At 68.0% G+C, this 114,473-nt stretch carries 94 protein-coding genes and 5 pseudogenes (2 of these 99 only partly in view); 41 read left to right on the forward strand and 58 right to left on the reverse strand.

The features are described 5' to 3' along the window. The 5 genes from ASD05_RS21955 to ASD05_RS21975 all read right to left on the reverse strand — a co-directional run. Window positions 1–850, reverse strand: partial view of a patatin-like phospholipase family protein gene (locus tag ASD05_RS21955; protein ID WP_056597925.1) — the 5' portion only. Its footprint begins 224 nt before the window's first position; only the first 850 of its 1,074 coding nucleotides appear in the window; it begins with the start codon at window positions 848–850; its stop codon lies beyond the left edge, outside the window. Between the two features lie 7 nt (window positions 851–857). Then, window positions 858–1,115 (reverse strand): type II toxin-antitoxin system prevent-host-death family antitoxin, encoded by a 258-nt coding sequence (locus tag ASD05_RS21960; protein ID WP_056597092.1) that lies wholly within the window; start codon window positions 1,113–1,115, stop codon window positions 858–860. 38 nt (window positions 1,116–1,153) lie between these two features. Then, on the reverse strand, window positions 1,154–3,529 hold the full coding sequence (locus ASD05_RS21965) for a Tex family protein (RefSeq protein WP_056597094.1): 2,376 nt from the start codon (window positions 3,527–3,529) through the stop codon (window positions 1,154–1,156). Between the two features lie 78 nt (window positions 3,530–3,607). After that, a complete protein-coding gene (locus ASD05_RS21970; RefSeq protein WP_056597096.1) occupies window positions 3,608–4,576 on the reverse strand; it encodes a sensor histidine kinase in 969 nt (322 codons plus the stop codon). 8 nt (window positions 4,577–4,584) lie between these two features. Continuing rightward, on the reverse strand, window positions 4,585–5,379 hold the full coding sequence (locus tag ASD05_RS21975; RefSeq protein WP_007827664.1) for a LuxR C-terminal-related transcriptional regulator: 795 nt from the start codon (window positions 5,377–5,379) through the stop codon (window positions 4,585–4,587). Window positions 5,380–5,893: 514 nt separating this feature from the next. On the opposite strand from ASD05_RS21975, the gene ASD05_RS21980 reads away from it, so the two are divergent. The 4 genes from ASD05_RS21980 to ASD05_RS21995 all read left to right on the forward strand — a co-directional run bounded on the left by ASD05_RS21980 (window position 5,894) and on the right by ASD05_RS21995 (window position 8,945). Continuing rightward, the gene (locus tag ASD05_RS21980) at window positions 5,894–6,400 is read left to right on the forward strand and encodes a hypothetical protein (protein WP_056597098.1); all 507 of its coding nucleotides are present in this window, start codon (window positions 5,894–5,896) and stop codon (window positions 6,398–6,400) included. A 149-nt stretch (window positions 6,401–6,549) separates the two neighbouring features. After that, window positions 6,550–6,918: a GIY-YIG nuclease family protein gene (locus ASD05_RS21985; RefSeq protein ID WP_235508056.1), complete on the forward strand. Its 369-nt coding sequence runs from the start codon at window positions 6,550–6,552 to the stop codon at window positions 6,916–6,918. Between the two features lie 39 nt (window positions 6,919–6,957). Beyond that, window positions 6,958–7,533, forward strand: a complete 576-nt coding sequence (locus ASD05_RS21990) for a DUF2239 family protein (protein ID WP_056597100.1) — start codon at window positions 6,958–6,960, stop codon at window positions 7,531–7,533. After that, window positions 7,530–8,945, forward strand: a complete 1,416-nt coding sequence (locus ASD05_RS21995; protein WP_056597101.1) for an MATE family efflux transporter — start codon at window positions 7,530–7,532, stop codon at window positions 8,943–8,945. The genes ASD05_RS21990 and ASD05_RS21995 overlap by 4 nt, the downstream gene beginning before the upstream one ends. 17 nt (window positions 8,946–8,962) lie before the next feature. On the opposite strand, the gene ASD05_RS22000 is transcribed toward ASD05_RS21995, so the two are convergent. From ASD05_RS22000 to ASD05_RS22050, 11 genes are all read right to left on the reverse strand, one after another. Next, complete coding sequence (locus ASD05_RS22000; protein WP_056597103.1) at window positions 8,963–9,439, reverse strand: VOC family protein; 477 nt, start codon at window positions 9,437–9,439, stop codon at window positions 8,963–8,965. Between the two features lie 105 nt (window positions 9,440–9,544). After that, the gene (locus tag ASD05_RS22005) at window positions 9,545–10,546 is read right to left on the reverse strand and encodes an NAD(P)-dependent oxidoreductase (protein WP_056597104.1); all 1,002 of its coding nucleotides are present in this window, start codon (window positions 10,544–10,546) and stop codon (window positions 9,545–9,547) included. Further along, window positions 10,543–11,616, reverse strand: a complete 1,074-nt coding sequence (locus ASD05_RS22010; protein ID WP_056597106.1) for a LacI family DNA-binding transcriptional regulator — start codon at window positions 11,614–11,616, stop codon at window positions 10,543–10,545. The genes ASD05_RS22005 and ASD05_RS22010 overlap by 4 nt, the downstream gene beginning before the upstream one ends. A gap of 140 nt (window positions 11,617–11,756) precedes the next feature. Continuing rightward, window positions 11,757–13,358, reverse strand: a complete 1,602-nt coding sequence (locus tag ASD05_RS22015) for an MFS transporter (RefSeq protein ID WP_056597108.1) — start codon at window positions 13,356–13,358, stop codon at window positions 11,757–11,759. A gap of 153 nt (window positions 13,359–13,511) precedes the next feature. After that, window positions 13,512–14,132, reverse strand: a complete 621-nt coding sequence (locus ASD05_RS22020) for a membrane integrity-associated transporter subunit PqiC (RefSeq protein WP_056597110.1) — start codon at window positions 14,130–14,132, stop codon at window positions 13,512–13,514. After that, window positions 14,129–15,772, reverse strand: coding sequence for an intermembrane transport protein PqiB (locus tag ASD05_RS22025; protein WP_056597112.1), 1,644 nt, complete (start codon window positions 15,770–15,772; stop codon window positions 14,129–14,131). The genes ASD05_RS22020 and ASD05_RS22025 overlap by 4 nt, the downstream gene beginning before the upstream one ends. Next, complete coding sequence (locus ASD05_RS22030; RefSeq protein ID WP_056597113.1) at window positions 15,769–16,488, reverse strand: paraquat-inducible protein A; 720 nt, start codon at window positions 16,486–16,488, stop codon at window positions 15,769–15,771. Before ASD05_RS22030 ends, ASD05_RS22025 begins: the two co-directional genes overlap by 4 nt. Continuing rightward, window positions 16,485–17,126: a paraquat-inducible protein A gene (locus ASD05_RS22035; protein WP_056597115.1), complete on the reverse strand. Its 642-nt coding sequence runs from the start codon at window positions 17,124–17,126 to the stop codon at window positions 16,485–16,487. The genes ASD05_RS22030 and ASD05_RS22035 overlap by 4 nt, the downstream gene beginning before the upstream one ends. Before the next feature lie 70 nt (window positions 17,127–17,196). Then, window positions 17,197–18,651: an MFS transporter gene (locus tag ASD05_RS22040; RefSeq protein ID WP_200955469.1), complete on the reverse strand. Its 1,455-nt coding sequence runs from the start codon at window positions 18,649–18,651 to the stop codon at window positions 17,197–17,199. Beyond that, a complete protein-coding gene (locus tag ASD05_RS22045; RefSeq protein ID WP_056597117.1) occupies window positions 18,651–19,865 on the reverse strand; it encodes a multidrug effflux MFS transporter in 1,215 nt (404 codons plus the stop codon). The genes ASD05_RS22040 and ASD05_RS22045 overlap by 1 nt, the downstream gene beginning before the upstream one ends. Before the next feature lie 128 nt (window positions 19,866–19,993). Further along, complete coding sequence (locus tag ASD05_RS22050; protein ID WP_056597119.1) at window positions 19,994–20,854, reverse strand: CmcJ/NvfI family oxidoreductase; 861 nt, start codon at window positions 20,852–20,854, stop codon at window positions 19,994–19,996. A gap of 293 nt (window positions 20,855–21,147) precedes the next feature. Between ASD05_RS22050 and ASD05_RS22055 the strand changes: the two genes are divergently transcribed. Both ASD05_RS22055 and ASD05_RS30520 read left to right on the forward strand, forming a co-directional pair. Continuing rightward, the gene (locus ASD05_RS22055; RefSeq protein WP_056597121.1) at window positions 21,148–23,001 is read left to right on the forward strand and encodes a M48 family metallopeptidase; all 1,854 of its coding nucleotides are present in this window, start codon (window positions 21,148–21,150) and stop codon (window positions 22,999–23,001) included. A 146-nt stretch (window positions 23,002–23,147) separates the two neighbouring features. Next, entirely contained in the window at window positions 23,148–23,309 is a 162-nt protein-coding gene (locus tag ASD05_RS30520) for an HHHH-motif protein (protein WP_165403270.1), read from the forward strand. 72 nt (window positions 23,310–23,381) lie between these two features. Here the strand turns inward: ASD05_RS30520 and ASD05_RS22060 are convergent, their stop codons facing one another. Further along, window positions 23,382–24,002 (reverse strand): pyridoxamine 5'-phosphate oxidase family protein, encoded by a 621-nt coding sequence (locus tag ASD05_RS22060; protein WP_056597122.1) that lies wholly within the window; start codon window positions 24,000–24,002, stop codon window positions 23,382–23,384. Beyond that, entirely contained in the window at window positions 23,999–25,165 is a 1,167-nt protein-coding gene (locus ASD05_RS22065; protein ID WP_056597930.1) for an MFS transporter, read from the reverse strand. Before ASD05_RS22065 ends, ASD05_RS22060 begins: the two co-directional genes overlap by 4 nt. Before the next feature lie 78 nt (window positions 25,166–25,243). Between ASD05_RS22065 and ASD05_RS22070 the strand changes: the two genes are divergently transcribed. Then, entirely contained in the window at window positions 25,244–26,131 is an 888-nt protein-coding gene (locus ASD05_RS22070) for a LysR substrate-binding domain-containing protein (protein ID WP_056597932.1), read from the forward strand. 76 nt (window positions 26,132–26,207) lie between these two features. Next, window positions 26,208–27,431 carry an MFS transporter gene (locus ASD05_RS22075; protein ID WP_056597124.1) on the forward strand — a complete coding sequence of 408 codons (1,224 nt, stop codon included), beginning with the start codon at window positions 26,208–26,210 and terminating at the stop codon, window positions 27,429–27,431. 17 nt (window positions 27,432–27,448) lie between these two features. On the opposite strand, the gene ASD05_RS22080 is transcribed toward ASD05_RS22075, so the two are convergent. Together ASD05_RS22080 and ASD05_RS30950 are read right to left on the reverse strand one after the other, a co-directional pair. Further along, complete coding sequence (locus tag ASD05_RS22080; RefSeq protein ID WP_056597126.1) at window positions 27,449–27,985, reverse strand: methylated-DNA--[protein]-cysteine S-methyltransferase; 537 nt, start codon at window positions 27,983–27,985, stop codon at window positions 27,449–27,451. Continuing rightward, window positions 27,982–28,110, reverse strand: a complete 129-nt coding sequence (locus ASD05_RS30950) for a hypothetical protein (protein ID WP_268810555.1) — start codon at window positions 28,108–28,110, stop codon at window positions 27,982–27,984. The genes ASD05_RS22080 and ASD05_RS30950 overlap by 4 nt, the downstream gene beginning before the upstream one ends. 364 nt (window positions 28,111–28,474) lie before the next feature. Between ASD05_RS30950 and ASD05_RS30820 the strand changes: the two genes are divergently transcribed. The 12 genes and pseudogenes from ASD05_RS30820 to ASD05_RS22125 form a co-directional block, all read left to right on the forward strand. Next, on the forward strand, window positions 28,475–29,413 hold a 939-nt coding region (locus tag ASD05_RS30820; protein WP_414930063.1), incomplete at its 3' end, for a secretin N-terminal domain-containing protein. A 1-nt stretch (window position 29,414) separates the two neighbouring features. Continuing rightward, window positions 29,415–29,925: pseudogene (locus ASD05_RS30825) on the forward strand (secretin N-terminal domain-containing protein); the annotation flags it as partial. A gap of 1 nt (window position 29,926) precedes the next feature. Beyond that, window positions 29,927–30,363: pseudogene (locus ASD05_RS30530) on the forward strand (type II secretion system protein GspD); the annotation flags it as partial. Window positions 30,364–30,629: 266 nt separating this feature from the next. Further along, window positions 30,630–31,031 (forward strand): annotated as a pseudogene (locus ASD05_RS31080) (type II secretion system protein GspD); the annotation flags it as partial. Window positions 31,032–31,361: 330 nt separating this feature from the next. Further along, window positions 31,362–32,753 carry a GspE/PulE family protein gene (locus ASD05_RS22090; protein ID WP_056597934.1) on the forward strand — a complete coding sequence of 464 codons (1,392 nt, stop codon included), beginning with the start codon at window positions 31,362–31,364 and terminating at the stop codon, window positions 32,751–32,753. A 14-nt stretch (window positions 32,754–32,767) separates the two neighbouring features. Next, the gene (gene gspF, locus ASD05_RS22095; protein WP_056597128.1) at window positions 32,768–34,006 is read left to right on the forward strand and encodes a type II secretion system inner membrane protein GspF; all 1,239 of its coding nucleotides are present in this window, start codon (window positions 32,768–32,770) and stop codon (window positions 34,004–34,006) included. A 16-nt stretch (window positions 34,007–34,022) separates the two neighbouring features. Then, window positions 34,023–34,598 (forward strand): hypothetical protein, encoded by a 576-nt coding sequence (locus ASD05_RS22100; RefSeq protein ID WP_056597130.1) that lies wholly within the window; start codon window positions 34,023–34,025, stop codon window positions 34,596–34,598. A 15-nt stretch (window positions 34,599–34,613) separates the two neighbouring features. Next, window positions 34,614–35,513: a 5'-nucleotidase gene (locus ASD05_RS22105; RefSeq protein ID WP_056509256.1), complete on the forward strand. Its 900-nt coding sequence runs from the start codon at window positions 34,614–34,616 to the stop codon at window positions 35,511–35,513. Between the two features lie 206 nt (window positions 35,514–35,719). Further along, window positions 35,720–35,920, forward strand: coding sequence for a hypothetical protein (locus tag ASD05_RS22110; RefSeq protein ID WP_056597131.1), 201 nt, complete (start codon window positions 35,720–35,722; stop codon window positions 35,918–35,920). A gap of 20 nt (window positions 35,921–35,940) precedes the next feature. Further along, window positions 35,941–38,211, forward strand: coding sequence for a phosphocholine-specific phospholipase C (locus ASD05_RS22115; protein ID WP_056597133.1), 2,271 nt, complete (start codon window positions 35,941–35,943; stop codon window positions 38,209–38,211). A 20-nt stretch (window positions 38,212–38,231) separates the two neighbouring features. Continuing rightward, entirely contained in the window at window positions 38,232–39,626 is a 1,395-nt protein-coding gene (locus ASD05_RS22120; RefSeq protein ID WP_056597135.1) for an 8-oxoguanine deaminase, read from the forward strand. Window positions 39,627–39,801: 175 nt separating this feature from the next. After that, on the forward strand, window positions 39,802–41,811 hold the full coding sequence (locus tag ASD05_RS22125; protein ID WP_056597137.1) for a lipoxygenase family protein: 2,010 nt from the start codon (window positions 39,802–39,804) through the stop codon (window positions 41,809–41,811). An 18-nt stretch (window positions 41,812–41,829) separates the two neighbouring features. On the opposite strand, the gene ASD05_RS22130 is transcribed toward ASD05_RS22125, so the two are convergent. The 3 genes from ASD05_RS22130 to ASD05_RS22140 are packed head-to-tail and all read right to left on the reverse strand — an operon-like array spanning window position 41,830 to window position 44,028. Then, window positions 41,830–43,113: a c-type cytochrome gene (locus tag ASD05_RS22130; RefSeq protein ID WP_056597139.1), complete on the reverse strand. Its 1,284-nt coding sequence runs from the start codon at window positions 43,111–43,113 to the stop codon at window positions 41,830–41,832. Window positions 43,114–43,126: 13 nt separating this feature from the next. Further along, window positions 43,127–43,843: a c-type cytochrome gene (locus ASD05_RS22135; protein ID WP_056597141.1), complete on the reverse strand. Its 717-nt coding sequence runs from the start codon at window positions 43,841–43,843 to the stop codon at window positions 43,127–43,129. Beyond that, window positions 43,840–44,028: a DUF2970 domain-containing protein gene (locus tag ASD05_RS22140; protein ID WP_042673158.1), complete on the reverse strand. Its 189-nt coding sequence runs from the start codon at window positions 44,026–44,028 to the stop codon at window positions 43,840–43,842. The genes ASD05_RS22135 and ASD05_RS22140 overlap by 4 nt, the downstream gene beginning before the upstream one ends. A gap of 99 nt (window positions 44,029–44,127) precedes the next feature. On the opposite strand from ASD05_RS22140, the gene ASD05_RS22145 reads away from it, so the two are divergent. Beyond that, window positions 44,128–45,546: a PLP-dependent aminotransferase family protein gene (locus tag ASD05_RS22145; RefSeq protein WP_056597936.1), complete on the forward strand. Its 1,419-nt coding sequence runs from the start codon at window positions 44,128–44,130 to the stop codon at window positions 45,544–45,546. Here the strand turns inward: ASD05_RS22145 and ASD05_RS22150 are convergent. Then, window positions 45,494–46,759 carry an MFS transporter gene (locus ASD05_RS22150; RefSeq protein ID WP_056597143.1) on the reverse strand — a complete coding sequence of 422 codons (1,266 nt, stop codon included), beginning with the start codon at window positions 46,757–46,759 and terminating at the stop codon, window positions 45,494–45,496. The genes ASD05_RS22145 and ASD05_RS22150 overlap by 53 nt on opposite strands. Window positions 46,760–46,931: 172 nt before the next feature. Here ASD05_RS22150 and ASD05_RS22155 point away from each other — a divergent pair, with 172 nt between their 5' ends. After that, window positions 46,932–48,725 carry an ABC transporter ATP-binding protein/permease gene (locus ASD05_RS22155; RefSeq protein WP_056597145.1) on the forward strand — a complete coding sequence of 598 codons (1,794 nt, stop codon included), beginning with the start codon at window positions 46,932–46,934 and terminating at the stop codon, window positions 48,723–48,725. Here the strand turns inward: ASD05_RS22155 and queC are convergent. From queC to ASD05_RS22170, 3 genes are all read right to left on the reverse strand, one after another. Further along, window positions 48,674–49,411: a 7-cyano-7-deazaguanine synthase QueC gene (gene queC / locus ASD05_RS22160; RefSeq protein WP_056597147.1), complete on the reverse strand. Its 738-nt coding sequence runs from the start codon at window positions 49,409–49,411 to the stop codon at window positions 48,674–48,676. The genes ASD05_RS22155 and queC overlap by 52 nt on opposite strands. A 91-nt stretch (window positions 49,412–49,502) precedes the next feature. After that, on the reverse strand, window positions 49,503–49,982 hold the full coding sequence (locus ASD05_RS22165; RefSeq protein ID WP_056597149.1) for a DUF1854 domain-containing protein: 480 nt from the start codon (window positions 49,980–49,982) through the stop codon (window positions 49,503–49,505). Continuing rightward, the gene (locus ASD05_RS22170) at window positions 49,979–52,267 is read right to left on the reverse strand and encodes an ABC transporter ATP-binding protein (protein ID WP_056597151.1); all 2,289 of its coding nucleotides are present in this window, start codon (window positions 52,265–52,267) and stop codon (window positions 49,979–49,981) included. Before ASD05_RS22170 ends, ASD05_RS22165 begins: the two co-directional genes overlap by 4 nt. Before the next feature lie 139 nt (window positions 52,268–52,406). On the opposite strand from ASD05_RS22170, the gene cphA (ASD05_RS22175) reads away from it, so the two are divergent. The 5 genes from cphA (ASD05_RS22175) (at window position 52,407) to ASD05_RS22195 (ending at window position 58,854) form a co-directional block, all read left to right on the forward strand. Further along, window positions 52,407–54,659 (forward strand): cyanophycin synthetase, encoded by a 2,253-nt coding sequence (gene cphA / locus ASD05_RS22175; RefSeq protein WP_235508057.1) that lies wholly within the window; start codon window positions 52,407–52,409, stop codon window positions 54,657–54,659. Then, a complete protein-coding gene (gene cphA, locus ASD05_RS22180) occupies window positions 54,656–57,223 on the forward strand; it encodes a cyanophycin synthetase (protein WP_056597155.1) in 2,568 nt (855 codons plus the stop codon). The genes cphA (ASD05_RS22175) and cphA (ASD05_RS22180) overlap by 4 nt, the downstream gene beginning before the upstream one ends. A gap of 272 nt (window positions 57,224–57,495) precedes the next feature. After that, window positions 57,496–57,906 (forward strand): hypothetical protein, encoded by a 411-nt coding sequence (locus ASD05_RS22185; RefSeq protein ID WP_056597156.1) that lies wholly within the window; start codon window positions 57,496–57,498, stop codon window positions 57,904–57,906. Between the two features lie 68 nt (window positions 57,907–57,974). Then, on the forward strand, window positions 57,975–58,466 hold the full coding sequence (locus ASD05_RS22190) for a hypothetical protein (RefSeq protein ID WP_056597159.1): 492 nt from the start codon (window positions 57,975–57,977) through the stop codon (window positions 58,464–58,466). A 133-nt stretch (window positions 58,467–58,599) separates the two neighbouring features. Further along, window positions 58,600–58,854: a hypothetical protein gene (locus tag ASD05_RS22195; RefSeq protein ID WP_007831762.1), complete on the forward strand. Its 255-nt coding sequence runs from the start codon at window positions 58,600–58,602 to the stop codon at window positions 58,852–58,854. 25 nt (window positions 58,855–58,879) lie between these two features. On the opposite strand, the gene ASD05_RS22200 is transcribed toward ASD05_RS22195, so the two are convergent. Then, window positions 58,880–59,659, reverse strand: coding sequence for an SDR family NAD(P)-dependent oxidoreductase (locus ASD05_RS22200; RefSeq protein WP_056597160.1), 780 nt, complete (start codon window positions 59,657–59,659; stop codon window positions 58,880–58,882). Between the two features lie 119 nt (window positions 59,660–59,778). Between ASD05_RS22200 and ASD05_RS29625 the strand changes: the two are divergent. Then, window positions 59,779–60,678 (forward strand): annotated as a pseudogene (locus ASD05_RS29625) (LysR family transcriptional regulator); the annotation flags it as partial. Between the two features lie 16 nt (window positions 60,679–60,694). Here the strand turns inward: ASD05_RS29625 and ASD05_RS22205 are convergent. The 10 genes from ASD05_RS22205 to ASD05_RS22250 form a co-directional block, all read right to left on the reverse strand. Next, complete coding sequence (locus tag ASD05_RS22205) at window positions 60,695–61,612, reverse strand: dihydrodipicolinate synthase family protein (protein ID WP_056597162.1); 918 nt, start codon at window positions 61,610–61,612, stop codon at window positions 60,695–60,697. Window positions 61,613–61,635: 23 nt separating this feature from the next. After that, window positions 61,636–63,372 (reverse strand): IlvD/Edd family dehydratase, encoded by a 1,737-nt coding sequence (locus tag ASD05_RS22210; protein ID WP_056509212.1) that lies wholly within the window; start codon window positions 63,370–63,372, stop codon window positions 61,636–61,638. A 4-nt stretch (window positions 63,373–63,376) separates the two neighbouring features. After that, window positions 63,377–64,408 carry a galactofuranose ABC transporter, permease protein YjfF gene (yjfF, locus tag ASD05_RS22215; RefSeq protein WP_056597163.1) on the reverse strand — a complete coding sequence of 344 codons (1,032 nt, stop codon included), beginning with the start codon at window positions 64,406–64,408 and terminating at the stop codon, window positions 63,377–63,379. Further along, complete coding sequence (locus ASD05_RS22220) at window positions 64,405–65,439, reverse strand: ABC transporter permease (protein ID WP_056597165.1); 1,035 nt, start codon at window positions 65,437–65,439, stop codon at window positions 64,405–64,407. The genes yjfF and ASD05_RS22220 overlap by 4 nt, the downstream gene beginning before the upstream one ends. Before the next feature lie 145 nt (window positions 65,440–65,584). Beyond that, window positions 65,585–67,105, reverse strand: a complete 1,521-nt coding sequence (locus ASD05_RS22225; protein ID WP_056597166.1) for a sugar ABC transporter ATP-binding protein — start codon at window positions 67,103–67,105, stop codon at window positions 65,585–65,587. 6 nt (window positions 67,106–67,111) lie between these two features. Then, window positions 67,112–68,323: a multiple monosaccharide ABC transporter permease gene (gene mmsB / locus ASD05_RS22230; protein WP_056597168.1), complete on the reverse strand. Its 1,212-nt coding sequence runs from the start codon at window positions 68,321–68,323 to the stop codon at window positions 67,112–67,114. After that, window positions 68,310–69,836 (reverse strand): multiple monosaccharide ABC transporter ATP-binding protein, encoded by a 1,527-nt coding sequence (mmsA, locus tag ASD05_RS22235; RefSeq protein WP_056597169.1) that lies wholly within the window; start codon window positions 69,834–69,836, stop codon window positions 68,310–68,312. The genes mmsB and mmsA overlap by 14 nt, the downstream gene beginning before the upstream one ends. Before the next feature lie 26 nt (window positions 69,837–69,862). Further along, window positions 69,863–70,933 (reverse strand): multiple monosaccharide ABC transporter substrate-binding protein, encoded by a 1,071-nt coding sequence (gene chvE, locus ASD05_RS22240; RefSeq protein WP_056597171.1) that lies wholly within the window; start codon window positions 70,931–70,933, stop codon window positions 69,863–69,865. A 12-nt stretch (window positions 70,934–70,945) separates the two neighbouring features. Continuing rightward, entirely contained in the window at window positions 70,946–71,911 is a 966-nt protein-coding gene (locus ASD05_RS22245; protein WP_056509196.1) for an ABC transporter substrate-binding protein, read from the reverse strand. 48 nt (window positions 71,912–71,959) lie between these two features. After that, entirely contained in the window at window positions 71,960–73,414 is a 1,455-nt protein-coding gene (locus ASD05_RS22250) for an aldehyde dehydrogenase family protein (RefSeq protein WP_056597173.1), read from the reverse strand. A gap of 148 nt (window positions 73,415–73,562) precedes the next feature. Between ASD05_RS22250 and ASD05_RS22255 the strand changes: the two genes are divergently transcribed. Then, window positions 73,563–74,522, forward strand: a complete 960-nt coding sequence (locus tag ASD05_RS22255) for a LysR family transcriptional regulator (protein WP_056597174.1) — start codon at window positions 73,563–73,565, stop codon at window positions 74,520–74,522. Between the two features lie 117 nt (window positions 74,523–74,639). Here the strand turns inward: ASD05_RS22255 and ASD05_RS22260 are convergent, their stop codons facing one another. After that, a complete protein-coding gene (locus ASD05_RS22260; RefSeq protein WP_056597176.1) occupies window positions 74,640–75,413 on the reverse strand; it encodes an SDR family NAD(P)-dependent oxidoreductase in 774 nt (257 codons plus the stop codon). Between the two features lie 132 nt (window positions 75,414–75,545). On the opposite strand from ASD05_RS22260, the gene ASD05_RS22265 reads away from it, so the two are divergent. Further along, window positions 75,546–76,499: an SMP-30/gluconolactonase/LRE family protein gene (locus ASD05_RS22265; RefSeq protein WP_056597178.1), complete on the forward strand. Its 954-nt coding sequence runs from the start codon at window positions 75,546–75,548 to the stop codon at window positions 76,497–76,499. Window positions 76,500–76,857: 358 nt separating this feature from the next. Here ASD05_RS22265 and ASD05_RS22270 read toward each other — a convergent pair whose 3' ends face one another. Beyond that, window positions 76,858–78,174, reverse strand: coding sequence for a lytic murein transglycosylase (locus ASD05_RS22270; protein WP_056597180.1), 1,317 nt, complete (start codon window positions 78,172–78,174; stop codon window positions 76,858–76,860). On the opposite strand from ASD05_RS22270, the gene ASD05_RS22275 reads away from it, so the two are divergent. Beyond that, window positions 78,113–78,592 (forward strand): hypothetical protein, encoded by a 480-nt coding sequence (locus ASD05_RS22275; RefSeq protein WP_157610206.1) that lies wholly within the window; start codon window positions 78,113–78,115, stop codon window positions 78,590–78,592. The two genes, ASD05_RS22270 and ASD05_RS22275, sit on opposite strands and share 62 nt — an antisense overlap. Window positions 78,593–78,824: 232 nt before the next feature. Then, the gene (locus ASD05_RS22280) at window positions 78,825–79,580 is read left to right on the forward strand and encodes a phosphatase PAP2 family protein (protein ID WP_056597185.1); all 756 of its coding nucleotides are present in this window, start codon (window positions 78,825–78,827) and stop codon (window positions 79,578–79,580) included. A gap of 17 nt (window positions 79,581–79,597) precedes the next feature. On the opposite strand, the gene ASD05_RS22285 is transcribed toward ASD05_RS22280, so the two are convergent. Genes ASD05_RS22285 through ASD05_RS22300 form a run of 4 tightly spaced genes read right to left on the reverse strand, consistent with a single transcriptional unit; the run spans window position 79,598 to window position 83,611 of the window. Beyond that, complete coding sequence (locus ASD05_RS22285) at window positions 79,598–80,077, reverse strand: VOC family protein (RefSeq protein WP_056597187.1); 480 nt, start codon at window positions 80,075–80,077, stop codon at window positions 79,598–79,600. Window positions 80,078–80,120: 43 nt separating this feature from the next. Next, window positions 80,121–81,350, reverse strand: a complete 1,230-nt coding sequence (locus ASD05_RS22290; protein WP_056597189.1) for a dihydrolipoamide acetyltransferase family protein — start codon at window positions 81,348–81,350, stop codon at window positions 80,121–80,123. After that, window positions 81,351–82,364, reverse strand: coding sequence for an alpha-ketoacid dehydrogenase subunit beta (locus ASD05_RS22295; protein WP_056597939.1), 1,014 nt, complete (start codon window positions 82,362–82,364; stop codon window positions 81,351–81,353). Between the two features lie 5 nt (window positions 82,365–82,369). Next, window positions 82,370–83,611, reverse strand: coding sequence for a 3-methyl-2-oxobutanoate dehydrogenase (2-methylpropanoyl-transferring) subunit alpha (locus ASD05_RS22300; RefSeq protein WP_056597941.1), 1,242 nt, complete (start codon window positions 83,609–83,611; stop codon window positions 82,370–82,372). A 284-nt stretch (window positions 83,612–83,895) separates the two neighbouring features. On the opposite strand from ASD05_RS22300, the gene ASD05_RS22305 reads away from it, so the two are divergent. Beyond that, window positions 83,896–84,162: a hypothetical protein gene (locus tag ASD05_RS22305; protein ID WP_235508059.1), complete on the forward strand. Its 267-nt coding sequence runs from the start codon at window positions 83,896–83,898 to the stop codon at window positions 84,160–84,162. A gap of 11 nt (window positions 84,163–84,173) precedes the next feature. On the opposite strand, the gene ASD05_RS31085 is transcribed toward ASD05_RS22305, so the two are convergent. From ASD05_RS31085 to ASD05_RS22325, 5 genes are all read right to left on the reverse strand, one after another. Then, window positions 84,174–84,377 (reverse strand): IS66 family transposase, encoded by a 204-nt coding sequence (locus ASD05_RS31085; RefSeq protein ID WP_414930064.1) that lies wholly within the window; start codon window positions 84,375–84,377, stop codon window positions 84,174–84,176. A 166-nt stretch (window positions 84,378–84,543) separates the two neighbouring features. Then, on the reverse strand, window positions 84,544–85,623 hold the full coding sequence (locus ASD05_RS22310) for an aldose epimerase family protein (protein WP_056597193.1): 1,080 nt from the start codon (window positions 85,621–85,623) through the stop codon (window positions 84,544–84,546). After that, window positions 85,620–86,546 carry an alpha/beta hydrolase family protein gene (locus ASD05_RS22315; protein ID WP_235508060.1) on the reverse strand — a complete coding sequence of 309 codons (927 nt, stop codon included), beginning with the start codon at window positions 86,544–86,546 and terminating at the stop codon, window positions 85,620–85,622. Before ASD05_RS22315 ends, ASD05_RS22310 begins: the two co-directional genes overlap by 4 nt. A gap of 26 nt (window positions 86,547–86,572) precedes the next feature. Then, on the reverse strand, window positions 86,573–91,324 hold the full coding sequence (locus ASD05_RS22320) for a CapA family protein (protein ID WP_056597198.1): 4,752 nt from the start codon (window positions 91,322–91,324) through the stop codon (window positions 86,573–86,575). A 335-nt stretch (window positions 91,325–91,659) separates the two neighbouring features. Continuing rightward, window positions 91,660–92,538, reverse strand: a complete 879-nt coding sequence (locus ASD05_RS22325; RefSeq protein WP_056597200.1) for a LysR family transcriptional regulator — start codon at window positions 92,536–92,538, stop codon at window positions 91,660–91,662. 136 nt (window positions 92,539–92,674) lie between these two features. On the opposite strand from ASD05_RS22325, the gene ASD05_RS22330 reads away from it, so the two are divergent. The 3 genes from ASD05_RS22330 to ASD05_RS22340 all read left to right on the forward strand — a co-directional run bounded on the left by ASD05_RS22330 (window position 92,675) and on the right by ASD05_RS22340 (window position 95,523). Continuing rightward, window positions 92,675–93,652: a DMT family transporter gene (locus ASD05_RS22330; protein WP_056597202.1), complete on the forward strand. Its 978-nt coding sequence runs from the start codon at window positions 92,675–92,677 to the stop codon at window positions 93,650–93,652. Beyond that, window positions 93,649–94,791: an NADH:flavin oxidoreductase/NADH oxidase gene (locus ASD05_RS22335; RefSeq protein ID WP_056597204.1), complete on the forward strand. Its 1,143-nt coding sequence runs from the start codon at window positions 93,649–93,651 to the stop codon at window positions 94,789–94,791. The genes ASD05_RS22330 and ASD05_RS22335 overlap by 4 nt, the downstream gene beginning before the upstream one ends. Before the next feature lie 81 nt (window positions 94,792–94,872). After that, window positions 94,873–95,523 (forward strand): CPBP family intramembrane glutamic endopeptidase, encoded by a 651-nt coding sequence (locus tag ASD05_RS22340; RefSeq protein ID WP_056597206.1) that lies wholly within the window; start codon window positions 94,873–94,875, stop codon window positions 95,521–95,523. 38 nt (window positions 95,524–95,561) lie between these two features. Here ASD05_RS22340 and ASD05_RS22345 read toward each other — a convergent pair whose 3' ends face one another. From ASD05_RS22345 to ASD05_RS22355, 3 genes are read right to left on the reverse strand one after another with little or no spacing between them, the layout of a single operon-like run. Next, complete coding sequence (locus ASD05_RS22345) at window positions 95,562–96,095, reverse strand: GNAT family N-acetyltransferase (RefSeq protein WP_157610208.1); 534 nt, start codon at window positions 96,093–96,095, stop codon at window positions 95,562–95,564. A gap of 2 nt (window positions 96,096–96,097) precedes the next feature. Further along, window positions 96,098–96,709 (reverse strand): helix-turn-helix domain-containing protein, encoded by a 612-nt coding sequence (locus ASD05_RS22350; RefSeq protein WP_056597210.1) that lies wholly within the window; start codon window positions 96,707–96,709, stop codon window positions 96,098–96,100. A 60-nt stretch (window positions 96,710–96,769) separates the two neighbouring features. Then, complete coding sequence (locus ASD05_RS22355; protein ID WP_056597212.1) at window positions 96,770–97,870, reverse strand: hypothetical protein; 1,101 nt, start codon at window positions 97,868–97,870, stop codon at window positions 96,770–96,772. A gap of 107 nt (window positions 97,871–97,977) precedes the next feature. On the opposite strand from ASD05_RS22355, the pseudogene putA reads away from it, so the two are divergent. Further along, window positions 97,978–101,772: pseudogene (putA, locus tag ASD05_RS22360) on the forward strand (trifunctional transcriptional regulator/proline dehydrogenase/L-glutamate gamma-semialdehyde dehydrogenase); the annotation flags it as partial. An 18-nt stretch (window positions 101,773–101,790) separates the two neighbouring features. Here putA and ASD05_RS22365 read toward each other — a convergent pair. The 6 genes from ASD05_RS22365 to acnA form a co-directional block, all read right to left on the reverse strand. Continuing rightward, on the reverse strand, window positions 101,791–102,183 hold the full coding sequence (locus tag ASD05_RS22365; protein WP_056597217.1) for a carboxymuconolactone decarboxylase family protein: 393 nt from the start codon (window positions 102,181–102,183) through the stop codon (window positions 101,791–101,793). A gap of 118 nt (window positions 102,184–102,301) precedes the next feature. Continuing rightward, entirely contained in the window at window positions 102,302–104,500 is a 2,199-nt protein-coding gene (gene katG / locus ASD05_RS22370; protein WP_082572234.1) for a catalase/peroxidase HPI, read from the reverse strand. Between the two features lie 147 nt (window positions 104,501–104,647). Beyond that, on the reverse strand, window positions 104,648–105,139 hold the full coding sequence (locus ASD05_RS22375) for a hemerythrin domain-containing protein (protein WP_056597943.1): 492 nt from the start codon (window positions 105,137–105,139) through the stop codon (window positions 104,648–104,650). Between the two features lie 146 nt (window positions 105,140–105,285). After that, window positions 105,286–106,029, reverse strand: a complete 744-nt coding sequence (locus tag ASD05_RS22380; protein ID WP_056597221.1) for an ABC transporter substrate-binding protein — start codon at window positions 106,027–106,029, stop codon at window positions 105,286–105,288. A 5-nt stretch (window positions 106,030–106,034) separates the two neighbouring features. After that, the gene (locus ASD05_RS22385; RefSeq protein WP_056597223.1) at window positions 106,035–106,931 is read right to left on the reverse strand and encodes an FCD domain-containing protein; all 897 of its coding nucleotides are present in this window, start codon (window positions 106,929–106,931) and stop codon (window positions 106,035–106,037) included. Window positions 106,932–106,961: 30 nt separating this feature from the next. Next, the gene (gene acnA, locus ASD05_RS22390) at window positions 106,962–109,601 is read right to left on the reverse strand and encodes an aconitate hydratase AcnA (RefSeq protein WP_056597226.1); all 2,640 of its coding nucleotides are present in this window, start codon (window positions 109,599–109,601) and stop codon (window positions 106,962–106,964) included. Window positions 109,602–109,867: 266 nt separating this feature from the next. On the opposite strand from acnA, the gene ASD05_RS22395 reads away from it, so the two are divergent. From ASD05_RS22395 to ASD05_RS22410, 4 genes are all read left to right on the forward strand, one after another. Further along, the gene (locus tag ASD05_RS22395) at window positions 109,868–110,920 is read left to right on the forward strand and encodes a lactonase family protein (RefSeq protein WP_056597228.1); all 1,053 of its coding nucleotides are present in this window, start codon (window positions 109,868–109,870) and stop codon (window positions 110,918–110,920) included. 47 nt (window positions 110,921–110,967) lie between these two features. Next, window positions 110,968–111,951: a Bug family tripartite tricarboxylate transporter substrate binding protein gene (locus tag ASD05_RS22400; protein ID WP_056597229.1), complete on the forward strand. Its 984-nt coding sequence runs from the start codon at window positions 110,968–110,970 to the stop codon at window positions 111,949–111,951. Window positions 111,952–112,044: 93 nt separating this feature from the next. After that, window positions 112,045–112,983, forward strand: a complete 939-nt coding sequence (locus ASD05_RS22405; RefSeq protein WP_056597231.1) for a LysR family transcriptional regulator — start codon at window positions 112,045–112,047, stop codon at window positions 112,981–112,983. Window positions 112,984–113,234: 251 nt separating this feature from the next. Beyond that, a protein-coding gene (locus ASD05_RS22410; protein ID WP_235508061.1) for an AMP-binding protein crosses the window boundary here: on the forward strand, window positions 113,235–114,473 show its 5' portion. 327 nt of this gene lie beyond the right edge of the window; 1,239 of the gene's 1,566 nt are visible here — the first part of the coding sequence; the start codon lies at window positions 113,235–113,237; its stop codon lies beyond the right edge, outside the window.

Below are 114,473 nucleotides of genomic sequence, written 5' to 3' on the forward strand. Positions count from 1 at the left end.
TGGCTTTGTGACGCCAGCGCAAGCCCTTGTCGAGCCAGCCCGGCACCACCGCCTGCTGGAAGTGCGGGTACAGCACGATGCCGTCGTCGGTCGGCTGGTAGTCCAGGTGCAGGTGGTAGTCGGTGATGCCGCCATCCCAATAGGCGCCGCGCGGCGCGCCCGGAATGTCGTGCACCGCTGCCAGCAGGAAAGGAATGGAGCACGAGGCCTGCAGCACCATGTTGAAGTTGGCCTCGCTCAGCGCGTGCTGGCGCGTGCGGAAGTCGCGCGTGCCGAAGGGCAAGGCGGCGCCGGGCGTGGAGAACACGCAGCGCTCCAGCCATGCCCCCAGGCTCTTGCGGTGCAGGCTGTTGGTCGCGAAGGCACCCAGGTAACCAACGGGGGTGCGTGCCCTGCCCTCGCGCCCGAGGATGTGGCGTCCGCGCGAGGTCACCACGTGCAGGCGGTAGCGCGGATGGTTGAGCACCTCGCCGATGCGCCCGCCATAGAAGTCCTCGAGGCTCTGGGCGAACTTGTCGCTGAGCTGGCTTGGGCTGAGCCGCTTTTGTCCCGGCGGCACTTCGAACTGCTGGTGCACGTAGTCGTGCTCGAAGCGTTCGAAAGCGGCGTCAGGGTCGGCCAGGCAGGCCGTCGAGAGTCGCCATGCGCCGATGGACGCGCCCACCAGATGCACCTGCTGGCTCGACTGCGTGAGCCAGCGCCCGAAGATGAAGCGGTCGAGCGGCCCGAGGATCAGCCCCTTGGGACCGCCGGCCGCACCGGGGATGGTGCGCACGTCCTGCGGGCGCAGGCCGTGCCGTTCGATGTGCTTGCGGGCCGCGGGGCCGGCGTAGATGCGCAGGGCTTTCATGCCGGCCTCAGCGAAGTAGCGCGACGCGGCGTCGGCGCGCGACACCCCTCGGCGGGACGAGGAACTCGGTACGCGCCTCGGCGCAGAGCAGCAACTCCTTGAGTGAGTGCTCGGCGCCTGCGTTCGATCGCAGCCACCACGCCGCAGGCACGAGCACGGCGGTCTCGGTACCGTGCTTGGTGATCATCTGCGGCCCATCCACCAGGCAAGCTTCGAGAAGCTCGCCGAACCGGGCTTCAGCTTTCTGTACAGACCAGGTTTTCATGGCGACCACCTATCAATCTGGAATGCGCAGGCGCACCGTTACTTGCGCAACCCCTGCAGCTTGGCAAACGCGCTGGCCATCTGCCCCGCCGGCTGCGGCGAGTTGTCCCGCCGGCCTTGCTGCTGCTGGCCGCGCCCTGCCCCTTCGAAGCGGTTGTCGCGCGGACCGTCGCGGCGCGCGGGCGCCGCGTCGAGCTTCATCGACAGGCCGATGCGCTTGCGCGCCACGTCCACTTCCATCACCTTGACCTTGACGATGTCGCCGGTCTTGACGACTTCGCGCGCGTCGTTCACGAACTTGTGGCTCAGCTGGCTCACGTGGACCAGGCCGTCCTGGTGCACGCCCAGGTCGACGAAGGCGCCGAACTGGGCCACGTTGCTCACGGTGCCCTCGAGGATCATGCCCTCGGCCAGGTCGGAGATGTCATCCACGCCGTCGTTGAAACGCGCCACCTTGAAGTCGGGGCGCGGGTCGCGGCCCGGCTTCTCGAGTTCGCCCAGGATGTCCTTGACCGTGATGACGCCGAATTTCTCGTTGGCGAACAGCTCGGGCTTGAGCGTTTTGAGCATGTCGGCGCGGCCCATCAGCTCGGCAATCGGCTTGCCGGTCTTCACGATGATCTGCTCGACCAGCGGATAGGTTTCCGGGTGCACGCCGGTGATGTCCAGCGGGTCGGTGCCGCCGCGGATGCGTAGGAAGCCCGCGCTCTGCTCGAAGGCCTTGGGGCCGAAGCCGGTCACGTCGAGCAGTTGCTTGCGGGTGGCGAATGCACCATTGGCCTCGCGCCAGCGCACCACGGCCTTGGCCACGCTGCCCGACAGGCCCGAAACGCGCGACAGCAGCGGCACGCTGGCCGTGTTCAGGTCCACGCCCACCGAGTTCACGCAGTCTTCGACCACGGCCTGCAGCGTGCGCGCGAGTTCGCTCTGGTTCACGTCGTGCTGGTACTGGCCCACGCCGATGCTCTTGGGATCGATCTTCACGAGTTCGGCCAGCGGGTCCTGCAAACGTCGCGCGATGGAGGCTGCGCCGCGCAGGCTCACGTCGACATCGGGCATTTCCTGCGAGGCGAATTCGCTGGCGGAGTACACCGAAGCGCCCGCCTCGCTCACCACGACCTTCTCGACCTTGATTTCCGGCGCGCCGGCCTGCGCGGCCATCTTGGCGAGCAGTTTGATGAGGTCGGCGGCCAGCTTGTCGGTTTCGCGGCTGGCGGTGCCGTTGCCGATGGCGATCAGGTTCACGCCATGCTTGGCACAAAGCTTGCCCAGCGTGTGCAGCGAGCCTTCCCAGTCCTTGCGCGGCTCGTGCGGGAACACGGTGGCGGTCTCGACCAGCTTGCCGGTGGAATCGACCACGGCCACCTTCACCCCGGTGCGGATGCCAGGGTCAAGGCCCATCACGACACGCGGTCCGGCCGGCGCAGCCAGCAGCAGGTCGCGCAGGTTGTCGGCAAACACCTTGATGGCCACCTTCTCCGCATCTTCGCGCAGGCGGGTGAACAGGTCGCGCTCGGTCGACAGCGCCAGCTTCACGCGCCAGGTCCAGGCCACGCACTTGCGCAGCAGGTCATCCGACGGGCGGCCCGCATGGCTCCAACCCAGGTGCAAGGCGATGCGGCCTTCGGCGATGCTCGGCTTGCCCGGTTCGGGCTCGACCGGCAGCACCAGCTTTGCATCGAGGATGTCGAGCGCGCGGCCGCGAAACACGGCCAGCGCGCGGTGCGATGGCACGCGGCCGATGGGTTCGTCGTATTCAAAGTAGTCGCGGAACTTGGCGACGTCGGCGTTGTTCTCGTCCTTGCCGGCCATCAGGCTGGACTTGAGCAGGCCTTCGTTCCAGAGCCATTCGCGCAGGCCCTGGACCAGAGCAGCGTCTTCGGCCCAGCGCTCGGAAAGAATGTCGCGCACGCCGTCGAGCACGAGGGGCACGGTGGAGAAATCGGGGCCCGGCTTGCCGTCGTCCAGCGTGGTGGCGGGCTGCAGGAAGGCCTTGGCTTCGACGGCCGGGTCCAGCATGGGGTCGGCCAGCAGCTTGTCGGCCAGCGGCTCGATGCCGAATTCGCGGGCGATCTGGCCCTTGGTGCGGCGCTTCTGCTTGAACGGCAGATACAGGTCTTCGAGCTCCTGCTTGGTGGGTGCGAATTCGATCGCGGCGCGCAGTTCGGGGGTCAGCTTGCCCTGCTCGTCGATGGCCTTGAGCACGGCGCCGCGGCGATCTTCAAGTTCGCGCAGGTAGGAAAGGCGAGCTTCCAGTTCTCGCAGCTGCACGTCGTCGAGGCCGTCAGTGACCTCCTTGCGGTAGCGGGCGATGAATGGAACCGTGGCGCCCCCGTCGAGCAGTTCGACGGCGGCCTTCACCTGGTTCTCGCCGACCTTGATCTCGGCGGCGAGCTGGCGAATGATTTTCTGCATGCTTGAGCGCGTCCCTGGCAAAGCGCGGAAGTTTGCCATAGGCGCACGGTGCCCGGCCGGGCCGCCCGGCGGAGCGCGTTACAGCATGCTTTCCGCTTCGGGCCGGGTGCCGGCCTGCGCCCGGCTTGGAACCACCAGTTGCACACACAGTCCACGGGGCACGATATTCGCCAGCGTCAGTTCGCCGCCAATGGCGTCGGCCCGGTTGCGCATGCTGCGCAGGCCCTTGCCCATCGAGGCGGAAGAGGCACTGCGGGCAGCCCCCAGGCCGCGGCCGTCGTCGTGCACCTCCAGCACCAGCCCCTGCGGGTGGACCTGGATGCCGAAGCGCAGTTCGACGCGGGTCGCACGGGCGTGCCGCAGCGCATTGGACAGCGCTTCCTGCGCCACCCGGCAGATCTGCATTGCGGTCTCGGGCGGCACGGAGTGGGTTTGTGTCTCGCTGGCGATGTTCCATACCAGCGCGATGCCGAGCCGGTCGAACGCAGGCTGCAGCCGGTAGCGCAGATGGGCCAGCCGCTCGACGACGGTGGCGGAGGTCTGGTCGTCGAGGTCGTCCACCGTCATCTGGAGTTCGAGCAGGCAGGTTTGCAGGGCCATCGACAGGCTGCCTGGCCCGTTGAAGCGGGGGTCCTGGCTGGCCAGCAGCGCCACCAGCCGCGAGCCAACCCCGTCGTGCAGGTCGTGGGCGATGCGCCGCCGCTCGATCATCACCTCCTGCGAGGGCCCGTGGCTTTCCGCGCGGTGCCGGGAAACGAGCCAGATGCCGACGACCGTGGCAAGCACTCCCAGGTTCAGCGCCTGCATTGCCCAAAATGTGAATGGCATGTCATTCCCCATCAAGTTGGCGGCCGATGCAGCCCGGATCACCTGCGCGGTCACCGGGGTCAGATGCAGCGCCGCCGCCAGGCCAGCCCACATCAGCAAACGCCTGCGCGAGATGCGCAAGCGCAGCCACATCAACAGCACGCCCCACGAGCCGATCGACAGCCACACGAACTGGTCTTCCAGAAAGTGCGGCAAATCAAGGACCTGCGGCGACAGCATGGCATGGCCTACAGGAGCCCCCGGTGGGAGGCAAAGCTCACGGCCTGCGCGCGGGTATGGGCGTGCAGCTTGCGGTAGATGTTTTTCACATGCGCATTCACCGTCTGGGCGCTGATGGTGAGCTGCAGCGCGATCTCTTCGGTTACGTAGCCCGTCGCCACAAGTCGTAACACTTCGCGCTCGCGCGTGGATAACGTCGCCTTGCTCTCCGGGGGACGCACCGGGTTCACGTTGGAGCGCTTGTGATCGAGGTGCACGAGCAGCCGGCGTGCCAGCCGCGGCGTGATGGCGGCCCCGCCATTCACCACCTGCAGCACGGCCTGGGCATAGCTCTGGAACCACGCGTTCTTGACGAGGTAGCCGGAGGCGCCAAGCTCGAAGGCGTGCAGCACCTGGGGTTCGTCCTCGAGTGCCGAGATGACGATGATCTCCGCCGCGCTGCGATGCCGCTTGGCCTCTTCGATGAGCTCGAATCCACTCCCGTCACCGAGGCGGATGTCGACCATCAGCACGTCGAACTCATGCTGCATCAGCAATCGTCGCCCTTCGCGCAGGGTGCCGGCCTGCCCCTCGAGCTGGATGCGCAGGTCGCCCAGCAACTCCTGGGCGATGACGCGACGCACGAAGGGGTCATCGTCCACCAGCAGGACGCGCACGGGTTTGGTGTGCTGCCCGGTAAGAAAATCGGGCCACGGGAGCGTGTCGGCGGACGGCGCGAGCAGCCCGCCAAACTGACCGGGGTTGGCATAGTGCTTAGCCCCATTCCCTGTTTCCGTCAACGAAATGTCGAGATCGCTTTCCATTCCAGCCCCTTTGTGACAATTAATGCACTTTGTTCGTGTCGAAAAGTTAATCCATTTCTACTCAGATTTTGAGTTTCGGCTTTTTTGATTACTTTGGTTGCATCTTGTTTCCATTGATTTTCGATGTCAACTGAAAGTTGTAATTTCCATGTTGGCGTCGCGTGAAAGGACGCCTTCCTAAGCCAGCGGAGAGGAAGCAAACCACTACTTTCGTCATAGCCTTGCACTACCCAGCGTGAGACATCTCTGGCTGGTTTCCCGACCCGGAAACTGCATTCCGGTCATGGCGAAAGCCCCTAAAACGCGCCACTGACCGATAACCGATGGCCGGATCGTCCCGTGATCGGGCGAGCATCGGTCTGCTTCCCGTGCCTTCGGATCGGCGGCGAGACGGCAAGCGGTTCGGCGAACGCGCAGGGCCAGGTAACCAGCGTGGCCGCGACAACCGGCAACGGCCTTGCAACAGGCGGAGCGTTCCAGGTGGCCGGGGCACGTGCTGCCTTACCCTTCGCGGATGACCTCACTCGCCCGCGCACTGCGCGCACTGCTCCGTGCCATCGGTATCGTGCTCGTCGTTCCCGTGCTGCTCTTCGAGGAGTGGGGCTGGGAGCCATTGGCTGCGCTCGCCGCGCGCCTGTCCCGCCTGCCCTTCTGGGCAGCGCTCGAAGAACGGTTGCGCCGGCTGCCGCCCTGGGGCGCGTTGCTGGCTTTCTTCGTGCCGGTTGTGCTGCTGCTGCCTGTCAAGGTACTGGCGCTCTTTCTCTTCAGCCGCGGCCATGCGGCCAGCGCCCTCACCGTGCTCGTGCTGGCCAAGCTGGTGGGCACGGCCATCGTCGCGCGGATCTTCCAGCTGGTCGAAGGGCCGTTGATGCGCATTCCGTGGTTCGCCCGCTGGTATCCGCGATGGAAGGCATGGAAAGACCATGTGCTCACCCTCGTTCGCCAGAGCCGGCCCTGGCGCGTGGTGCGGGCGTTGAACCGGCGCATCTCGCGCGGCTGGCGTCGGCTTAGGGAAGGTTGAGCAGTTATTTTTACCCGGGTATATTGCCATCAACATTTAACCCGGGTAATATTTGAAGCATGAACCTCTCACCAGAAAGCCGGCGAGCCATCTCCCGTCAATACAAGGAAACCGCGCGCCCCGCCGGCGTCTTCGTCATTCGCAACGGGTTGACCGGCCGCATCTATGTGGCCGGCAGCCTCGACGTCGAAGGCGCCATGAACCGCGCCCGCTTCGAGCTGAACTTGCACTCGCACCGCAACAAGGCGCTCGGGCGGGACTGGATCGCGCACGGCGCCAATCGGTTCACCTTCGAGGTGATCGACCGGGTCAAGGAAAGCGAAGACCCAACCTTCGACCGCGCGGCGGAACTCGAGAAACTCCTCGCGCTCTGGCGCGAAGAACTCCAATGCGACGGCGAGAAGGGCTACAACACGCCATCCGCCCCGGCGGCCGAAAAAGCCTGCCGCAAATCAACGCCGCGCTTCTTGCGCTTTGCCTCGACGACACACCAAACACCTGAGCCGTTCAACGGGTAGATTACGCACCTCGTTTCGAACGGACCGGAAGAAAGAACAATGCCCTCCGACACGCCACCCACCAACCTGATCGTTTTCGCCGGTTTCAAGTGCATTGCCCAGGGAAGCACCGCCGACGTGCTCGCGCAGTTGCGCGAGCGCAAGGACGACACGCCCTACCTCGTGTTCAACGAGCAGACCGGCGAGCCGCTCGACTTCGACGTGCACAACCGGGCCGGCCTCGTGCCGCACGCCGCCGGTGCAGAGGCCCATGAAGACACGCCCCGCGGCGTAGGCCGCCCGAAGCTGGGCGTGGTCGCGCGCGAAGTCACCCTGCTTCCACGCCATTGGGACTGGCTCAACCGACAGCCCGGCGGCGCATCGGTCGCGCTGCGGCGCCTGGTGCAGGAGGCGAGCCGCGTCAACGCCGACCGCGACGCCGTGCGCGCCTCGCGCGAGGCCACCTATCGCTTCATGACCGCGATTGCCGGCGCCCTGCCCGGCTTCGAGGAAGCCACGCGCGCGCTGTTCGCCGGTGAGCGCAATCGCTTCGAGGGACTCATCGACGCCTGGCCCGTGGACCTGCGCTCCCATCTTCAAAAACTGTCAGCCGCCGGCTGGAGCACCCCCGCATGAGAGCAACCCCCGAGACTTCCGCAACCGGCCGGAGCGGCCCTCAGGGCGTGTCCGTAGCGCCAGTGGGCGCAACGCGTCCGCTGTGGAAGGTCTTTCTTTTCTTCCTCGCGCCGATGCTGCTCAGCAACATCCTGCAGTCGCTCTCGGGCACGCTCAACAACGTCTACGTGGGGCAGATGCTCGGCGTGGGCGCGCTGGCGGCCGTGTCGAGCTTCTTCCCGGTGATGTTCTTCTTCATCGCCTTCATCATCGGCCTGGGCGCGGGCGCCTCGGTGCTCATCGGCCAGGCCTGGGGCGCGCGCGACGTGGACAAGGCCAAGGCCGTGGCCGGCACCACGCTCACGGTGGGCGTGCTCATGGGCCTGGTGATCGCAGTGTTCGGCGGTGCTTTCACCACGCCGATGCTGGCCGCACTGGGCACGCCGCCCGATGTGCTGGCCGATTCCACGCGCTACGCCCGCATCATGCTGATCGCGATGCCGGGCGTGTTCGTGTTCCTGCTCGTCACGGCCATGCTGCGCGGCGTGGGCGACACCGTCACGCCGCTGCTCACGCTGTTGATCTCCACGCTGATCGGGCTGGTGGTCACGCCCGCGCTCATCCGCGGTTGGGGCGGCCTGCCGCAGCTTGGCGTGGCCAGCGGTGCGTGGGCCTCGGTGCTGTCCTTCGCGGTGGCGACCACTTGGCTCGGCTTCCGGCTGCGCAGCCGCAAGAGCCCGCTCGCGCCCGACGCGGCGTTCGTGCGCAACCTGCGCATCCAGCCGCACCTGCTGAAGGCGGTGCTGAAGATCGGCGTGCCCACGGGCGTGCAGATGATCGTGGTCGCGCTGGCCGAGGTGGTGCTGCTGTCGATGGTCAACAGCTACGGCTCGAGCGCCACCGCGGCCTACGGCGCGGTGAACCAGGTGGTGGCGTACGTGCAGTTCCCGGCCATCTCGATCGCCATCGCCGCGTCGATCCTCGGCGCGCAGGCCATCGGCGCGGGCCGTGCCGACCGGCTCGGCGCCATCGCGAAGACGGCGCTGCTGATGAACCTCGTGCTGACCGGCGGCCTCGTGCTGCTGGGCTACCTGTTCTCGCGCCACCTGATGGCCTTCTTCATCACCAGCGCACCGGTGCTCGAGATCGCGCAGACGCTGCTGCACATCATGCTGTGGAGCCTGGTGATCTTCGGCATGGCCGCGGCGCTGTCGGGGATCATGCGCGCCAGCGGCTCGGTGCTGGTGCCTACGCTGATCTCCATCCTCTGCATCCTCGGAATAGAAGTGCCGGTGGCCTGGCTCGTGAGCCATCGCATCGGCCTGAACGGCATCTGGATCGCCTACCCGGTGACCTTCGGCGCGATGCTGCTGCTGCAGACCGCGTACTACCAGCTGGTGTGGCGCAAGAAGGGAATCCGCCGGCTGGTATAGCCGCCGGCGGCGGCGGATCACTCCCCGTCGAAGGCCTTCTGCACCGTGGCGATGTCGAGCTTGACCATCTTCATCATCGCCTGCATCGCGCGGGCTGCCTTGGCCGGGTCCTTGTCCTGGAACATGCGGATCATCGGCATGGGCGCGACCTGCCAGGACACGCCGTAGCGGTCGGTGAGCCAGCCACACTGCACCGGCTGGCCGCCGCCTTCGAGCAGCTTGTCCCAGTAGTAGTCGACCTCGGCCTGGGTCTCGCACTTCACGAGCATCGAGATGGCCGGGGTGAACTTGTACTCCGGTCCCCCGTTGAGCACCATGAACTCCTGCCCTTCGAGTTCGAAGGTCGCGGTGAGCACCGAGCCCTTCTTGGCGGGGTTGACGTCGCCCCAGAGCAGCTTGTCGGTCACGCGCGATTTCGGAAAGATCGCGGTGTAGAAATTCAGCGCTTCTTCGCCGTTGCCATCGAACCAGAGGCAGGGAACGATCTTTTGCATGGGGTCTCCTTCGCTTGAATGATGAACCAGAGGGTTCAGTATCAAATCGGCAGGAGGACCTTGTCAACCCGTGTGCGCCTGTCAGCGGGAAGTTCCCATCGAGGCTCAGGCCCCCACGCCGAACGCCTGCCGCCAGCGGAATGCCTCGGCCGCATTGACCGCGCCCTGCGGCGCCCTGCCCTGGAAAATCTCCGCCAGCTGCGACACGGTCTCCATGGCCTGGTGCTCCACGGCCGGCGGCGTAAGTCCGCCGATGTGCGGCGTGGCGATCACGCGCGGGTGCGCCGCCACGCGCAGCGACGGCATCTGGTCGGGTGCACGGCCCACGTCCAGCGCGCAGCCGGCAATGACTCCTGCATCGAGCGCAGCAAGCAGCGCGTCTTCATCCACCAGATCGCCGCGCGATGCATTGATGAAGAAGGCATGCGGCTGCATCGCTGCGAAGGCCGCGGCGTTCATCATGTTCTCGGTCTCACCGGTGGCCGCCGCGAGGCAGGCCACGAAGTCGGCTTGCGCCAGCAGCGCTTCGAGCGTCGCCTGTGCGAACTCGGCCCGACCGGTTGCGGTGTGCGGGTCGTGCACGACGATGCGCATGCCCAGCGCCAGCGCGATGCCGCACAGGTAGCGGCCGATCTGCCCGTAGCCGATCACACCCAGCGTGCTGCCGCGCAGTTCGCGCCCCATTGTCGATGCCACGGGCCGGCCTGCGTGGTAGCCCTCGGACGACGCGCTGATGTGCCGCCCCAGGTCGATCATCGCGCCCACGATCCATTCCGACACGGCGGGAACGAACCCCGCGCTCGCCTGCGTCACCAGCACACCATGCCGGCTGGCCGACGCCACGTCGATGTTGCGGATGTCGATGGCGCAGCGCACGAAGGCTTTCAACTGCGGCAGCGCGGCGAACAGCGCCTCGTCGCCCACCGTCTGGCGGTAGGAAACGATGGCGTCGCAGTCCCGCGCCTGCTCGGCCAGGTCGGCCGACGAAAGATCGGTGTCCGTGGGGTTGAAGCGCACCTGCGCGATGGCCTCCAAGGCGGCAGAGGCCCGATCGCCGAAATAGTGCGCGAGCTTGCTCTGCGGATGGCTGACGAAAACCGTGGTCATGAAAAAAGCACCTGTCCGGCTGGCGACTCTCCGCGCAGCGGCGCCGCGACCGAATCGCGTGCCACCAGCGTGGGCGCAAAGACAAACTCCTGCGCCGGCATCGACGGGTCCGACAGCCGGTTCATCACGCGCTCCACCATCACCTGCGCCATCTCGGGCACGGGCACGCGCACAGAAGTCATGGCCGGATACATCAGCGTCGATAGAAACACGTTGTCGATGCCGATGACCGACACGTCCTGCGGCACCGCAAGCCCGGTGTCGCGAAAACCCGCCATCAGGCCGAAGGCGAGCAGGTCGTTCACGCCGATCACGCCGGTCGGGCGCTGTTTCGACTTCGCCATCAGCACCGCCTGCGCGCGGCCCAGTTCGCTCATCATCGAATCGCCGTACTCGTCGACCGGCATGCCTTCGACCACCTGGGCGCTGCCTTCGAGACCCGCAGTCCGGACGGCAGCGAGGAAGCCGTCGACCTTTTCGCTGCGGCTCATGGTGCGCCCCGAGGGCGTGACGAACGCCAGCCGCAAATGTCCCTGCTCGATCAGGTGCTGGGTGGCGAGGCGCGAGGTCTCGAAGTTGTCGACGGTCACGTGGTCGATGACCGAGGCCATGCCCGGCGTGGCGCGCCGGTCGTAGCTGACCACCACCAGCCCGCCCTCGGCGGCGGCCTCGACGTGCTGCTCGTCGAGCAGCGACGAGATGATGATCACGCCGCGCACGCCGTGCGCCATCAGGTCCTCGAAGAAATGCGCTTCCTTCGCGGCGTCGCGGTAGGTGTTGCCGATCATGATCCGGAAGCCGTAGCGCTCCTGCGCCAGCGTTTCGACTTCGCGCGCGATGAAGCCGTACATGGGGTTGGCCATCGACGGCACCAGCAGGCCGATCAGCGGCGTGTGCCCGGTCTTGAGCTGCCGCGCCGAGGTGTTGGGCCGGTATTTCAGATCGCGGATGGCGGCCTCGACGCGCGCCAGCGTTTCCTTGGCCATGCGATCGATGCGTCCGTTCATCACGTTCGATACGGTGCTGTTCGAAACGCCTGCCCGCTTGGCCACGTCGCTGATTCTGCTCATGGCATCTCCCCCTTCTGTCTTATGTTTTTCGAGTCGCTCCCCCGCGTGCATTGGCGGCCACGCGGAATACGCCGGCACTTCCGCCAACGCACAACGAAGGTAACGGACTTCGTCGAGTCCCGCCTCCGTACCCGCCCTAGTTATTTCTCCGTGGCCGGCCTGACCGCAGGCTCCGCACCGATCATCAGCCAGGCACTCACCGCGCTCAGCACAGCCAGCCCCGCGCTCAGCAGCATCACCCAACGAAAGCCCGCCACGAAGGATTCGGCCACGGCCCTTTTGAGGGCTGCCGCCGTGGCAGCATCCACGCCCGGCGGCAGCGCCGCGCCCGCCAGCTTGCTGCGCTCGCCTTCGAGAAAAGCCGCCACCTGCGCCGAAGCGCCCATGCCCCGCAGATGCTCTTCCAGCGCAACGTCGAAGGCCCAGGCCATGATTGCGCCGAACACCGCAATCGCCAGCACCGCCGCCGCGCGCGACACGGCGTTGTTCACGCCCGAAGCCACGCCCGCCAGATCCGGCCCGACCGAGTTCATGACGGTGGTGGTCAACGGTGCCACCGTCACCGTCATGCCAAAGCCAAGCACCACCACGGCCGGCAGGAAGCCGCTCCAGTAGCTCGCGCCAACGCCCGGCACGGCAAAGAGCGCAAAGCCGACCGCCGCAATCGAAGGCCCGATGACCAGCGGCAAGCGCGGCCCGAAGCGGTCGACCAACTGTCCGGCCCAGCGCGAGAGCGCGAACATGGTGAAGATGAAAGGCAACAGCGCCGCGCCCGCCACGGTGGCCGAGTAGCCCTGCACCTGGATCAGGTTGAGCGGAAAAAAGTACAGCCCGCCGCCCAGCGCCGCATAAAGCAGCAGGGTCAGCAGGTTCGCGCCGCTGAAGTTGCCGATGCGCAGCAAGGCCAGTGGCAGCATCGGCGTGCGCACCTTGCGCTCGGCGGCGATGAAGCCCGCGCTGCCCAACACACCCAGGGCCAGCGCCCCGAGCACGGCCGGCGAACCCCAGCCTTGCGTGGGCGCCTCGATGAAGGCATAGACGACGCCACCAAGCCCGGCCGTCGCCAGCAGCGCGCCCCAGAAGTCCAGCCTGCCGGTGGCCGATGCGCCGCGGCTCTCGGGCACGTGGCGCCACACGATCCACAGCACCAGCAGCGCCATCGGTACGTTGATGAAAAAGGCCCAGGTCCACGAGAAGTGATCGACCAGGAAGCCGCCCAGCACAGGCCCCACCGCCGCCGTGATGCCGCTGAAGCCTGACCATGTGCCGATGGCCTTGCCGCGCTCCTTCTCGGGAAACGACGCGCTGATGAGCGCCAGGCTGCCCGGCACCAGCAGCGCGCCGCCGATGCCCTGCACCGCCCGCGCGGCAATGAGCTGCTGCACGGTCGCCGCGAGCCCGCAGGCCACCGAAGAGAGCGCGAAGATGCCGACGCCGATCGCGAAGATGCGCCGCCGGCCATAGCGATCGCCCAGCGCGCCGCCCACGAGCAGCAGCGCCGCCAGCAGCAAGGCATACGACTCGACCACCCATTGCGCCTGGAACGCCGTGGCCTGCAGATCGGCCTGGATAGCCGGCAGCGCCACGTTGACCACCGTGCCGTCAATGAAGGCCATGCTCGACCCCACGACGGCCGCGGCCAGCACCCAGGGCTTGGAAGCCTCGGGGCAGGTCCCCTCTTCCGCCCGCGCGCCATGCAGGATCAACGCGTCGTCGCAAGGAGCCTTGCCGATCTGTGCCATGGGATTTCCGTCGATTGGATTCCGTTTTGCTCCGTCCCCCTCTGGGGGAAGGTTGGGATGGGGGCTGCCCCCCGCACGATACGCCATGCTCGATCGATCGCCGTCGCGCCCCCACCCCAGCCCTCCCCCAGAGGGGGAGGGAGAAAGACGAGGTCAGGTCGTCGCGCAGACCGTGGCCGACGGATTCGCACGCGCCGCATTCAAGCTGCGCGCCATCGCTGCGGCCGCCGCCGACGCCACGCGCTGCGCCCCTTGCGCCACCGCGTCCATCCCGGTGCCCACGGCCTCGCCGAGGTCCAGCTGACACACCACCGTGCGTGCCTCGTCCGAGCGCCGCAGCGTCCAGTCGAAGCTGGCATCGACGCGCCCGCCATCGACCGCGTCGAACTGCCGCAGCTGCACCGCGATGCGCCACACCGGCTGCGAGCCCTGCCGGCCGCCCTTGGTCACATCCAGCGCGCCGAGCCGCCCGGCAATGCCGCTGGCCAGCGCATCGCGCAGCTCGTTCTCGAACGAAGAGGCCCAGCGGTGCTGCTCCAGCACCTCGACCTGCACGCTGCCGTTGGGCTGGCGCACCACCATCTGCGGCCGCGCGAAGCGCTCGGGCACGGCCACGGGCGCGAGCTCGATGTAGAGCGGCGCGGCGCTGCCGAGCGTCGAAGGCGCAGCCTCGGCGGCGGCCACCGGGCTGGCCAGCGTGTAGTAGCTGTCGGGCTTGCTGGCGCAGCCCGCAAGCAGGGCCGCCAGCGCGAGGAAGGCTAGGTTCTTCTTCATTTCTTGTCGTCCGGTTTGCCGCGCAGCAGCGACTCGGGATGGCGTTCGAGGTAGTCGGTCAGCACGCGCACCGAGCCCGCGGCGCGAGTCAGCTCCTGCAGCGTCTGACGCATGTCCTGCTGCAGCGGCGAGTCGTCGGCCAGCGTGCGCTCGGCCGAGTTCACGGTCTTGCGCACGTCCTTCATGGCCGCGGCCAGCTCGGGCGTGACGTCGTTGTTGATGCGGTTCACCGTCTGCTCGGTGGTGGTCAGCGTCTTGTTGAGCGCCGCGAGCGTGGTTCGCAGGTCGCCCGCGATCTGCTCGTACGGCACCTTGTTGAGCTTGGTCGCGATTTCCTGCACCTGCGACTGGATCTCGTCGAGGCTGTTGGCCACCGTGGGCAGCTCGACCGGGTTCTTCGTCAGGTCGATCTTGACCGGCGGCGCCTTCGGGAAGAAGTCGAGCGCCACGTAGACCTGGCCGGTCAGCAGGTTGCCGCTGCGCAGTTGGGCGCGCAGGCCCTTCTCGGCCAGGAAGCGCAGCCGCTCCTGCTGGGTGGCGCGCGATTCGGTGCCGCTCTCGCCCGCGCGGCGGCGCAGCCGGTCGGGGTAGACCTGCACCAGCACCGGCATGCGGAACTCGCGCTCGGCGCGGTCGAACTCGACGCCGATCGACTTGACCTCGCCGATCACCACACCGCGGAAATCCACCGGCGCACCCGGCGTCAGGCCGCGCAGCGACTGGTTGAAGTACATCAGCAGCGGTTGCGAAGGCCCGTCGGGCTCCTTCATGGCGGCGGACTCGTCCTGCGCCAGCGTGAAGGCGGCGTTCTCCTTGGCGACCGGGCCCATTGCGTCGTCGGGCGCCTGGAAGGCGATGCCGCCGAGCAGGATGGTCGCCAGCGACTGCGTGCGCAGCGTGAAGCCGCTGGCGCTGAGCTGCGCGTCGATGCCGCTGGCCTGCCAGAAGCGCGTGTTCATGCCCACGAACTTGTCGTAGGGCGAGTTCACGAAGACACGCATGGTCACGCCGCGCCCGTCGCCATCGAGTTCGTAGGCCGCCACCTGCCCGACCTTGACGCGCCTGAAGTACACCGGCGAGCCCACGTCGAGCGAGCCCACGTCGTTGGCGCGCAGCAGGAACTGCTTGCCGGAGTCGTCACGCGTGACGATGGGCGGGGTCTCGAGCCCGGTGAACTCGCCCGCGGTGTCTTCCGATACGCCCGCGTCGGCGCCGATGTAAGCGCCCGACAGCAAGGTGTTGAGCCCCGAGATGCCCGAGGTGTCGAGCCGGGGCCGCACCACCCAGAAGCGCGAATCCGCGGCGGTGAAGCCCTTGGCGTCCTTGTTGAACTGCACCAGCACGCGCACGTGCGAGCGGTCGCGCGCCAGCCGCAGGTGGGTGACGAGGCCGATCTGCACGTCCTTGTACTTCACGGCGGTCTTGCCGGCCTCCAGCCCCTCGGCCGTCTTGAAGGTCAGCACCACCTCGGGCCCGCGCTCCAGCAGGATGCGGGCGACCAGCGTGATGCCGACCAGCGCGGCCACGATGGGAATCAGCCAGATCAGCGAGGGCAGCCATTCGCGCCGGCGCACCACGCGCGGCTTGGGCAATGCGGGCGGGGGGGCCGGTTTGTCCTGGGGTTGGTCTTCTTCACTCATGCTGGTTTCTCGTCTCTGATTTCATGTCCCTGTGCAACCTCGCTGTCCCACGTGAGCTTCGGGTCGAAGCTCAGCGAGGCCAGCATCGTGAGCACCACCACCGACCCGAAGGCCGCGATGCCCACGCCCGCGGTGATGACCGCGAAACCCTGGATCTGCACCAGCCCGGTCAGCAGCGACACCACGAACACGTCGAGCATCGACCAGCGGCCGATGACCTCGATGATGTGATACAGCCTCGCGCGCTCGCGCCGGCGCCAGGTGCTGCCGCGCTGCGCCAGCACCACGAGCAGGAAAAGCACCGCCAGCTTGAACAGCGGCACCAGAAAGCTGGCGATGAAAACGATGGCTGCCAGGCCGTAGGCGCCCGACACCCAGAAATAGATCACCCCGCTCAGGATGGTGTCGTTCTGCGTGCCGAACAGCGTGCGCGTGATCATCACCGGCAGCAGGTTGGCCGGGATGTACATCATGCACGCTGCGATCAGCAGGGCCCAGGTGCGGTTCAGGCTCTGCGGCTTGCGCGTGTGCAGGCGAGTGCCGCAGCGGCCGCAGGCCTCGCCCTCCTCGGCGTTCTTCCAGACGGCGGCGCAGTGTGGGCAGGCCGTGAGGCCGAGCGAGGCGGCGGTGGGGACGTGCGCGTCTTCGTCGTGGAGGTCGTGGGTATCGTCGGCCTCGCGGGGTTCGCGCGGCCACGGGAAGGCGAAAAGCTTCATGAGGCCGGCGCTCCTTCATCCTGCGCCTCGCCCTTCGGGCGGAACGTCATCTCCCAGAACGCGCCGGGGTTGAACGACAGCACCACCGTCAGCATGACCGTGAGCGCCATGAAGGCCCACAACGCCGCGCCCGGCACCACGGTCGCCATGCTGGAGAGCTTGACGATGGCCACCAGCACGCCGAGCAGGAACACTTCGATCATTCCCCAGGGCCGCAGCGACTGCATCAGCCGCACCAGCAGCGCGAAGCCCAGGGGCCGCCGCTCGCGGCTCAGCGGAACCAGCAGGTACGCGAGGATGCACAGCTGCAGGAAGGGAAAAAGAATGGTCGTGGCCAGCACCAGCAGCGCCACCACCGACATGCCCTCGGCGCCCAGCGCTACCACCGCACCGGCCAGCGTGGTCTGGCTGCGCAGGCCCTGAAGCTCGATCTCGACGATGGGAAACAGGTTCGCGATGGCGAACATGATCAGGCAGGCCACCGTCAGCGGAAGGATGCGGCGCTCCTGCCGGCCGGGGTGCCGGTCGAGCTCGGTGCCACAGCGCGGACAGTGCGCCACGTCGCGCGGCTGCAGCGGCGTGCGGCTGTAGACCGCATCGCAACCCGGGCAGACCACGGTGTCAGGTACTTCCGTCATAGGTGAGTACCCTAACTCATTCAGCCGCCGGGGCCTGGAATTGAAACCAATTAACCGCCCTCGCCCGGCCCTACGTCCTGAGGCGCAGGGTGCTGAAAACCGCCGCCACCGCGGCACAGCTGGCTGCCAGCACCAGCGCCACCACCGGGCCATGCCCCCCGTGCGGGCTCCAGACGCTGAAGACGCCCGCCAGCACCACCGCCCCCAGCGTCTGCCCGGTCAGCCGGGCCGTGCCCAGCATGCCGCTGGCCGCGCCGCTGCGGTGCGCGAGCGGAGAGGTCACGATGGTGTGGTTGTTGGGCGACTGGAACAGCCCGAAACCCAGCCCGCACAGCGCCATGCGCCAGGCGATGTCGGCATCGCCCGGGCGCGCGGGCAGCGCCGCCAGCAGCGCCAGGCCGCTGGCCAGCAGGCCCAGCCCGATGCCGCCCAGCAGCCCGTCGGGGTAGCGGCCGATCAGGCGCCCGGCGATGGGCGCCATCACCACGATGGCCAGCGGCCATGCGGTGATCAAGAGCCCGGCCTCGATGTGGCTGCGCCCGTACACGTCCAGCAGCAGGAACGGCAGCGCGATGTAGGCCAGCATCTGCGCGCAAAACGCAGCGACCGAAGTGCCCATCGACAGCGCGAACACCGGGATGCGCAGCAGGTCGATAGGGAACAGCGGCACTGCCTGCCTGCGCTGGCGCTGCAGGTAGACGACGCCGACCACCACCCCGGCCAGCAGGATGCCCCAGGCCGAGGCCTGCGAACCACCGGCCCCCTGCACCGCCCCTTCGCGTACGCCGAGCCGGTCCACGCCGAGGAACACGAGCGAGAACATCAGCACGTTGAGCGCCACGTCGACCGGCGAGAACCGCAGCCCCGCGGCCGGCGCCACGCGGTTGAACGGCAGCGCCCGCATGCCCAGCGCGAAGGTGACGATGCCCAGCGGCACGTTGATGGCGAAGAGCCACGGCCACGAGGCCACCGACAGGATGGCCGCGGCCACCGAAGGCCCGGCCACGGAAGACGTCGCGACCACCAGCGAGTTGATGGCCATGCCCTTGCCCAGCTGCGCTGACGGATACGTCAGCCGCACCAGCGCCGCGTTCACGCTCATGATGCCGGCGGCACCCAACCCCTGGAAGGCGCGTGCCGCGATCAGCGTGCCGAGCGAATTGGCGAAGGTTGCGGCCAGTGACGACAGCGCGAACACCGCCATGCCCACGAGGTATACGCGCCGGTAGCCCACGAGGTCGCCCAGCGAAGCCAGCGGCAGCAGCATCACCAGCGTCGCGATCTGGTACGCGTTGACCACCCAGATCGCCTGCGACGGACTGGCCTGCAGTTCGCGCGCGATGCCCGGCAGCGCGAGGTTGACGATGGTGCCGTCGAGCACCGCCACGATCAGCCCGAGGATGATGACCAGCATCGCCCAGCCGCGCTCCGGCATGGCCAGCCCGTCGACGGGCTTGTGGCCCGCGTTGCTGCTGTCGTCTTCTTCGACCGCCGGGAGCCCGGCGCCTGCGCGCACCGTGTTCATCAGGCCTGCTGCGCCCTGCGCGCCTGTTCGGAGCCCACGCCGCCTAGCGTGAGCCAGGTCAGCACCAGCGCGATGAGCGCGCCGCCGGCCATGCCGGCCACCATCGGCAGCGGTCGGCCGTCGGTGAAGAAGCCCACCACCGCCATCGCCAGCGCGCCCGTCAGCATCTGCAGCGTACCGAGCAGCGCCGAGGCGGTGCCCGCGATGGCGCCGTGCATCTCGAGCGCCAGCACGCCGGTGGTCGGGATCACCAGGCCCATGAAGCCCGAGGCGATGAAGTACAGCACGATGAGCACCCAGAGGTTGTCGCCGCCCATCGCGAAGTAGGCGAACATCGCGAGCATTGCAACGCCGCAGCACACCACGCCGAACTTCACGAGGTTGACCAGCCCGTAGCGCTCGCCCAGCGAGCCGGTGAACTGCGAGGCCCCGATGAAGGCGGCCGCGTTCACGCCGAAGGCCACGCTGTAGAGCGCGGGCGACAGGCCGTAGTGGTCGATCATCACGAAGGACGAATTCGCGAGGTAGGTGAAGAAGCCCGCCATCGCGAAGCTGCCGATGAACACCAGGCCGAGGTAGTGCGTGTCGCGCAGCAGCAGCCAATAGGCCGAGAGCGCGCTGCCGAGGCTGCTTTCGACGCGTTCCGAGGCGGGGCGCGTTTCGTCGAGCAGCTTGACCATCATCGCGAGGCCCGCGACGGCCGCGATGGTCACGGCCCAGAACACGCCGCGCCAGCCCGCAACCGCGATCACCGCGCTGCCCGCGAGCGGCGCGAGGATCGGCGATACGCTGAACACCAGCATCAGCAGCGACATGAGCCGTGCGGCATCGGTGCCCGTGTGCAGGTCGCGCACCACCGCGCGCGGGATCGCCATGCCGGCCGCGGCGCCCAGGCCCTGGACGAAGCGCAGCACGATCAGCGTCTGGATGTCGGTCGCCATCGCGCAGCCCACGCTGGCGAGCGCGAACAGCAGCAGGCCCGCATACAGCGGCGGCTTGCGGCCCACCATGTCAGAGATCGGCCCGTACAGCAACTGGCCCGCGCCGAGCGACAGGAAGAAGGCCGTGAGGCTCATTTGCACGGCGCCGATGTCGGCGCGCAGGCTCTGTCCGATGGCGGGCAGCGCCGGCAGGTACATGTCGATGGCGAATGGCCCGATGGCCGAGAGCAGGCCCAGCAGCAGGGCCATCTTGAAGAAGGGGGAAGAACGCATTGAACCGATTGTCGTCAAGCACGGCAATCGCTGCAGGCGTGGGGTCTGCTTCTCGCCAGAGCTAATCCTGGCCAAAGAATCGCGCAGGCGCGAGGCCGCAAGACCTCGCTCGGATGAGCGGTTTCGACTTACTTGCCGGCGGGCCAGAACACCAGCGCGCGCAGTTCGATGCTGCGGCGGGGCGGCGCCTCGCGCGAACCTGTCGGGTCTTCGAACGCGGTGTGCGCGGTGAAGCGCGCCACGCCGTCTTCGCGCGAGTCGTAGATCTTCAGCAGCAGCGCCTCGTCGGGCCGCAGGCGCGGGAACCAGTACCACCGGTGGTTCGGGTTCCAGGTGAAGGAATAGATTTCGCCGACCTTGTCCGGATAGACGAGGTCGCTCGGCACCATGTCTTGCGGTGAAATGGAGCGTGCATCGCACAGCGCAAGCGGCGAGCGCTCGACAGTGGCCAGCGGGCGCCACAGGTTGACGATCGCGAAGCGCTGCTTCAGGCGTTCCTCGGCCTCTTCGGGCGGCAGATGGTCGCGCACGCGGCGCGGCGCAGAAACGAAAGTCTGGTCGTTGTGCACGCGACGCACCGGCTCGCGCAGTTCGGCCGTGCGGCGCGAGCCTTGTGCGCTGTCACGCAGCGTGTGGTCGAACACGACGATCTTCTCGGCACCGGTGAGGTCGCGCAGCAAGGCCTCGGACTCGCGGTAGTAGATGTCGCGGATCGTTGCATCACGCGAGAAATCGGCGAGCGCGCTGCGATGCGAAATCTGCGTGAAGCCGCTGCGGTCCAGCGTCAGTTCGTTCAGCGCCACCAGCGGGCGGCCGTCGTGGATCGTTACGCGGCGCGGCTCCAGTTCGCCAGTCACCCAGGGCGTACCTGGCGGCGGCTCGAAGGTGTAGCTCACGGGCCGGCCCTGGCCCGCCTTCAGGTAGTTGAGCTCCGCCACCACCGAAGGCAGCGTGGCTGCCAGCATCTGTCCGTTCGACCCAGCACTCATGCGATGCGACTCCTCGAAACGATTGCTCGAATGGCCGCGAGCCTGGAATGGGAAGAAAGCACAGAAGAAGTGATGATGAAGCCTGCGGCCACGGATGATCGCCAAGGCTATACCTGCACCCCGCGAAACAGAAGAATGCAAAGGGCATAACCTTGCTCGCCGACTGGTCGGTGCCCTGCGCCGCTTGACGTTGCAGCGGGCTTCACTCCACGCGCCGCACCCGCTACCCTATCGCCTTCCCGGACCGCCCCCACAACAACTCACAGCATCCGCTATCCAGGAGCAGCACCCTTATGGCCCTCGCCCGCACGATCCACGCAGACCTCCTGCGCGTTTTCGTTCTCACGCTCGTGTCGCTGTTCGCCATTCCGGCGGCGACGCTGGCCTTCACCGAATACGCGCTGCGTTCGCAGGACGCGGCCTTTCTGCAATCGATAGAGAAGCGCATCGCCGCCGATGCACAGCTCTCGTCCAAGGACAAGGCCGAAGCCACCGATTTCTATCGCAGCCATCCGCTTTCCAGGGCCTGCGACGCCACCGCGCCGGAAGACAGGAATTTCCACGACAAGGTGTGCAGCCCCTACTCCATGCAGTGGCAGTTCCACTGGGCCGACCGCGCCGCCATCTGGACCATCGTGCTCGGTGCCGCGCTGCTCGCGGCGGCGCTGGTGCTGGGCGCGCTGGCCTTCGCCAACCGCGGGCTGCGCTACGCCAGCTTCGTTGCGGGCTGGCGGCTGATGACGGTGTCGAGCGCGGTCGAGGTCGTGCTGCAGAGCGCGATGCTGGTGTGGCTGTCGTTCTGGCTTACGGCCTATTTCTGGCAGAGCTACTACGTCAAGCTGATCGCGCTGGCGGGCATCATGGCCGGGGCCGCTGTGTTCTACGCGATCTACACGCTGTTCAAGAAGCTGCCCTGGGGCAACGAGATCGAGGGCGAGCTGATCGCGCAGGCGGACGCACCGCGCCTGTGGGAGCGCATCCGCCAACTTGCGGGCCGCGTGAAGACCGCGCCGCCCGACCAGATCGTGGCCGGCATCGACACCAATTTCTTCGTGACCGAGGCGCCGTGCGAAGTCAGGGGCCGCACCCTGCAGGGCCGCACGCTGTTCGTCAGCCTTCCGCTGCTGCGCGTGCTCGACCAGGCCGAGGCCGATGCGGTGCTCGCGCACGAGCTGGCGCACCTGGGCGGCGGCGACACCCGCAGCAGCGCGGCGCTCGGCCCCAAGCTGCAGCAGTTCGACCAGTACACCTGGAAGATGCGCAGCGGCGGCCTCACCATCGTGGCGCACTACCTGCTGCGGCTGTACCGCATGATCTTCGCGTTCGCCCTGGCGCGAGACAGCCGCGAGCGCGAATACAAGGCCGACCGCGTGGCCGCCGGCCTCACGGCGCCGCATGCCATCGTGCAGTCGCTCATCAAAATCTCGGCCTACGCGAGCTACCGCAACGACGTCGAGCGCAAGCTGTTCGCGCAGAACCGCGAGCATGACGGCGCACTGGGCATCGCCCGCTTCGTGGCGGACGGCCTGCCGCCTTACGCCAGCTCCGAAGCGTTCATCGAGGCGATGAAGACCGCCGACGTGCCACACCCCTACGACAGCCACCCTCCGCTGCTGGAGCGCATGCGCAATGTCGGCCACCACGTGCCCGAGAGCGCCTACGGCGCCATCGTCGCGACCGCACCGCAAGCCTCGTGGGCCGATGACATCGAGACCGCCCCCGCTATCGAGCAACGCCTGTGGAGCGACTACGAGCAGCGCTTCGTGCAGAACCACGAGCTGAGCCTGGCCTACCGCTACGAGCCGGCCACCGAGGAAGAGCGTGCCATCGTGCTGCGGCACTTTCCGCCGGTCGGCTTCGCGCTGAAGAACGGCGACCGCATCGACATCACCTACGCCGGCATGCACCCCAGCGCCGACGGCGGCTCGACGATCGCGTGGGACGAAGTCAAGGGCCTGACCTACAAGGACGGCAGCTTCGGCGACACGCTCATCGTCACCCACCACGACAAGGGCATGCTGGGCGCGCGCACCACCAAGGTGAAGCTCGCGGGCCTGGGCAAGCAGAAGGAAAACTTCAAGGCCGCCACGGGGCACTACTGGCAGCGGCACCAGATCATGAGGGCGCAGCAGCAACGGCAGCCATGAGGCCCGGTGCCGCCATCGGCAGCCGCCCTGTGCAATATTTCATGCGCCAGGCGGTTCGGAATGTCATCTGGACGTGACCCGGGCACGTTTTGCAAGAGCGCCTGGAACGACGCATTCCTTCGATGTCTTTGCTTAGAAAGAACCCCATGAAGACCAAGCAGCTCATCCTCTCCAGCATCCTTGCATTCGCCGGCCTCGCCATGCTGGCGCCGAGCATCGCCTCGGCCGCGCCGTACCACCCGAAAAAGCACAAGGTGTGCAAGTGGGACGCACGTCATCACCACCGCGTTTGCCACTGGGTGCGTTGATTCTGTCGGTGTAGACCCGCTCCAGGAAGCCCGCTGATGCGGGCTTTTTTCATGGGCGGCCAGAACAGGCCGTCAGTACAAGGTCGCCCGCTGCCGCGCCGGCAGCTCCCGGTCATACGTCTCCCCGTCGAACGCCGACTCGGTCAGCGCCGAAAGAAGCTCGCCGGGCGTCGGCACCTCGCGCTTCGCGTCCGCCGGCAGCGGCGCCCACAGCTTGGAGCGCTGGATTGCGCGAGCGCACTGGAAGAACACGGTTTCCACGGCGATCCGGATCACGCATTGCGGCGGCTTGCCGTCCATTGCGAAGCGCTCAAGCAACTCAGGCTCGACCGTGACGTGCGCCCTGCCGTTCACCCGCAGCGTCTCGCCCACCCCGGGTATCAGGAACAGCAGCGCCACGCGCGGGTCGGCCACGATGTTGCGCAGGCTGTCGATGCGGTTGTTGCCGCGGCGCTCGGGCAGCAGCAGCGTCTTCTCGTCCTGCACCGCGACGAAGCCTGGCGGATCGCCGCGCGGAGAAGCATCCAGCCCGTCCGGGCCGATGGTGGCGAGCACCGCGAAAGGCGACGCGGCAATCAGCGCCTGGTAGCCCGGATGCAGGTAGGGCACCTCCTTCTTCAGCGAAGCCTCGACGGGTTGTCCGAACAGGGCTTCGAGCTGGGCGACGGTTTCGATGGCGTGGGAGGTTGTCATGTGCTTTCTTGCCGGATGTTGGCGGATTGTGGCGATGCGCTCCAGCCGCAGGCCAGCGCCATCAGCGCGAGCAGCGAGGCAGCCACACCGTAGATCCATGCCGGTGACGCAATCGGCAGCAGGAGGCCCGCGATCAGTGGACCGGCGCCGGCGCCGATGTCGCGCCAGACCGAGCGCGCAGCCAGCGCCTGCACGCGCTCCGGGCCGGGCGTGCGGCGGGCCACGATGGGTGGCAACAACGGCAATTGCAAAGCGCGCAGCACCACGATCAGTGCCGCACAGCTCCACAGCCAGCCAAGGCCGAAGCCCACGAGCGCGATGGCGGTGAAGAGCGACAGGCTCACAAGCAGGCGCTCCGCGCCGAAGCGCTCTGCCATGTGTCCGCCGACCGGGCTCAACAGAATCTCCGCCAGATAACGCAGCGCCATCAGCACGCCGGCCACGATCACCGCGCCGCCCGGCAGCAGGTCCTTGCCGAGGTAGGACAGGCCGACGATGAAGAGCCCGTCGAGCGTCAGCCCTTCCATGAAAGACCATCCATCGAGGCTGTTGGGCCGCGTAAAGCGCCGCCCCGGCTTGCCGACGGGGTGCGGCGCCACCGGCAGCCGCCGAGTGACGAAACACGCGAGCAGCGAGAACGCCGCGAGGATGCCGAAGATCGCGCGCGGCCCGGTCCAGTGCGCCAGCAGCGCACCCAGCGGCAGCGCCAGCACCGGCCCCATCGCGATGAAGGCGCGCGAGCGTCCGTTGCGCCGCGCCGCACCCATCGGGTCGGCTGTGGCCAGGGCCTGCGTCGACAGGTTCAGCATCGCGAAGCACAGGCCCCAAATGAGCCGCAACGGCAGCAGCGCCCAGAAGCCCGAAAGCGTGGCGTAGCCCAAGCCGCACACGGCAGCCGCCGCCACCGCAATGGTGCAGGTCAGCCGGTCGCCGTTGCGGGCGTAGAAGCGCGCGACGAAACCATAGCCGGCGATGCGCACCAGCCGGTTGGCCGCGAGCAGCATGCCGGCCTCGGCGAGCGTCACGCCGAACTGGCTGGCGTACATCGGCAGCAGCAGGTAGAGCACCACGTCGGCCGGCAGTGAAAGGCCAAGCGCCATCGCCGCGTGGCGGGAATTCAGGTCGGTGGACGTGGGGCTGGAAGCGGGTTGGGTGCGAGACATCGAGCCCTGATGGTGCGCCGCCGCCTGCTTCGCCGACAAACGACATTAACGCCTGTCATGCGTGAGAAAATTGCACGCATGCCGCTTCGAGAGCCTCCCCTCAACGCCGTGCGCGCCTTTACCGCCGCGGCACGCCACCTGAGCTTCACGCGTGCGGCGCTCCAGCTGCACGTCACGCACAGCGCGGTGAGCCGGCAGATCAAGAGCCTGGAGGAGTTCCTCGGCGTCGCGCTGTTCGAGCGCCGCATCCGGCAGGTGGCGCTGACTGCCGAGGGACAACAGTTCTTCGCGGAGGTGGAACCGGCTCTCGCGCAGATCGGCGCGGCGGCGCGGGCGCTGCAGTCGCAAGGGGCGGCCCGCGCGGTGCGGATCAACGTGCGCCCTTCCTTCGCGGTGCGCTGGCTCATTCCACGCCTGCCCTCCTTCGTCGAGCGCTACCCCGACATCGAGCCGCAGGTCGTCACCAGCACCGTCATGCCCGAACAGGCCGTCGGCAGCTTCGACATCGCGGTGCGCCGGGGCCTCGAAGGCTGGCCCTCCTCGATGGAGGTGCAGCCCTTTCTCGAAGACGAGGTACTGGTGGTCGGTGCACCTTCGCTGTTCAAGACCCATCCGCTGGGCGACCTGCGCGCGCTCACCTCGCACGTGCTGCTGTCAGCCCGCACGCGCAAGGACGACTGGGACGCCTGGAGGAAGCAGGTCGGCGCGCCGCGCACGCGGCCGGCGGGCCGGCTGCAGTTCGACCATCTGCACTTCGTGCTGCAGGCAGCGGTCGACGGGCTTGGCATCGCGCTGGCGCCCACCTCGCTGGTGGCGCACGACCTGGCCTCGGGCCGCCTGCAATCGCCGCTGCCCATGCTGCGCATGACGCTGGAGCGGTACTACTACGGCCTGGCGCCCGATGCCGCGCCGGAAGCGGCGTACGTGGCCGAATGGCTCATGGAGATGCAGGCCCAGGGCGCGTAGTCGATCAGCGTGCGGCGGATGCTCGTGCGTCCGGAAACGGCCGGCGCCACGAGCTCGCTGCTCGCAAGATGCGTGCATGCCCCCTACATTCCTCCCCCGCTCCTTCCAGAACCTGGCCTGGTCCAACCTTGCCGCGCAGTCCGCCGAGCAGCTGAGCCTTGCGGCCGTGCCGCTGGTAGCCGTGCTGGCGCTTGGCGCAGGGCCGGGCGAAATCGGCTTTCTCGCGGCGGTGCAGACGCTGCCCTTCCTGCTGGTCTCGATGCCCATGGGCCTGCTCGCGGACCGTATGTCGCGGCGGCGGCTGATGGTGTGGGCCGAGGGGCTGCGGGCGATGTCGCTGCTGGTGCTTCTCGCCATGGTGTTCGCATCGAAGCTCAGCATCGGCTGGCTGGCGGTGCTCGGATTTTTGGGCGCTGTCGGCACCGTAGGCTTCAGCGTCGCGGCGCCCGCGCTGGTGCCGGCACTCGTGCCGCGTGAGGCGCTCGCCGTGGCCAACGGACGGCTCGAACTGGCGCGCAGCGCAGCATTCACCGCCGGCCCCGCGCTCGCGGGCGCATTGGTGGCGTGGGCCGGTGCGCCTGCCGCGTTCGTTCTGGCTGCGGTGCTGTCAGTGGCGGCCGTGGGCCTGCTGCTGCGATTGGGCGAGGTGCCGCGCGCACCCGCCTCCGGACGGCATCCGCTGCTCGAGGTGCGCGACGGCGCGCGCTTCGTCTGGCGACACGAGATGCTGCGCCCGATGCTGATGACCGGCGCGGTCTTCAACATCTCGTGGTTCGTGCTGCAGGCCGGCTACGTGCCCTATGCAGTGCGGGTGCTTGGCCTGGGCGCGCAGGCGGTCGGCTTCACGCTGGCGATGTACGGCGCGGGCATGGTCGTCGGCGCGCTGCTGACGCCGCGCGCAGTGGCGCGTCTGGCGTTCGGCCGCGCGATCCAGGTCGGGCCCGCGGTCGCGGTTGTTGCAGCGGCGACGATGGCGGCCACGCTCGTCGTGCCGACCGCCGCGCTGGCCGCGCTCTCGTTCTTTCTGTTCGGCGCGGGTCCGATGGTGTGGGTCATTACCACGACCACGCTGCGCCAGAGCGTGACCGCAGCGACGATGCTGGGCCGGGTGTCGGCCGTGTTCCTCACGATCAATGCGGGGGCGCGGCCCATCGGCGCAGCGCTGGGCGGCATGGTCGGGGCCGCTTGGGGCGAGCCGGCCTGTCTGCTGCTGGCGCTCGCGGGATTCGTGCTGCAGGCGGCAATCATCTTCGCGTCGCGCATCGCGGGGCTGCACCGGTTGCCGGTGCCGGTCACCTGATCTGCGGGGAAACGCCGCTAAAAAAGCGAAGCCATCCCGTTAGGCCGCGCATCCTCGATGTCGAGCATGCGCAGCTTCGTCAGCGCGCCACCGCCGGCCGAGAAGCCGCCGGGCTTGTTGCCCGCCGCCAGAACCCGATGGCAAGGAACCACGGGCGCGAACGGGTTGTGGCCCATGGCCTGGCCCACGGCGCGCGACAGGCCCTTGTCGCCCAGTTCCTCGGCGATCTCGCCATAGGTGCGCGTCTGCCCAGGTGGAATGCGCCGCGCGATCGCGTAGATGCGCTGGTGAAACTCCGACACGCCGCGCATGTCGAGTTCGATGTGGCCCAGGTCGTCGTGTTCGCCTTGCAGCAGGCCCTGGATGGCCGTGATGGCGCGTTGCGCCGCCTCGCTCGGCGGGCTTTCGCTCAGTTCCGGGAAGCGTTGCTTCATCCGCGCCCGCGTGGCTGCCTCGCCCTTGTCGGCGGGCAGTTGCACGCCGACCAGTCCGTGCGGTCCCCAGGCCAAGGCGCACATGCCGATGGAAGTTTCGAACAAGGCAAACCCGGTCATGACGCCTCCTGCAGCGCATATGCAATGCGGGTGATGCCGAGCAAGACCACCGCACCCATCGACAGCGCGAACGCGAGCCGCAGCGTGGGCAGTACGGGGGCGAAGGAAGTGAGCGTCATCAACATGAGGGCGGGCGGTCTGCCATTCTGTGCCCTCGGCAATTACCCCGAAAGCTGAGTTTCAGAATTCCATTTCTCATGGGTGGCGCAAAGTGCACGTTTCGGTGGACAATCGGCACTCAATGTTACCAAATGACACATGTGCCCTCGTCGCCGGAAGATCCGCATCTTTTGTGGGCGAGACGGGCAGTGAATGCGGAATGCGACTCTCAGGGTCGACAAAGCCGCAGCGGCGTGTGATCGACATCCAAATTTAAACCGCCGTTGATGCTGTATCTCATGCTCCTTTTTCCCGCGCGCCTGGTGCGTGCCACGATGATTCCTCCCTTCTCGATTGCAGGATAACCACAGGTTGTCTCGGCGCTGGCGCATGAGGAGGTCGATCGTCATTGCGCGCAGCGTTCGCGCCGTGTGCTTAAGCCTGCTCGCGGCCGGCGCGTTCGGCGCCGCCTGTGCGCAAAATGCGATCAAGGCGGTCGCAGGCTCCATCCAACAGGGCGTCGAGGTGATCCAGATCGATCTGGCGCAATCGCTCGCCGCCGTGCCCAGCGGGTTTTCCGTCCAAAACCCCGCGCGCATCGCGCTGGACTTCCCCGGGGTCGCAAACGATGTCGGACGCGCAGCCATCGAAGTGAATCAACCCAACCTGCGCTCGATCAATGTGGTTCAGGCAGGCGAGCGCAGCCGGGTGGTATTGAATCTCAGGCAGCCGACGCCGTACAAGGCAGAGATACGAGGCAATTCGCTGCGGGTCACGCTGCAGACCGTTGCCGAGACACGGTCGCCGGAGCCATCCGCACCGGCAGACGCCGCGACGGCGCCTGTTCGCGGCGGGCCGATCACGCTGAACTTCGCCAATGCCGACATCGAGGCCGTGGCCCGCACCATGGCGGTGGTCACGGGCCGCGACGTGGTGGTCGACCCGCGCGTCAAGGGCACGATGAACCTGGTCACCGACCGTGCGATCCAGCCGGCCGCCGCCTTCGACCAGTTTGCCGCGGCGCTGCGGCTGCGGGGCTTCGCGTTGGTAGAAGCCGACGGCCTCTACAAGGTGGTGCCCGAGGCCAGCGCCAAGCTGCAGAGCGGCACCGTCAACACCTCCATCAGCGCCACCGCGTCGAGCGGCAGCAACCAGATCGTCACGCAGATCTTCCGGCTCAACTACGAGTCGCCGAACAACCTGCTGCCGGTGTTGCGCCCGCTGATTCCGCCGAACAACACCATCAACGTGAACCCGGGCAACAACTCGCTCGTGATCACCGACTACGCCGACAACATGCGCCGGCTGGCGCGCATCATCGCGTCGCTCNCCGAACAACACCATCAACGTGAACCCGGGCAACAACTCGCTCGTGATCACCGACTACGCCGACAACATGCGCCGGCTGGCGCGCATCATCGCGTCGCTGGACGTGCCAAACGCGTCCGACATCGAGATCATCCAGCTCAAGCACTCGATCGCCACCGACATGCTGCCGCTGATCACCCGTCTCGTCGACGGCGGCGGCTCGGGTGCGGCGGGCGCCGCCGCACCGGGCGTGGCCGACACGTCGTTCCACACTACGCTGCAGGCCGATCCGCGCAGCAACTCGCTGATCCTGCGCGCGGCCAATCCTGCACGGGCGCAACTGGTGCGCACGCTGGTCGACAAGCTCGACCGCATGCCCGCAGAGAGCAGCAACGGCGCAGCCGGCAACATCTACGTGGTCTACCTGAAGAACGCCGATGCGGTGCGGCTGGCGGCCACGCTGCGCGCCGCGATGGCGGCGAACCAGCAGAGCACCACGCCGGGCGCGGCCGGTGGCGCAGGCGGCGGTGCCGNGATGCGGTGCGGCTGGCGGCCACGCTGCGCGCCGCGATGGCGGCGAACCAGCAGAGCACCACGCCGGGCGCGGCCGGTGGCGCAGGCGGCGGTGCCGTACCGCAACAGAACGCGCCGCAGGCCATGCAGGTGAACCTGAACAACAACCAGGGCGGCGGTTCGGCCGCGGCCAACGCCCCGCTCAACAACGCCAACCAGCCSTCCACCGGCGGCCAGATCCAGGCCGACCCGTCGACCAACTCGCTGATCATCACGGCRCCSGAGCCGCAATACCGCCAGATGCGCGCGGTGATCGACCGGCTCGACGGGCGCCGYGCCCAGGTCATGATCGAGGCGCTSATCGTCGAGGTCAGCGCCAACAAGGCCGCGAACTTCGGCGTGCAGTGGCAGAGCGCGCTGGGCAACAACGCGGTCATCGGCACCAATTCCAGCCTGAANGATCGTCGAGGTCAGCGCCAACAAGGCCGCGAACTTCGGCGTGCAGTGGCAGAGCGCGCTGGGCAACAACGCGGTCATCGGCACCAATTCCAGCCTGAACAAGACGAACATCCTGGCGCTGACCCAGGCGCTGGCCACCCGCAATGCCGCCGGCCTGGCAACGTCGATCCAGCCGGGGCTGAACCTCGGCATCGCCGGCAAGATCGGCGGCCAGTACATCCTGGGCGCGATCGCGAACTTCTTCAACAGCGACGGCGACGCCAACGTGCTCTCCACGCCCAACCTRCTGACGCTGGACAACGAAGAGGCCAAGATCATCATCGGCCAGAACGTGCCCTTCCCCACCGGCTCGTATGCCAGCACCTCGGGCTCGGTGGGCGTGAACCCGTTCACCACCGTCGAGCGCAAGGACGTCGGCCTCACCCTGCGCGTGCGCCCGACCATCAACGAGAACGGCACGGTGCGGATGACGATCTTCCAGGARACCTCGACCGTCGACCAGAAYTCGCTGAGCAACCCCAACGGCCCGACCACCAACAAGCGCTCGATCGAGTCCAGCGTGCTGGTGGAAGACGGSGGCCTGGTCATGCTGGGCGGCCTGCTKTCGGACACCTACAACAACAACATCGAGAAGGTGCCGCTGGCCGGCGACATCCCGGTGCTCGGCAACCTGTTCAAGAACGAGAACCGCACGCGCAGCAAGAGCAACCTCATGATGTTCCTGCGGTTACGACGAGATCCGCGGCCAGCAGCTGCAGACGCAGCCGAACACCGACAACGTCATGCTGCGCGGCGTGAACGCYGCGCCGGTACTGCCCGACTCCGCACTGCAGCGCTCGAACAACCGCGGCAGCGGCAGCACCCGCATGGAAGGCACGCAGCTCATTCCGCCGCCGCAGCCGCTCTCCGACAACCGCAAGCTGGCCCCGAGCCCGCTGCGCGGCGCCCTGCCGCCGACGGCCGACCCGGTCAGCTCGCGCGAACTGCCTTGATGTCCATGCGCTATCCGCTTCCCTACGCGTTCGCGCGCGCCCAGCAACTGCTGCTCGAGGAGTCCGACGACGGCCGCTACACGCTGTGGATGTCGAGCCACCCGGCGCGCAGCGCGGTCGGCGAGGTGTCGCGCAAGTACGGCGTGCAGGCCTTCGAGGTGCTGGCCGACGGCCCGCTGGCGCAACGCATCAGCGCGGCCTACGCGCAGGGCGAATCGAGCGCCGCCGCGGTGGTGAGCGAGGTGCAGAGCGATGCAGACCTCTCGCGCATGATGCAGGAGCTGCCGGCGGTCGAAGACCTGCTGGAGAGCGCGGGCGACGCGCCCATCATCCGCATGCTGAACGCGCTGCTCACGCAGGCCGCGCGCGACGGCGCCAGCGACATCCACATCGAGCCCTACGAGCGCACGTCGTCCGTGCGCTTTCGCATCGACGGCACGCTGCGCGAGGTGGTGCAACCCAACCGCGCGCTGCACGCGGCGCTGATCTCGCGCCTGAAGATCATGGCCGACCTCGACATCTCGGAGAAGCGGCTGCCGCAGGACGGGCGCATCAGCTTGCGCATCGGCACGCGCGCGGTCGACGTGCGGGTGTCGACGCTGCCCAGTGCGCATGGCGAGCGCGCCGTGCTGCGCCTGCTGGACAAGAGCGAGTCGAAGCTCACGCTCGAATCGGTGGGCATGCAGGGCGACACGCTCGCGCGCTTCGAGAAGCTCATTGCGCAGCCGCACGGCATCATCCTCGTGACCGGGCCCACGGGCTCGGGCAAGACCACCACGCTGTACGCCGCGCTGGCCCGGCTCGACGCGAGCCGCAGCAACATCATGACGGTGGAAGACCCGATCGAGTACGAGCTGCCGGGCGTGGGCCAGACGCAGATCAACGCGAAGATCGAACTCACCTTCGCGAAGGCTCTGCGCGCCATCCTGCGGCAGGACCCGGACGTGATCATGATCGGCGAAATCCGCGACTTCGAGACCGCGCAGATCGCCATCCAGGCCTCGCTGACCGGCCACCTCGTGCTGGCCACGCTGCACACCAACGACTCGGTCAGCGCCGTCACACGGCTCACCGACATGGGCGTGGAGCCCTTCCTGCTGAGCTCGTCGCTGCTCGGCGTGCTCGCGCAGCGCCTCGTGCGCAAGGTGTGCACGGTGTGTGCCGGGGCAGGCTGCGAGGCGTGCGGCCAGACCGGCTACCAGGGCCGCACCGGCATCTTCGAACTGCTGGTGGCCGACGAGACCGTGCAGGGCCTGATCCACAGCAAGGCGGCCGAAAGCGAATTGCTGCAGGCCGGCGCGCGCGGCGGCCTGCGCCTGATGCGCGAGGACGGCGAGCGGCTGGTGCAGGCCGGCATCACCTCGCGCGCCGAGCTGCTGCGCGTCACGCGGGACTAGGCTCCCGTTCCGCCATGCCCGCCTATTCCTTCGAAGCCATCGACGCCAGCGGCCAGTCGCGCGAAGGCGTGCTGGAGGCCGACACCGCCCGCAGCGCGCGCAGCCTGCTGCGGGCGCAGGCACTCATTCCGCTGTCGGTCAAGCCGGTCGGCAGCGACCACGTCAACGGCACCGGCCAGCGCAGCGGCCTCGGCCGCTGGCTCGGCGGCGGCAAGCGCGTCTTCAATTCCACCGGCCTCGCGGTGTGGACGCGGCAGCTCGCGGGGCTCGTCTCGTCGGGCCTGCCGCTGGAACGTGCGCTGACCGCGCTCACCGACGAAGCCGAGTCGGAACCGCAGCGCAACCTCGTCGCCTCGCTGCGTGCCGAGGTCAACGCGGGCTCGCCGTTTGCGCGCGCGCTGTCGGCGCACGCGCGCGAGTTCTCGCCCATCTACACCGCCGTGATCGGCGCCGGTGAACAAAGCGGCAACCTCGGACTCGTGCTCGACCGCCTGGCCGACGATCTCGAAGAGCGGCAGGCACTTCAGCAAAAGCTGATCGGCGCGGCGCTGTACCCGGCCATCGTCACGCTGGTGGCGATCGTGATCGTGATCTTCCTCGTGAGCTACGTGGTGCCGCAGGTGGCGCAGGTGTTCGCGGGCACCAAGCGCTCGCTGCCTTTTCTCACGACCGTGATGCTGTCGCTGAGCGCGGGCGTGCGCAACTACGGCTGGTGGATGCTGGGCGGCGTGGTGCTCGCGGCCATCGGTGCGCGCGTGGCGCTGGCGCAGGAGGCTTTCCGTCTCAAGTTCGATGCAGCCTGGCTCAAACTGCCGCTGGTCGGCAAGCTCGCGCGTGGCTACAACGCGGCGCGCTTCGCCAGCACGCTCGCCATGCTGGCCACCGCCGGCGTACCGATCCTGCGCGCGCTGCAGGCCGCCTCCGAGACGCTGGGCAACCGCGCAATGCGCGCCGACGCGCTCGATGCGCTGGTGCTCGTGCGCGAAGGCGCGCCGCTCGCCTCGGCGCTCGCGCAGAAGAAGCGCTTTCCGGGCCTCGTGTCGATGTTCGCGCGCCTGGGCGAGCAGACCGGCACCCTGCCGCTGATGCTGCAGCGCGCGGCCAACCAGCTCGGCGCCGAGGTGCAGCGCCGCGCGATGCACTTGGCCACCATCCTCGAGCCGCTGCTGATCGTGGCGATGGGCGGCGTGGTGATGCTGATCGTGCTGGCCGTGATGCTGCCGATCATCCAGTTGAACCAGTTCGTCAAATAGCGGGAGCCTCGCCGCCATGGCCAATCGCAGCTACCTGTTCGCCAGTCCTTTCGTGCCGGGAGCCGATCCCGAGAAGGACGATCCACGGCAGGTCAAGGGCATCTCGGAGCGCAGCTACGCCATTCCGCTGGTCTACCGGCTGCTGGTGTCAGCGGACGTGCGGCTGTGCCGCTCGATGATCTGGAACGTGCCCGAACCCACCGCGCTCGCGGGCCGCGCCGGCGCGGGCATCGACCGGCTGCAGCAGTTTCTCGCGCGCATCGACCATCCGGCGGTTGCGCCGTTGTGCAAGCAGGCGCTCGACTTCCTGAACAATCACGCCGACCGCAACGGCTACTTCGTGCTGGAGTGCGCCGAGATCCTCGACATGGGCGATGCACCGCTCGGCGAGCAGGCCGCCGACCTGCTGAAGGACGTGCAGAACATCGACGCCGAGATCGAAGCCACCGTGGCCGAGCTCGCGCCGAAGAAGAAGAATTTCTGGCAGCGCGTTTTAACGCCGTCCCAGGAGAGCATCGAGGCGCCGCTGCGCGAGTTGGGCCTGGGCTACTGGTCGGATACGCTCTACTACGCGCCCGACCAGGCGACCTGAACCCACCGCACGCTCATGCCAGTCACCCTCGAAGACAAGCTCGTGGTCGCGATCTCCTCGCGCGCCCTGTTCAACCTCGAAGAAGAAAACAAGATCTTCGAGGCCGGGGACAACGAGGGCTACATGAAGCTGCAGCTCGACCGCATCGACGTGCCGGCCGCGCCCGGCATCGCCTACTCGCTGATCCGAAAACTGCTGCGCTTCAACGAAGACGGCGTGCAGCGCGTCGAGGTGGTAATTCTTTCGCGCAACGATCCGGTCTCGGGCATGCGCATCTTCAAGTCGAGCGCGGCTGCCGACATCAAGCTGCAGCGCGGCGTGTTCACGCAGGGCCGCCCGCCCTTCGGCTACCTGCGCCCGCTGCGCGCGCATCTGTTCCTGTCGGTCAACGCGCAGGACGTGCGCGAGGCGCTCATCGCGGGCTTTCCGGCCGCGCGGGTGCTGGTCGAATCGGTGAAGGCCAGCGATGCATGGCCGAACGAAGTGCGCATTGCCTTCGACGGCGACGCGGTGCTGTTCTCCGACGAGGCCGAGCGCGTATTCCAGGCCGAGGGGCTCGACGCCTTCCAGGCGCACGAACTCAGCAAGGCCGATCTGCCGCTGCCCGAAGGCCCCTTCAAGCCGCTGCTGATGGCGCTGCACCGGCTGCAGATGGCGGGCAACGCGCAGATGCGCATTCGCACCGCGCTGGTCACCGCGCGCAGCGCACCGGCGCACGAGCGCGCCATTCGCACGCTGATGAAGTGGAACATCCGCGTCGACGAGGCCATGTTCCTGGGCGGCCTGCCCAAGGGCGAATTCCTGCGCGAGTTCGAGCCCGATTTCTTCTTCGACGACCAGACCGGCCACGTCGATGCGGCCTCGCGGCACGTGCCCGCCGGACATGTGTCCAGCGGTATCAGCAACGAGCCCTGAGCCCGGGCTCGAACGCGGCGCCAGGCCGCGCCACGCCGTCATTCCGCCGTTCCCGAAAGCGCCCGCCCGGCGGTGCGTTGTCACGCGCCTGACTTCGCTGCGTCACTGCAAGTTAACCGCCCGGTAACGGGTTCTCCCTAGTCTTGTGGGCCCGGGTGCGCGCTCCTGTCGCGCCTTCCAGACCCACATAACAAAGGACCGATTCCATGCGACTTCTTTTCCCCGGCACGCGGCTTGCGCCCGTGCTGCTGCTGGCCTGCGCGCTCTCGGCCTGCGGGGGCGGCAGTGGCGGCGGCGGCTTCTTCGGCGGCACGCCGACGGCCCCGGCCACGCCCACGACGCCCACGCCCACGACACCCACCCCACCCGACAACACCGTGAAGCCCGAGATGCGCTGCGCACCGTGAGCATTGCCAGGAACAACACCATGACCACCCGCCGCAAATTCCTCACGGGCGCCGCAACCACCGGCATCGCCGCCGCCGCGCTCAATGCCTTTCCGCCAAGCATCCGCCGCGCGCTCGCCATTCCCGCCAACAACAAGACCGGCACGATCATGGACGTCGAGCACGTCGTGATCCTGATGCAGGAAAACCGCTCCTTCGACCATTACTTCGGCACGCTCATGGGCGTGCGGGGCTTCGGCGACCGCTTCACCATTCCGCTGCCCGGCGGGCGCAGCGTGTGGCAGCAGAGCGATGCCACCGGCAAGCTGGTGCTGCCCTATCACCTCGACCAGACCAAGGGCAACGCGCAACGCGTGAGCGGCACGCCGCACTCGTGGAACGACGCGCAGAACGCCTGGGACGGCGGCCGCCTCAGCCAATGGCCCAAGTACAAGACCACCGCTTCGATGGGCTACTTCCAGGAAGCCGAAGTGCAGTTCCAGTACGCGCTGGCCAACGCCTTCACCGTGTGCGACAGCTACCACTGCGGCATGCACACCGGCACCAACTCGAACCGCCTGTTCCACTGGAGCGGCACCAACGGCCCATCGGGCGAAACGGGCGCCGGCCTCGCGGGCCTCTCGTCGATAGACAACACTTGGGAGAACCTCCGGTTCCCATGGGACCCGGTAAGCAACCCCGGTGTCGACTCGACCACCTACGGCTGCAACTGGAAGACCTATCCGGAGCGCCTGCAGGACGCCAAGGTCAGCTGGATGCTCTACCAGAACCTGCCCGACAACTTCACCGACAACCCGCTGGCGGGCTTCCGGCAGTACCGCGTGGCCAACAAGGCTTCGGGCAAGAACGACATGCGCTACGACGGCGACGCCAGCCCGCCCGACGGCGTGACGCTGCCGGCCTACGACCCCGCCAGCGACGATGCCGGCAACCCGCTCTACAAGGGCATCGCCAACACCATGCCCGACGGCGGCCTGCTGGGAACCTTCCGGCAGGACGTCCTCAACGGCAAGCTGGCGCAGGTGTCGTGGATCGTGGCGCCCGCCACCTACTCCGAGCACCCCGGTCCTTCGAGCCCGGTGCAGGGCGCGTGGTACATCCAGCAGGTGCTGGACGCGCTCACCGCATCGCCCGATGTGTGGAGCAAGACGGTCTTCATCGTCAACTTCGACGAGAACGACGGCTACTTCGACCACGTGCCGTCGCCCTCGGCGCCTTCACTGGCCGACCCCGCCGACCCGAAGAGCGCCGCGGGCAAGACCACGCTGTCCGACAGCGACATCGCCTTCGAGCGCCACACATACCCCCTCGTGGGCACCACCGTCGCGCCTGCGGACGGCCGCGTCTATGGCCCGGGCCCGCGCGTGCCGATGTACGTCATCTCGCCGTGGAGCCGCGGCGGCTGGGTCAACTCGCAGGTGTTCGACCACACCTCGGTGCTGCGCTTCCTCGAGGCGCGATTTGGCGTCGTGGAGAAGAACATCAGCCCGTTCCGGCGCGCGGTGTGCGGCGACCTCACGAGCGCCTTCAACTTCGCCACGCCCAACAACGAAGTACTGCCCACGCTCGCCGGGCGCCGCACCAAGGCCCAGGCGGACCAATTGCGCGCCGACCAGCAAGCGCTCGCGCAGGTGCCGCTGCCGCTCACGCCCGCGCTGCCGCAGCAGGCCACGGGCACGCGCCCCTCGCGCGCCTTGCCGTATGAACTGCACACCAGCGCCAAGGCCGACGCGGTCAACGGCAAACTGCAGCTGCTGTTCGCCAACACCGGCAAGGCCGCGGCGGTGTTCCACGTGTACGACAAGCTGCACCTCGACCGCCTGCCGCGCCGCTACATGGTGGAAGCAGGAAAGCGGCTCGACGACACCTGGGCCGCGATGGCCGACGATGGCGGGCGCTACGACCTGTGGGTGCTCGGGCCGAGCGGCTTTCATCGCCACTTCAAAGGCGACCTCGGCACGCTGCGCGCCGGCGATGCCGCGGCGCCCGAGGTTCGCGTGTGCTACGACATCACCAACGGCAATGTCTACCTGAGCATGCGCAACGACGGCAAGGCGGCCTGCAGGTTCACCGTCACTGCCAAGGCCTATCGCAACGACGGTCCGTGGACCGCGACAGTGAACGGCGGCGCCACCACCGATCAGCACTGGGAGCTCGCGAGCAGCGGCCAGTGGTACGACTTCGCAGTCACCTGCGATGCCGACCCGGCCTACTACCGCCGCTTTGCGGGCCGCGTGGAAACCGGCAAGCACACGGTGAGCGATCCGGCGATGGGCTTGCCCGACCTCTGAGCGCAGGCAAGAATGCCGGCATGCTGAAGATCCTTCGACATGCCGACGTTCTGGTCGCCATGGACGCCGCGCGGCGCGAAATCGCCGACGGCGCCGTGGTGTGCGATGGCCCTGCGATAACCTGGGCGGGCCCCACCGCCGAGCTGCCCATCGTCTACCTCGACGCCCTGCGCAACGGCCAGGCCGAGGCCATCGACATGTACGGCCACGTCGTAATGCCCGGCCTGGTCAACACGCATCACCACATGTACCAGAGCCTCACCCGCGCCGTGCCCGAGGCGCAGGACGCGGAACTGTTCGGCTGGCTCACCAACCTGTACCTGCTGTGGGCGCGCCTCACGCCCGAGATGATCCGCGTGTCGACGCAAACCGCGATGGCCGAGCTGATGCTCTCGGGCTGCACCACCACCAGCGACCACCTCTACCTGTTTCCCAACGGCTCGCGGCTCGACGATTCGATCGAGGCGGCCGATGCCATGGGCATGCGCTTTCATGCGGCGCGCGGCAGCATGAGCGTGGGCCGCAGCGCCGGCGGTCTGCCGCCCGACGAGGTGGTGGAAACCGAGGAAGCCATCCTGCGCGACAGCGAGCGGCTCATCGGCCGTTGGCACGACGCGTCGCGGCATTCGATGCGCCGCATCGTGCTCGCGCCCTGCTCGCCGTTCTCGGTGTCGCGCGACCTGATGCGCCTGTCGGCCGAACTGGCGCGCGAGCGCGGCGTGTCGCTGCACACCCACCTGGCCGAGAACGACAACGACGTGGCGTACTCGCGCGAGAAGTTCGGCATGACGCCGGCCGAATACGCCGAAGACCTGGGCTGGGTCGGCCGCGACGTGTGGCACGCGCACTGCGTGAAGCTCGACGAGGCTGGCATCGCGCTGTTCGGCCGCACCGGCACGGGCGTGGCGCACTGCCCCTGCTCCAACATGCGGCTGGCCTCGGGCATCGCGCCCATCGGTGCGATGCGCCGCGCGGGCGTGCCCGTGGGACTGGGCGTGGACGGCAGCGCGTCGAACGACGGCGCGCACATGCTCGGTGAAGCGCGGCAGGCCCTGCTGCTGCAGCGCGTGGGCTACGGCCCGGCGGCGATGACGGCGCGCGAGGCGCTGGAGATCGCCACGCTGGGCGGTGCGCGCGTGCTGGGGCGCGACGACATCGGCGCGATCGCGCCGGGCATGTCGGCCGACATCGTGGCCTTCGACCTGCGCGGCGTGGCGCATGCGGGTGCCGGGCACGACCCGGTGGCGGCGCTGGTGTTCTGCACGCCGGGGACGGTGTCGCTGAGCGTGATCAATGGGGCGGTTCGCATCCGCGACGGAGAGTTCACCGGCATGCCGCTCGCACCGCTGCTGGCAAGGCATCGCGACCTGGCGCGCACGCTCTACGACGGCGCACGGCACCCGCATACGGCCTGACGCCAGCGCTCGCGCTAGCACCGGGAGCGCGCCTCCAGGCTAGGCACCAACCCTCATTGCCAACGCCAGAGCCCCTCCGCAGAATCCGCCCACCAAATAGAACGAGCGTTCTATTTGGTGGCCGAACCCCTCGTCGGCCTTCCCCAAAGACTCACTACAACAGGGAACGCTCCCGATGAAACGCAGAGACATCCTCAAATGGTCGGCCTCGGCGGGCGGCCTGGGCCTGCTGGCCGGCAGGCCTTCCACCGCCTCGGCGGCCCTGCCGGTGCCCAAGCCCACGCTGCCGCAGAAGATCGACCCGATCAGCGCCACGCTGCGGCGCCTCGAACTGGTGGGGCGGCAGTCGACCTACCTCTGGACCGAATCGCACATCAACCTGGCTGGCGTACCGATGGGCGCGGTGGTGCCGCCGGGCGAACTGCCGGCGCTCGAACACCAGCTCGCGACCCTCTCGAAGGCGCTCGAAGCCGTCACCAATTTCGCGGCCTCGTTCGCCACCAGCGCGCTGGCCTCGGGCAGCCTGCAGTCGCTCGACAACCTGCGCACGCGCCTCGCCGGGCTGCAGGCCAGCTTCGACCAACTGCTGGCCGCCAACGGCGGATTGCTCACGCTGCCCGCGACGGTGTTGAACCTGCTTGCCACTCTCACCAGCACGGCGGGCGACATCGGCACGCAGCTCAGGCAGATCCATCACGACCTGCTCTCGCAAGGCCCGCTGGGCGCATTGAACGGACCGAAGACGGTGGCGCAGTACGACGCGCTGTTCGTCACCATCGAGAAGCCGGCCATCTCGCAGCTGCTGCACGACAACGACCTGTTCGCGGCCATGCGCGTGGCCGGCCCCAACCCGACGCTGATCCAGCGGGCGACGGCGCTGCCGGCCAAGTTCCCGTTGAGCGACGCCCAGTACCGCCAGGTGATGGGCGCCGGCGACAGCCTCGCCGACGCGGCCGCCTCGGGCCGCCTCTACATCCTCGACTACGAAGGCCTGGGCGACATGGCGCCGGCCGGCCCGCAGGCCAAGCCGCTCACGGGCACCGGCTACATCCACGCGCCCATCGCGCTGTTCGCACGGCCGAAGACCGGCCGTTCCCTGGTGCCGGTCGCGATCCAGTGCGGACAGGAGCCGACGCTCGCCCCGATCTTCCTGCGCGTGGACGACACCGCCAACGCCGAGGCCTGGTGGGCCTGGCAATCGGCGAAGACCGCCGTGCAGGTGGCCGACTTCAACTACCACGAGATGTTCGTGCACCTGGGCCGCACGCACCTGATGTCGGAGGCCTTCGCGATGGCCACGCAGCGCCAGTTCGCGACCGCGCATCCGCTGAGCCGGCTGCTGTCGCCGCACCTCGAGGGCGCGATGTTCATCAACGAGGCCGCGACGCTGATCATCATGGCGCCGCTGACCACGGGCGACGTGATCCTTGCCGCGCCCATCGAGACGCTGCAGCAGCAATGCGGCCGCGACCGGCTGGCCTACGACTTCTACGACCGCATGATGTTGCCCAACGACCTGCGCACGCGCGGCGTGGACGACGCGGCGGCGCTGCCCGACTACCCCTACCGCGACGATGCGCTGCTGGTGTGGAACGCGATCGCGCAGTGGGTGGGCGACTACGTGGCCACCTACTATCTGAGCGACGGCGACGTGACCGGCGACTACGAGCTCAAGGCCTGGGCCACCGAGCTCGCAACCAGCGGCAAGGTGCACGGCTTCCGCCCCATCACCACACGCGCGCAACTCGTCGACGTGCTGACCGCGATCATCTTCAACGCCAGCGCGCAGCACGCGGCGGTGAACTTTCCGCAGTACTCGGTGATGACGTATGCGCCCTTCAGCGCAGGCACGGGCGGCATGCCGGCACCGACGGGCAGTGCGGGGCAGAGCGAAGCGAGCTGGTCGCAGATGCTGCCGTCGCGGCTGGCGGCGCAGGAGCAGATCCTGCTGTTCCACATCCTCGGCGGCGTGTACTACCGGCCGCTGGGCGAGTACAAGGACAACGTGTTCCCGCACCTGCCGGTACTGATCGACCCGGCCATCGCCGGACAGGGCGGGCCGCTGGAGCGCTTCCGCACTGCGCTGGCCGGCATCGAGGCCACCATCCGCCAGCGCAACGCCACGCGCACGCGGCCCTACGAGCACCTGCTGCCGAGCCGCATTCCTTCGAGCACGAACATCTGAAGCCAGTGCAGGCGCCGCTCAGCGCCGCATGGTGTCGAGCTGCGTGACGGGCGCGCTGTCGTTGCCCCACGAGCCGCGCACATAGGTGAGCACGGCCGCGACCTCGGCCGCATCCAGCGTCTGCCCGAACGGAGGCATGCCATAGGGCCGCGGATTGCCCGGCGTCGAGGGCAGGAAGCCGCCGTGCGCGACCACCTGGATCAGGTTGGTGGGCCGCGCCATGTTGACGGCGCGGTTGCCGGCGAGCGGCGGATAGGCGCCCACGGCGCCCTGCCCCTGGTCGCCATGGCAGTAGGCACAGCGCTGGTCGTAGATCTTCGCGCCGCGCGTCATCGTGGCGGCGTCGCGGCGGATCGGGGCCTTTGCGATGGCCGCAGCCTCGGGCTTCGGTGCATCGGGCAGGTCCTTCAGGTAGCTCGCCATGGCCGTGAGGTCGGCGTCGCTCAGGTACTGCGTGCTGCGGAACACCACGTCGGCCATCGGCCCCATGACCGAGCCGCGCGGCGCGACGCCGCTCTTGAGCAGTGACACCACGTCGGCCGCGGGCCAGTCGGCAACGCCGGCTTCGTGCGGGTCGTTGAGCGAGGGCGCATACCAGTTCTCGACGGCGATCAGGCCGCCCGAAAGGCCGAGCCTCGTTTCCGTCGCGCCGAGCGAGTTGCGGCTGCCGTGGCACGCAATGCAATGGCCGAGGCCGTTGACCAGGTACGCGCCCCGGTTCCATTCAGCGGGCTTGCCGGCATTGGCCACGAAAGGCTCGGGCTTGAACGACAGCGCGCGCCACACGGCCAGCGCCGCCTGCGTGTCGTAGGGGAAGCGCAGCAGGTGCGCCCTGTTGGGCTCCGGCGCGGGCGGCAGGCTGCGCAGGTAGGCGTAGATCGCGTCCGAATCCTCGCGCGTCACCTGCGTGAAGTTGGGATACGGAAACGCCGGGTACAGCAGCCGCCCGTCCTTGCTGCGGCCGTTGTGCATCGCGCGCCAGAAGTGCGCGCTGCTCCAGCTGCCGATGCCGCTCTTGCCGTCGGGCGTGAGGTTGCTCGAAAAGATGGTGCCGAAGGGCGTCTCCAGGGGCAGCCCGCCCGCATAGGGCTGGCCGCCGCGCGTGGTGTGGCAGCCCGCGCAGTTGCCGGCCAACGCGAGATAGCGTCCGCGCTCGATCAGCTGCGGCGTGGCCGCGAAGGCTTCGGCCTGCGTGGGCAGCGGGTCTTCGCCGCGCAGGTTCATCGCGACGATGGTGCCTGCTACCGCGGCCCCCAGCACGATCAGCGCTAGCAGCGTCCAGCCCAGGCGTCGCAGTTTCATGATCGCGGCCCCGTCACTTCGACTTCGGCATGCCGCCGCAGTTCACGGGCAGCGGCGCAGGCAGCGAGGCCGCGGGCTTCGTGTCGGCCGGCATCGGCTGCACCGCCAGCCAGCTCGCGACGGCGTTGATGTCGGCGGTGGTCATGCGCCGGCCGATGTCGGCCATGCAGTCGGGCGGCAGCGCATGCCGCTCGCTCGTGAGCCATGCGCCGAGCTGCGACGACACGTACAGCCGCGGCAGCCCCAGCAGCCCCGGAATGGCCGGCTGCACGCCGGTGAGGGCCGCGCCATGGCACTGCACGCAGGCGGGCACGCCGCGCGCCGCATCGCCTTCGTGCACGAGCTGGCGGCCGCGCTGCAGCTGCTCGGGCGTCGCGTCGCTGGTGGTGGCGATGGGCGGGTAAGGCAGCTGCAGCCCGGCGAAGTACTCGGCCATCTCGCGCAGGTACGCATCCGACAGGTGCTGCACCATGTACGCCATGTCGCCGTTGAAGCGCCGCCCGTCGCGAAAGCTCACGAGCTGGTTGAACAGGTAGCCGGCCGGCTTGCCCGCAAGGCGCGGAAAGTAGCCGGCGTTGGTGGTCGCGCCTTCGCGGCCGTGGCAGGCGATGCAGGCGGCCGCGCGCTGCTCGATGGTGTCGGGCACGGTGGCGGGCGCTGCGGCACCTGCCATGCCCTGCGTGGCGAACAGCACCAGCCCGATGGCGGCGAAGCGAATGCGCAGCTTCATGTACCGGCAGCGTAATGCGCCAACGCGAGCAACCCCGCGATCAGCAGCAGCACCATCACCAGCGCCACGCCAATCAGCGGCAGGATGCCGACCTGTGCCGTCCGCTTGTCGGCATCGGCGCGGCGGCCACCCAGCCCGATGAAACTCCACAGAACGGCGCGCACCGCGCGCATGAGATTCGTCATGAGGCCGAGTGTGGACCAGTCGGGCCCAAAAAAACAGATGCAGATCGGCTCCATTCGACCGGTGCAGATAAAGTGCTGCCGAATGAAGAGCAAGCCGCAATGAAGCGATATGAAGCCCTGGCCGCCGACATCGAGGCCTCGATCCGCAACGGCACGCTGAAGACCGGCGACCGCCTGCCCTCGGTGCGCCACACGGGCCGCAGCCGTGGGGTCAGCGCGTCCACGGTGTTCCAGGCCTACTACCTGCTGGAAGCGCGCGGACTCGTGCGTGCACGCGACCGTTCGGGCTACTACGTGGCGGGCGGCGGCCTGCGCGATGCGCCACCCGAATCCACGCTGACCTCGCGTCCCGTAGACGGGCCGAAGTCGCTCGACGTGAGCGACCAGGTGTTCGACATCCTCGAAGCCAGCATGTCGCGCAAGGTCGTGCCCTTCGGCTCGGCCTTTCCGAGCCCGCTGCTGTTTCCGCTGGCGCGGCTCGGGCAATTCATGGCCGCCAGCGCCAAGTCGCTCGACCCATGGAGCACGGTGGACGACCTCACGCCCGGCAGCGCGGCGCTGCGCCGGCAGATCGCGCTGCGCTACCTCGCCGACGGTATGCCGGTGCCGGCCGACGAGATCGTCATCACCAACGGCGCGCTCGAAGCGCTCAATCTCTGCCTCGCGGCCGTGACTCGGCCGGGCGACGCGGTGATCGTCGAATCGCCCACCTTCTATGCCGCGCTGCAGGCGCTGGAGCGCATGGGCCTGCGGGCCATCGAGGTGCCGACCCATCCGGGCGAAGGCATCGATCTCGCAGCGCTGGAGTTGGCCGTCGCGGCACACAAGCCCGCGGCGTGCTGGCTCATGACCACGTTCCAGAATCCGCTCGGCAGCCTGATGCCGGACGCGAAGAAGAAGGCACTGGTCGCCCTGCTCGCGCGGCACGAACTGCCGCTGATCGAGGACGACGTGTACGCCGAGCTGTACTTCGGCGAGCGGCGGCCTCCACCGGCCAAGGCCTTCGACACGCAGGGGCTGGTGCTGCACTGCTCGTCGTTCTCGAAGTGCCTCGCGCCGGGCTATCGCATCGGCTGGACCTCGGCCGGGCGTTTCGCGCGCAAGGTGGCGCGGCAGAAGCTCACGACCACGCTCAGCACCTCGGCGCCCGCGCAGCTGGCGATCGCGGGCTACCTCGAAAAGGGTGGCTTCGACAAGCACCTGCGCAAGCTGCGGCAGACGCTGTCAATGCAGCAGGCCACCTTCACGCAGGCCGTGGGCCACTATTTTCCGCCGGGCACGCGCGCCACGCGGCCGCTGGGCGGGTACTTCCTGTGGGTCGAGCTGCCGCCGCACGTGAACGCGCTCGACATCCATCGCAGGGCGCTGGAACTCGGCATCAGCGTCGCGCCGGGACCGATCTTCTCGGCCACGCGCGCCTTCGCCAACTGCCTGCGGCTGAACTACGGCCACCCATGGAACGGGCTCAGCGAGCAGGCGATGCGGACACTCGGCCGGCTGGCCGCCGAAGCGTCCTGAACAGCAGAAACGCCGTGATGCTCACGTTCACCAGGTTCCAGCCGATGCCGTTCAGGAAGGCCGCGTGGTAGCTGCCCGTGAGGTCGAACACCTTGCCCGACATCCACCCGCCCAGCGCCATGCCGAACAGCGAGAACATCAGCACCGTGCCTACGCGCGCGCCCGCCTCCTTCGGCGGAAAGTGCTCGCGCACGATGATCGCGTAGGACGGCACGAGGCCACCCTGGAACAGCCCGAACAGCGCCGAGATCACATACAGCGGCACCAACCCGTCGAACGGCAGGAACAGCAGCAGCGCCACGCACTGGAGCACGCCGCCCAGCAGCAGCGTGCGCAGCCCGCCGATGCGGTCGCAGATGGCGCCCGACACCAGCCGGCTCACGATGCCGAAGCCCAGCATCAGCGACAGCATCATCGCGCCCTGCGCCGGCCCGTAGCCCAGGTCGCCGCAGTAGGCCACGATGTGCACCTGCGGCATCGCCATGGCCACGCAGCAGGCCACGCTGGCCACGCACAGCAGGCCCTGGGCCACGCCCATGCTCAGGCCGAAGGGCCGCGTCATGTCGCGCACGACCGCCGCGCTCGATGCATTCACAGGCGGCACATGAACGAGCGCAGGCGGGCGCGCGCGGAAGAACAGCGCAAGCAGCGCCATCGCCAGCCCGCAGAAGACGCCGATGCCGATGTAGGTCTGGCGCCAGCCCACGGTTTCGACGAAGTGCTGCGCGACGGGCGGCCACACCGCGCCCGCAAGATAGTTGCCGCTGGCGCACACCGCCACCGCGATGCCGCGCCGCTTGACGAACCACAGCGAGGTGTCGGCCACCATCGGCGCGAAGGCCACCGAGCTGCCGAGCAGGCCGACCAGCAGCGCCTGCGCGACGGTGAATGAAACGATGCCGCCCGACAGCCCCGTCGCGATGTAGCCCGCGCCGAGGAACGCCGAGCCCATCAGGAGCGGCCACATCACACCGAAGCGGTCGGCCAGCCTGCCCATGAGCACGCCGCCGAAACCGAAGCCGAGCATCAGCCAGGTGTAGGGCAGCGAGGCATCGGCACGGTCGATACCGAACTCGGCCTGCACCGCAGGCAGCATGACCGAGACCACGTACATGCCGCTGCTGCCGACCGTCATGATCAGCAGCGTGAGGCCGAGGCGGAACATGGCGTAGCGCGAATCCGCCGCGTGGACGGTTGTCTCGTGTGTGTTCATTGTTTTGCTCCGCAGCGAGGATACCCGGCGGTGTGAATCCGCCTTGCGCCAATTGCGCAGATCGGCCTGGTCGTTCGGAGGTGCGGGCGGCTTTCAGGTCCCTTTAAGAAAGATTTGTCTACCATGGCCCTTTCAAGATGACCGGCGCACGAGCGCCTGCGAGGAAAACCGAATGTCTCTATCAGTCACCGCTCGCGCGGGCTCGTTCATCCAGGTGCTGCGACGCGTCTTCAGGCTCGCGGCACCCTACTTCCGGTCCGAAGAGAAATGGCGGGCACGGGGCATGTTCGCTGCCATCGTGGCGCTCAATCTGGCCTATGTCTACGCGCTGGTGCTTTTCAACCAGTGGTACGGGCGCTTCTACGACGGACTCCAGAACAAGGACGCGGCGGTCTTCTGGCGCGAGATCCGTGTCTTCGTCGTGCTGGCCTTCTTCAACATCGCGCTGCAGGTGCTCAAGTTCTATGTGACGCAACTGCTGCAGTTGCGCTGGCGTGCCTGGATCACGCGCAACTACCTGGGCCGCTGGATGGCGGACCGTACCTTCTACGAGATGGAACTGGCGCGCTATGCAGGCAAGGACGGTGCGACGCCGGACAACCCCGACCAGCGTATCCAGGAAGACATGCAGTTGTTCACCAGCGCGACCATGACGCTGTCGATGGGTCTCCTGAACGCCGTGGTCACGCTCATCAGCTTCGTCGGCATCCTCTGGGGACTCTCGGGCACGACGGCGTTCTCGGTGGGCGGCACCAGCTACCAGATCGCGGGCGCGATGGTCTGGCTGGCGGTGATCTACTGCGTGGTGGGCACGGTCATCACGCACTTCATCGGACGGCCGCTGATCGGGTTGAACTTCCGCCAGCAGCGCTTCGAGGCGGACTTCCGCCATCACCTCGTGCGCGTGCGCGAGTACAGCGAGGCCATCGCGCTGGACCGCGGGGAGACGGTGGAGCACGGCCAGCTCGATCTGCGCTTCGGCGCCGTGCTGCGCAACTACCTGCAGCTCATCAAGCAGCAGAAGAACCTGGTGACCTTCACCGCATTCTTCGGCCAGGCGGCGGTGATCTTCCCGTTCGTGGTGGCGGCTCCGCGCTTCTTCAGCGGCGCGATCCAGCTGGGCCAGCTGATGCAGATCTCGTCGGCCTTCGGCAAGGTGCAGGATTCGCTGAGCTGGTTCGTCGACAACTACGACAGCGTGGCGGTGTGGCGCGCCACGACCGACCGTCTCACGAGCTTCGACGACGCGATCCGCGAGCATGCCGCGCAAGAGAACGCGCTCGAGCGCAGCGACGCGCCTTCGCTTCACACCGACGGCCTCACGCTGAACCTGCCGAACGGCACGCCGCTGCTGGCGAACGCGGCGCTCTCGGCAAAGGCTGGCGACAACGTGCTGGTGCAAGGCCCCTCGGGCAGCGGCAAGTCGACCCTGTTCCGGGCCTTTGCCGGCATCTGGCCGTTCGCGCGCGGACGCGTGCAGGTGCCATCGGACGCGATGTTCGTGCCGCAGCGGCCCTACATGCCCGACGGCCCGTTGCGCGTTGCGCTGGCCTATCCGGAAGATGCCGCGAAATACACCGACGAACAGTTGCGCCAGGCATTGAAGGATGCCCTCTTGCCCGAATTCGCCGATCGCCTGGACGACAGCGATGCATGGAGCCAGAAGCTTTCGGGCGGCGAGCAGCAGCGGCTGGCCATCGCGCGCGTGATGCTGAAGAAACCCCGCTGGATCTTTGCCGACGAGATCAGCAGCGCGCTGGACGCGCCAGCCGAACGCACGCTGTACCAGCGGCTCTCGGAGATGGTGCGCGCGCGGGGCGGCGCGATGGTCTCGGTCGCCCATCGGTCCGCGGTGGGCGAGTTCCACAGCCAGCGCTGGACATTGGTGCCCGAAGGCGAAGGTGCCGTCGCGCGCTACCGCGTGGAGGTGGTACCGGCGCCGGCCGGCAGCGCCGTCGCCACGTAGCGCTCCCAGCCCTTCTTGCGCAGCTCGCAGGCGGGGCATTCGCCGCAGCCGTAGCCCCAGGCCTGGCGGTGCACGCGGTCGCCCAGGTAGCAGGTGTGCGTCTCTTCCACGATCAGATCCACCAGCGGATCGCCGCCCAGGCGGTGGGCCATGGCCCAGGTCTCGGCCTTGTCGATCCACATGAGCGGCGTCTCGATGACGAGGCGGCGCTCCAGCCCGAGCGAGAGCGCGAGCTGCATCGCCTTCATGGTGTCGTCGCGGCAGTCGGGGTAGCCCGAGAAGTCGGTCTCGCAGACGCCGGTGACGATCACCTGCAGCCCGCGCCGGTACGCCAGCGCGCCGGCCAGCGTGAGGAACAGCAGGTTGCGCCCGGGCACGAAGGTGTTGGGCAGGCCGTCGGCCTGCATGGCGAAGGCGACCTCTTCGGTCAGCGAGGAGCCGCCGAGCTGCGCCAACGCCGCGAGCGTGAGCACGTGGTCTTCGCCGAGGCGGGGCGCCCAGTCGGGGAAACGCTCGCGCATCTTCGCGAGGACGGTGCCGCGCACGTCGAGCTCGACGCGGTGGCGCTGCCCGTAGTCGAAGCCCAGGGTTTCGACGCGCTGGTACTTCGACAGCGCATCGGCGAGGCAGGTGGCCGAGTCCTGGCCGCCGGAGAACAGAACGAGGGCGGTGGTGTGCAGGGGCATATCCGTCAACGGCGAGGCCGCTGTAGTGCAAAGCCGCGATTTTCGCAGGCCGTGCAAGGCCCCGCCCGGTCGGGGCCGCCTTCTGCTTCTTCTAGAGAAAACGCTCGAGCAGCTTGCGCGACGCGCGGTCGAGCGTCTTCACGTCGGGAATGCGGAACTGCACGCCGTGCGCGCTCGCAATGAGCAGCGCGCCGCCTTCGAGCCGGCGAATGTCTTCCTCGGCCTTGAGCACGAAGCTGGTGTCGCCGCGGTCGGTGCTGATGGTCCAGGTGCTGGGCACGCCGAAGCTGGACACGCCGTGCAGGCGCAGCAGCGTGGGCGCGAAGTCGCGCACCGCGAGTTCTTCTTCGAGCAGCGCCCTGGCCTGCGCCGGCAGTTGCTCGACGCTGTCGATCCAGACCAGCTCGCGGCCTTCGCTGCCGACCAGCGACACGCCATGGCCCGGCGCGCTCAGCGGAAAGGCCCGCACGGGCGTGACGCCCACATGGCGCTCGCCCTGCGCGTCGGTCAGCACGAGGCGGCCGAAGGCGTCGCGTTCGAGTTCGAAAGATGGGGTGTTGAGTTCGGTCATGCGTCGCCCGCCGGATGTGCTGCGTGGCTGATGGCCAGGGGGGCATGCGCAGCGGCGCGCTCGTCGGCGGCGCCTTCGCTCGCATCGTCGTCGCCCTGGCGCAGTTGCGCCTGGTAGAGCCGCCAATAGGCGCCCTGCTTCGCCATCAAGGCATCGTGCGGCCCGACCTCGACCACTTCGCCGCGGTCCATGACCACGAGCCGGTCGGCCTTGCGCAATGTCGACAGCCGGTGCGCGATGGCGATGGTGGTGCGGCCCTGCACGAGGTTGTCCAGGGCCTTCTGGATTTCCTTCTCGGTCTCGGTGTCCACAGCCGAGGTCGCCTCGTCGAGGATCAGGATGCGCGGATCGATCAGCAGCGCGCGCGCAATGCTGATGCGCTGGCGCTCGCCGCCCGACAGCCCCTGCCCGCGCTCGCCCACGAGCGAGTCGTAGCCGTGCGGCAGCCGCAGGATGAAGTCGTGCGCATGGGCCGCGCGGGCCGCGGCAACCACCTCTTCGCGCGTGGCGTCGGGCTTGCCGTAGGCGATGTTCTGCGCGATGGTGCCGAAGAACAGGAAAGGTTCCTGCAGCACCAGCCCCACGTGGCGCCGGTAGTCGGCCACGGCGAAGCGGCGGATGTCGGTGCCGTCGACCTTGATGGCGCCGTCGGTCACGTCGTAGAAGCGGCAAATGAGGTTGACCAGCGTGCTCTTGCCCGAGCCGCTGTGGCCCACGAGGCCGATCATCTCGCCGGGCTCGATGGTCAGGTCGAGGTCGTGGATCACGGCGCGCGAGCCGTAGCGAAAGCCCAGCCCGCTCATCTCGATGCGGCCCTGCACCCGCTCCACCTTCACCGGGTTGGCCGGCTCGGGCACGTTGCTCACGTGGTCGAGGATGTCGAAGATGCGCTTGGCACCCGCGGCGGCCTTCTGCGTGACCGAGACGATGCGGCTCATCGAGTCGAGCCGCGTGTAGAAGCGGCCGATGTAGGCGATGAAGGCCGTGAGCACACCCACCGTGATGCTGCCGCGCGCCACCTGCCAGATACCGAAGGCCCACACCACGAGCAGGCCGATTTCGGTGAGCAGCGACACGGTCGGCGTGAACAGCGACCACGTGCGGTTGAGCTTGTCGTTGACCTGCAGGTTGTAGGTGTTGGCGACACGGAAGCGCTCGGCCTCGCGGCGCTCCTGCGCGAAGGCTTTCACCACGCGAATGCCGGGAATGGTGTCGGCCAGCACGTTGGTCACCTCGGACCAGACGCGGTCGATCTTCTCGAAGCCGGTGCGCAGGCGGTCGCGCACGACGTGGATCATCCAGGCGATGAAGGGCAGCGGCACCAGCGTGACCACGGCCAGCAGCGGATTGATGGAGATCAGGATGGCCGCCGTCATGACGATCATCAGCACGTCGTTCGCGAAATCGAGCGCGTGCAGCGACAGGAAGACGTTGATGCGGTCGGTTTCGGAGCCGATGCGCGCCATCAGGTCGCCCGTGCGCTTGCCGCCGAAATAATCGAGCGGCAGGGTCAGCAGGTGCTCGTACGTGGTGGTGCGCAGGTCGGCGCCGATGCGTTCGGACACCAGCGCCAGCAGGTAGGTGCGCGCCCAGCCCAGCCCCCAGCCGACCAGCGCCGCGATCAACAGGCCGCCGAGGTAGAGGCCCACGCGCATGGTGTCGATCTTCTGCCCGTTCTGGAACGGAATCAGGATGTCGTCCATCAGCGGGATGGTCAGGTACGGCGGCACCAGGGTGGCGGCGGTGGAGATCAGGGTGAGTACGAATCCCAGGATCAGCTGCTTGCGGTACGGGCCGGCGAAACGGCCCAGGCGCAGCAGCACCCAGGTCGATGGCGGGGTCTGGAGTTCGGCGTCGGGGGTGCCCTCTTCGCCGTCGGCAACCTCGATGACCTCCGGTGTCTCCTTGGCGACACCGGCCGTTCGCTGGCCGAACAACTTGAGCAGGCGCAGCGCCGCGACCTGTCCGGCCAGGGTGTAGCGCCAGCGGGCCAAACGGCCCGAAGGCCCCGTCAAATCGAGGGTTCCCACCCCCGAGTGGTCGGACAGGCGCAGTTCGAGGGCCGCATCGGTTAGCGGCCACTCACGCCATTCGCCGCCCGGTTCGAGCGCGATCAGCCTCTGGTCAGTCAGCGCGACTAGGCCGCTAGCGAAGCGAAGTTGATCGTCGAGGTCAACCGACAGTATTACCAGAACGTTTTCCGCGACTGCGAGCCGGTTTTTCAGCGCGTCTGAAGCCGCCTCTGTTTCGCCCTCCCGGGTGCCGACTGGATCGTGATGTTGCATTGTGTTTCTCTGACTCTTGCCCGTCGCGGGCCGCATGGACCGCGTCATGGCGCCCTTGGTCGGGCGCCGATTCTGACCGATTGCCATGGGCGCGCCTGAAGGCGCCGTGGTGCTCGGCCAAAGCACTTCGAACGTTTGCATGACCCGTTTCGACGACATCCGCCTGCTGCGCATCAACTATTTGCGCGGTCCGAACCTCTGGACCTACCGTCCGGTACTCGAAGTCTGGCTCGACCTGGGCCAGCTGGAAGACTTCCCCTCCAACAAGATCGACGGCTTCACCGACCGCCTGACCGGCCTGCTGCCGGCGCTCATCGAGCACCACTGCGGCGTCGGCGAGCGCGGCGGCTTCATCCAGCGCCTGACTGAGGGCACGTGGTCGGGCCACGTGCTGGAGCACGTCGTCATCGAACTGCTGAACCTCGCCGGCATGCCTACCGGCTTCGGCCAGACCCGCAGCACCTCCGAGCACGGCGTCTACCGCATGGTGTTCCGCGCCCGTGACGAGCAGGTCGCCCGGGTGGCGCTGACCGAGGGCCACCGCCTGCTGATGGCCGCCATCAACAACGATCCGTTCAGCGCCGCCGACGTGCAGAAGGCCGTCGACGCGGTCAAGGCCAAGGTGGAAGACTGCTACCTCGGCCCGAGCACCGCCGCCATCGTGGCCGCAGCCACCGACCGCGGCATTCCGCACATGCGCCTGAACAGCGGCAACCTCGTGCAGCTGGGCTACGGCGCCAACCAGCAGCGTATCTGGACCGCCGAGACCGACTACACCAGCGCCATCGGCGAATCGATCGCCAGCGACAAGGAGCTGACCAAGTCCCTGCTCGCGAGCTGCGGCGTGCCGGTGCCCGAAGGCCAAGTGGTCGCCAACGCCGAAGAAGCCTGGGAAGCCGCCGAGGACATCGGCCTGCCGGTGGCCGTGAAGCCCTCCGACGCCAACCACGGCCGCGGCGTCTCGCTCGAACTGACCACCCGTGAAGAAGTCATGGCCGCCTTCGCGGTCGCCGAGCCCGAGGGCAGCGACGTGATGGTCGAGCGCTTTATCCGCGGCCACGAGCACCGTCTGCTGGTGGTGGGCGGCGAAGTGGTGGCCGCCGCGCGCGGCGAGATCATCACCGTCACCGGCGATGGCCAGAGCAGCGTGCGCGACCTGATCGACAAGCAGCTCAACAGCGACCCGCGCCGCGGCGCCGAGGAAGAGTTTCCGCTCGACGTGATCGTGATCGACAGCGACGCCAAGCTGCAGCTCGAGCTCAAGCGCCAGGAGCTGGACGCCAACGCCGTGCCGGCCGCCGGCCGTGTGGTGACGATCCAGCGCAACGGCAACATGGCCAACGACTGCACCGACCAGGTCCACCCCGAAGTCGCGCACGCCGCCGTGCTGGCCGCGCGCGTGGTGGGCCTCGACATCGCGGGCATCGACCTCGTGGCGCAGGACATTTCCAAGCCGCTGGGCCCGCAGCGCGGCGCGATCGTCGAAGTCAATGCAGGCCCCGGCCTGCTGATGCACCTGAAGCCGGCCGTCGGTTCGCCGCGCCCGGTGGGCCGCGCCATCTGCGACCACCTGTTTCCCAACGACGCGCCCGGGCGCATTCCCGTGGTCGGCGTGGCCGGCTCGCGCGACACCGCCGTGCTGGCGCGCCTCGTGGCCTGGCTGATCGGCCTGGGCGGGCGCCAGACCGGCCTCGCCTGCCGCGACGGCCTGTTCCTCGAACGCCGCCGCGTCGATGCGCGCGACAGCGCCAACTGGGACGCCGGCCACCGCCTGCTCGTGAACCGCGCAGTGCAGGCCGTGGTGATCGAGAACGGCGCCGAAACCATCCTGCGCGACGGTCTTCCCTACGACCGCTGCGAAGTCGGCATCGTCACCGACCTCGACGGCTTCGAAGCCCTGGCCGACTACGACATCACCGAGAGCGACCAGATGGTCAAGGTGCTGCGCACGCAGGTCGACGTGGTGCTGTCCGAAGGCACGGCCGTGCTGAATGCGGGCGACCCGCGCCTGGCCGGCCTCGCGCCGCTGTGCGACGGCGCCGTCATCCTCTATTCGGCCGACCCGCAGGCCGCCGAACTCACGGCGCATCAGAGCGCCGGCGGCAAGGCCGTGCTGGTGCGGCAGGACCGCGTGGTGCTGGCCAACGGCAGCAGCGAATCGTTCCTGCCCGGCCTCGGCCGGCTGACCGTGTGGCGCGCCACCCATGCCGGCGTGAGCCTCGAAAGCCTGCTGGCCGCCGTGGCCGCCGCCTGGGCGATGGGCATTCCGCTGAATCTGATCGGCGCCGGCGTGGAGGCCTTCGAGGCCGACCTGCAGGCGGCGCTCGCCTCGCTGCAGCTGTCGCAGACCCAGCCGCTCTCGTCGCAACACCCCCAATCACAATTCGCATGAGAGTCACCCGCATCCGAGCCCTCCGTGGGCCCAATCTCTGGAGCCGCCACACCGCCATCGAAGCGGTGGTTGCCTGCCAGGGCGACGAGAACGCCATCAGCAAGCTGGCCGGCTTCGAAGCCCGCCTGCGCGCACGCTTCCCGACCATCGGCGAACTGCACCCGATGGTGCTGGGTCAACCGCTGGCGCTGGCCCATGTGCTCGAGAACGCCGCCGTCGCGTTGCAGGCGCAGGCCGGCTGCGCCGTCAACTTCGGCCACACCTCGCCCACCGTGGAAGAAGGCGTCTACCAGGTCGTGTTCCAGTACAGCGAAGAAGCCGTCGGCCGCCGTGCGATCGAGTTGGCCGAGCAGCTGATCGAGGCTGCCCTGGCCGACACCGCCTTCGACGCCAACGCCGCCATCACCGAGCTGCGCGACCTCGATGAATCCGAGCGCCTGGGCCCGAGCACCGGCTCCATCGTCGATGCCGCCGTGGCGCGCGGCATTCCGTACCGCCGGCTGACCAGCGGCAGCCTGGTGCAGTTCGGCTGGGGTTCGAAGCAGCGCCGCATCCAGGCCGCCGAAGTCGACAGCACCAGCGGCGTGGCCGAATCGATCGCCCAGGACAAGGAACTGACCAAGCAGCTGCTCAACGCCGCCGGCGTGCCGGTGCCGCTGGGCCGCCCCGTGACCAGTGCCGAAGACGGCTGGGCTGCTGCCAACGAGATCGGCCTGCCGGTCGTGGTGAAGCCGCAGGACGGCAACCAGGGCAAGGGCGTCACCGTCAACATCAACTCGCGCGAAGAACTGTTCGCGGCCTACGACTCGGCCGCCGTCTACGGCGAGGTGATGGTCGAGAAATTCCTGCCCGGCTTCGACTTCCGCCTGCTGGTGGTGGGCGACCGCCTCGTGGCCGCCGCGCGGCGCGATCCGCCGCAGGTGATCGGCGACGGCAGCGCCACGGTGCGCCAGCTGATCGACACCGTGAACCTCGACCCGCGCCGCGGCGAGGGCCATGCCACTTCGCTCACCAAGATCCGCCTCGACGACATCGCCATCGGCCGGCTCGAGGCCCAGGGCCTCACGCCCGACAGCGTGCCCGCGCGCGGCCAGCGCGTGGTGCTGCGCAACAACGCGAACCTCTCCACCGGCGGCACCGCCACCGACGTGACCGACACGGTGCACCCCGAAGTGGCGGCGCGCGCGGTCGATGCGGCGCAGATGGTCGGCCTGCACATCTGCGGCGTCGACATGGTCTGCGAGAACGTGCTGCGCCCGCTGGAGGAACAGCACGGCGGCGTGGTCGAGGTGAACGCCGCGCCCGGCCTGCGCATGCATATCTCGCCCTCGTTCGGCCGCGGCCGCGCGGTCGGCGAAGCGGTGATGGACACCCTGTACGCCCACGGCGACGACGGCCGCATCCCCGTGGTCGCCGTCACCGGCACCAACGGCAAGACCACCACGGCGCGCCTCACCAACCACCTGCTCGCATCGAGCGGCCTGCGCACCGGCATGACCAACACCGACGGCGTGTACGTCGACGGCCGCCAGACCGACAGCGGCGACTGCAGCGGCCCGAAGAGCGCGCGCAACGTGCTGATGCACCCCGATGTCGACGCGGCCGTGTTCGAAGTGGCCCGCGGCGGCGTGCTGCGCGAAGGCCTCGGCTTCGACCGCTGCCAGGTGGCAGTGGTCACCAACATCGGCAGCGGCGACCACCTGGGCCTGAACTACATCACCACCGTCGAAGACCTCGCGGTGTTGAAGCGCGTGATCGTGCGCAACGTGGCGGCCGACGGCTACGCGGTGCTCAACGCGGCCGACGTGAACGTCGCCGCCATGGCGGCAGGCTGCCCCGGCCACGTGATCTTCTTCACCGCCGACCGCATGCACCCGGTGATGGCCACGCACCGCGCGCAGGGCAAGCGCACCGTATACGTCGACCAGGACACGCTGGTCGCGGCCGAAGGCTCGTGGCGCGAACGCATCGCGCTGCGCGACGTGCCCATCACGCGCAATGGCACCATCGGCTTCCAGGTCGACAACGTGATGGCCGCCGTGGCGGCCGCGTGGGCCGTGGGCCTCGACTGGGACACCATCCGCAGCGGCCTCGCGAGCTTCATGAACGACGCGGCCGGCGTGCCCGGGCGCTTCAACGTCATGGACTACCGCGGCGCCACCGTGATCGCCGATTACGGCCACAACACCGACGCCATGCGCGCACTGGTGTCGGCGGTGGACACGATGCCGGCGAAGAAGCGCTCGGTGGTGATCAGCGGCGCGGGCGACCGGCGCGATTCGGACATCCGCGACCAGACCGCCATCCTCGGCGAAGCCTTCGACGACGTGATCCTCTATCAGGATGCTGCACAGCGCGGCCGCGCCGACGGCGAAGTGATGGCGCTGCTGCGCCAGGGCCTGCAGGGCGCGGCCCGCACCCGCCAGATCGACGAGATCCGCGGCGAGTTCGTCGCGATCGACGCCGCGCTGGCCCGCCTGCAGCCGGGCGACCTGTCCCTGATCCTGGTCGACCAGGTTGAGGAAGCGCTCGCTCACCTGGCACAGCGCATCGCAGCGGGCTGATACCTGTCCTAGGCAGGAACACCGCGGAACCGGCTTTGCCGGGCCGCTGGTGTTGCCCCCGGTAGGGGGAAGGCGCGCGCGACACGAAGTGCGCGCAGCCTAGGGGGCGAGCAACGGCTTGCCGGACACGTCCCACATGCAGGGGCGCGTCCGGCCCGGTCGGCGGGCGCGGCTGTCCCACAGACTCGCGGCCCCCGGCCACGCCAGACTGAGGCTCCTGTCACGCACCTCACCACAGGGAGGGCGTGCTTTCCTTTCACCAAGGAGCCCGCATGACAACAGCAGTTCGTTCCATCCTGTCCGCCGCGGCATGCCTCGCCGCCAGCGGCTTCATGGCCTTCGGCGCACAGACCGCCGGCGCGCAGGCGCCGGGGTCGGACGCCCGCATGCAGAAGGAACGCGCCACCTGCGACGGTGTACAGCAGGACCGCGCCGCCTGCCTGCGCGAAGCCGGCGCGGCCCGTCAGGAAGCCAGCCGCGGCGGCCTCACCAGCCCGAGCCCGGCCCGGGGGCAGGTCAACGCCCTCGCCCGCTGCGGCGAACTGCCGGCCGCCGAGCAACCCGACTGCGAAGCCCGCATCGAGGGCGGCGCACGCACCACCACCGAGGGCAGCGTGATGGGCGGCGGCGTGATCCGCGAAACCGTGACGCCACTGCCGCCGCAGACCATGCCGGCACGCTGAAGGAACCCGCCCTCCTCGGGCGCTTCCAACATTTCCAAGGTTTTCAAGCTCGCTTCAAGGAGCCATCTATGAAAAGCACCACTCGCTCAATCATCTTCACCATGCTCGCCGCCGGCGGGCTTGCAGCCGGCAGCATCGCCTCGGCCGCGTCGCCGCGCGGCGCAGCAGCCTCCGGCACCTACCAGCAGGAACTGGCGGTGTGCGGCCATAACCAGCAGGACCGCGCCGCCTGCATCCGCGAAGCCGGCGCCGCGCGCCTGGAAGCTGCGCGCGGGGGCCTGACCAGCGCACCCGATTACCGCGCCAATGCACTCGCCCGCTGCGGCCTGCAGCAGCCCGCCGAGCGCAGCGCCTGCGAGGCCCGCGTGCTCGGCAGCAGCGGCAACAGCACGGCCAGCGTCGACGGCAGCGTAATGGGTGGGGGCGTGATCCGCGAATCGGTCACCACCACCGTGATGCCCGCACCGGCCATGGCGCCGGAACCGATGCCGATGCCAAGGCCGGCCCCGATGCCCGAGCCGATGCCCATGCCCCGGCCGATGCCCGCGCCACTGCGCTGAGCGTCTTCGCTGAAGAAGCATCGCCAGGCGCTGCCGGCGGCTGGCGATGCCCTTACTGTCACAGTACTGTCATAAAAGGCGCAGGCCTGCTAGCTATAGTTCTCGGTCCCTGCCTACCGAGGAATCCTTTCCCATGAATGCCATCAAGGTCGCTCGCCGATTCATCGAAACGGACCCGGCCAACGAATCGGCCAAGATCCTGGCCCAGCTCGTGTTGGCTCTCGAGTCCGAACGCAGCTTCGAACTGGTCACGCTCTACAACCTCGACTACAAGAGCTTCGAGCTCGCGATGGACATCCTGAAGGAATGGCGGCTCGACCGCTACTACGCCAGCAAGTCCAAGCTGTTCGACCTGTCGCTGCAAGTGACCGAACTCGAGAAAAGCTGAAGTCCGCGGGGCACTCCCCGCGTGTTCAGACCATCATCCCGCCCGACACCTCGATGCGCTGGGCATTCACCCAGCGACTCCCCTCCCCGAGCAAGCCCGCGATCGCACCGCCGATGTCGTCGGGCTGGCCCGCGCGTCCGAGCGCCGTGAAGCCCGCGACCATCGCGTTCACCTGCGCGTTGTCGCGCACCATGCCCCCGCTGAAGTCGGTCTCGATCGCACCCGGTGCGATCGTGTTCGCCGCGATGCCGCGCGCGCCGAGTTCCTTGGCGAGATAGCGCGTGAGCGTCTCCACGGCGCCCTTCATCGCGGCGTAGGCGGATGCACCGGCTATCGAGAACCGGGTCAGCCCCGACGACACATTGACGATGCGCCCGCCGTCGTTGATCAGCGGCAGCAGCTTCTGCGTGAGGAAGTACGTGCCCTTGAGGTGCACGTTGTAGAGCATGTCGAACTGCGCTTCGGTCGTGTCCTCGAAGTTCGCGTGCAGGCCCACGCCCGCGTTGTTCACCAGGAAGTCGAAGCGCTCGCGCTGCCAGGTGGCCGCGAGCGCCGCCTTCACCGAGTCCGCGAACGCCGCGAAGGCCGTGCTGTCGCCGACGTCGAGCCGGAGCGCGACGGCACGGCGCCCCTTCGCCTCGATCTCCGACACCACCGCCTGCGCGCTGGCTTCGTTCGACACATAGGTCAGGATCACGTCGACGCCATCGGCGGCGAGCGCCAGCGCGGCACTGCGGCCGAGGCCGCGGCTGCCGCCGGTGACAAGCGCGATGCGGGAGGGATGAGTGGTGGTGGAAGCGGTCATTTCAAAGTCCTTGGTGGTTCATCGGTAGATCGATGGATGGACTTTAAAAATTACCGGAAGAAAGATAAATTCCGCCAGACTACGCACACTGTTATCCGAGAAAGAAACAATCAGCCGCCATGATCACCGACGAACTGCGCATCTTCTCGAAGGTGGCCGAACTCGCGAGCTTCAGCCGGGCCGCGGACCAGCTCGGCCTGACCCGCGCGCGCGTCTCGGTGGCCGTGCAACAGCTCGAAGAGCGCCTGGGCACGCGGCTCCTGCAGCGCACCACCCGCAGCGTGCGCCTCACGGAAGACGGCGCGCGCTTCCTCGACCGCTGCAAGGACTACCTGGCCGAAGGCGAGCAGCTGGCCACCATGTTCCGCTCGAACATTGGCGGCCTCACGGGGCGCCTGCGCATCGACCTGCCGGCCACCGTGGCGCGCGACCTCGTCATTCCGCGGCTGCCCGAATTCCTCGGGCAGCACCCCGCGCTGGAGATCGGCATCAGCACGACCGACCGCCGCGTCGATCTCGTGAACGAAGGCTTCGACTGCGTGCTGCGCGTGGGCGTGCTGGGCGATTCCGAACTCGTCGCGCGGCCGCTCGGTTTCATGCGGATGGCAAATGCCGCGAGCCCGGCCTACCTGCAGGCGCACGGCACGCCGCAGACGCTTGCCGACCTCGCGCAGCACCGCATCGTGCACTTCGCACAAACCCTCTCGCCGAACGACGCGGGTTGGGAATACTTCGACGCGGCCCAGGGCCGCTACCGGATGCAGCCGATGCGCTCCATCGTCACGGTGAACGGCACCGATGCCTACAACGCCGCGGCGGTCGCGGGCCTCGGGCTGATCCAGGCCCCGATCGGCGGCCTCCTGCCGTGCTTTGCGGCCGGCTCGCTCGTGCAGGTGATGCCGGCGTTCACCGCCCGCGCGATGCCGGTGTCGCTGGTGTACGTCAACCGGCGCCACCTCGCGCCGCGCGTGCTCGCCGTGATGAACTGGCTGACCGAGATCCTCGCGCCCTACTTCGCCCGGGACGGCGAACCGGCTATCTCCCCCAGCGCAGCACCAGCGGATCGAGCCGCTTCGCCGTCTCGATCAGGCCGTCGCGCGTCGCGGGGTGCATCGCGGGCAGCGGATGCCGCGGCGCCTCGCAAGCGATCACGCCGCCCTCCTTCATGAGCGACTTGCAGGCCAGGAGGCCCGCCTGCCGGTTCTCGTAGTTGATGAGCGGCAGCCACTGCTGGTACAGCGCGAAGGCCTTGTCGCGGTCGCCCGAACGGTGCGCCTCGATGATCGGGCGAATGCCGTCCGGATAGCCCCCGCCGGTCATCGAGCCGGTCGCGCCGGCGTCGAGGTCGGGCATCAGCGTGATGGCCTCTTCGCCGTCCCACGGGCCTTCGATGGCGTCGCCGCCCAGTCGGATCAGCTCGCGCAGCTTGGCGGCCGCACCGGCCGTCTCGATCTTGAAATATGCGACGTGCTCGATCTCCTTCGCCATGCGCGCGAGGAACGGCGCCGACAGCACCGTGCCGCTGGCCGGCGCGTCCTGGATCATGATCGGGATGTCTACCGCATCCGACAGGCGCGCGTAGAACTCGAAGATCTGCGGCTCGGGCACGCGGAAGGTCGCGCCGTGATAAGGCGGCATCACCATCAGCATGGCCGCGCCCATGTCCTGCGCGCGGCGGCTGCGCTCGGCGCACACCTTGGTGCTGTAGTGCGTGGTGGTCACGATGACCGGCACGCGGCCCTTCACGTGTTCGAGCATGGTGCGCGTGAGCACCTCGCGCTCCTCGTCGGACAGCACGAACTGCTCCGAGAAATTGGCGAGGATGCACAGGCCGTCCGAGCCCGCGTCGATCATGAAATCGACGCAGCGCTTCTGGCTCTCCAGGTCGAGCTCGCCCTGTTCGGTGAAGGTGGTGGGCACCACCGGGAAGATGCCGCGGTATCTGGGGGTCATGATGTTTCGTTGCTTGCGTGGGTTCAATGCGAATGGCGCGGCACGGCCGAGCCGCGGCAGCCGACGAGGAAGTCGAAGTCGCAGCCTTCGTCGGCCTGCAGCACATGGTTGACGTAGAGCTTCTGGTAGCCGCCGCCGCGCGTGCTCATCGGTTGTGCATCCGAAGAAGACAGCGACGCCAGGCGCGCTGCCAGTTCCTCGTCGCTGATGTCGAGGTGCAATCGCCCCGCATCGCAGTCGAGCTCGATCCAGTCGCCGTCGCGCACTGCCGCCAGCGGCCCGCCGTCTGCCGCCTCGGGTGCGACGTGCAGCACCACCGTGCCGTAGGCCGTGCCGCTCATGCGCGCGTCCGAGATGCGCACCATGTCCTTCACGCCCTGGCGCAGCAGCTTGGGCGGCAACCCCATGTTGCCGACCTCGGCCATGCCGGGGTAGCCCTTGGGGCCGCAGTTCTTCAGCACCATCACGCAGCTGGCGTCGATGTCGAGGTCTTCATCGACGATGCGTGCCTTGTAGTGCTCCAGGTTCTCGAACACCACGGCCCTGCCGCGATGCTTGAGCAGCTCCGGCGATGCGGCCGAGGGCTTGAGCACCGCGCCGCGCGGCGACAGGTTGCCGCGCAGGATGCGGATGCCGCCGTCGGCAATGAGCGGCTTGTCGAGCGGGCGGATCACCTCGTCGTCGAGGCTGGGCGCATCGCGCACGTTGTCCCAGATCGACTGGCCGTTGACGGTGAGCGCGCCGGGGTGCGGCAGCAGCCCGTTCTCGCCGAGCCGGCGCAGCACGGCGGGCAGGCCGCCGGCGTAATAGAACTCCTCCATCAGGAAGCGGCCCGAAGGCATCAGGTCGACGATGGTCGGAGTGTTGCTGCCGATGCGCGTCCAGTCCTCCAGCTCCAGCTCGACGCCGATGCGTCCCGCGATCGCCTTCAGGTGGATCACCGCGTTGGTCGAACCGCCGATGGCCGCGTTCACGCGAATGGCGTTCTCGAAGGCCTCGCGCGTGAGGATCTTCGACAGCGTGAGCCCCTCCTTCGCCATCTCCACCGCGCGCATGCCCGACATCTGCGCGAGCACGTAGCGCCGCGCATCGACCGCCGGAATGGCTGCGTTGTGCGGCAGCGAGGTGCCGAGCGCCTCGGCCATGCAGGCCATCGTCGAGGCCGTGCCCATGGTGTTGCAGGTGCCCGCCGAGCGCGACATGCCGCCCTCGGCCGAGAGGAACTGGTGCAGGTTGATCTCGCCCGCCTTCAGCGACTCGTGCAGCTGCCACACGGCCGTGCCCGAGCCGATGTTCTTGCCTTCGAGCTTGCCGTTGAGCATCGGCCCACCGGTGACCACGATGGCCGGGATGTCGCAGCTCGCCGCGCCCATCAGCAGCGCGGGCGTGGTCTTGTCGCAGCCCGTGAGCAGCACCACCGCATCGACCGGGTTGCCACGGATGGCTTCTTCAACGTCCATGCTCGCGAGGTTGCGCGTGAGCATCGCGGTGGGCCGCAGGTTCGACTCGCCGTTGGAGAACACCGGGAACTCCACCGGAAAGCCACCCGCCTCCGAGATGCCGCGCTTCACGTGCTCGGCGATCTTGCGGAAGTGCGCGTTGCACGGCGTGAGTTCCGACCAGGTGTTGCAGATGCCGATGATCGGGCGGCCATCGAACTCATGGTCCGGGATGCCCTGGTTCTTCATCCAGCTGCGGTACATGAAGCCGTTCTTGTCGGCGGAGCCGAACCATTCGGTCGAGCGCAGTTTTTTTGTCATTGAGTCAGCGGCGCGGAGCGCGCGAGGTGAAAAAGCGTTGCAACAAACAGAAAACGAACAGCAGCGCGCCGACCACGATGCGGGTCCACCACGAGCTCAGCGTGCCGTCGAATGAAATGAGGGTCTGGATGATCCCGAGCATCAGCACGCCGAACAGCGTGCCCGCCACATAGCCCACGCCGCCCGTGAGCAGCGTGCCGCCGATCACCACCGCCGCGATGGCGTCGAGCTCCAGCCCGATGGCATGCAGCCCGTAGCCCGAGAGCATGTAGAAGGTGAAGATCACGCCCGCCAGTGCCGAGCAGAAGCCCGACAGCGTGTACACGCCGACCAGCGTGCGGCGCACCGGCAGGCCCATCAGCATCGCCGAGTTCTCGCTGCCGCCGATGGCGTACACCGCGCGGCCGAAGGGCGTGCAGTGCGCGATGAAGATCGCCGCCAGCAGCACCACGACGGCGATCACCGCGCTGATCGACACCGAGGCCTCGCCCCAGATCGGAATGCGGATCTGCGAGACCTCCGAGTAGAACTCGTTGGTGATGCTGATCGAGTCGATACTGATGAGGTAGCACAGCCCTCGCGCCAGGAACATGCCGGCCAGCGTGACGATGAAAGGCTGCAGCCGGAAGCGCTCGATGAGCAGCCCCATGAACGCACCGAAAGCCGTGCCCATCACCAGCACCAGCGGAATCACGATGCCGGGGCTCCAGCCGTGCTTCTCGACCAGCGAGGCCGAAACCATGGTGGTCAGCGCGATCACCGAGCCCACCGACAAATCGATGCCACCCGAAAGAATCACGAAGGTCATGCCCACGGCCACGACGATCAGGAAGGCGTTGTCGATCAGCAGGTTGAGGAACACCTGCGCCGAGAAGAAGCCGTCATAGAAAACAGAACCCAGCGTAGCCACCAGCACGAACAACGAAATCGTCGCCGCCAATGGCAGGTACTTCGGATTGAGCCCTCCCCTCTTGCCCCCTCTCCCGCTTGCGGGAGAGGGCTGGGGTGAGGGTCTTGTATCGATCACCGCGCTCATGCCCGCCCCTCTTCATGCACCGGCCGCTGCGCCAGCGCCCGCACTTGCGACCTGAACTCCGGCGACTGCAGCAGCATCACGGCAAACACCACGCCCGCCTTCACGACAAGGTTGATCTCCGGCGGCACCCCCAGCGAATAGATCGCATAGGTCAGTGTCTGGATGATCAGCGCGCCGATCACGCTGCCTACCAGGCTGAAGCGCCCGCCGGTCAGTGCCGTGCCACCCAGCGTCACCGCCAGGATCGCGTCGAGCTCGATGAGCTGCCCCGCGTTGTTGCCGTCCGCGCTCTTCACGTTGGAGCTGATGAGCAAGCCCGCCACACCCGCGCAGGCACCGCAGAACGCATACGCACCGACGATCAGCCGCCGCGCCTGCACGCCCGCCACGCGCGCCGCCGTCGGGTTGATCCCCACTGCCTGGATGAACAGGCCCAGCGCCGTGCGCGTGATTGCCAGGTACAGCAGCACGAACACCGCCGCCACGATGAACAGCGAGAACGGCAGCCCGAGCAGGTAGCCGCTGCCGAGGAAGAAGAAGGGCTTGTAGTAGATCGTGATGATCTGCCCGTCGGCGATGAGCTGCGCGATGCCGCGCCCCGCCACCATGAGGATCAGCGTCGCGATGATCGGCTGCATGCCGACCTTGGCGACCAGCAGTCCGTTCCACAGACCGCACAGCAATGCAATGCCGATGGCCGCGAGGATGGCGAGCGGCATCGGGAAGCGGCTCACGTCATTGGCCACCGAGCCGCCGATCATCCAGGCCGCGAGCGCCGCCGCGATGGCCACCACCGCGCCCACCGAGATGTCGATGCCGCGCGTGGCGATCACGAGCGTCATGCCTAGCGACACGAGCACCAGAGGCGCCGCGCGGTTCAGGATGTCGATCAGGCTCCCGTAGAGATGGCCTTCGCGCCATTCGAGATGCAGGAAGCTGGTGTTGAAGGCGATGTTCACCGCGAGCAGCAGGAGCAGCGTGACGAGAGGCCACGCGAGGCGGTGGCTCATGAAGGATGAAAGGCGTGTCATGTGTTCTGCCTTGCTCCTTCCCCTTCCGGGGGAAGGCTGGGATGGGGGCGTGCGGCCTCGAACACTGCGCGGCGATGAAGGCCGCCAGCCCCCACCCCTGCCCTCCCCCAGCGGGGAAGGGAGAAAGACAAGAGATCGTGGTGGCTCATGCTGCGGCAATCATTTCGTAGACCTCGTCCTCGGTCGAGCCGCCCGGCAGCTCGCCCACCTTCTTCCGATCCCGCAGCACTACGATGCGGTGCGCCACGCGCACCACCTCGCTCATTTCCGACGAGATGAAGATCACCGCCATGCCCGCCTTCGCGAGCCGCAGGATCTCTTCCATGATTTCCTGCTTGGCCGCCACGTCGATGCCGCGCGTGGGCTCGTCGAGGATCAGCAGGCGCGGCTCGGTCGCGAGCCAGCGCGCGATCATGGCCTTCTGCTGGTTGCCGCCCGACAGCAGCCCGATGGGCGTCTCGACGCTCGCGGTCTTGATGCCGAGCGACTTCACGAAGCGCTCGGCCATCTCGGTCTGCTCGGCATGCGACAGGAAGCGCCGCGTGCCCAGGCGCGCCTGCAGCGCCAGCGCGATGTTCTCGCGCACCGACAGCTCGGCGACGATGCCATCGGTCTTGCGTTCTTCGGGACACAGCGCAAGGCCTTCGCGAATGGCATCGGCCGGGTTCGAGAAGCTCATGGTGCGGCCATCGACCTTGAGCACGCCGCGGTCCGGCAACTCCAGCCCGAACAGCAGCCGCGCGAGTTCCGTGCGGCCCGCGCCGAGCAGGCCCGCGATGCCGACGACTTCGCCGGCGCGCACGCGCAAATCCGTCGCCTGCAGCTGGCCCGCCTGGCCCAACCCTTCGGTCTGCAGCAATGCGGGTGCGGCCTCGTCGAACGAAGGCAAGGCAGCGGGCCGCGCCGACTGCGCCGCCAGCTCACGCCCGAGCATCGCTGCGATCAGCGCCTGCGGTCCAAGGTCTGCGGCGCGCCACTCGCCGATCCAGCTGCCGTTGCGCAGCACCGTGATGCGGTCCGACACCGCATACATCTGGTTGAAAAAGTGCGTCACGAAGACGATGGCCAGCCCTTCGCCACGCAGGCGCCGCAGCACCTCGAACAGCTTTTCCACCTCGTCGTCGTCCAGGCTCGATGTCGGCTCGTCGAGGATCAGCACTTTCGACGACACGCCCAGCGCACGCGCGATCGCCACCATCTGCTGCACCGCCACCGAGTAGCTCGACAGCAGCCGCGTCACGTCGATGTCGAGCCCGATGCGCCCCAGCAGCTCTTCGGCGCGGCGGTTCACCGCAGCCCAGTCGATGCGAAAGCCCTGCGCCGCGCCGCAACGCGGATAGCGCCCCGCGAACACGTTCTCGGCCACCGACAGGTTCGGGCACAGGTTCACCTCCTGGTAGACCGTGCTGATGCCCAGCTTCTGCGCGTCGAGCGGCGAGTGCGGATGGATCGGCTGGCCGTCGAGGAACATCTCGCCGCCGCTCGACGGCAGCACGCCCGTCAGCACCTTGATCAGCGTCGACTTGCCCGCCCCGTTCTGCCCCATGAGCGCATGGATCTCGCCCGGGTACAGGTTGAGCCGCACGTCGCGCAGTACCTGGATGCTGCCGAACTGCTTGTGGATGCCCCGAAGCTCGAGCACGGGGCTGAGGCTGCCGTCTGTCATGCGCGGCTACTTGTTCTTGTTGTAGACGTCGATGAACACCGCGGCCAGCAGCACCAGGCCCTTGATGACCTGCTGGTAGTCGATGCCGATGCCCAGGATCGACATGCCGTTGTTCATCACGCCCATGATGAAGGCGCCGATCACCGCGCCCATCACGCGGCCCACGCCGCCCGAGGCCGATGCGCCGCCGATGAAGCAGGCCGCGATCACGTCGAGCTCGAAGCCCAGGCCGGCCTTCGGCGTCGCGGTATTGAGCCGCGCCGCGAACACGAGGCCCGCCAACGCGGCGAGCGCGCCCATGTTCACGAAGGTGAGGAAGGCGAGCCGCTGCGTCTTCACGCCCGACAGTCGTGCCGCCTTCTCGTTGCCGCCCAGTGCATAGATGCGCCGGCCGAGGGTCGTGCGGTTGGTGACGAAGTCGTACACCACGATCAGCACCGCCATCACGATCAGCACGTTGGGCAGGCCCTTGTAGGTCGACAGCAGGTAGCTGAAGAACAGGATGATGGCCGCGAAGAACAGGTTCTTCACGAGGAAGAAGGCATAGGGCTCCTGCTCCATGCCGTGCGCCGCCAGCTTGGCGCGCCCGCGCAGCTTGAAGAACACCAGCGCCGCGGCGGCCAGCGCGCCCACGACCAGCGAGGTGGTGCGCAATGCGTCGCCGCCCATCGGATCGGGAATGAAGCCCGAGCTGAGCCGCTGGAATTCCACCGGGAACGGGCCCACCGACTGCCCCGCCAGCAGCGCCAGCGTGAGCCCCTTGAACACCAGCATGCCCGCCAGCGTGACGATGAACGACGGGATCTTGCGGAACGCGACGAACCAGCCCTGCGCCGCGCCGATGACCGCGCCCGCGAGGATGCTCACGATCGCCGTCGGCACGAAGTGCCATTCGTACTCGACCATCAGCACCGCTGCCAGCGCGCCGATGAAGCCGCAGACCGAGCCCACCGACAGGTCGATGTGCCCCGCCACGATCACCAGCAGCATGCCCAGCGCCATGATGACCACGTAGCTGTTCTGCAGCAGCAGGTTGGTGAGGTTCAGCGGCCGCAGCAGCGTGCCGTCGGTCAGCACCTGGAACAGCACCATGATCGCGACCAGCGAGATCAGCATGCCGTATTCGCGCAGGTTGTTCTTCAGGAAGCCGACATGCAGCTTCGGCGCCTCGGAGGCGGGAACGGCGGCCTTCACCGCGTTGACTTCAGGCTGCGACATGGATCGAACTCCCCGAGCTCACGATGGCATGCATGATGCGTTCCTGCGAAGCCTCGGCCACCGGAAATTCGGCGACGAAGCGCCCCTCGTTCATTACGTAGATGCGGTCGCACATGCCGAGCAATTCCGGCAGTTCCGAAGAAATCATGAGAATGCCTTTGCCCTCGCTCGCAAGCTGGTCGATGATGGTGTAGATCTCGTACTTGGCGCCCACGTCGATACCGCGCGTGGGCTCGTCGAGGATCAGCAGTTCCGGCTTGGTGAAGAGCCACTTGCTCAACACCACCTTCTGCTGGTTGCCTCCCGACAGATTGACCACCAGCTGCTCAATGCCCGAGCAGCGGATGTTGAGTGCCTTGCGGTACTCGTTGGCCACCTTGAATTCGCGCCCGCTGTCGATGACCGACGAATCGGCGATCGCATCGAGGTTGGCCAGGCTGATGTTCTTGCGGATGTCTTCCTCCAGCACCAGCCCCAGGCCCTTGCGGTCCTCTGTGACGTAGGCGATGCCGTGGTCGATGGCCTTGCGCACCGTGCCCACGTCCACCGGCTTGCCGTGCATGAGCACGGAGCCGCTGATGCGCTGGCCGTAGGACTTGCCGAAGACGCTCATGGCGAGCTCGGTGCGCCCCGCGCCCATGAGGCCCGCGATGCCGACGATCTCGCCCTTGCGCACGTTCAGGTTCACGCCCTTGATCTGTTCGCGGTCGGCGTGCAGCGCATGGTGCACGCGCCAGTCGCGCACCTCGAACACGGTCTCGCCGATCTTCGGATGGCGCTGCGGGTAGCGGTGCGCCATGTCGCGCCCCACCATGCCGCGGATGATGCGGTCCTCGCTGATCGGCTGGCCGCGGCAGTCCATGGTCTCGACCGTCGCACCGTCGCGCAGCACGGTGACCGAATCGGCCACCTTGGAAATCTCGTTGAGCTTGTGCGAGATGAGGATCGACGCGATGCCCTGGCGCTTGAGCTCCAGCAGCAGCATCAGCAACGCATCGCTGTCGTTCTCGTTCAGGCTCGCGGTCGGCTCGTCGAGGATCAGGAGCTTGACCTCCTTGGCCAGCGCCTTGGCGATTTCCACCAGCTGCTGCTTGCCGACACCGAGGTCGGTCACGAGCGTGGTGGGCAGCTCCTTGAGGCCCACCTTGGCAAGCAGCTCTCGCGTCTTCGCATAGGCGGCGAACCAGTCGATCACGCCGCCGTTCGCAATCTCGTTGCCGAGGAAGATGTTCTCGGCAATCGAGAGCAGCGGCACCAGCGCGAGCTCCTGGTGGATGATGATGATCCCGAGCTTCTCGCTGTCGGCGATGCCCTTGAAGCGGCGAAGCTCGCCCTCGAAATGGATCTCGCCGGTGTACGAGTCGCATGGGTAGACGCCGCTCAGCACTTTCATGAGCGTCGACTTGCCCGCGCCGTTCTCGCCGACCACCGCGTGGATCTCCCCCGCGCGCACGGCGAGGTTGACGTTGCTGAGGGCTTTCACCCCCGGAAACGTCTTGGTGATCCCGCGCATTTCGAGGATCGTGCGTTCGCCTTGACTCACTTGACTTGGCTTTCCTTGTAGTAGCCGCTGTCGACCAGCACCTGCTTCCAGTTCGACGCGTCCACGCTCACCGGCTTCAGCAGGTACGAGGGCACGACCTTGATGCCGTTGTTGTAGGTCTTGGTGTCGTTCACCTCGGGCTGCTTGCCCGAGAGCATGGCGTCCGCCATGGCCACCGTCACCTTGGCCAGCTCGCGCGTGTCCTTGAACACGGTCGAGGTCTGCTCCTTGCGCAGGATCGACTTGATCGAAGGCACCTCGGCGTCCTGCCCCGACACCACCGGCATCGGCTGCGAGCCCGAGCCGTAGCCCACGCCCTTGAGCGACGAGAGGATGCCGATGGAGAGGCCGTCGTACGGCGACAGCACCGCGTCGACGCGGTCCTTGGTGTAGAAGGCCGACAGCAGGTTGTCCATGCGCGCCTGCGCCACCGCGCCGTCCCAGCGCAGCGTGCCGACCTTGTCCATGCCCATCTGCTTGCTGCGCACCACGAGCTTGCCGCTCTTGATGTACGGGTCGAGCACCGACATCGCGCCGTTGTAGAAGAAGAAGGCGTTGTTGTCGTCGGGCGAGCCGCCGAACAGCTCGATGTTGAACGGGCCCTTGCCGCTCTTCAGGTCGAGCGCCTTCTCGATCGACTGCGCCTGCAGCACACCGACCTGGAAGTTGTCGAAGGTGGCGTAGTAGTCGACGTTCTTCGAGCCCTTGATGAGCCGGTCGTACGCGATGACCTTCACGCCCTTGTCGGCCGCCTTCTGCAGCACGTCGGACAGCGTGGTGCCGTCGATGGCCGCGATGACCAGCACCTTCGAGCCCTTGGTCACCATGTTCTCGATCTGCGCGAGCTGGTTGGGGATGTCGTCGTCGGCGTACTGCAGGTCGGTCTTGTAGCCCTTGTCCTTGAAGTACTTGACCATGTTGGCGCCGTCGGCGATCCAGCGGGCCGACGACTTGGTGGGCATCGAGATCGCGATCAGGCCCTTGTCCTGCGCATTGGCCAGCGGCGTGAAGCCGACGATGGCGAATGCGATGCCCGCGAGCGATGCTTTGAGGAATTTGCGTTTCATGGGTGTGGGCTCTCAGTACTTGCGATTGGGAAACTCTTTGGCAGCGACTTCCATCGGGAAGATGCTTTCTTCGGTCACGATGCGCTTGGGCAGCGTCTTGCCGGCCTTGATGTCTTTCACGGCGCTCATCAGTTGCGGGCCGAGCAGCGGGCTGCATTCGACCGACACGTTGAGCTTGCCCGCGATCATCGCCTCGAACGCACCCTTCACGCCGTCGATGGAGATGATGGTGATGTCCTTCGCGGGCTTCAGGCCGGCCTCTTCGATGGCCTGGATCGCGCCGATGGCCATGTCGTCGTTGTGCGCGAAGAGCACGTTGATCTTCTTGCCCTCGGCCTTCAGGAAGGCTTCCATCACCTCCTTGCCCTTGGCGCGCGTGAAGTCGCCGGTCTGCGAGCGGATGATCTTGAACTTCGGGTCGGCCTTGATGATTTCCTCGAAGCCCTTCTTGCGGTCGATGGCCGGGGCCGAACCCACGGTGCCCTGCAGCTCGACGATGTTCACGTCGCCCTTCTGGTCCTTCATCTTCTCCACCAGCCAGCGGCCGGCCTTGCGGCCTTCCTCGGTGAAGTCCGAACCCATGAAGGTCACGTAGAGCGAGTCGTCCTTGGTGTTGACGGAGCGGTCGGTCAGCACCACCGGGATCTTGGCGGCCTTGGCTTCGCGCAGCACGGTTTCCCAGCCCGACTCGACCACGGGCGAGAACGCGATCACGTCGACCTTCTGCGCGATGTACGAGCGGATGGCCTTGATCTGGTTTTCCTGCTTCTGCTGCGCATCGGAGAACTTGAGTTCGATGCCGGCGTCCTTCGCGGACGACTTGATCGACTCGGTGTTGGCGGTGCGCCATTCGCTCTCGGCGCCCACCTGCGCGAAGCCGAGCACGAGTTTCTTCTGCGCGAGCGCGGAAACGGGCAGCAGCCCGCCGAGGGCGGCGGCGGCCAGTGCGGTGTTGAGCGTGCGGCGATTCATCGTCATGGGATGTCTCCTTCTGTTGACTTGCTTGTTGAGAACGGTTTTTGTGGCTCAGGCCAGCATGTAGCCGGTCTTCACCGTCGTGTAGAACTCCGCGGCGTGGCGCCCTTGTTCGCGCGGCCCGTAGCCCGACCCCTTGCGGCCGCCGAAGGGCACGTGGAAATCCACCCCTGCGGTCGGCAGATTGACCATCGTCATGCCGACCACGGCATGGCGCCTGAAATGCATCGCGTGCTTCAGCGAATTGGTGCAGATGCCCGCGCACAGGCCGAAGGGCGTGTCGTTGCACAGCGCGAGTGCTTCATCGTAGTCGTCGGCGCGCAGCACGCAGGCCAGCGGGCCGAAGATTTCCTCGCGCGCGATGCGGTGCGCCGGCTTGGCCAGGAACAGCGCGGGGCTCATGTAGTGGCCGGCGGTGGCGCGTTCGAGCGCTTCGCCGCCCCACACGTGCTCGGCGCCCTCTTCGCGCGCCACTTCGACCCAGGCGAGGTTCTGCGCGAGGCGCTCCTCGTCGGCCACCGGGCCGATGTCGACGCCGCGCTCCAGCGCATGGCCGATCTTCAGCGTCTTGAGCCGTTGGCGCAGTTTGGCCACGAAGGCGTCGTGCACCGCCGCCTCGACGATGAGCCGGCTCGACGCGGTGCAGCGCTGGCCGGCGGAAAAGTAGGCGCCCTGCACCGCGCAGTCGACGGCGCGGTCGAGGTCGGCATCGGCCAGCACCACCAGCGCGTTCTTGCCGCCGGTCTCGAGCTGCACCTTGGCGCGGCGCGAGGCTGCCGCCTGCAGGATGCGCTCGCCGTTGGCCATCGAGCCCGTGAAGCTCAGCGCATCGACCAGCGCGCTGTCGACCAGCGCCTGCCCCACTTCGCGGCCGCTGCCCATCACGAGGTTGAAGGCACCGGCCGGCAAGGCGGCGCGGCTGATGATCTCGGCCAGCGCCCAGCCGCAGGCCGGCACCAGTTCGGCCGGCTTGAACACCACGCTGTTGCCGTGGGCCAATGCGGGCGCGATCTTCCAGGCCGGGATGACAAAGGGCGAGTTCCACGGCGTGATGAGCCCGACCACGCCCACAGGCTCGCGCGTGACGTCGACCTGCACGCCTGCGCGCACCGACGCCACGTTCTCGCCGCCGCCGCCACGCAGGGCTTCGCCCGCGAAGAACTTGAATATCTGGCCCGCGCGCGCCACTTCGGCCACCGCCTCGGGCAGGGTCTTGCCCACCTCGCGCGCCAGCAGCAGGCCCAGGTCGTCCTTGCGTGCGAGCAGTTCAGCGCCGATGCGGTCGAGCACGTCGGCGCGCCGCTGCGGCGTGCTGTGGCTCCAGTGGGGAAAGGCCTCGGTGGCCGCGCGGATGGCGGCCTCGGCCTGGCGGCGATCGGCGCGTGCGTACTCGGCCACCACTTCGCTGGTGTCCGAGGGATTGGCGCTCACACCCGTGGTCGCGCTGGTTTCCCAGCGGCCATTGATGTACTGCCGCACGTTCTGATGGAGCTCGCCGTGAATCACCGGGCGGGGGCCTTGTCTCTGTAGTTTTGGATGTGCGGCGAGTCTAGGAACAAAATTGATATCAATCCAATCGTTTTTTAAGCAAAATGGATATCGATCATTGGATTCTGGAAAACCCGATCAGTCCTTCGTTTCAAGTCAAAGAGACATGACCAACTACAACCACTGGTTCATCCGCGCCCGCCTCAAGACCCGGCAGCTGTTGCTGCTCGTGGCCCTGGCCGAGGAAGGCAACATCCACCGCGCGGCGCAGGTGCTCAACATGACGCAGCCCGCCGCATCCAAGCTGCTGAAGGACCTGGAGGACGTGCTGGAGGTGCCGCTGTTCGACCGACTGCCGCGCGGCATGCGCCCGACCTGGTACGGCGAGACCATGATCCGCCACGCCCGCGTCGCGCTCGCGAGCCTGAACCAGGCGCACGACGAGCTCACCGCACTCAAGGCCGGGCGCTTCGGCCAGGTCAGCGTGGGCGCCATCACCGCGCCCGGGCTTACGCTGCTGCCACCGGCCGTGGCCATGGTCAAGCGCGAGCAGCCCGACCTGCGCGTGTCGCTGGAGATCGAGACCAGCCCGGTGCTGATCGAGCGACTCGAGCAGGGCAAGCTCGACATCCTGGTGGCGCGCCTGTTCGCCGAGCACGACAAGTCGCAGCTGCGCTACGAAGCACTGAGCGAAGAGCCGGTGTGCGCGCTGGTGCGGCCGGGCCATCCGCTGCTGGGCGTGAGCGGGCTCACGCTGCGCGACGTGGTGAGCGCAGGCTGGATCGTGCCGCCCGCGGGCAGCGTGCTGCGGCACCGCTTCGAGTTGATGTTCCAGGAGGAAGGCCTGGCGCCGCCGACCAACACCATCGAGAGCCCCGCGCTGCTCTTCATCACGCGCATGCTGCAGCAGAGCGACATGGTGGCGGTGCTGGCGACCGACGTGGCGCGCTACTACGCCGCGCACGGCATCGTGTCACTGCTGCCGCTGGACATGCCCTGCCACATGGACGCCTTCGGCATCATCACGCGTACCGACCGGCTGCCGTCGCCTGCGGCGAAGGTGATGATGAAGGCGCTGAAGACCGCGGCCATGAGCGTGTACGGGCGGAAGCTAGAGCTCGACTGACCGACCGGGTTCATACGCGGAATGCCGCGGAACCGGCTTTGCCGGGCCGCTGGCATTGCCCCCGGCGAGGGGGTGGAGAAGCGACACGAAGTGCGCGAAGCCTGGGGGAGTGCCCGCTCAGGTCCAGCCGGCGTCCACGGTGAACTCCTGGGCCGTGCACATCTTCGCGTCGTCCGATGCCAGGAACAGCACCATGCGCGCGATGTCTTCCGGCATCAGCTTGTCGGGCAGGCACTGGTTGCGCTTGAGCGACTGTTCGCCTTCGTCGTCGAGCCACAGCTTCACCTGGCGCTCTGTCATCACCCAGCCGGGCGACACGGTGTTGATGCGGATGCGGTCGCGGCCCAGGTCCACCGCGAGCCCGCGCGTGAGGCCGTTCACCGACGACTTGGCGATGGCGTAGCAGGGATAGCCCGAGCCCTTGGTCTGCCAGCCCGTGGAGCCCAGGTTGACCACCGAGCCGAAGCCCAGCCGCTTCATGCCCGGCACCACCGACTGGATCGCGAACAGCGCCGGCCGCTCGTTGATGGCCATGCGGTTGTCGTAGTAGTCGGGCGTGACCGATTCGAGCGTGTGGCGGTCGTCGCTCGCCACGTTGTTGACCAGCACCGCGAAGTCGCCGAGTTCGGCGGCCGCGTCGGCAATGGCCTTCTGCAGCGCGGCGATGTCGCGCACGTCGCAGGCGCGCCACCACGGCGCCGCGTGACCGGCCTCCTCGATCTGCCGTGCGAGCGCCGCGCTGGAACCCTCGGCAATGTCGATGAAGGCGACGCGCGCGCCCTGCGCCGCGAAGGCAGCGACGATGGCAGCGCCAATGCCGCTGCCGCCACCGGTGACGAAAACGGCGCGGTCTTTCAGGCTGGGATAAACGGAATGTTGGGGGGAATTCAAGAAAAGTCTCCAGGGTGCTCGATAAGTGACATTGCAAAATGCGTATGCATCAATGCCTCAATTTTAAATTTCCGTTATCAATATGCCTTGATACGATCCGCCGAGTCAAGAAGACATGACGAGGAAAAACAAATGAACAAGCAAGAGACAGGCGTCCTCTCCCCTTCATCCGCATCTGCATCCGCGCCTTCGGTCGCAGGCGAGCCCGAATGCATCTGGCCCGCTGGTGCCAACCTCGGCGAGGGCACGATGTGGTCGCAGCGCGAGCAGGCGCTCTACTGGATCGACATCCTCACGCCGCGCCTGTTCCGCTACGACCCCGCCAGCGGCGCGCAGCGAACCTGGACCTTCGACGAGGAGATCACCGCCATCGCCGAGCGCGCCGCGGCGCCGGGCCTCATCGTCACGCTGCGCCGCGGCTTCGCGCTGTTCGACACCACCGCGCCCGGCGACAACGCGAAGCCGCGCTACCTGCACCAGCCCGAGCCCGAGCGCACCGGCAACCGCTTCAACGACGGCAAGTGCGACAGCCGCGGCCGCTTCTGGGGCGGCAGCATGGACTTCGACTGCCATGCGCCCACCGGCGCGCTCTACCGCTACGACGCCGACGGCCGCTGCACGAGGCACGACGACGGCTTCGAGGTGACCAACGGCCCGACATGGTCGGCCGACGGGCGCACGATGTACTTCAACAACACGGCGCGCAACAACCTCTACGCCTACGACTTCGGTGTGGAGGCGGGCACGGTGTCGAACCGGCGCCTGTGGCACCGCTTCCCCAAGCCCGATGGCCTGCCCGACGGCATGACCACCGACGCGGCCGGCCGTCTCTGGATCGCGCACTGGGGCGGCTCCTGCGTGACCTGCCATGACCCGGTGAGCGCGGCCGAACTGTGCCGCATCCCGCTGCCCGCGAGCCACGTCACCGACTGCGCCTTCGGCGACGCCGACCTGCGCACGCTCTACATCACGACCGCGCGCAACGGGCTCACGGTTGAACAGCAGGCGGCCGAGCCGCTGGCGGGCGGGTTGTTCAGGGTGCGCATCGGCAGCGCCGGGGTGCCGGCGGCATTGTTCGCGGGTTGAAGAAGCTGCCGGATTCGCCCGCGACCTGCGCGACCCGGTGGCACGCGCAGCCCAGCAGAACAATGGCGGCGGGAGGAGCCATTGCGCTGGCAATGCAAATCAGCATACGGGATATTGGCGACAGAGAGGATGAGCAACAAGCGGACAGAAGCACCATGACTAGTTGCGGTTGGTGCCCACCCATGCGCGGCAATCGGTGGGCGGCGGCTTCGCCCTGGCGCTCCTGGAAACGGCATCCCCATGCGAGGCGCAGCCGCCGATGACCAGGGCCGCGAGCATCGCGCCTGCAGCCAGGCCGGTGCGAGAGAAGGTGCAAGCGTTCCTGTCCCCTTGCTGGTGTGACCGGTCCGCGCAAGCACTACGGCCGCGGCTGCTGCAAGCGCTGCAGCAGCTCTGCGCTCGGATAGCCATCCGCGGGCAAGCCGACGCTGCGCTGGTAGCGGCGCAGCCCTTCGCGGGTGGCGGGCCCCATGACGCCATCGGCCGCGCCGGTGGCAAAGCCGCGCTGGTTGAGCGCGGTCTGCAGCTCGGTCATCTGGCTGCGAGAGAGCGCGGACAGGTTCCTTGGCCACGGCACCTGCACGTCCGGGCCGCCGCCGAGGCGCTGCGCGAGCAGGCCCACCGCGAGCGCATAGTTGATCGAGTTGTTGTAGCGCAGCACGGCACGAAAGTTCGGCCCGACCAGGAAGGCTGGTCCCTGGGCACCCGCGGGCAGCAGCACCGCGCCATCGGCAAACTCCGGCAGCGGCCGATCGTCCATGGCCCTGAGCCCCTCGGCCGTCCACTGCGCGGTGGACTGGCGCACGGCCATGTCGGCGCGGCCGTAATCGAAGCTCGTCGGCAGCCGGACCTCCACGCCCCACGGCATGCCGGCCTGCCAGCCCGATCGCGCGAGGAAGTTTGCCGTCGAGGCCACGACATCGGGCATGCTGCCCCAGATGTCGCGCCGCCCGTCGCCGTCGGCATCCACCGCGTAGGCCAGGAAGTTCGATGGCAGGAACTGGGTCTGGCCCATGGCGCCCGCCCAGGAGCCGATCATGCGGTCGCGCGCGATGTCGCCGCTGTCGAGAATCTTCAGTGCCGCGAGCAGTTCGCGGCGCGCCCAGTCTTCGCGGCGGCCCTCAAAGCCGAGCGTGGCCAGCGCATCGATGACCGGCGTGCTGCCGTAGTTGCCGCCGTAGTTGCTTTCCATGCCCCAGATAGCGACGACGATGGTGCCCGGTACGCCATAGCGCGCGGCGGCCGCATCGGCTTCGGCGCGAACCTGCTGCAGCTTGTCCTGGCCCGTCGCAATGCGCTGGGACGAGACGGTGTTGTCGAGATAGTCCCAGGCGGTGCGCGTGAACTCGGGCTGGGCGCGGTCCAGTTCGATGACTCCCGGCAGAAACTGCACCGAGTCGAAGGCGCTTCGCAACGTGGCCTCGCTGATGCCTGCCGTGCGCGCGGTGGCACGGAAGTCCGCGACCCACTTTGCGAAACGCTGCTGTTCGAGCGCGGCCGCATCCGAGCCGGCAGGCGTGGGCGTGGTTGCGGGCCGTGCACCCGCTGTCGAGCCCGGCGGCTGCGTTGCCGATCCGGGTGGAGCGGAAGCGCAGCCTGCCAGGAGCGCGGCGATGGCCACGGCCGCAAGCGCGAGCCGGGTGGAATGCGGGAATGAAGTGCTGGCTGGATGCATTCGCGAATTCTCACCCGCGGCGCCCCGCGGCAAGCCGTTCTCACGCGCCGACGCGCCCCTTTCCTACACCTGGCTGGACAACGGTGTCATCCAGCAGATCGGCAGCCCCATCAGCCTATACGACTACCCGGCCAACACGGCCGTTGCCCGTGCAGTCGGCCAATGGAATCTGCTCACCGGCTTTGCGCGCTCCCGGCAAGGCGGGGCGCTGCTGCTCGACGTTAGAGATGTCGGCGAACTCCGCGTGCCGCTGCGGCCGGACACGCCAGCCGCCTCACGGTTTCCCATCGGCTTCCGCCCGCATGCCGTGAAGATCGGCCGTCAAGACGACGTGTACGACGCCCGCTACACCTGGCTCGAAGGCATGGTGGAGAACCTCGAATCCTGGGCGGGGCCGTCCGCTACCGAGTGCGCATAGGCGATCACGTCGTGCTGGTGGACGAACCGCATCATCGCGGCACGTCGCGCCATCCTGTCGGCACCGACATCACGCTTGGCATCGAATTGGTGCAGTGCCGGCAATTCGTGGCCTAGCTTTTCGCCCGGCGCGTGCCGGGTGCAATGCCCTTATGGCAGCCACTAGAAGACGTGATTGGAAGGAGGCCACCTGCTCTGCTACTTTGAGTCGCCCTACCGAATGGAGACCCTCGATGCGCATCACCCGCAAGCTCTGCTGGCTGTCCCTTGTCACCTTCTTGTTCACCGCCTGCACGACGCAGGTGCCGTCGCCGACCGGAGTGCCGCCGCTGGTCGGCGAAAAGGCCGTCGTCTCGCCGGCCAGGGACAAGACCTACCTCGATGCAGGGCAGATCGACACCACGCGCTTTTTGGCACCGCCTCCCGATGAAGCGGTTGCTCGGCGCGAGATTGAGCAGATGCTCGTGCTGCAGCAGCAGCGCACGCCAGCGCAGGCAGAGCGATCCATCGCCGATCTGGAGCAGAGCGTCTTTCGTTTCTCCGACGTGATGGGCGACAGGTTCAGGAAGGAAGACCTGCCGCGCACCGCCAAGCTGTTCGAGACCCTGTACAAAACCGAGAGCAATCTCAACAAACAGGCAAAGGAAAAATGGCAGCGCATGCGGCCACCGCTGTTCGACAAGCGCATTCAACCGGTGGCGCGGTATTCGTCCAGCGGCTCCTACCCGAGCGGCCATTCGACCTTCGCCTATCTGGCGAGCATCGTGCTGGCCGAGATGGCTCCGGAAAAACGCGCGCAGATCTTCGCGCGTACCAGCGAGTTCGGCGAGAACCGCGTGCTCGGTGGCGTTCACTACCCGAGCGATATCGAGGCAGGTCGACGCCTGGCGACGATGATCGCGGTCCTGATCCAGGGGAATCCGGCGTATCAAGGCGATTTCGCCGCCGCCCGGGAGGAACTGCGCGCGTGGGTCGACTTGGACAGGTGATGGTCGAGTGCTTCGGGTCAGCCGCGCCGGGCCGCCTCTATCGCGGCGATGTCGATCTTTCCCATGGTCATCATCGCGTCGAACGCGCGCTTGGCCGCCGCGCGATCGGGGTCGGATATTGCCGCGATGAGCGCGCGAGGGGTGATCTGCCAGGACAATCCCCACCGGTCCTTGCACCAGCCGCATGCGCTTTCCTGGCCGCCGTTGCCGACGACCGCGTTCCACAGGCGATCGGTTTCGGCCTGGTCGTCGGTCGCGATCTGGAACGAGAAGGCCTCGTTATGCTTGAACTCGGGGCCGCCGTTCAGCCCGATGCAGGGAATGCCGACGACGGTGAACTCGACCGTCAGCACGTCGCCCTGCTTGCCGGCGGGATAGTCGCCCGGTGCGCGGTGGATGGTGCCCACAGCGCTGTCCGGGAATGTTTTGGCATAGAAATTTGCGGCCTCGACGGCCGCGCCGTCGTACCACAGACAGATCGTGTTCTTGCGGGTCATTTCGTATCTCCTGAAGAGTTGAGCAGCCGGCACTCGCCACCGGCTATTCGACAAAAAGCAGGGCCGGGCATTCGAGCGAAGCCCGCAGCGCCTGCACGAATTCGGCTGCCAGCTGGCCGTCGACCACGCGGTGGTCGAACGAAGAGGACAGGTTCATCATGCGGCGCGCCACCACCGCGCCGCCCTGCATCACCGGGCGCTGCACGATGCGGTTGACGCCGACGATGGCCACCTCGGGCGCGTTGATGATCGGCGTGGAGACAATGCCGCCCAGTGCGCCGAGGCTGGTGACGGTGAGGGTCGAGCCGCTCAGTTCGTCACGCGTGGCGCGGCCCGCGCGCGCGGCCTCGGCCAGGCGCGCGATCTCGGCCGCGCAGGACCAGAGGTCGCGTGCCTCCGCGTGGCGCAGCACCGGCACCATGAGGCCGACCGCGGTCTGGGTCGCGATGCCGACGTGCACCGCGCCGTGGCGCGTGAGCACGCCCGCCTCGTCGTCGAAGCGGGCATTGATCTGCGGGAAGCGCGGCAGCGCCAGCACGATGGCACGCACCAGCAGCGGCAGCAGCGTCAGGTGCGCCCGCTCGCCGCCCCAGCGTTCGTTGAGCCGCGCGCGCAGCAGTTCCAGCTCGGTCACGTCGACTTCCTCGACGTAGGTGAAGTGCGGGATGCGGCGCATCGCATCCTGCATGCGCTGGGCGATGCGGCGGCGCACGCCGGCCACGGGCACGGCCTCCTCGTCGTTGCGCTCTGCGTAGCGCGTCGCAGCACTCGGCGCCTGCGGACCGGGCCTGCGGACCAGCCAGGCGTCGAGGTCTTCGTGCAGGATGCGGCCGTCCGCGCCGCTGCCCGGTACCTGCTGCAGATCGATGCCGAGGATCGCGGCTCGATGGCGCACTGCGGGCGCGGCGAGCGGCTTGCCGGCCGATGGGGGGGTGCGCTCGGCCGGTGCCGGTGCAGGCGCCGTTGCTGGCACCTGCGCCGGCGCGCGGACGGGCGCGGCCGGCACCGCCTCCGCCTGCGCGCCACCGCCCGCCACCACGTCGATCCGGATCAGCTCCGCGCCCACCGCGAGCTGCTGCCCCACTTCGCCGCCGAGCGCGAGCACCTGGCCCGCGACCGGCGAGGGAATCTCGACGGTGGCCTTGTCCGTCATCACGTCGGCCAGCACCTGGTCTTCGGCCACCGTGTCGCCGGGCTGAACGCGCCACGCCACCAGCTCCACCTCGGCGATGCCTTCGCCGAGGTCCGGCACCTTGATCGCATGCGTGCCCATTCAGTTCTCCATGGCGCGCCGGAAGGCCGCGCCGACGCGCGCCGGGCCCGGGAAGTAGGCCCACTCCTGCGCATGCGGGTAGGGCGTGTCCCAGCCGGCCACGCGCTCGATCGGCGCCTCCAGGTGATGGAAGCAATGCTCTTGCACCAACGCCGTCAGCTCGGCGCCGAAGCCGTTGGTTCGCGTGGCCTCGTGCACGATCACGCAGCGCCCGGTCTTCTTCACCGAGGCGACGAGCGTCTGCAGGTCCAGCGGCCACAGGCTGCGCAGGTCGATGATCTCGGCATCGATGCCGGTCTCCCGCGCGGCCGCTTCCGAGACGAAGACCATGGTGCCGTAGCTGATCACCGTCAGGTCGGCGCCGGGGCGGAACACGGCGGCCGATTCCAGCGACACCGTGTAGTAGCCCTCGGGCACCTCGCCCAGCGGATGGGCCGACCAGGACACCAGCGGCCGGTCGTGGTGGCCGTCGAAGGGGCCGTTGTACAGCCGCTTGGGCTCGAGAAAGATGACCGGGTCGTCGTTCTCGATCGAGGCGATCAAGAGGCCCTTGGCATCGCGCGGATTGGAGGGCATCACCGTGCGCAGCCCGCAGACGTGCGTGAACAGCGCCTCCGGGCTCTGGCTGTGCGTCTGGCCGCCGTAGATGCCGCCGCCGCAGGGCATGCGGATGGTGATCGGCGCGGTGAAGTCGCCCGCCGAGCGGTAGCGCAGGCGCGCCGCCTCGGACACGATCTGGTCGTAGGCCGGATAGACGTAGTCGGCGAATTGCACTTCTACCACCGGGCGCAGGCCGTAGGCGCCCATGCCGATGGCCGAGCCGACGATGCCGCCCTCGTTGATCGGCGCGTCGAACACGCGCGAGCGGCCGTACTTGGCCTGCAGGCCTTCGGTGCAGCGGAACACGCCGCCGAAGTAGCCCACGTCCTGGCCGTAGATGATCACGTTGTCGTCGCGTTCGAGCATCACGTCCATCGCGGAGCGCAGGGCCTGGATCATGGTCATCGAGGCCATGGCCCTCATCCCTCCGACGACAGCTGTTCGCGCTGCCGCTTCAAGTGTTCGGGCATGTCCTTGTAGACGTCCTCGAACATGGTCGCGGCGCCGGCGACGTGGCCGTCGGCCATGGAGCCGAAGCGCTCGGCCTCCTTCAGCGCGGTGTTCACCTGTGCCTCCACGTCGGCCTGCGTCCGCTCGTGCTCCTGCTGCGACCAGGCGCCGATCGCCGTCAGGTGCTGCGCCAGGCGCGGGATCGGGTCGCCGAGCGGGAAATGCGCCCAGTCGTCGGCCGGACGGTACCGCGACGGATCGTCCGAGGTCGAATGCGCGCCGGCGCGGTAGGTGACCCACTCGATCAGCGTCGGCCCCAGGTTGCTACGGGCACGTTCCGCCGCCCAGCGCGAGGCCGCCAGCACCGCGAGGAAGTCGTTGCCGTCCACGCGCAGCGACGCAATGCCGCAGCCCACGCCGCGCGCCGCGAAGGTGGTGGCCTCGCCGCCGGCGATGGCCTGGAAGGTCGAGATCGCCCACTGGTTGTTGACCACGTTGAGGATCACCGGCGCGCGGTACACATGCGCGAAGGTCAGCGCCGTGTGGAAATCGGACTCGGCGGTGGCGCCGTCGCCGATCCAGCCCGAGGCGATGCGCGTGTCGCCCTTGATCGCCGAGGCCATGCCCCAGCCCACCGCCTGGATGAACTGCGTGGCCAGGTTGCCCGAGATCGAGAAGAAGCCGGCCCGCTTCATCGAATAGCACACCGGCAGCTGCCGCCCCTTGAGCGGATCGCGCTCGTTGGACATCAGCTCGCAGATCAATTCCAGCAGCGTCACATCGTCGCGCGCCAGCAGCAGGCCCTGCTGGCGATAGGTGGGAAAGCACATGTCGCCCTGCTGCAGCACCAGCGCATGGCCGGTGGCGATGGCCTCCTCGCCCAGGCACTGGATGTAGAACGAGATTTTCTTCTGCCGCTGCGCGATCAGCATGCGAGCGTCGAAGGCGCGCGTCTTCATCATCGCGCGCAGCCCGCGGCGCAGCAGTTCGGGGTCGGCCTCCGGGGCCCATGGGCCGACCGCGCGGCCCTCGTCGTCGAGCACGCGCACCAGCGTGTAGGCCAGGTCGCTGGTGTCGGCCGGCGATGCGTCGACCGGCGGTTTTCGCACCTCGCCGGCACGCGACAGGTGCAGATAGGAAAAATCGGTCTCGTGCCCCGGCCGCCCGGTGGGCTCCGGCACGTGCAGACGAAGAGATGCGCCCTGGCTCATCGCGTTGTCTCCGCGCTCGATGGGATCGCTCGCCAGCAAAGCCTAGCGAATTTCAGGCTGGAGCGCAGTCGGTCAATCGCGTATTTCTTTTGGCGTGGGGCGCGGGGCCAGGCAAGGTTCACGGCACGGCGCCGATTGTGCGGCGACGGCATTTGCGATGGCGTAGAGTGGAGGATCGAGCCCGCTGGTGACGGCAGCCATCGCAGCCGCATGGGGCTCTCCATGAATGGAGGTCGAAGATGCCTCAGCATGCAATTACCGCTGTTCACCTCAAGGATGGGAAGATGGACCTCGTCGCCATTCATCAGGTTGTGGACGAGGAATTCGGTTCGAAGGAATTTGCCCTTGGCACGGTACAGCGGATCAGCGTCGGCAAATGCGCCGATCTCATCGCTGCCAGCGAGGAAGTGTGCCTTGCGCGGCGCACCGAAAGCCATGCCTGGGAAGTCGTTTGCGACGTCCAACTCCTGCCGGGCGGGGCCGGCATCACCGGCGTCGACATCGTGGGTCGTCCCAACAACGCTTTGCAGGACCTTCCCGTGTGGGACTGAAGGCAACGGGGTCAGGGCACCAGCAGCAGCTTGCCGGTGGTCGCGCGGCTCGCCATGTCGACGTGGGCTTTGGTGGCGCAATTCTTCGCGCCAAGCTTCCAGGGTTTGAACTGTCGCTCGATGAGGTTGTTGTCGATGGCCACTGCACCGTCGTCGATGTGCAGCGTCAGCGCTGTCCACGCGTTGAAGCTCTTGCCGGTAGTACGGCAGGTGATCCACGAAGCGGCTGATCAGCGTGTGCGCCACCAGACCGCTGGCCGGGATGCCGCCGTCCACCACGTCCGGTTCGGCCGGCTCCTGGCGCGTGCCCGAAGACCACACGCATGCGGCATCGTTCAACCAGGGGCATCGCCAGTCCTACGTGATAGAGGGGCAGCGGCCTCAATCGAGCAACTGGAAGCGGTGCTCGGTCGCGCTGTGAAAACGTTCACCGGGCCGCAGCACCGTCGACGGAAAGCCCGGCTGGTTCGGTGAATCGGGAAAGTGCTGCGTCTCCAGGCACAGTCCATCCCCCTGCCGCAGGCTCGCGCCCGCGCTGCCGAAGAGGCTGCCATCGAGGAAATTGCCCGAATAGAACTGCACGCCGGGCTCGCTGGTGTGCACTTCCATGACGCGGCCTGTGGCCTCGTTCTCCAGCCGTGCCGCGAGCGCAAGGCCGTGCTCGGCTTGAGCCCTGTCGAGCACCCAGTTGTGGTCGTAGCCATGCGCGAGCAGCAGCTGCTCATGGCCTTCGCGGATGCGCTCGCCGATGCGCGTCGCGGCGCGGAAGTCGAACGGCGTCGAAGCCACGTCGGCCACGCCGGTCGGAATCAGCGTCGCATCCACCGGGCAGTAGCGGCTCGCGGGAATCGTCAGGCGATGGTCCATCACCGAGCCGCTGCCCCCAAGATTGAAGTAGTCGTGATGGCTCAGGTTCAGCACCGTGGGCTTGTCGGTCGTGGCGCTGTAGTCGATACGCCATGTGTTGGCAGTTGCCGACAGCGTGTAGCGCACCGTCAGCCGCAGCTCGCCGGGGTAGCCCTCTTCGCCATCGGCGCTGGTGTAGCGCAGCTCGATGGCGATGTCGCCGCCGGCCTCCTGCGCCGTCACCGGCACGATCTCCCAGAAGCGCGTGCCCAGGCCTTTCGTGCCACCGTGCAGCGAGTTGATGCCATCGTTCAGCCCCAGTTGATGCGGCGTGCCGTCGAGCGTGAAGCGCCCCGCCGCGATCCGGTTGGCGAAGCGTCCGACGATGGTGCCGAAATGCGGATGCGGCTTGAGGTAGTCGGCGAGCGTGGGCAGGCCCAGCACGATGTTCCCGCTGCGCCCGTGGCGGTCGGGCACGCGCAACGCGGTGACGATGCCGCCATGGTTGATGGCGCTCAGGCTCAGGCCGCGGCCGTTGTCGAGGGTGTATTCGGTGACCGTCCGGCCGTCGGGCATGCGGCCGAACTCGCGCGACGTGATGTTGCTTTTGCTCATGTATTTCCTGCTTGCTGAAGCATCGCCTCGCGCGCGCACTGCGAGGCGGTGCGCAGCGCGATGCTGTCCTTGAGATCGTGGTAGTCGGGCGGCTCCCCCGCGTGCGTGCGCAGTTCGATGCGGTGGCCGGCCTTGGCCACGGCGTCGGCGAAGCGCTCCTGCAGCGCGAAGGGCGTGTTCCTGTCGTCGCGGCTGCCGATCAGCACGATGCGCCGCGCCGGGTCGCGCGCGATGCCACCCACATGGTCGAGCGGGTCGTAGAACTGCGCGCTGCCGGTGGTGTCGGTGCGGCCGTCTCTGGAGCGGCCCAGCATGCGTGCGCGTTCCAGCAGCCCGTAGGCGCCTGAAGTGAGCACCGCGCAGGCCACGCGCGTGCGGCCGAGCGTGAGCAGCGCAGCGCCCGCGGTGGCGCCGCCGCTGTGGCCGACGATGACGATGCGCTGCAGCCTGTGGCGCTGCATGAGCGCATCGAGCGCGGCATCGAGCGCGTGGAACTCCACCAGCTGGCGGCGTTTGCGGTGATCGCCCGATGAGCCGTACGTGCCGGGCCGCGCCATGAAGATCCACGGCACGCCGGCGCGGTCGCGGCTGCGCTGCGCATCGAACGTGCGCAGGGGCTCGGTGTTGCCCGGGATGCGCTCGGGCGCCTGGTCCATCACGCCGTCGCGGTCGCCCGAGAACTGCACGATGGCCATGCGCGCGCCGTCGATGTCGTCGCTCGCAAAGTAGCGGATGCAGGCCGGTCCCTCGGCAGGCCGCACCCACAGGTAGCCGGGCCGGTCGGGGCAGCTCGCGCGGTCGGCGGGCTGGTTCCAGTGCAGCACCTCGTCGTTGCTCGCGATGAAGGGCCGGGGCACGTCGGGGCCGGTGCGCTGCGCGCAGGCCGCCTGCGCCAGCGCGAGCAGCACCAGGACACCGCGCATGCACCGCAGCAAGAGGCCCTGCGTCCTCATAGCCGTTGCAGCAGCCCTGGCACGCTGCCGAAGTCGGAGCCGACGCGGTCGCCCTTCACCAGCACGAGGTCGCCGTCGCGCAGGAAATCGCCGAGATAGCCCGCGAGTTGCGCGGCGTCGTCGAAGTGCGGACCGAGCAGTTCGGCGGGCACCTCCTCGCGCAGCCAGCGCATCTCGTCGCCGTGCGTCACGAGGTGCTCGATGCCGGATGCCAGCAGCGGTGCGGCCAGGCTGCGGTGCATGGCCTCGGCTTCTCCGTCGAGATTGACGATGCGCCCCAGCACGCCGATCTTGCGCGCCACCAGGCCGCTCTCCGCACGCTGCCAGTTGCGCACGAACTCCATGGCGTTGCGCATCGACATGATCTCCGCGTTCCAGCTGTCGTCGATCAGCGTGGCCTGCACGCCGGCCTGCGTGCGCAGTGGGTGCACCTGCATCACCGAGGCCGGCAGGCGCACTTGGGGCATGCGCGCGCAAGCAGCGTCGCCGTCGAAGCCCATGGCGAGCAAGGCTGCGAGCGCAAGCGCCGAATTGCGCACCAGCCCCGCGCTCTCGACCGGGAACAGGTATTCCAGCGTGCGCCCCGGGATCGCGATGCGCACGCGGCAGCCGCCGCGCGGTTCGGGCCGGGTATCGAGCAGGCGCACGTTCGCGTCGGGCCCGCTGCCCACCACCCAGATCGCACCGGCCGTGCACGCGGCGGCATCCACCACCTGCCGCAGGCAGGGAATGTGGTCGGGCACGATCGCCACGCCGCCGGGCTCCAGGCCCAGGAAGATGCGTGACTTGTAGGCGGCCGTGAGTTCCAGCGTCGAGGCCTGCCGGGTCTGCGACAGGCCGATCTCGGTGATGAGGGCCACGTGCGGCCGCGCCACCAGCGAGATCGGGCCGCGGTCCATCCACAGCCCGCTCTGCGCCATTTCGAGAATGCACACGTCCACGTCGGGCCCGAGGTTGGCCAGCATGGCCGGCACGCCGACGCGCGAGTTGTAGTTGTCGACGGTGGTGTGCACCCGCGCACGCTCGGGCAGCAGGTCGCGCAGCATCGCGATGGTGGACGACTTGCCGACCGTGCCGGTCACGCCCACCACGAAGCCCTTGTAGCGCGCCCGCGCGGCGGCGCCCATGGCGAGCATCGCGGCGATCGGGTCGTTCACTTGCAGCAGCGGAAAGGCCGGGTCGAGCCCCTCGACCGCATGCGCGACCACGGCACCGGCCAACGCAGGGTGCAGGCTGGGCAGTTCGAGGTGACGGTCCCGGTTGTCGGTGCGCGGCTTGCTGTAGTTCTCGTGCACGGCGAGCGTGCGGTAGTCGGAAGCGATGAAGAGAGAGGGCTTCGGCATCAGCCCCATGTGAACCGGCCCGCGCACCACCGAGTTGACGAACCATCCGGGCGGCGGCTCGACCAGCCAGTGTCCGCCGGTGATCTGCTGCAGCTGCGCGGCGGTCCACACAGGCTCGGGCTCGGGGCCCGCGCCGGGGCGGTCGGCCGCGAGCACGGGCGCGGCGCGCTCGGGCAAGGGCGTCGGAAAATCAGGCATGCGCAGGCCGCACCACAGCGGGAGCCGGCGCGCGGGCGGCAGCTCGGGTGCGTCGCCGCGCACGCGCACTTCGAGCTGCAGCACGTCGCTTTCCAGCAGGCCGGCGCGCGGCGCACGCAGGCCGTAGCGGTCGCGGTAGATGCGGCCGGGCTTCCAGCGGCTGGTGGGCCACATCCAGTCGCAGGGGTCGTGCTCCATGCCCTCGCCCCATGGCGGCATGCGGGTGCTGCGCATCGGCAGTGCGCGGAATTGCACGCGCAGGTCGGCCGCGAGGGGCGCATCGACGGTCCAGAACGATTCGACCCACAGCAGCCGGCGCCCGACGATCTGCCGAGGCGCGCAGCGAACGCCCACGAGGCGCAGCGGGCCGATCTGCAGCGGCGTGATGCGCGCGTCTCCAGGCACCGCGTCGACCAGCCACTCGGGCCGCGGTGCAGGCACAGCACCGACGAGGGGCGCCGGCCGCGCAACCGGCGCAGCCGCGGCGGCCGGCTCGGGCCGGAAGCCGGGCCGCTCGGGCGGCGACAGCCGCACCGCGCAACGGCCCCCGGCCACCGGGACCATCTCGGTGCCGAGCGCGCGGCATTGCGCGGCGAAGCGTTCGCTCAGCGCTTGCGCCTCGTCGCCCGCGAGCTGCCGCGAGAAGCCGAAGCCGACGCCGATGGGCGTGAACATCACCTCCTCGACGCCGCGCGGGCACAGCGTCAGCGAGAACACACCCGAATCCCCGAAGTCGTTGCGCACCGAATCGAACAGCAGGTCGCCGGCGTCGTGCAGGATCGGCCGTCCGCGGTAGATCTCGATGCCCTGCAGCACATGCGCCGAGGTACCGAGGATCGCGTCCGCTCCAGCATCGACGATGGCATGGCCGACGGCGATCTCGGCCTGCGTCGGTTCGGTCTCCAGGTTGTCGCCCCAGTGCACCGCCACCAGCACCACGTCGGCCTCGCGGCGCGCGGCCTCGATGCGCGGTGCGAGCGTGGCGGTCCAGGCGGCCGGGTCGCCGAGCGGCAGCCAGGCAGCGCCCGCGCGTGCGGCAGTGGCAGCAAAGCGGGACTGCGTGGCGTCGAGCGAGAACAGCGCCACGCGCACGCCCCCCGCGCGCCGGAACGCGGGTCGCAGCGCGGCCTCCGGCGTGCGGCCGGTGCCGGCATGGGCAATGCCCGCGGCATCCAGCAAGCCGTGCTGCTCCATGAGCGCATCGGGGCCGTAGTCGCCGCTGTGGTTGTTGGCGGTGGCGACCATGCCGATGCCGGCCTCTGTCAGCACCGCGAGCATTTCGGGGCGGGCGCGGTAGTAGTAGGGAGCGGACTCGCCCTTGTCGACGCCCTGCTCGCCGCTGGCGGCGACCACGCATTCGAGGTTCACGATGCGCAGGTCGGCCTCGCGCAGCACGGCGATGTCGCCGAGCATCCTGTGCGCACCGCCGAGTTCGTGCAGCCGGTAGTGCTGGCGGCGCGCGAGGTTGACGTCGCCGCCCCAGGCGACGACGCCGGTCGCCGCCTTCGCCTGCTGCAGCGCCTCGCCCGCCTTCAGCATCCGGTGGTACGCCACATAGCCCGAGAGGTAGTGCTCCACGTCGTCGATGCGCACGCGAAAGCTGTGGTGCTTGATGAAGAACGAGCCCGCGATGCGCGCCGGGTTGCGGAAGAACATCGCCAGCTCGGGCCAGAAATGACCGTTGGCGAGATAGCGCGCGCGGTACGCCAGGGCGCGGTCGAACTTGTCGCGGTCGAGCTCCGCCAGCAGCGGGCGCAATGCGGGGTCGGCCTCCAGCCGCAGCACCATGTCGCGCGCGGCCATCATCAGTTCGAGCAGCGTGGGAAAGGTGGTGATGCGCTCCAGCACGAAGTCGAGGTACCCCGACACGTTCTGCAGGCCGAACCGGTAGTAGCGCGTCTCGGGCCTGTAGCGCGTGAGTTCGTTGACGCAGTAGCTCAGCCAGTGGTCGTGCGCGCGCCAGTGCTCGGCGGCAATGAAATGCTCGAAGGCTTTCTCGACGACCTCGAGCCAGCGCGCGTCGCGCGTGAGGCCGTACAGGCGCATCAGGCCGAAGGCGGCTTCGCCGTCGTAGTAGATGACGCGGAATCTGTCCTTGACGTCGAGCGCGGGCGCGTTGAGCACGTGCACGAAGCTGCCGCTCCGCGGGTCCTGCATGTGGCGGATGCCGAGCGCGAGCTGCTCCAGCAGCGGCAGGTACTGCGGGTCGCCCGTGAGCTCGGTGTACTTGACCAGCGCGAGCAGGCACACGGCATTGCCGCCGAGCTTGATCTCGTTGCCGATGTCCAGCAGGTAGGCGGCGCGCATGCCGTCCGGCAACTTCGCCGGGCGGATCAGCGTGCCGGTCAGGAAGGCCAGCGAGCGGTCGATGGCCGCCTTGAGCGTGTCGCTGCGCGTGAGCTCCCACGCCTCCAGCATCGCGTAGGTGGAGCTGGCATGACGCAGCGTGTTGTAGGTGGGAATGGTGCGGTCGAAGCAGGGAAACCAGCCGTAGTAGAACTCGCCCGTGGGCTTGACCTGCTCGGCGAGGTAGTTGCCGGCGGCGTCGATCAGCGCGTGGACCTGCGGCGCGTTCCATTCGCGCAGTTCGCGGAATCCGGCCGCCTGCCCTTCGGCGGTGAGGGGCCACGCGCCATCGGCGTCCACGTACACGGCCCGCGTGGTGAAGCACCAGACGGGCGCCGCGTCGTCTGCGGGAAAGTCGATCTCGCGGCCGAAGCGCCGCCTGCAGTGCAGACGCAGGTTGCCCGTATTGGGTTCGGCATGCTCCACGTCGCCGTTGTAGAGGATCGCGCTGCCGAGCATTTCCTGCGCGAGCAGCGCGACCTCGAAGCGCGCATCGAAGGCGATGCCCTCGTTGAAGTAGTTGCGCTTGGTCTGCGCCAACTTCGCTTTCAGCGCGCCCCAGCTCATGGGCTCGACCTTGTCCACCACCTCGGCGCGCAGGCGCTGCACTGCCTGGCCGGTGCGCTTCGCTTGCTCGGCGGCGGCACGCCATGCGGCGTCGAAGTCGGCGCCCCGCCCCGAAGCCACGCGGGCCCGGCTGCTGTCTTCGCCAACGGCCAGGAACACCACGCAGCCCGCCTCGTTGGTGGCGGGCGATGGCAGGGGCAGCGCACCCGCCGTATCCGCCAGGGCCTGCCGGGCGCGGCTCAGCAGATCGGCGAGAGGATTGGCGGCGGGCAGGGCAGCGATTTCAGCGTTCATGTAGAGCGGAGCATTGCGGCGGCGGGGATGGTACCCCGCGGCAATGCTTTGCGCCGCGTCGGGTGCGTTTGGGGGTGCGTGCACAGGGCACCGGGTACTCCCCTCCGCGAATGTCCCCCGCCCTTCGGGCTCCTCCTTTATTTCGCTGCGGGGAGCACCCGGCGCCCTGCGCACGATGGGCGCTGCCGTTGTTCCGCTCGATCAACAAGTGCTCTGAACGATCACGACGGCGGGGTGCCTTGCGCAGCGAAATAAAGGAGGAGCCGAAGGCGGGGGACATTCGCGGAGCAAGGTACCCCGTCGGCGTGATCGCACCCCGAACGAGAGGCGTCGTTTCAGCCCCAGGCCTCCAACACCGCGCTGCGCACCGCATCCACCGCCACGGGGCGTTTGCCCTCCCCCGGTGCAACCCAGCACAGCCACGTATGCGACCGCCAGCCGTTCCATATCGCGAGCTCGCCATTGCGCTCGCCCTGCTCGGCTTGGTCGAGCCGCATCAGTCCCGCGCCCATGCCGCTCGCGACCATGCTGCGGATGGCGCTCTCGCCGTCGGCCGTGCGGCCCTGGCGGTATTCGCGGCCCGCGCCGGCGAACAGTTTTTCCAGATGCACGCGCAGGATGCATGAAGGCGGCGTGCCTACCCACGGCATGTTCGTGAGCTGGTCGAGCGACAGGCCGGGGTGCGCCTCGGCGAGGGGCAACGGCAGGGCCACGACGAGATCGACCGCACCGAGGCGACGCAGTTCCAGCCCTTCGATCTGCTCGCTGTCGCTGAGCACGTAGGCGCAATCGAGGTCGCCGCGCTGCACGGCGGAAAGCGTTTCATACGACAGCCCCTGCCTCAGCTGCAGCGCGACCTGCGGATGGCGTTCCGCCAGCTTCACCAGCACCTCGCCGAGCCGCAGCGCCACCGGATCGACCACCGTGCCGAAACGCACCACGCCCTGCGCCGCTCCACGCAGCTGATCGGCCGCCGAGCGCATGCGCGTGGCGGAGGCCAGCGTGCGTTCGGCCTCTTCGAGCAGGCTGAGGCCGGCCTCGGTGGGTGACATGCCGCGCGGCGTGCGCTCGAACAGCTTCACGCCGAGTTCGTCTTCCAGCGCCTTGAGTTGCGCGCTGACCGCCGGCGCGCTGGTGAACACGCGCTCGGCGGCGCGGGTCAGGCTGCCTTCCTTCGCGATGGCGACGAAGGTCTTGAGTTGATAGAGCTCCATGGCGATGGATTGTGAGCTTCGGGGCCGGATCGGTCCGTTCGTTTTTCTGGAGGCCCCTGTCCAAAGAAGCGAATGGCAATGGCGGCCTCCAGCCCCGATTCTTGGGGCATCGATCATTGCAAGAAGAGGCTCCCCCATGTCCCAACGCCAACGCCTGAGCGGCATCGCCGCGCTGCTGCTCGCCACCTCCGGGTGGGGCTCCCTGTTCCTCGTGAGCAAGGGCGTGCTGCACCACGTCGAACCGGTGTGGTTCACGCTGATCCGCTACACCCTGTCGATGTTGCTGTTCGTGCTGCTGATCCTGCCACGCGGCGCGGCGCCCTGGCGCAAGCTGCGGCTGCATGCAGGGCCGCTGGCGCTGCGCGGCGCGGCCGGCTTCGGCGTGTTCAGCGTGATGCTGCTGGTCGGCCTCGCGCACTCGGTGCCTTCGCACGGCGCGGTGATCATCGCCACCACACCCATGACCGCGCAGCTGGTGCGCTGGGCGCTCGACGGCGTGCGTCCGTCGCGAGCGACCTTGCTGACCAGCGCGCTGGCGCTGGCGGGCGTGGCGATCGTGTCGGGCCTGCTGTTCGGCGCGGGTGCGTCCGCCGGGTCGACGACGCTCTTCGGCGACGCCATCGCGTTCGTCGGCACGCTGGGCTGGGTCTGGTACACGCGCGGCGCCACGCGCTTTCCCGGACTCGACGTGATCGAGTACACCGCGCTCACGGTGCTGGCCTCGTGGCCCGTGCTGCTGGCCGCGGCAGTCGGCGCTTCACTGCTGGGCTGGTCCGCCGCGCCGAACATGGAAGGACTGCGCATGTCATGGCATGCGCTGCTCTTCGTGGGCGTGGTGCCTTCGGCCATCTCGGTGCTGGCTTTCAACTACGGCGTGCGCGCGCTCGGTGCCGTCACGGGCACGGCGTTCCTCAACTTCGTGCCGGTGTCGGCCCTGCTGATGAGCGCGGCGCTGGGCAGGCTGCCCACGGTGGGCGAGGCCGCAGGCATGGCGATGGTGATCGCTGCACTGCTGATCCATACCGCATCGAGCCGCAAGGCTTCCGCCGCGGCGGCTGCGCCGATCGCACCTCCACAGCAGAATTACCGGACCTGTGGAGCCACACCCTCATGAGCATCAGCGATAGCGACAGCCCCCGAAGCCATCTTTTCGAGCCCCTGCAACTCGGCCCCTTGCGGATCGACAACCGCATCGTCATCGCGCCGATGTGCCAGTACTCCGCCACCGAAGGCACGCCGGGCGACTGGCACCTGATCCACCTGGGCCATCTGGCGCTCTCGGGTGCCGGGCTGCTGATCATCGAGGCGACGGCGGTGGAGGCCGATGGCCGCATCTCGCCCGGCGACCTCGGGCTCTACTCCGATGCCAACGAGGAGGGACTGGCGAGAGTGCTCCATGCGGTGCGGGCGCACTCGCCGATCAAGGTCGCCATCCAGCTCGGCCACGCGGGGCGCAAGGCTTCGAGCCGCGCGCCGTGGGAAGGCGGCAAGCAGATCCGCCCCGGCGAACCCGGCGGCTGGAAGGCCTGGGCGCCTTCGGCCGTGCCGCATGCGCCCACCAAAGACCCGCCGCTCGCGCTCGACGCCGCCGGGCTCGCGCGCGTGCGTGAAGCCTTCGTGGCAGCCGCGCGGCGCGCCGCGCGGCTGGGCATCGACGGCATCGAGATCCATGCGGCGCACGGCTATCTGCTGCACCAGTTCCTGTCGCCCATCGCCAACCATCGCGACGACGAATACGGCGGCAGCCTGGAAAACCGCCTGCGCTTTCCGCTCGAAATCTTCGAGGCGGTGCGCGAGGTGTTCCCCGCCGACCGGCCGGTGTGGGTGCGCGTGTCGGCCAGCGACTGGGTGCCCGGCGGCTGGGACCTCGACAGCACCGTCGCGTTCTCGCGGGCGCTTCAGGCACGCGGCTGCGCGGCCATCCATGTGTCCAGCGGCGGCGTGTCGCCGCAGCAGGCGATCGCGCTGGGCGCGGGCTACCAGGTGCCGTTCGCGGAACGCATCAAGGCCGAGGTCGGGCTGCCGACGATCGCGGTGGGGCTCATCACCGAACCCGCGCACGCGGAAGCCATCGTCGCCGACGGACAGGCCGATGCGGTGTCGCTGGCACGCGCGATCCTGTACGACCCGCGCTGGCCGTGGCATGCGGCGGCCGAGCTGGGTGCGCAGGTGAAGGCACCCCATCAGTACTGGCGCTCGCAACCGCGCGAGTTCAAGGATCTGTTCGAGAACGCGGCTTTCGGCGCGCGGTAGCTCCGGTCTTTGCCCTTAACATGCCGGCCGGCGTTGCATGCCAGCCGGCATGTGCGCGTTCATCGACCCCATCCGACGCGCATGAAGCAACCCTCCTCCCCGCCGATCGCCACGCCCCTGGAAGCCCTGGGCATCGTGGCCCTGTGTTTCGGCTGGTTCATCATCGGCTCGCTGTGGTCGGTCAACGCCGGCTTCCGCAACGCGGCATTCAACGACGCCTCCCTGTTCGGCATCGTGGCGTTCGAGCTGTTCGTGGGTCCGATCGCCCTGCTCATCCTGCGCAGCCGGGGCTACGCGGCGCGCGACCTGCTACCGTCGCCGTCGTTGAAGGGCTGCGGCGTGGGAGCGCTGCTGTACCTCGTCACCTTGCTGGCCATCGTGATCGTGCTTTCCCCATTTGCCGACGGCGCGGCCACGCAGCCGATCGAACGCATGATGGAAACGGCACGTCCGTCGATGGCGATGGTCCTCGCGCTGTCGGTGGTCAACGGCCTGTACGAAGAGGTCTTCCTGCTGGGCTATCTGCAGAAGGGCCTGCGCCACCATGGCGCCTCCTTCGCGCTGGGGGTGAGCGTGCTGGTGCGGGTGCTGTACCACCTCTACCAGGGGCCCCATGGCGCGCTGTCGCTGGTGGTGGTCGGCATCGTGTTCGGCGCGTTCTATCTGCGCACGGGCTGGCTCTGGCCGGTCGTGTTCGCGCACATGCTCGCGGATACCGTGCCCTTTCTCTGAACGCAGTTCGTCGAAGCTGGCGCTCGTTGCGCCGGTCTTCACTTCAGCTCGAGATAGAAAAAGGTGGTGGCGCAGGGCTCGCCCTGCGGCAGCAGCGCGAAGCCCGGAATCGAGCCGACGCGCACCCACCCCGCGCGCTCGTAGAGCCGTTCGGCTTCGGCGCTGGAGGTGTCGAGCACCAGCAGCGTCTTGCCGTGCTCGCGCGCCACCTGCTCGGCCGCCTGCATCAGCAGCGCGCCGATGCCCTTGCGGCGCGCGCGGCGGTGCACGAGCATCTTGGACACCTCGGCGCGGTGCGGCTGGTTCTCGGGCTGCGCAAGCACGAGCTGCACCGTGCCCACGATGCCTTCGGCGTCCTCGGCCACCAGCAGCGCGCGTTCGCCGCGCGCCACGCCGTCGGCCACGTGGCGCCAGAAGGCCTGTGCGCGTTCTTCGGTCAGCGGCTGCATGAAGCTCACCGACGCGCCGCCCTCGACGCAATCGGCCAGCACGGCGGCAAGGCCCTGCAGCTGCGTGTCGGTGACGGTGGACAGCAGGCGGATGCGCGGCGCATCGGCAATGGGGGTCGGCATGTTCATCTCCAGGAAGAGGGCGCGGTAGCGATCACGACGGCGTAGCGGGTGGTCTTGCGCGAGGGGTTGTAGTAGCTCATGGGGCGGTCGAGCACCATCGCCAGGCAGTCGCCGGTTTCGAGCCGGTGGCGGTCGTCGCCCAGCGTGAGTTCGATGACGCCGTCGAGCACCCACACCTGCTGGTGAATCAGGGGTTCGCGCGCCGCGGTCTCGTAGGCCACGCGGGCCTTGGGCGGGAACATCACTTCGACGATCTGGATGGGCGATGCGAAACCGCTCGGCGACACGTTGCGCCGCACATAGCCGGAGTGCGGGTCGCGCCACTGCAGTTGGCTGGCCAGGCGCGACACTGGATCGGCGGCGGGCGCGGGCGCCTCGAACAGCGAAGCCAGCGACACGCCGAGACCGGTTGCGAGCTTCTCGAGCAGCACGGCGGTGGGACTGCTTTCGCCGCGCTCGATGAGCGAGATCATCGAGCGGCTCACGCCGCAGTGCGTGGCCAGCGCATCGAGCGAAAGGCCTCGGGCCGCGCGCAGGTCGCGCACGCGCTGGGCGATGCGGTCGTTGAGGCCGGACGGGGCTTCCGTTTCGGTCGACTCTTTGATTTCCTTCATATTGGATTAAATGTCCACCATAAAGGAAATCGCGTCAAGCCCGCCGGCAGGCTGCTCCGATCAGCGAGAAGGGCCGACCAGCGCGGCGCGTGCCGCCTCGGAGGGAAACACGCAGGCCACGTCGTGCGCGCAGCCCGGCACCACCACGACCGCCCGGCGCTTGTCCGGCGCAAGCAGCTTGCGGTCGTACTGCGCATAGGCCAGGCCGCGCTGCATGCGAAACGAGCCTTGCGCAAGCGCTGCGCACGACTTGTCGAGCACGCGGTATGCCGTGCCCTTCGCGTCGTTGCTGTCCAGCGCGCCTTCGAGATAGCTGATGTCGGCCTGCACGTACTGCTGGCGCGCCTGCGCGGCGGTGCGCCCGAAGTAGGCGGGCAGGTCGTCGGTGCCGTATTTCCAGCGGTTCATCTGCGGGCACGCGGGTGCGTCGGGCACGGAGAAGCCGGTCACGGAGGCGCCGTCGGGCGAGAGCTGCGGACGCACCGGATCGAAGTAGAGCCAGGTGCTTGGATCGGCCACCACGTAGCGCATCGCCGGCTTGCCCGCCGCCGTGCCGTCGTGCTGCGTGAAGGCGATGTAGCGCTGCACGAACTGTCCGCCCGCCGAGAAGCCCGCGACGGTGATGGTGCGCAGGCTGGGCCAGCGCTGCGCGATGTCGGCCACCAGCGCGTCCATCACCGCGAAGGACCCGACGCGGCTGCCCGAGGCCGAGCGCGCGCCTTCGAGCCAGGAGCCGCAGGTCCACAGCAGGTCGCCGGGCTGCGCGACGGGCACGCCCACCGTGTTGCAGCGTCCAGCCACCGCCTTGTCGGCCGCGACCTGGAAGAGCGGCGCGATCGCCAGCGTGTCGCCGAGCGTATCGGCGTTGCGAAGAGTGCGCAGCGCTGCCTCGAATGTCTTGTTGGCGTCGCGCGAATGGCCGTGCATGGCGATCAGCGCTTTCGTCGGCCCGGCGGTGGCGCCTGTCGCCGGTGCATCGGGATCGAGCGAGGAGTAGTAGTGCAGCGCGCCTGCGGCACCCGGCGGTGTGAAGCTGCGGAAGCATTCAGCGGCGGCCGAATTCAAACAGGTGGAGGCATCGGCCGTTGCCGCATGCGTCGGCCAGGGCGCGATGTACGCGGCCGCGAGGGCCAAGGAAAAGAACCATCTGTAGCTGAGCATGTTCGTGCGACTCCCGGGATGGAACGGAACGCGGATTCTCTGCCCACCGCCCCCGACGAACCTGACTTGCCCGCTGCTTTACATAGCGATTTGCTCTACCGAAGCATCATTCTTCGAACACAAATTCGGCATCGGGACGCGGATCATCCAACAATTCCCAGCACGAACCTCCCATGAACCCCGACCCTCTGCCCTCTTCCTTCGCGGCATTCGCCGACGGACTGCCTCCCGATCCCTCGCCGCTGCGCGCCCGCATCACAGCGGCCTGTCGCCCTCCCGAACCGCAGGCACTGCCACCCCTGCTCGCGCAGGCCCGGCTGCCCAAAGGCCAGGCAGAGGAAGCACAGGAACTCGCACACCGCATCGCGCAGCAATTGCGCGACCGCAAGAACGCGGGCGGCCGTGCCGGCCTCGTGCAGGGCCTGCTGCAGGAATACGCGCTGTCGTCGCAGGAAGGCGTGGCGCTGATGTGCCTGGCCGAGGCGCTGCTGCGCATTCCCGATGCCGAGACGCGCAACGCGCTGATCCGCGACAAGATCGCGCACGGCCAGTGGCAATCGCATGCGGGCCGCAGCCCCTCGGTGTTCGTCAATGCCGCGACCTGGGGCCTGCTGCTCACGGGCAAGCTCGTGGCCACGCACAGCGAAACCAGCCTGTCGGCCGTGCTCACGCGCCTGATCGGCAAGGGCGGCGAACCGTTGATCCGCAAGGGCGTGGACATGGCGATGCGCATGATGGGCGAGCAGTTCGTCACCGGCGAAACCATCGCACAGGCGCTCGGCAATGCGCGCGAACTGGAGGCCGAGGGCTTTCGCTATTCGTACGACATGCTCGGCGAAGCGGCGCTCACCATGGAAGACGCGAAGCGCTACCGCATCGCATATGAAGAAGCGATCCACGCGATCGGCAAGGCCTCGAACCACCGCGGCGTGTATGAAGGGCCTGGCATCTCGATCAAGCTCTCTGCGCTGCACCCGCGCTACAGCCGGGCGCAGCATGCGCGCGTGATGGCCGAGCTGTATCCCGTGCTGCGCGAGCTCGCGCTGCTGGCGCAGCAGTACGACATCGGCCTGAACATCGACGCCGAGGAAGCCGACCGCCTCGAGCTCTCCCTCGACCTGCTGGAGCGGCTGTGCTTCGAGCCGGCGCTCGCGGGCTGGAACGGCATCGGCTTCGTGATCCAGGCGTACCAGAAGCGCTGCCCGTTCGTGATCGACTTCGTGGTCGATCTCGCGCGCCGCAGCCGGCACCGGCTGATGGTGCGGCTGGTGAAGGGTGCCTACTGGGACAGCGAGATCAAGCGCGCTCAGATCGACGGGCTCGACGGCTATCCGGTCTACACGCGCAAGGCCTACACCGACGTGTCATACCTCGCCTGCGCGCGCAAGCTGCTCGATGCGCCCGATGCCGTGTACCCGCAGTTCGCGACCCACAACGCCCACACGCTGGCCGCGATCTACACGATGGCGGAGCCGTCGCGCTACGAGCCGGGGCAGTACGAGTTTCAATGCCTGCACGGCATGGGCGAGCCGCTGTACGAGCAGGTGGTGGGCCCGCTCGGGCGGCCGTGCCGCATCTATGCGCCGGTGGGCACGCACGAGACGCTGCTGGCCTACCTGGTGCGCCGCCTGCTCGAGAACGGCGCGAACACCTCGTTCGTGAACCGCATCGCGGACCCGGCGATCCCGCTCGATGCGCTGGTGGAAGATCCGGTCGCCACGGTCGAGCGCATGGCTGCGCAGGAAGGCACGATGGGCCTGCCGCATCCGGCCATTGCGCTGCCCGCGGCGCTGTACGGAAAGCAGCGCGCCAACTCGCAGGGGCTCGACCTGGCGAACGACGACAGCCTTCGCGCACTGGGCCATGCGCTTGCCGGCAGCGCCCATGAAAACTGGCGCGCGGCGCCGATGCTCGCGCAAGCCGTGCCGCACGGCGAGGCGGCCGACGTCGCCAATCCCGCCGACCATCGCGACATCGTCGGACAGGTGCAGGAAGCCACGCTGGCCGACGTCGAATCGGCCGTTGCCCAGGCCCATGGCATCGCTCCGGCATGGGCCGCCACGCCGCCCGCCGAACGCGCCGCCCTGCTCGATCGCGCCGCCGGCAAGCTCGAGGAAGGCATGCCCCGGCTGCTCGGCCTGCTGACGCGCGAGGCCGGAAAGACGTACGCCAACGCCATCGCCGAAGTGCGCGAGGCCGTCGACTTCCTGCGCTACTACGCGGCGCAGGCGCGCAGCGACTTCTCGAACGACACGCACCGCGCGCTCGGCCCGATGGTCTGCATCAGCCCGTGGAACTTTCCGCTGGCGATCTTCACCGGCCAGGTGGCGGCCGCGCTCGCGGCGGGCAATCCGGTGCTGGCCAAGCCGGCCGAGCAAACGCCGCTCGTCGCGGCCGAGGCGGTGCGCGTGCTGTGGGAGGCCGGCGTGCCGCGCGCCGCGGTGCAGCTGCTGCCCGGCCGGGGCGAAACCGTGGGCGCCGCGCTGGTGGCGGACGCGCGCGTGCAGGGCGTGATGTTCACCGGCTCGACGGAGGTTGCGCGCATCCTGCAGAAGACGCTCTCGCAGCGGCTGGGCGCGCACGGCGCACCCGTGCCGCTCATCGCGGAGACCGGCGGGCAGAACGCGATGATCGTCGACTCGTCGGCGCTCGTGGAGCAGGTGGTCGCGGACGTGATGGCCTCGGCCTTCGACAGCGCCGGACAACGCTGCTCCGCGCTGCGCGTGCTGTGCGTGCAGGAGGAAGCGGCCGACCGGCTCGTCGAGATGCTCAAAGGCGCGATGGCCGAGGCCTGCATCGGCAACCCCGCGCGGCTGGCCGTCGACGTCGGCCCGGTGATCGACGCCGAGGCGCGCGACGGCATCGAGCGCCACGTCGCGGCCATGCGCTCGAAGGGCCGCAAGGTCTTTCGCCAGGCTCGCGAATACGCGCACGACACGCGCAACGGCACCTACGTGGTGCCCACGCTGATCGAGCTCGACAGCATCGCGGAGCTGCAGCGCGAGGTGTTCGGACCGGTGCTGCACCTCGTGCGCTACCGCCGCCGCGACCTGGGCGCGCTGGTCGGGCAGATCAACGGCACGGGCTACGGGCTGACGCTGGGCGTGCACACGCGCATCGACGAGACCATCACCCAGATCGTGGAGAACGCCAAGGCGGGCAACGTCTATGTGAACCGCAACATCGTCGGCGCGGTGGTAGGCGTGCAGCCGTTCGGCGGCGAGGGGCTGTCGGGCACCGGGCCGAAGGCCGGCGGGCCGCTGTACATGCTGCGCATGCTGTCGGCGCGGCCCGACGATGCGATGGCGCGCGCGGTGGCGGATGCCGCTTCGGCGCCGCAGGCCGGACTGTCGGCGCTGTCGCGCTGGGCGCAAGCCACCGGCCGCCCCGCGCTGGTGGCGCAATGCGCGCGCTTTGCCGCGCAGTCGCGCTCGGGCAGTTCGCGCACGCTGGCCGGCCCGACCGGCGAGCGCAACGTCTACACACTGGCGCCGCGCGAAGCGGTGCTGTGCCTGATCGACCCGGGTGCGGATGCAGAAGCAGACCGGCTGGCGCAGCTGGCTGCCGTGCTGTCGGTCGGCAGCACCGCGATCTGGCCTGCCGACGGCGCCGCGCAGGGCCTTCGCGCGTCGCTGCCGGCCGAAGTGCAGCAGTGCGTGGCCATCGCGAACGACTGGGCGTCCGACACGGTGGTGTTCGACGCCGCGCTGCGCCACGGCAGCGCGCAAGGACTGCCGGGCGTGATGCAGCGCATTGCGGCGCGCCCGGGCCCGATCATCGGCGTACGCGCCTTCGCGCCCGGCGACACGGACATCCCGCTCGAAAGCCTCGTGGTGGAGCGCGCGCTCAGCATCAACACGGCTGCGGCCGGAGGCAACGCGAGCCTGATGACGATCGGCTGAACGCGCCGCCGACGCCCGCTATTTGTCGAAGGCCGGATCGACGGGCACGCGGTAGCCGTTCACCAGCCGGTTGGTCTCGTTGGCCATGCCGACCACGGCCATCAGCTCGGCGAACATCGCGGGCGTCATGCCGGCCTTCTCGGCGCCGGCGTGATGGCTCGCAATGCAGTAGCCGCAGTTGTTGGTGACGCTCACGGCGAGATAGACCATCTCCTTGACGACCGGGTCGAGCGCGCCGGGCGCCATCACTTCCTTGAGGCTGCTCCAGGTGCGCCTGAGCGTGGCCGGGTCGTTGGCGAGGTACTTCCAGAAGTTGTTGACGTCCGGCACGTTGCGTGTGGTCCTGATGTCGTCGAAGACCGCCCTGACTTCCTCGGAAGCAGCGGCGTATTCGATGGGCTGGGGTTTCATGAGGCTCCTGGTGTCGAAAGCTGTTGTCCTTGAATACGCCCGAGCCTGGTTCAGGACTCTCCGGAACCAGGCTCGGGCTGCACTGCTGCTCGGCGCGGCCGCAACCGGCCGCCCGCGATCACCGCAGGTCGAAGCGATCGAGGTTCATCACCTTGGTCCAGGCGGCCACGAAGTCCCGCACGAAGACCTGTTGCGAATCGGCGGCCCCATAGACTTCCGCGACCGCGCGGAGCTGCGAGTTGGAACCGAACACGAGGTCGGCCACCGTGCCCGTCCACTTGAGCGCGCCCGTCTTGCGGTCGCGTCCCTCCAGCACGCCGTCGGTCGTCGCGGACTTCTTCCACCCGGTGCTCATGTCGAGCAGGTTCACGAAGAAGTCATTGCTCAGCGTCTCCGGGCGCTTGGTGAAGACGCCGTTGCCGGACTGGCCGACGTTCGCATTCAGCACGCGAAGGCCGCCGACCAGCACCGTCATCTCGGGCGCGGTGAGGGTCAGCAGCTGCGCCTTGTCGAGCAGCAGCCCCGCAGCGGACGCCCCGTCGATCCCCTTGCGGAGATAGTTGCGGAAACCGTCGGCCTGCGGCTCCAGCGGAGCGAAGGAGACAGCGTCGGTCTGCGCCTGCGAAGCGTCCATGCGTCCCGGCGAGAAGGGCACCGTCACGTCCTGCCCGGCCTTCTTCGCCGCGGCCTCGACCGCTGCATTGCCGGCCAGCACGATCAGGTCGGCGAGCGAGACCTTCTTGCCGCCGGACTGCGCGCCGTTGAATTCCTTCTGGATGCCTTCCAGCACCGACAGCACCTTCGACAGCTGGGCCGGCTGGTTCGCCTCCCAGTCTTTCTGCGGCGCGAGGCGGATGCGCGCACCGTTGGCGCCGCCGCGCTTGTCGCTGCCGCGGAAGGTCGAGGCCGAGGCCCAGGCCGTGCCCACGAGCTGCGCAATGCCCAGGCCCGAAGCGAGGACCTTGGCCTTCAGCGCCGCGACGTCCTTGTCGTCGACCAGCGGATGGTCCACGGCGGGAATCGGGTCCTGCCAGATCAGCTCTTCCTTCGGCACCAGCGCGCCGAGGTAGCGGGCACGCGGACCCATGTCGCGGTGCGTCAGCTTGAACCAAGCGCGGGCGAACGCATCGGCGAATTCCTGCGGGTTCGCCATGTAGCGGCGCGAGATCTTCTCGTAGGCCGGATCGACGCGCATGGCCATGTCGGCGGTGGTCATCATCGGGGCGTGGCGCCTGGCCGGGTCATGCGCATCGGGCACGGTGTCCGCGCCGGTGCTGCCCTTGGGCTTCCACTGGTGCGCGCCCGCGGGGCTCTTGGTGAGCTCCCATTCGTAGCCGAACAGCGTCTCGAAGTAGCTGTTGTCCCACTTGGTGGGCGTGGGGGTCCAGGCGCCTTCGATACCGCTGGTGGTGGCGTGGACGCCGCTGCCGCTTTCGAAGCTGTTCTTCCAGCCCAGGCCCAATTCCTCGATGTCGGCGCCTTCAGGCTCCGCGCCGACCTTGGCCGGGTCGCCCGCGCCATGGGCCTTGCCGAAGGTGTGGCCGCCTGCGGTCAGCGCCACGGTCTCCTCGTCGTTCATGGCCATGCGGGCGAAGGTCTCGCGGATGTCGCGCGCCGAGCCGAGCGGGTCGGGGTTGCCGTTCGGTCCTTCGGGGTTCACGTAGATCAGGCCCATCTGCACGGCGGCGAGCGGATTGGCGAGCTCGCGGTCGCCGCTGTAGCGCTCGTCGGCCAGCCACTTGCCTTCCGGCCCCCAGTAGATGTCTTCTTCGGGCTCCCAGATGTCCGGGCGGCCTCCGGCGAAGCCGAATGTCTTGAAGCCCATCGACTCCAGCGCGACGTTGCCGGTCAGGATCATCAGGTCGGCCCAGGAAATCTTGCGGCCGTATTTCTGCTTGATCGGCCACAGCAGCCGGCGCGCCTTGTCGAGGTTGCCGTTGTCGGGCCAGCTGTTGAGGGGTGCGAAGCGCTGCGCGCCGTTGCCCGCGCCGCCGCGGCCATCGGAGGTGCGGTAGGTGCCCGCGGAGTGCCAGGCCATGCGGATGAACAGCGGACCGTAGTGGCCGTAGTCGGCGGGCCACCAATCCTGCGAATCGGTCATCAGGGCTTGGAGGTCCTTGATCACCGCGTCGAGGTCGAGGCTCTTGAACTCCTCGGCGTAGTCGAACGCCTCGCCCATGGGATTGGACTTGGCGGTGTGCTGGTGCAGCAGCTTCAGGTTCAGCTGGTTGGGCCACCAGCCTGCATTTGCCGAAGCACCCGTCATGGAGTGCGTGCGCGCATGGCCCGGGAAGGGGCACTTCGTTTCATCGGACAAGGGGTTCTCCTTTGGTTGTCGATCACTCGCGATCGGAGCCAGTCTAGGTTTGGACTGCCCCTTCAACAACCAGATTGAGCATATTGATCTCATAGCGCATTGCTATGAGATCGCCCTCAGTCTTACGGAGGACCCCCGCGCGCGAACTCAGGCCATGGCGCCGAGCTCCTCCATCAGCTCTTCCTTGCGCGCGGCCAGTTGCTCGCGCATGGCGACCAGGTCCAGGCCGCGGGCGGCGCGCGCCTTCACGAAGATCTCGTTGCGCTCTTCCTTCACGTGATGGTCGATGTATTCGCCAAGGACGATGACCTTGGCATCAAACTTTTCGTCGATCTCGGTGGCTTCCTGGATCTGCGCGATCAGGTCCTTGGCGCTTGCATGCTCCACCTCGGCTTCGTCGAGCAAGTCCGTCTCCTTGATGGCCGCGCGCACCGCGGGGTAGAAGATCTCTTCCTCTATCCGTGCATGGACGGTGAGTTCCATGCAGATGTGGTTGGCGAGTTCGCGCTTCTTGCTCTCCGCAGAAGCCGCGCGCGAGTGGGCGAGTTCCTCATACTCCTTGAACAGCTTCTTGACGTTGCGGTGGTCGGTGTCCAGGAGGCTGCAGGCGTCGGGCTCTGCGCGTCGGGAAGTAGGCATCATGGGCTCCAGTTGAGTTGTGGGGAGCCCGAAAGATGAAGCGGCGATGCTGGTGGATTCGTAGGAAAACTCCGTGTCCGCATAGCGGCGCCGATCACCCGCTGCAACAAATCGACAACGCCCGGACGAAGTTCGCTGCGAAGCTTCTAGGCCGGATTCGCCCCTGGCGCGACGGATGCTCCTTGAATGCCATGTCTGCGCAATGCATCGGAGACAAAGCCGGAGCTCTTCATCTCTTCCACGAACTGGCACAGGGCCTGCGCGGCATCCGCGCCTCGCGTGCGCGGTGTTCCCATGGCCTGCCGTATCACCATGAAGCGGCCCGGCAAAAGCCGCAGGCCAGCGTGGGCACGGATGTCCGATTCGAGTTGCTGCTTCACACCGGCGGCCACGTCGAGGTTCTGCTCGAGAAAGGTCTGCACGACGGCGGGGGACGTCGGTGCGCGCACGATCTGCGCATTCTTCAGTTCGCGCGTGAGGTAGAGGTCGTAGGCACTGCCCTTTCCGACTGTCACGCGCAGCCCCTCCTGGTCGACTTCTTCGTTGCGGCGCAGGGGCGAATGCTCCCGAACGAGGTAGCTTCCTTCGATCAGCACATAGGCCTCCGTGAAGGCGATCTGAGCGCCGCGCACGGGGTCGATCGCGAAGAATCCGATGTCCGCCTGCTCGTTGGCTACCGCTTCGACCGATTTCCCCGCGGCGTCGAACACCACCAGCTCCAGCGCTACGCCAAGGCGCTCGGCGAAGGCGCGTGCCAGGTCCACCGAGACGCCAACGGGTGCACCGGTTGCCTTGTCCGTGTTGGCAAGGATCGGGTTCCCCAGGTTGATGGAGGCGCGCAGCACTCCCTTGGGGGTGAACGCTTGAACGATGGCGGGAACAATGGTCATGGTCGCTAGGTCTTGAGAATTCCGCTGATCTTCGCGAGATTGCGCAGCGTGCTGGAAAGATGCCGGTGCATGGCCTGCGAGGCCTCTTCATTGCGGCCGCGTTCGAGCAGCTCGAGCAGGTGCAGGTGCTGCTTGCAGTGCTCCACGTAGCGGCTGCGGTCCTGCATCGAGCGGTATGAAAGCAGCCGACGCACGCGGTTCACGCGGCGGATGGTATCGATGAAGAACGCGTTGCCCGAGCCCTCGACCAGCGACTCGTGAAAGCGCACGCCGCGGTCGTGCAGCTGGTCAGCGGTGTCGGTTTCGATGCCGCCTTCGAGCAGGTGCTTTTCCGCCGCGCGGCAGCGCGCGATGACCTGGGGCGAAAGGTGGTAGTTGGGTTCGAGCAGCGCGGCCGGCTCCAGCGCAAGGCGCAGACGATAGGACTGCAGCAGGCTGTCGGCCGTGGTGAGCATCGACGAGAACACCCAGCCGTAGCCGGGCTTCTTCTCGGCCCAGCCTTCGTTGGCGATGCGGCCGAGCACACCGTTCAATTGCACGGGGGTGAGGCCGTAGCGCTGCTTGAGGAGCGCTTCGGAGAATTCGTCGGGCAGCAGGCCTCTCAACCGGTCGTCGGCAATGCGGAAGTACACCTCGGTCACGATGTCGGACTCTTCGAGGCCCAGTTCGCCGGCCAGCGCCCTCGCCCCGTTTTCGATGGGTGTCACGAGGAAATAACCCCGATTGGGCTCGCGCATGAGCACGCCCTTCTCGGCCAGCAGCGACAGCGCTTCATTGACGGGCGAGCGCGACACCCGCAGGCGGTCGGCCAGCAGTTGCGCCGGAAGGTGGGTGCCGGCCGGCATGGCGTCCGCCTGGATCAGGTCGAGGATTTGCGAGGGAATGGATTGATCGGTCCGCATAGGGGCGGATTTTCCAGCGATTCCGGCCGCTCACGCCGCCGGTGCGTTCACGACGCCGTGTTTGCCCACCATTTTCCGAAGGGTCGATGGAATCACGCCTCCTGCCTGAAGGAGTTCGACTTCCAGCTTCGTCTCGACCGCAGCCACGGCATCGAAGCGCTCCGAGCGGCCGTCGGCCCGATGCAGCACGACGCCGACGGCGCCCCGCGGCTGGATGCCGCCCGGCCGGGCATCGATCTCGATGCGGTCGCCCGGCACCAGCCCGAGCGTGGAGGGCGTCATGCCCGCGGGCATGCGCAGCGGCAGCACGCCCATGCCGATCAGGTTGGAGCGGTGGATGCGCTCAAAGCTGTTGGCGAGCACCGCGCGGATGCCCAGCAACCGCTGGCCCTTGGCCGCCCAGTCGCGCGACGAGCCGGTGCCATAGCGCTCGCCCGCGACCAGCACGACCGAGTCGCCTGCGGCGCGGTAGCGCTGCGCGGCCTCCCAGAGCGGCACCACCTCGCCGCTGGGCACATGCAGCGTGTGGGCCACGGGGGCGCCGGGCGCCAGCAGGTTCTTCAGCGTCTTGCTGTGGAAAGCGGCACGCACCATCACTTCCCAGTTGCCGCGGCGCGAGGCGAACACGTTCAGGTCATCGCGGTCGTCGCCGCGCGCCACGAGGAAATCGGCCACGCCGCTGTCCCTGGGAATCGCGCTGGCCGGCGAGATGTGGTCGGTCGTGATGTCGTCGCCCACCACGAGCAGAGGGAATGCGTTGTAGTGACCGAGCATGCTGCCTTCCGAGAGCGCGGCAAACGGCGGGCGGCGCAGGGCGGTCGACGCGGGGTTCCAGGGGTACAGCTCGGTGTCGGGCGCTTCGAGTGCGTGCCACAGCGGGTTGCCGGCGGCGACCGCGAAGGCACGCGGGTAGTCCGAAGGGTCCTGCGAGAGCGCGAGCGCTGCATCGATCTCCTCGGCCGACGGCCACAGCTCGCGCAGGTAGACGGGGCGTCCTTCTGCAGTGACCTGCACGGGGTCGACGCGCAGGTCCTGCTCGGCGTTTCCCGCCAGCGCGAAGGCGATGACCAGCGGCGGCGACATCAGGAAGCCGAGGTCTAGATCGGGGTGCACCCGGCCCGCGAAGTTGCGGTTGCCGGACAGCACGGCGACCGGATGAACAGCACCCCCTGCCATCGCGTCCTGGATCACCCTGGGCAGTTGCCCGGAGTTGCCGATGCACGTCGTGCAGCCGTAGCCCACGATGTCGAAGCCCACTGCCGACAGGTCGGCGGCGAGGCCGGTGCGCTCCAGGTAGGCCGCCGCCGCGGGCGACCCGGGCCCGAGCGAGGTCTTGACCCAGTGCGGCACCTTCAGGCCGAGCGCGCGGGCCTTGCGCGCGACGAGGCCGGCCGCAACGAGCAGGCGCGGGTCCGAGGTGTTGGTGCAGCTCGTGATGGCCGCAATGGCCACGGGGTGCCGCGGCATCTGCGCGTGGGCGATCCGCGGCTGGAATGCGAGTGCGGCCAAGGCGGATGCAGCCTCGCCATACCCCAACAGGTCCTGCGGGCGGCGCGGGCCCGCGATATGCATGTCGATCGCGTCCAGCGCGATGTGCAGGGTGCGCGTGTAGATCGGCTGCGCGGCAGGGTCGAACCACAGGCCGGCCGCGCGAGTGTATGTTTCCACGCGCTCGGCGTGAGCCTGCGTTCGTCCGGTCTGCAGCAAGTAGTCGAGCGTGCGGCGGTCGACCGGGAAGAACCCCGTGGTCGCTCCGTACTCCGGCGCCATGTTGGCCACCACGCTGCGCTCGCCCGCGCTCAGCGTCGACACGCCAGGGCCGTAGAACTCCACGAATTCGCCGGACACGCCGATGGCCCGCAGGCGCTGCGTGACCGTCAGCGCCAGATCGGTTGCCAGCACACCGGGGCGCAACGCACCAGTGAGCCGCACGCCGACCACGTCGGGTATGCGCAGCATGGTCGGCATGCCGAACATGACGGTCTGCGCCTCGAGGCCGCCCACTCCCCAGCCGAGCACACCGATGCCGTTGACCATGGGGGTGTGGCTGTCGGTGCCGATCATCATGTCGGGCACCAGCCAGCGCGCGCCGTCGCGCTCCTGCAGCGTCACCACGGTGGCCAACTGCTCCAGGTTGATGGTGTGCATGATCCCCGTGCCGGGCGGGTTGATGCGCACACCCTGGAGCACCTTCGAGGCCCATCGCAGGAACGAATAGCGCTCGGCATTGCGGCGGATCTCGAACGCCATGTTCCTTTCGGGTGCGTCCCCACTCGCGAAGACCTCGACCGCCAGCGAGTGGTCGACCGACACGTCCACCGGCAAGCTGGAGTTCAGCAGCGACGGATCCACGCCGGCCTCTGCCAGCGTGCTGCGCATGGCGGCCAGGTCCACCAACGCGGGCGTGCTGGTCGTGTCGTGCATCAGCACACGACCGGGCCGGAAGGCGATCTCCGCTTCGCTGGTGCCCGTGTCGGTCCACGCGACAAGCGCTGCCAGCGCGGCGTCTTTCTCGGCGCCTTCCATGTTGCGCGCGACGTTCTCCATCAGCAGCCGCAAGACCACTGGCAGGCGATTCAGCTTGCCTTTGCACAGCACCGGCAGATCGACGGCCAGGTAGTCCTGCCCGGCCACGACAAGCCGCATGCAGGGCGTCTCAGTGTTTTCCATGATTCTTATTTTGCATTTGTCATTCATAAAATGCAATTCAGCACAAACCCTCAGCCCCGGGATCAGCCCCGCATCACAGCCCGTCGAAAGTGACCGCCGCCATGCATCCACCCTTCTTTCCGCCCGAGCCTTCCATCCATGGAGGCCGCCGCCGCGCATTGCTGGGCAGTCTGGCCATCGGCGGTTCTGCCGTGCTTGGCCAACTTGCCGGGTGCGCCTCGACGGCCTTCAAGTCCATCCCGGCCTCTTCAACCCAAGGACATCCCATGTACGCCTACGTCGGCAGCCGCACCACCCGAGAGCGCAATGCGCGCGGCGATGGCATCAGCATCTTCAAAGTCGATTCCGGGAAGGGAACGCTGGAACCCGTCGATATCGTCAGGAACCTCGTCAACCCGTCTTTTCTCGCGCTGAGCACGAATGGCGAGTTCCTCTACACCGTGCATGGCGACGAGAGCGAAGCGAGTGCCTTCAAGGTGGACCGCCGCACGGGTCTCCTCACCTTCATCAACCGCCAGAGCACGCAGGGCAAGAACCCGGTGCATCTGGCGCTGGACCCGACGGGCCGCTTCCTGGTGGTGTCGAACCACATCGGCGCCAGCCTGGCCGTGCTGCCCGTGAATGCCGATGGCTCGCTGGGCGCGCTGACGCAGCTCGTGAAGCTGGAAGGCCCCATCGGGCCGCATCGCGTGGAGCAGAAACAGGCGAAGCCGCATTTCAACCCCTTCGATCCGAGCGGCCGCTTCGTCGTCGTGCCGGACAAGGGCCTGGACCGTGTGTTCACCTTCCACTTCGATCAAGGCCGCCTGACGCCAGCGGCGGTGCCGTTCGCGATCACGCGCGAAACCGCGGGGCCGCGCCACGTTTCCTTCCATCCCAAGGCGCCGTTCGCCTACGTGGTCAACGAACTCGACTCGACCGTGACGGCCTACCGTGTCACACCCGCAACCGGAGCACTCGCACCGTTCCAGGTCCTGTCTGCGCTGCCCGAGACCTTCACCGGCAACAGCCGCGCATCCGAGTTGCAGATCGATGCCCAGGGGCGCTTTCTCTACGCCTCCAACCGCGGCTACGACAGCATCGCGGTGTTTCGCATCGACCCGGCCACCGGCGCGTTGAAGTTCATCGAAGCCGAACCCACGCAAGGCAGGACGCCGCGGTTCTTCACCCTCTCGCCGGACGGCCGCTTCATGTTCGCGCTCAACGAGGACAGCGACTCCATCGTGACGCTGGCCGTCGACCCCAACGCCGGAACGCTCAAGCCCACGGGTGCGTCGGTCAAGTCGGGCAGCCCAGTCTGCATGGTCTTCTCGGCATGACTCGGCACACACACGCAGCCCATTTTCAGAACCAAGGAACAACCCCGATGCATTCGATTCAACGCCGGGCGCTGCTGTGCGTCACCGCCACGCTCTGCGCCCTTCCGCTTGGTGCCCTCGCGCAGGACTACCCCACGCGCCCCATCACCATCGTCGTTCCCTTCTCGGCCGGGGGCGGTGTCGACGCGATGGCGCGGCTGGTGGCGGAGAAGCTGCGCGTGTCGCTGAAGCAGTCCGTCGTGGTGGACAACAAGCCCGGCGCGAGCGGCATGCTCGGCGCCGGGTTCGTGGCCAAGGCCAATCCCGACGGCTACACGCTGCTGCTGGGATCGGCGGGCGAGACCTCCATCAATCCGCTGGTCTACAAGGCAAAGATGCAGTACGCGCCGGAAAAGGATCTGGCCCCGATCACCGCGATCACGCGGGTGCCCAACGTACTGGTCGCGAACCCGGCGTTCCCAGCGAAGAACCTGGCCGAGTTCGTGGCCTACGCGAAGAAGAACCCCGGCAAGGTGACCTACGCCACCAGCGGCGTGGGAAACCCGCAGCACCTGAACGGCGAGCTGCTGCAGTCGCTTGCCGGCATCCAGATGCAGCACGTGCCGTACAAGGGCGCGTCGAGCCAGCTGGTCGATGTGGCCTCGGGCACGGTCGACATCACTTTCGTGAGCCTCGCTGGCGCAGCGCCTTTCATCAAGGGCAACCGGGTGAAGGCGCTGGCAGTCACGTCCGCCAGGCGTGCGAGCTTTGCGCCGGACATTCCGGCCATCGCCGAGTTCGCGCCCACGGCTGCCTACGACCTGGACAACTGGTTCGGCCTCTTCGCGCCGGCGAAGACGCCGCCCGCGGTGCAGGCAAAGCTCAATGAAGCGGTCAACGCCGTGCTGCGAGACCCCGAGCTCGTCAAGCGCTTGCGCGAGCAGGGCGGTGAACCGATGGGGCTCACGCAAGCGCAGTTCCGCGATTTCATCAAGACCGAATCCATCAAGTACGCGCGCATCGTCGACGCCGCAAAGATCGTCGCGGAGTAGTTCCTTCACCCATCAGCTGGTCTTCAAGGGCCTGAGATTCAGTTGCCGATTCCACCTTGACGCCCAAAGCCGCACCTCGGCTATGCTGCCTCGATGCGCCTTGAAGATCTGGATGTCTTTAGAGCCGTTCACGAGACCGGCAACTTCCAGCGCGCGGCGCTTCGCTGCGGGCTGAGCCAGTCGGCCGTCACCAAGGTCGTGCGCAAGCTGGAGGACGAGTTCGGGGTTCAATTGATGGAGAGGGGTGGCCGTTCGCTCGCACTGACGCCAGCCGGCCGCACCTTGTACCAGCGCGCCATGGAGCTCAGCGAGCTCACGGCTGCGACGCGGCGCGACATGGCCGGTGAGATGGCCGCGCTGCGTGGCGCGATACGGCTCGGCGTCGTGCCCGCGCTGCTCGGCAGCGTGGCCGCGCCGGTGCTGGCCGACAGGCTCCCGGGACCGCACGCCGTCCAGTTGCTGGTGAGCGTCAAGCATTCGGCAGAGCTGGTGCGAATGCTGGAAGAAGGCAAGCTCGACCTGGCGGTGTGCTTCGGCGTGCAGCACCTCCCGCCCGACGTGCTGCGCACGCGGGTCGGACCTCAGCGCTACAGGCTGGTGGTTCGCGCCGGGCATCCATTTGCGGCAAGCATCCCGAGCCTGGAGCAACTGTCGAAGTCGCGCTGGCTGCTTCCGACTTCCGACGTGACGCTCCGGACGGAGGTCGAGCGGATGTTCGCCGATGCGGGCTTCGGTGCACTGGACGTGCGCGTCGAGACCGATACCTCGGCCACGCTTCTGATTCCGCTGCTGCGGCGAAGCGACCTGATCACAGTGCTTCCCGAGCAAGCCTTCCAGCCGCTCGCGAGCGAAGGGTTGGCCGCACTGGACGTCGACCTGCATGCGCTGACGGGCGAAGTGACGGTCTATCACCGGCGCAAGACGCCTTCAGTGGGGCTGCTGATGGCGTTGAAGCATCGGCTCGAGGCACAGGCCCGCAGCAACGCACTGACCGGCCCGCATGGCCGGCATTCCGCCAAGGAATCGATGTAGGAAGAAAAGTCGTCGGGGCGTCCCTACAGTTCCCGAACGGCTCCGGGATGTCCTTTCGAAACATCCCGGATCAATTGGGCGCATTGCTCGCATTGACGGACGCTTGTTCGTGCCGCCGCGACGCGGTCGATGGCGAACAACCAGGCCGCGGCACTTCCCTGTCAACAAAGCCGAAGAGCAGCTTTGCAAAGAGAAAGCGACCGATGGACCTCCGGGACAGCTTGTACGAACGTTTCCGCCATTCGGCACAAGTGTTTGAAAAGAACCCGTGCCTGGCCGTTCCCGGCCGGCTGGCCGAAGCATGGGAGGTGCAGCGGGAGTTCCAGTTCGGCGAAGTCCTCGGTCGGGTGGATACGCTGAAGCTGCAGTATGCGGACCAGGGCGTGAGCGAGGGAGGCCGGGTGGCGCTGGCCTTCGAGTCGAGGCCCGAGTTCGTCTTCCACTACCTGGCACTCAACGCGCTGGGCGCCTGCGTGGTCCCGCTGAATACCGACCTGACGGTTACCGAGCTGTCTTACCAACTGGGGCACTCGGGCTGCAGCGCTGTCGTCGGTCTGCCCACGTTGCAGCCACTGCTTGCGAGTTCCATCGAGGCTTCTGGCCGCCCTATTGCGTTGAGCACCAACGGCCCCGAGGGACTGCCCCGCTTGCAACGCCGCGTGAACACTGCCGCCGTACAAGCCGTTCCGTTGGACAGCGCTGCCGCCATCCTCTACACCTCCGGCACGACCGGCCGGCCCAAAGGCTGCGTGCTGACCAACGCCTACCTGCAAACGGCAGCGGACTACGCCCGCCAGTTGCCGCCGCATCTGGCCTTCGCCGAAGGCGCCGAGCGGCAGATGAACCCGCTGCCGCTGTATCACATGAACGCCATCAACACGCTGGGCACAGCCATCGTGACCGGCTCCTGCTATGTGATGCCGGGACGGTTCAGCGCGACGCACTGGTGGAACGACATCGCCGACACGCGGGCCACGCGCTTCAAGTACCTGGGGATCATGATTCCGGCCCTGCTCGCCCAACCCGAGACCGAACGCGACCGGCACTCGGGCGCGACGGTGGCGTTCGGCGCGGGCGTCGACCCGGTGCTGCACGAGCGATTCGAGCAGCGCTTCGGCATTCCGCTCATCGAGGTCTGGGGTATGACGGAGACCGGCCGTTTCATGTGCGTCGACCGGGAGCCTCGCCAGATTCATACGCGAGCTTGCGGCAGGCCGCTGCCGGGCCTGCAGGCCCGCATCGTCGACGACGCAGGGCAGGAAGTGCCCGACGGCACGGTGGGCGAACTGGTGGTGCGCCACGCCGCGGAGAACCCCCGCCATGGCTTCTTCAGCGGCTACCTCGACGACGCCGAGGCGACCGAGGCCGCATGGGCCGGCGGCTGGTTCCACAGCGGCGACCTGTGCACCCGCTCGCCCGACGGCCTGTTCACCTTCGTCGACCGCAAGAAGAACATCGTGCGCCGCAGCGGCGAGAACATCTCCAGCGCG

The organism is Variovorax sp. Root434, assembly GCF_001426595.1.
Taxonomy (GTDB): domain Bacteria; phylum Pseudomonadota; class Gammaproteobacteria; order Burkholderiales; family Burkholderiaceae_C; genus Variovorax.

Bases quoted from the DNA above. Each gene is read 5' to 3' on its own strand.
- ASD05_RS21960 (WP_056597092.1), bottom strand. From the start codon at position 1,115: ATGAAAACCTGGTCTGTACAGAAAGCTGAAGCCCGGTTCGGCGAGCTT.
- ASD05_RS21965 (WP_056597094.1), bottom strand. From the start codon at position 3,529: ATGCAGAAAATCATTCGCCAGCTCGCCGCCGAGATCAAGGTCGGCGAG.
- ASD05_RS21970 (WP_056597096.1), bottom strand. From the start codon at position 4,576: ATGCTGTCGCCGCAGGTCCTTGATTTGCCGCACTTTCTGGAAGACCAG.
- ASD05_RS21975 (WP_007827664.1), bottom strand. From the start codon at position 5,379: ATGGAAAGCGATCTCGACATTTCGTTGACGGAAACAGGGAATGGGGCT.
- ASD05_RS21980 (WP_056597098.1), top strand. From the start codon at position 5,894: ATGACCTCACTCGCCCGCGCACTGCGCGCACTGCTCCGTGCCATCGGT.
- ASD05_RS21990 (WP_056597100.1), top strand. From the start codon at position 6,958: ATGCCCTCCGACACGCCACCCACCAACCTGATCGTTTTCGCCGGTTTC.
- ASD05_RS21995 (WP_056597101.1), top strand. From the start codon at position 7,530: ATGAGAGCAACCCCCGAGACTTCCGCAACCGGCCGGAGCGGCCCTCAG.
- ASD05_RS22000 (WP_056597103.1), bottom strand. From the start codon at position 9,439: ATGCAAAAGATCGTTCCCTGCCTCTGGTTCGATGGCAACGGCGAAGAA.
- ASD05_RS22005 (WP_056597104.1), bottom strand. From the start codon at position 10,546: ATGACCACGGTTTTCGTCAGCCATCCGCAGAGCAAGCTCGCGCACTAT.
- ASD05_RS22010 (WP_056597106.1), bottom strand. From the start codon at position 11,616: ATGAGCAGAATCAGCGACGTGGCCAAGCGGGCAGGCGTTTCGAACAGC.
- ASD05_RS22015 (WP_056597108.1), bottom strand. From the start codon at position 13,358: ATGGCACAGATCGGCAAGGCTCCTTGCGACGACGCGTTGATCCTGCAT.
- ASD05_RS22020 (WP_056597110.1), bottom strand. From the start codon at position 14,132: ATGAAGAAGAACCTAGCCTTCCTCGCGCTGGCGGCCCTGCTTGCGGGC.
- ASD05_RS22025 (WP_056597112.1), bottom strand. From the start codon at position 15,772: ATGAGTGAAGAAGACCAACCCCAGGACAAACCGGCCCCCCCGCCCGCA.
- ASD05_RS22030 (WP_056597113.1), bottom strand. From the start codon at position 16,488: ATGAAGCTTTTCGCCTTCCCGTGGCCGCGCGAACCCCGCGAGGCCGAC.
- ASD05_RS22035 (WP_056597115.1), bottom strand. From the start codon at position 17,126: ATGACGGAAGTACCTGACACCGTGGTCTGCCCGGGTTGCGATGCGGTC.
- ASD05_RS22040 (WP_200955469.1), bottom strand. From the start codon at position 18,651: ATGAACACGGTGCGCGCAGGCGCCGGGCTCCCGGCGGTCGAAGAAGAC.
- ASD05_RS22045 (WP_056597117.1), bottom strand. From the start codon at position 19,865: ATGCGTTCTTCCCCCTTCTTCAAGATGGCCCTGCTGCTGGGCCTGCTC.
- ASD05_RS22050 (WP_056597119.1), bottom strand. From the start codon at position 20,854: ATGAGTGCTGGGTCGAACGGACAGATGCTGGCAGCCACGCTGCCTTCG.
- ASD05_RS22055 (WP_056597121.1), top strand. From the start codon at position 21,148: ATGGCCCTCGCCCGCACGATCCACGCAGACCTCCTGCGCGTTTTCGTT.
- ASD05_RS30520 (WP_165403270.1), top strand. From the start codon at position 23,148: ATGAAGACCAAGCAGCTCATCCTCTCCAGCATCCTTGCATTCGCCGGC.
- ASD05_RS22060 (WP_056597122.1), bottom strand. From the start codon at position 24,002: ATGACAACCTCCCACGCCATCGAAACCGTCGCCCAGCTCGAAGCCCTG.
- ASD05_RS22065 (WP_056597930.1), bottom strand. From the start codon at position 25,165: ATGTCTCGCACCCAACCCGCTTCCAGCCCCACGTCCACCGACCTGAAT.
- ASD05_RS22070 (WP_056597932.1), top strand. From the start codon at position 25,244: ATGCCGCTTCGAGAGCCTCCCCTCAACGCCGTGCGCGCCTTTACCGCC.
- ASD05_RS22075 (WP_056597124.1), top strand. From the start codon at position 26,208: ATGCCCCCTACATTCCTCCCCCGCTCCTTCCAGAACCTGGCCTGGTCC.
- ASD05_RS22080 (WP_056597126.1), bottom strand. From the start codon at position 27,985: ATGACCGGGTTTGCCTTGTTCGAAACTTCCATCGGCATGTGCGCCTTG.
- ASD05_RS30950 (WP_268810555.1), bottom strand. From the start codon at position 28,110: ATGTTGATGACGCTCACTTCCTTCGCCCCCGTACTGCCCACGCTGCGG.
- ASD05_RS22090 (WP_056597934.1), top strand. From the start codon at position 31,362: ATGCGCTATCCGCTTCCCTACGCGTTCGCGCGCGCCCAGCAACTGCTG.
- gspF (WP_056597128.1), top strand. From the start codon at position 32,768: ATGCCCGCCTATTCCTTCGAAGCCATCGACGCCAGCGGCCAGTCGCGC.
- ASD05_RS22100 (WP_056597130.1), top strand. From the start codon at position 34,023: ATGGCCAATCGCAGCTACCTGTTCGCCAGTCCTTTCGTGCCGGGAGCC.
- ASD05_RS22105 (WP_056509256.1), top strand. From the start codon at position 34,614: ATGCCAGTCACCCTCGAAGACAAGCTCGTGGTCGCGATCTCCTCGCGC.
- ASD05_RS22110 (WP_056597131.1), top strand. From the start codon at position 35,720: ATGCGACTTCTTTTCCCCGGCACGCGGCTTGCGCCCGTGCTGCTGCTG.
- ASD05_RS22115 (WP_056597133.1), top strand. From the start codon at position 35,941: ATGACCACCCGCCGCAAATTCCTCACGGGCGCCGCAACCACCGGCATC.
- ASD05_RS22120 (WP_056597135.1), top strand. From the start codon at position 38,232: ATGCTGAAGATCCTTCGACATGCCGACGTTCTGGTCGCCATGGACGCC.
- ASD05_RS22125 (WP_056597137.1), top strand. From the start codon at position 39,802: ATGAAACGCAGAGACATCCTCAAATGGTCGGCCTCGGCGGGCGGCCTG.
- ASD05_RS22130 (WP_056597139.1), bottom strand. From the start codon at position 43,113: ATGAAACTGCGACGCCTGGGCTGGACGCTGCTAGCGCTGATCGTGCTG.
- ASD05_RS22135 (WP_056597141.1), bottom strand. From the start codon at position 43,843: ATGAAGCTGCGCATTCGCTTCGCCGCCATCGGGCTGGTGCTGTTCGCC.
- ASD05_RS22140 (WP_042673158.1), bottom strand. From the start codon at position 44,028: ATGACGAATCTCATGCGCGCGGTGCGCGCCGTTCTGTGGAGTTTCATC.
- ASD05_RS22145 (WP_056597936.1), top strand. From the start codon at position 44,128: ATGAAGCGATATGAAGCCCTGGCCGCCGACATCGAGGCCTCGATCCGC.
- ASD05_RS22150 (WP_056597143.1), bottom strand. From the start codon at position 46,759: ATGAACACACACGAGACAACCGTCCACGCGGCGGATTCGCGCTACGCC.
- ASD05_RS22155 (WP_056597145.1), top strand. From the start codon at position 46,932: ATGTCTCTATCAGTCACCGCTCGCGCGGGCTCGTTCATCCAGGTGCTG.
- queC (WP_056597147.1), bottom strand. From the start codon at position 49,411: ATGCCCCTGCACACCACCGCCCTCGTTCTGTTCTCCGGCGGCCAGGAC.
- ASD05_RS22165 (WP_056597149.1), bottom strand. From the start codon at position 49,982: ATGACCGAACTCAACACCCCATCTTTCGAACTCGAACGCGACGCCTTC.
- ASD05_RS22170 (WP_056597151.1), bottom strand. From the start codon at position 52,267: ATGCAACATCACGATCCAGTCGGCACCCGGGAGGGCGAAACAGAGGCG.
- cphA (WP_235508057.1), top strand. From the start codon at position 52,407: ATGACCCGTTTCGACGACATCCGCCTGCTGCGCATCAACTATTTGCGC.
- cphA (WP_056597155.1), top strand. From the start codon at position 54,656: ATGAGAGTCACCCGCATCCGAGCCCTCCGTGGGCCCAATCTCTGGAGC.
- ASD05_RS22185 (WP_056597156.1), top strand. From the start codon at position 57,496: ATGACAACAGCAGTTCGTTCCATCCTGTCCGCCGCGGCATGCCTCGCC.
- ASD05_RS22190 (WP_056597159.1), top strand. From the start codon at position 57,975: ATGAAAAGCACCACTCGCTCAATCATCTTCACCATGCTCGCCGCCGGC.
- ASD05_RS22195 (WP_007831762.1), top strand. From the start codon at position 58,600: ATGAATGCCATCAAGGTCGCTCGCCGATTCATCGAAACGGACCCGGCC.
- ASD05_RS22200 (WP_056597160.1), bottom strand. From the start codon at position 59,659: ATGACCGCTTCCACCACCACTCATCCCTCCCGCATCGCGCTTGTCACC.
- ASD05_RS22205 (WP_056597162.1), bottom strand. From the start codon at position 61,612: ATGACCCCCAGATACCGCGGCATCTTCCCGGTGGTGCCCACCACCTTC.
- ASD05_RS22210 (WP_056509212.1), bottom strand. From the start codon at position 63,372: ATGACAAAAAAACTGCGCTCGACCGAATGGTTCGGCTCCGCCGACAAG.
- yjfF (WP_056597163.1), bottom strand. From the start codon at position 64,408: ATGAGCGCGGTGATCGATACAAGACCCTCACCCCAGCCCTCTCCCGCA.
- ASD05_RS22220 (WP_056597165.1), bottom strand. From the start codon at position 65,439: ATGACACGCCTTTCATCCTTCATGAGCCACCGCCTCGCGTGGCCTCTC.
- ASD05_RS22225 (WP_056597166.1), bottom strand. From the start codon at position 67,105: ATGACAGACGGCAGCCTCAGCCCCGTGCTCGAGCTTCGGGGCATCCAC.
- mmsB (WP_056597168.1), bottom strand. From the start codon at position 68,323: ATGTCGCAGCCTGAAGTCAACGCGGTGAAGGCCGCCGTTCCCGCCTCC.
- mmsA (WP_056597169.1), bottom strand. From the start codon at position 69,836: ATGCGCGGGATCACCAAGACGTTTCCGGGGGTGAAAGCCCTCAGCAAC.
- chvE (WP_056597171.1), bottom strand. From the start codon at position 70,933: ATGAAACGCAAATTCCTCAAAGCATCGCTCGCGGGCATCGCATTCGCC.
- ASD05_RS22245 (WP_056509196.1), bottom strand. From the start codon at position 71,911: ATGACGATGAATCGCCGCACGCTCAACACCGCACTGGCCGCCGCCGCC.
- ASD05_RS22255 (WP_056597174.1), top strand. From the start codon at position 73,563: ATGACCAACTACAACCACTGGTTCATCCGCGCCCGCCTCAAGACCCGG.
- ASD05_RS22265 (WP_056597178.1), top strand. From the start codon at position 75,546: ATGAACAAGCAAGAGACAGGCGTCCTCTCCCCTTCATCCGCATCTGCA.
- ASD05_RS22275 (WP_157610206.1), top strand. From the start codon at position 78,113: ATGGCCACGGCCGCAAGCGCGAGCCGGGTGGAATGCGGGAATGAAGTG.
- ASD05_RS22270 (WP_056597180.1), bottom strand. From the start codon at position 78,174: ATGCATCCAGCCAGCACTTCATTCCCGCATTCCACCCGGCTCGCGCTT.
- ASD05_RS22280 (WP_056597185.1), top strand. From the start codon at position 78,825: ATGCGCATCACCCGCAAGCTCTGCTGGCTGTCCCTTGTCACCTTCTTG.
- ASD05_RS22285 (WP_056597187.1), bottom strand. From the start codon at position 80,077: ATGACCCGCAAGAACACGATCTGTCTGTGGTACGACGGCGCGGCCGTC.
- ASD05_RS22290 (WP_056597189.1), bottom strand. From the start codon at position 81,350: ATGGGCACGCATGCGATCAAGGTGCCGGACCTCGGCGAAGGCATCGCC.
- ASD05_RS22295 (WP_056597939.1), bottom strand. From the start codon at position 82,364: ATGGCCTCGATGACCATGATCCAGGCCCTGCGCTCCGCGATGGACGTG.
- ASD05_RS22300 (WP_056597941.1), bottom strand. From the start codon at position 83,611: ATGAGCCAGGGCGCATCTCTTCGTCTGCACGTGCCGGAGCCCACCGGG.
- ASD05_RS22305 (WP_235508059.1), top strand. From the start codon at position 83,896: ATGGACCTCGTCGCCATTCATCAGGTTGTGGACGAGGAATTCGGTTCG.
- ASD05_RS22310 (WP_056597193.1), bottom strand. From the start codon at position 85,623: ATGAGCAAAAGCAACATCACGTCGCGCGAGTTCGGCCGCATGCCCGAC.
- ASD05_RS22315 (WP_235508060.1), bottom strand. From the start codon at position 86,546: ATGCGCGGTGTCCTGGTGCTGCTCGCGCTGGCGCAGGCGGCCTGCGCG.
- ASD05_RS22320 (WP_056597198.1), bottom strand. From the start codon at position 91,324: ATGAACGCTGAAATCGCTGCCCTGCCCGCCGCCAATCCTCTCGCCGAT.
- ASD05_RS22325 (WP_056597200.1), bottom strand. From the start codon at position 92,538: ATGGAGCTCTATCAACTCAAGACCTTCGTCGCCATCGCGAAGGAAGGC.
- ASD05_RS22330 (WP_056597202.1), top strand. From the start codon at position 92,675: ATGTCCCAACGCCAACGCCTGAGCGGCATCGCCGCGCTGCTGCTCGCC.
- ASD05_RS22335 (WP_056597204.1), top strand. From the start codon at position 93,649: ATGAGCATCAGCGATAGCGACAGCCCCCGAAGCCATCTTTTCGAGCCC.
- ASD05_RS22340 (WP_056597206.1), top strand. From the start codon at position 94,873: ATGAAGCAACCCTCCTCCCCGCCGATCGCCACGCCCCTGGAAGCCCTG.
- ASD05_RS22345 (WP_157610208.1), bottom strand. From the start codon at position 96,095: ATGCCGACCCCCATTGCCGATGCGCCGCGCATCCGCCTGCTGTCCACC.
- ASD05_RS22350 (WP_056597210.1), bottom strand. From the start codon at position 96,709: ATGAAGGAAATCAAAGAGTCGACCGAAACGGAAGCCCCGTCCGGCCTC.
- ASD05_RS22355 (WP_056597212.1), bottom strand. From the start codon at position 97,870: ATGCTCAGCTACAGATGGTTCTTTTCCTTGGCCCTCGCGGCCGCGTAC.
- ASD05_RS22365 (WP_056597217.1), bottom strand. From the start codon at position 102,183: ATGAAACCCCAGCCCATCGAATACGCCGCTGCTTCCGAGGAAGTCAGG.
- ASD05_RS22375 (WP_056597943.1), bottom strand. From the start codon at position 105,139: ATGCCTACTTCCCGACGCGCAGAGCCCGACGCCTGCAGCCTCCTGGAC.
- ASD05_RS22380 (WP_056597221.1), bottom strand. From the start codon at position 106,029: ATGACCATTGTTCCCGCCATCGTTCAAGCGTTCACCCCCAAGGGAGTG.
- ASD05_RS22385 (WP_056597223.1), bottom strand. From the start codon at position 106,931: ATGCGGACCGATCAATCCATTCCCTCGCAAATCCTCGACCTGATCCAG.
- acnA (WP_056597226.1), bottom strand. From the start codon at position 109,601: ATGGAAAACACTGAGACGCCCTGCATGCGGCTTGTCGTGGCCGGGCAG.
- ASD05_RS22395 (WP_056597228.1), top strand. From the start codon at position 109,868: ATGTACGCCTACGTCGGCAGCCGCACCACCCGAGAGCGCAATGCGCGC.
- ASD05_RS22400 (WP_056597229.1), top strand. From the start codon at position 110,968: ATGCATTCGATTCAACGCCGGGCGCTGCTGTGCGTCACCGCCACGCTC.
- ASD05_RS22405 (WP_056597231.1), top strand. From the start codon at position 112,045: ATGCGCCTTGAAGATCTGGATGTCTTTAGAGCCGTTCACGAGACCGGC.